The 112,480-nt window shown below is 43.7% G+C and carries 129 protein-coding genes, 1 tRNA gene, 3 pseudogenes, 3 riboswitches and 1 other annotated feature (1 of these 137 only partly in view); of the genes and pseudogenes, 54 read left to right on the top strand and 79 right to left on the bottom strand.

Annotation, left to right across the window (positions count from 1 at the left end):
- Nucleotides 1–38: 38 nt before the first annotated feature.
- From cyoE to KXZ66_RS06495, 3 genes are all read left to right on the top strand, one after another.
- Entirely contained in the window at nt 39–1,040 is a 1,002-nt protein-coding gene (cyoE, locus tag KXZ66_RS06505) for a heme o synthase (protein WP_192930468.1), read from the top strand.
- A gap of 606 nt (nt 1,041–1,646) precedes the next feature.
- Nucleotides 1,647–1,976 (top strand): YjdJ family protein, encoded by a 330-nt coding sequence (locus KXZ66_RS06500; RefSeq protein ID WP_088325626.1) that lies wholly within the window; start codon nt 1,647–1,649, stop codon nt 1,974–1,976.
- 131 nt (nt 1,977–2,107) lie between these two features.
- A complete protein-coding gene (locus tag KXZ66_RS06495; RefSeq protein WP_003232825.1) occupies nt 2,108–2,302 on the top strand; it encodes a DUF4177 domain-containing protein in 195 nt (64 codons plus the stop codon).
- A gap of 41 nt (nt 2,303–2,343) precedes the next feature.
- Here KXZ66_RS06495 and ybaK read toward each other — a convergent pair whose 3' ends face one another.
- Nucleotides 2,344–2,823, bottom strand: a complete 480-nt coding sequence (gene ybaK / locus KXZ66_RS06490; RefSeq protein WP_072174191.1) for a Cys-tRNA(Pro) deacylase — start codon at nt 2,821–2,823, stop codon at nt 2,344–2,346.
- Nucleotides 2,824–3,051: 228 nt separating this feature from the next.
- Between ybaK and KXZ66_RS06485 the strand changes: the two genes are divergently transcribed.
- Entirely contained in the window at nt 3,052–3,447 is a 396-nt protein-coding gene (locus tag KXZ66_RS06485; RefSeq protein WP_128740261.1) for a hypothetical protein, read from the top strand.
- A gap of 218 nt (nt 3,448–3,665) precedes the next feature.
- Nucleotides 3,666–4,172 carry a GNAT family N-acetyltransferase gene (locus tag KXZ66_RS06480; RefSeq protein WP_151870283.1) on the top strand — a complete coding sequence of 169 codons (507 nt, stop codon included), beginning with the start codon at nt 3,666–3,668 and terminating at the stop codon, nt 4,170–4,172.
- Nucleotides 4,173–4,217: 45 nt separating this feature from the next.
- Here KXZ66_RS06480 and KXZ66_RS06475 read toward each other — a convergent pair whose 3' ends face one another.
- From KXZ66_RS06475 to manR, 4 genes are all read right to left on the bottom strand, one after another.
- Nucleotides 4,218–4,700 carry a YjdF family protein gene (locus KXZ66_RS06475; protein WP_129110624.1) on the bottom strand — a complete coding sequence of 161 codons (483 nt, stop codon included), beginning with the start codon at nt 4,698–4,700 and terminating at the stop codon, nt 4,218–4,220.
- A 168-nt stretch (nt 4,701–4,868) separates the two neighbouring features.
- Nucleotides 4,869–5,816: a mannose-6-phosphate isomerase, class I gene (manA, locus tag KXZ66_RS06470; protein WP_141949407.1), complete on the bottom strand. Its 948-nt coding sequence runs from the start codon at nt 5,814–5,816 to the stop codon at nt 4,869–4,871.
- 14 nt (nt 5,817–5,830) lie between these two features.
- The gene (gene manP, locus KXZ66_RS06465) at nt 5,831–7,783 is read right to left on the bottom strand and encodes a PTS mannose transporter subunit IIABC (RefSeq protein WP_141949406.1); all 1,953 of its coding nucleotides are present in this window, start codon (nt 7,781–7,783) and stop codon (nt 5,831–5,833) included.
- 146 nt (nt 7,784–7,929) lie between these two features.
- Nucleotides 7,930–9,876, bottom strand: a complete 1,947-nt coding sequence (gene manR, locus KXZ66_RS06460) for a mannose transport/utilization transcriptional regulator ManR (protein ID WP_141949405.1) — start codon at nt 9,874–9,876, stop codon at nt 7,930–7,932.
- A gap of 560 nt (nt 9,877–10,436) precedes the next feature.
- Here manR and KXZ66_RS06455 point away from each other — a divergent pair.
- Nucleotides 10,437–10,784: a BLB8/JUQZ-1 family protein gene (locus KXZ66_RS06455; RefSeq protein ID WP_003232839.1), complete on the top strand. Its 348-nt coding sequence runs from the start codon at nt 10,437–10,439 to the stop codon at nt 10,782–10,784.
- Nucleotides 10,785–10,943: 159 nt separating this feature from the next.
- On the opposite strand, the gene KXZ66_RS06450 is transcribed toward KXZ66_RS06455, so the two are convergent.
- Together KXZ66_RS06450 and KXZ66_RS06445 are read right to left on the bottom strand one after the other, a co-directional pair.
- Nucleotides 10,944–11,699 (bottom strand): SDR family oxidoreductase, encoded by a 756-nt coding sequence (locus KXZ66_RS06450; protein WP_015715693.1) that lies wholly within the window; start codon nt 11,697–11,699, stop codon nt 10,944–10,946.
- Between the two features lie 240 nt (nt 11,700–11,939).
- Nucleotides 11,940–12,257: a putative quinol monooxygenase gene (locus KXZ66_RS06445; RefSeq protein ID WP_151870284.1), complete on the bottom strand. Its 318-nt coding sequence runs from the start codon at nt 12,255–12,257 to the stop codon at nt 11,940–11,942.
- A gap of 247 nt (nt 12,258–12,504) precedes the next feature.
- Here KXZ66_RS06445 and KXZ66_RS22545 point away from each other — a divergent pair, with 247 nt between their 5' ends.
- Nucleotides 12,505–12,894 (top strand): aspartate phosphatase, encoded by a 390-nt coding sequence (locus tag KXZ66_RS22545; protein ID WP_250620092.1) that lies wholly within the window; start codon nt 12,505–12,507, stop codon nt 12,892–12,894.
- 167 nt (nt 12,895–13,061) lie between these two features.
- Complete coding sequence (locus KXZ66_RS22540; RefSeq protein WP_015483101.1) at nt 13,062–13,199, top strand: hypothetical protein; 138 nt, start codon at nt 13,062–13,064, stop codon at nt 13,197–13,199.
- A gap of 474 nt (nt 13,200–13,673) precedes the next feature.
- Here the strand turns inward: KXZ66_RS22540 and KXZ66_RS06435 are convergent, their stop codons facing one another.
- A complete protein-coding gene (locus KXZ66_RS06435) occupies nt 13,674–14,054 on the bottom strand; it encodes a hypothetical protein (protein ID WP_029317635.1) in 381 nt (126 codons plus the stop codon).
- Between the two features lie 197 nt (nt 14,055–14,251).
- Between KXZ66_RS06435 and KXZ66_RS06430 the strand changes: the two genes are divergently transcribed.
- A complete protein-coding gene (locus KXZ66_RS06430) occupies nt 14,252–14,449 on the top strand; it encodes a hypothetical protein (RefSeq protein WP_128740255.1) in 198 nt (65 codons plus the stop codon).
- 21 nt (nt 14,450–14,470) lie between these two features.
- Nucleotides 14,471–14,911, top strand: a complete 441-nt coding sequence (locus KXZ66_RS06425) for a hypothetical protein (protein ID WP_128740254.1) — start codon at nt 14,471–14,473, stop codon at nt 14,909–14,911.
- Nucleotides 14,912–14,944: 33 nt separating this feature from the next.
- Here the strand turns inward: KXZ66_RS06425 and KXZ66_RS22820 are convergent.
- Nucleotides 14,945–15,053, bottom strand: a pseudogene (locus KXZ66_RS22820) (peptidoglycan-binding protein); the annotation flags it as partial.
- Between the two features lie 136 nt (nt 15,054–15,189).
- On the opposite strand from KXZ66_RS22820, the gene KXZ66_RS06420 reads away from it, so the two are divergent.
- The 4 genes and pseudogenes from KXZ66_RS06420 (at nt 15,190) to KXZ66_RS06410 (ending at nt 17,999) form a co-directional block, all read left to right on the top strand.
- Nucleotides 15,190–17,052: a ribonuclease YeeF family protein gene (locus KXZ66_RS06420; protein ID WP_151870285.1), complete on the top strand. Its 1,863-nt coding sequence runs from the start codon at nt 15,190–15,192 to the stop codon at nt 17,050–17,052.
- A 16-nt stretch (nt 17,053–17,068) separates the two neighbouring features.
- The gene (locus tag KXZ66_RS06415; RefSeq protein WP_070548821.1) at nt 17,069–17,359 is read left to right on the top strand and encodes a contact-dependent growth inhibition system immunity protein; all 291 of its coding nucleotides are present in this window, start codon (nt 17,069–17,071) and stop codon (nt 17,357–17,359) included.
- 92 nt (nt 17,360–17,451) lie between these two features.
- Nucleotides 17,452–17,643 (top strand): annotated as a pseudogene (locus tag KXZ66_RS22535) (hypothetical protein); the annotation flags it as partial.
- A gap of 54 nt (nt 17,644–17,697) precedes the next feature.
- Nucleotides 17,698–17,999: pseudogene (locus KXZ66_RS06410) on the top strand (contact-dependent growth inhibition system immunity protein).
- A 133-nt stretch (nt 18,000–18,132) separates the two neighbouring features.
- Here the strand turns inward: KXZ66_RS06410 and KXZ66_RS06405 are convergent.
- A tRNA-Val gene (locus KXZ66_RS06405) sits at nt 18,133–18,205 on the bottom strand.
- A gap of 172 nt (nt 18,206–18,377) precedes the next feature.
- Here KXZ66_RS06405 and KXZ66_RS06400 point away from each other — a divergent pair.
- Both KXZ66_RS06400 and KXZ66_RS06395 read left to right on the top strand, forming a co-directional pair.
- Nucleotides 18,378–19,568, top strand: coding sequence for a DUF819 family protein (locus tag KXZ66_RS06400; RefSeq protein WP_009967022.1), 1,191 nt, complete (start codon nt 18,378–18,380; stop codon nt 19,566–19,568).
- Between the two features lie 69 nt (nt 19,569–19,637).
- Nucleotides 19,638–20,183, top strand: a complete 546-nt coding sequence (locus tag KXZ66_RS06395; protein ID WP_003232852.1) for a GNAT family N-acetyltransferase — start codon at nt 19,638–19,640, stop codon at nt 20,181–20,183.
- A 32-nt stretch (nt 20,184–20,215) separates the two neighbouring features.
- On the opposite strand, the gene metC is transcribed toward KXZ66_RS06395, so the two are convergent.
- Nucleotides 20,216–21,388 carry a cystathionine beta-lyase gene (metC, locus tag KXZ66_RS06390; RefSeq protein ID WP_014479474.1) on the bottom strand — a complete coding sequence of 391 codons (1,173 nt, stop codon included), beginning with the start codon at nt 21,386–21,388 and terminating at the stop codon, nt 20,216–20,218.
- On the bottom strand, nt 21,381–22,502 hold the full coding sequence (gene metI, locus KXZ66_RS06385) for a cystathionine gamma-synthase/O-acetylhomoserine thiolyase (RefSeq protein WP_003232857.1): 1,122 nt from the start codon (nt 22,500–22,502) through the stop codon (nt 21,381–21,383). Before metI ends, metC begins: the two co-directional genes overlap by 8 nt.
- 67 nt (nt 22,503–22,569) lie before the next feature.
- A riboswitch (SAM riboswitch) is annotated at nt 22,570–22,690 on the bottom strand.
- 167 nt (nt 22,691–22,857) lie between these two features.
- Here metI and KXZ66_RS06380 point away from each other — a divergent pair.
- Genes KXZ66_RS06380 through KXZ66_RS06370 form a run of 3 tightly spaced genes read left to right on the top strand, consistent with a single transcriptional unit; the run spans nt 22,858 to nt 24,558 of the window.
- Nucleotides 22,858–23,580 (top strand): esterase family protein, encoded by a 723-nt coding sequence (locus tag KXZ66_RS06380; protein WP_003245358.1) that lies wholly within the window; start codon nt 22,858–22,860, stop codon nt 23,578–23,580.
- A 36-nt stretch (nt 23,581–23,616) separates the two neighbouring features.
- Complete coding sequence (locus KXZ66_RS06375; RefSeq protein WP_003232861.1) at nt 23,617–24,132, top strand: YjcG family protein; 516 nt, start codon at nt 23,617–23,619, stop codon at nt 24,130–24,132.
- Between the two features lie 3 nt (nt 24,133–24,135).
- A complete protein-coding gene (locus KXZ66_RS06370) occupies nt 24,136–24,558 on the top strand; it encodes a GNAT family N-acetyltransferase (protein WP_003245407.1) in 423 nt (140 codons plus the stop codon).
- 72 nt (nt 24,559–24,630) lie between these two features.
- Here KXZ66_RS06370 and KXZ66_RS06365 read toward each other — a convergent pair whose 3' ends face one another.
- The gene (locus KXZ66_RS06365; RefSeq protein WP_038828785.1) at nt 24,631–24,885 is read right to left on the bottom strand and encodes a hypothetical protein; all 255 of its coding nucleotides are present in this window, start codon (nt 24,883–24,885) and stop codon (nt 24,631–24,633) included.
- Nucleotides 24,886–25,001: 116 nt separating this feature from the next.
- Between KXZ66_RS06365 and KXZ66_RS06360 the strand changes: the two genes are divergently transcribed.
- Nucleotides 25,002–27,281 (top strand): ATP-dependent helicase, encoded by a 2,280-nt coding sequence (locus KXZ66_RS06360; protein ID WP_161477069.1) that lies wholly within the window; start codon nt 25,002–25,004, stop codon nt 27,279–27,281.
- A 73-nt stretch (nt 27,282–27,354) separates the two neighbouring features.
- Here KXZ66_RS06360 and spoVIF read toward each other — a convergent pair whose 3' ends face one another.
- From spoVIF to yjcA, 4 genes are all read right to left on the bottom strand, one after another.
- Nucleotides 27,355–27,609 carry a sporulation-specific transcription regulator SpoVIF gene (spoVIF, locus tag KXZ66_RS06355; protein ID WP_003232870.1) on the bottom strand — a complete coding sequence of 85 codons (255 nt, stop codon included), beginning with the start codon at nt 27,607–27,609 and terminating at the stop codon, nt 27,355–27,357.
- Nucleotides 27,610–27,741: 132 nt separating this feature from the next.
- Nucleotides 27,742–27,891, bottom strand: a complete 150-nt coding sequence (gene yjcZ / locus KXZ66_RS06350) for a sporulation protein YjcZ (RefSeq protein ID WP_003232872.1) — start codon at nt 27,889–27,891, stop codon at nt 27,742–27,744.
- An 81-nt stretch (nt 27,892–27,972) separates the two neighbouring features.
- Entirely contained in the window at nt 27,973–28,179 is a 207-nt protein-coding gene (locus tag KXZ66_RS06345; RefSeq protein WP_014479470.1) for a hypothetical protein, read from the bottom strand.
- 281 nt (nt 28,180–28,460) lie between these two features.
- Nucleotides 28,461–28,817 carry a sporulation protein YjcA gene (yjcA, locus tag KXZ66_RS06340; RefSeq protein WP_064671243.1) on the bottom strand — a complete coding sequence of 119 codons (357 nt, stop codon included), beginning with the start codon at nt 28,815–28,817 and terminating at the stop codon, nt 28,461–28,463.
- 159 nt (nt 28,818–28,976) lie between these two features.
- On the opposite strand from yjcA, the gene cotV reads away from it, so the two are divergent.
- From cotV to cotZ, 5 genes are all read left to right on the top strand, one after another.
- Nucleotides 28,977–29,363 (top strand): spore coat protein CotV, encoded by a 387-nt coding sequence (gene cotV / locus KXZ66_RS06335; RefSeq protein ID WP_032677403.1) that lies wholly within the window; start codon nt 28,977–28,979, stop codon nt 29,361–29,363.
- Nucleotides 29,364–29,404: 41 nt separating this feature from the next.
- Entirely contained in the window at nt 29,405–29,728 is a 324-nt protein-coding gene (gene cotW, locus KXZ66_RS06330; protein ID WP_064671242.1) for a spore coat protein CotW, read from the top strand.
- A gap of 94 nt (nt 29,729–29,822) precedes the next feature.
- Nucleotides 29,823–30,332: a spore coat protein gene (locus tag KXZ66_RS06325; protein WP_003232886.1), complete on the top strand. Its 510-nt coding sequence runs from the start codon at nt 29,823–29,825 to the stop codon at nt 30,330–30,332.
- Between the two features lie 151 nt (nt 30,333–30,483).
- The gene (cotY, locus tag KXZ66_RS06320) at nt 30,484–30,972 is read left to right on the top strand and encodes a spore coat protein CotY (RefSeq protein ID WP_003239243.1); all 489 of its coding nucleotides are present in this window, start codon (nt 30,484–30,486) and stop codon (nt 30,970–30,972) included.
- A gap of 127 nt (nt 30,973–31,099) precedes the next feature.
- On the top strand, nt 31,100–31,546 hold the full coding sequence (cotZ, locus tag KXZ66_RS06315) for a spore coat protein CotZ (RefSeq protein ID WP_003244982.1): 447 nt from the start codon (nt 31,100–31,102) through the stop codon (nt 31,544–31,546).
- Between the two features lie 93 nt (nt 31,547–31,639).
- On the opposite strand, the gene cotO is transcribed toward cotZ, so the two are convergent.
- From cotO to KXZ66_RS06265, 10 genes are all read right to left on the bottom strand, one after another.
- On the bottom strand, nt 31,640–32,326 hold the full coding sequence (gene cotO / locus KXZ66_RS06310; protein WP_120027979.1) for a spore coat protein CotO: 687 nt from the start codon (nt 32,324–32,326) through the stop codon (nt 31,640–31,642).
- Between the two features lie 100 nt (nt 32,327–32,426).
- A complete protein-coding gene (gene fabI / locus KXZ66_RS06305) occupies nt 32,427–33,203 on the bottom strand; it encodes an enoyl-ACP reductase FabI (protein ID WP_003232896.1) in 777 nt (258 codons plus the stop codon).
- Nucleotides 33,204–33,338: 135 nt separating this feature from the next.
- Nucleotides 33,339–34,154, bottom strand: a complete 816-nt coding sequence (gene thiD, locus KXZ66_RS06300) for a bifunctional hydroxymethylpyrimidine kinase/phosphomethylpyrimidine kinase (protein WP_014479462.1) — start codon at nt 34,152–34,154, stop codon at nt 33,339–33,341.
- Between the two features lie 18 nt (nt 34,155–34,172).
- Entirely contained in the window at nt 34,173–35,183 is a 1,011-nt protein-coding gene (gene thiF, locus KXZ66_RS06295) for a thiazole biosynthesis adenylyltransferase ThiF (protein ID WP_144482571.1), read from the bottom strand.
- Nucleotides 35,180–35,950: a thiazole synthase gene (gene thiG / locus KXZ66_RS06290; RefSeq protein ID WP_010886483.1), complete on the bottom strand. Its 771-nt coding sequence runs from the start codon at nt 35,948–35,950 to the stop codon at nt 35,180–35,182. Before thiG ends, thiF begins: the two co-directional genes overlap by 4 nt.
- Entirely contained in the window at nt 35,947–36,147 is a 201-nt protein-coding gene (gene thiS / locus KXZ66_RS06285) for a sulfur carrier protein ThiS (RefSeq protein WP_072173897.1), read from the bottom strand. The genes thiG and thiS overlap by 4 nt, the downstream gene beginning before the upstream one ends.
- Entirely contained in the window at nt 36,147–37,256 is a 1,110-nt protein-coding gene (gene thiO, locus KXZ66_RS06280) for a glycine oxidase ThiO (RefSeq protein ID WP_219144856.1), read from the bottom strand. Before thiO ends, thiS begins: the two co-directional genes overlap by 1 nt.
- Nucleotides 37,240–37,857 carry a thiazole tautomerase TenI gene (gene tenI, locus KXZ66_RS06275; RefSeq protein WP_015715674.1) on the bottom strand — a complete coding sequence of 206 codons (618 nt, stop codon included), beginning with the start codon at nt 37,855–37,857 and terminating at the stop codon, nt 37,240–37,242. The genes thiO and tenI overlap by 17 nt, the downstream gene beginning before the upstream one ends.
- On the bottom strand, nt 37,832–38,542 hold the full coding sequence (tenA, locus tag KXZ66_RS06270) for a thiaminase II (protein ID WP_003232909.1): 711 nt from the start codon (nt 38,540–38,542) through the stop codon (nt 37,832–37,834). Before tenA ends, tenI begins: the two co-directional genes overlap by 26 nt.
- Nucleotides 38,543–38,620: 78 nt before the next feature.
- Nucleotides 38,621–38,729, bottom strand: a riboswitch (TPP riboswitch).
- A 61-nt stretch (nt 38,730–38,790) separates the two neighbouring features.
- Entirely contained in the window at nt 38,791–40,635 is a 1,845-nt protein-coding gene (locus tag KXZ66_RS06265) for a monovalent cation:proton antiporter family protein (protein ID WP_015715673.1), read from the bottom strand.
- Between the two features lie 234 nt (nt 40,636–40,869).
- On the opposite strand from KXZ66_RS06265, the gene prpE reads away from it, so the two are divergent.
- On the top strand, nt 40,870–41,604 hold the full coding sequence (gene prpE, locus KXZ66_RS06260) for a bis(5'-nucleosyl)-tetraphosphatase PrpE (protein WP_077670622.1): 735 nt from the start codon (nt 40,870–40,872) through the stop codon (nt 41,602–41,604).
- A gap of 12 nt (nt 41,605–41,616) precedes the next feature.
- On the opposite strand, the gene KXZ66_RS06255 is transcribed toward prpE, so the two are convergent.
- The 4 genes from KXZ66_RS06255 to KXZ66_RS06240 are packed head-to-tail and all read right to left on the bottom strand — an operon-like array spanning nt 41,617 to nt 44,382.
- Entirely contained in the window at nt 41,617–42,516 is a 900-nt protein-coding gene (locus KXZ66_RS06255) for an RluA family pseudouridine synthase (protein WP_219144855.1), read from the bottom strand.
- 14 nt (nt 42,517–42,530) lie between these two features.
- Nucleotides 42,531–43,331: an NAD kinase gene (locus KXZ66_RS06250; protein WP_003232918.1), complete on the bottom strand. Its 801-nt coding sequence runs from the start codon at nt 43,329–43,331 to the stop codon at nt 42,531–42,533.
- 18 nt (nt 43,332–43,349) lie between these two features.
- Complete coding sequence (yjbM, locus tag KXZ66_RS06245; protein WP_003245294.1) at nt 43,350–43,985, bottom strand: GTP diphosphokinase; 636 nt, start codon at nt 43,983–43,985, stop codon at nt 43,350–43,352.
- Nucleotides 43,986–44,013: 28 nt separating this feature from the next.
- Nucleotides 44,014–44,382 (bottom strand): UPF0738 family protein, encoded by a 369-nt coding sequence (locus tag KXZ66_RS06240; RefSeq protein WP_021479543.1) that lies wholly within the window; start codon nt 44,380–44,382, stop codon nt 44,014–44,016.
- Between the two features lie 124 nt (nt 44,383–44,506).
- Here KXZ66_RS06240 and KXZ66_RS06235 point away from each other — a divergent pair, with 124 nt between their 5' ends.
- The 5 genes from KXZ66_RS06235 (at nt 44,507) to KXZ66_RS06215 (ending at nt 47,859) form a co-directional block, all read left to right on the top strand.
- On the top strand, nt 44,507–45,079 hold the full coding sequence (locus tag KXZ66_RS06235; protein WP_219144854.1) for a CYTH domain-containing protein: 573 nt from the start codon (nt 44,507–44,509) through the stop codon (nt 45,077–45,079).
- 14 nt (nt 45,080–45,093) lie between these two features.
- Nucleotides 45,094–45,828: a bifunctional muramidase/murein lytic transglycosylase gene (cwlQ, locus tag KXZ66_RS06230; RefSeq protein WP_257475331.1), complete on the top strand. Its 735-nt coding sequence runs from the start codon at nt 45,094–45,096 to the stop codon at nt 45,826–45,828.
- Nucleotides 45,829–46,082: 254 nt separating this feature from the next.
- Nucleotides 46,083–46,481, top strand: coding sequence for a globin domain-containing protein (locus tag KXZ66_RS06225; RefSeq protein WP_003232928.1), 399 nt, complete (start codon nt 46,083–46,085; stop codon nt 46,479–46,481).
- Nucleotides 46,478–47,377, top strand: coding sequence for a protease adaptor protein SpxH (spxH, locus tag KXZ66_RS06220; protein ID WP_003245184.1), 900 nt, complete (start codon nt 46,478–46,480; stop codon nt 47,375–47,377). Before KXZ66_RS06225 ends, spxH begins: the two co-directional genes overlap by 4 nt.
- A gap of 314 nt (nt 47,378–47,691) precedes the next feature.
- Nucleotides 47,692–47,859: a hypothetical protein gene (locus tag KXZ66_RS06215; protein WP_003244944.1), complete on the top strand. Its 168-nt coding sequence runs from the start codon at nt 47,692–47,694 to the stop codon at nt 47,857–47,859.
- A gap of 37 nt (nt 47,860–47,896) precedes the next feature.
- Here the strand turns inward: KXZ66_RS06215 and pepF are convergent, their stop codons facing one another.
- Nucleotides 47,897–49,726, bottom strand: a complete 1,830-nt coding sequence (gene pepF, locus KXZ66_RS06210; RefSeq protein WP_219144853.1) for an oligoendopeptidase F — start codon at nt 49,724–49,726, stop codon at nt 47,897–47,899.
- A 229-nt stretch (nt 49,727–49,955) separates the two neighbouring features.
- The gene (gene coiA, locus KXZ66_RS06205; RefSeq protein WP_219144852.1) at nt 49,956–51,107 is read right to left on the bottom strand and encodes a competence protein CoiA; all 1,152 of its coding nucleotides are present in this window, start codon (nt 51,105–51,107) and stop codon (nt 49,956–49,958) included.
- Between the two features lie 43 nt (nt 51,108–51,150).
- On the opposite strand from coiA, the gene KXZ66_RS06200 reads away from it, so the two are divergent.
- Nucleotides 51,151–51,273 (top strand): hypothetical protein, encoded by a 123-nt coding sequence (locus KXZ66_RS06200; protein ID WP_021479547.1) that lies wholly within the window; start codon nt 51,151–51,153, stop codon nt 51,271–51,273.
- Here KXZ66_RS06200 and mecA read toward each other — a convergent pair.
- Nucleotides 51,268–51,924, bottom strand: coding sequence for an adaptor protein MecA (mecA, locus tag KXZ66_RS06195; RefSeq protein WP_003232942.1), 657 nt, complete (start codon nt 51,922–51,924; stop codon nt 51,268–51,270). The genes KXZ66_RS06200 and mecA overlap by 6 nt on opposite strands.
- Nucleotides 51,891–52,031 (bottom strand): hypothetical protein, encoded by a 141-nt coding sequence (locus KXZ66_RS06190; protein WP_119122854.1) that lies wholly within the window; start codon nt 52,029–52,031, stop codon nt 51,891–51,893. The genes mecA and KXZ66_RS06190 overlap by 34 nt, the downstream gene beginning before the upstream one ends.
- 169 nt (nt 52,032–52,200) lie before the next feature.
- Here KXZ66_RS06190 and KXZ66_RS06185 point away from each other — a divergent pair, with 169 nt between their 5' ends.
- Complete coding sequence (locus KXZ66_RS06185; RefSeq protein ID WP_003232944.1) at nt 52,201–52,857, top strand: TerC family protein; 657 nt, start codon at nt 52,201–52,203, stop codon at nt 52,855–52,857.
- A gap of 45 nt (nt 52,858–52,902) precedes the next feature.
- Here KXZ66_RS06185 and spx read toward each other — a convergent pair whose 3' ends face one another.
- The 8 genes from spx to oppA form a co-directional block, all read right to left on the bottom strand.
- On the bottom strand, nt 52,903–53,298 hold the full coding sequence (gene spx, locus KXZ66_RS06180; RefSeq protein WP_014476435.1) for a transcriptional regulator Spx: 396 nt from the start codon (nt 53,296–53,298) through the stop codon (nt 52,903–52,905).
- 180 nt (nt 53,299–53,478) lie between these two features.
- Nucleotides 53,479–54,057, bottom strand: a complete 579-nt coding sequence (locus KXZ66_RS06175; RefSeq protein ID WP_003224597.1) for a GNAT family N-acetyltransferase — start codon at nt 54,055–54,057, stop codon at nt 53,479–53,481.
- Between the two features lie 163 nt (nt 54,058–54,220).
- Nucleotides 54,221–55,438, bottom strand: a complete 1,218-nt coding sequence (locus KXZ66_RS06170; protein ID WP_072175656.1) for an MFS transporter — start codon at nt 55,436–55,438, stop codon at nt 54,221–54,223.
- Nucleotides 55,439–55,544: 106 nt separating this feature from the next.
- Entirely contained in the window at nt 55,545–56,462 is a 918-nt protein-coding gene (gene oppF, locus KXZ66_RS06165; RefSeq protein ID WP_003239287.1) for an oligopeptide ABC transporter ATP-binding protein OppF, read from the bottom strand.
- A 1-nt stretch (nt 56,463) separates the two neighbouring features.
- Nucleotides 56,464–57,540 carry an oligopeptide ABC transporter ATP-binding protein OppD gene (gene oppD, locus KXZ66_RS06160; RefSeq protein WP_015252358.1) on the bottom strand — a complete coding sequence of 359 codons (1,077 nt, stop codon included), beginning with the start codon at nt 57,538–57,540 and terminating at the stop codon, nt 56,464–56,466.
- 4 nt (nt 57,541–57,544) lie between these two features.
- Nucleotides 57,545–58,462 (bottom strand): oligopeptide ABC transporter permease OppC, encoded by a 918-nt coding sequence (gene oppC / locus KXZ66_RS06155; protein WP_021479549.1) that lies wholly within the window; start codon nt 58,460–58,462, stop codon nt 57,545–57,547.
- Between the two features lie 3 nt (nt 58,463–58,465).
- The gene (gene oppB, locus KXZ66_RS06150; RefSeq protein WP_003245554.1) at nt 58,466–59,401 is read right to left on the bottom strand and encodes an oligopeptide ABC transporter permease OppB; all 936 of its coding nucleotides are present in this window, start codon (nt 59,399–59,401) and stop codon (nt 58,466–58,468) included.
- 107 nt (nt 59,402–59,508) lie between these two features.
- Entirely contained in the window at nt 59,509–61,146 is a 1,638-nt protein-coding gene (oppA, locus tag KXZ66_RS06145) for an oligopeptide ABC transporter substrate-binding protein OppA (RefSeq protein ID WP_063335040.1), read from the bottom strand.
- A 470-nt stretch (nt 61,147–61,616) separates the two neighbouring features.
- Nucleotides 61,617–61,832 (top strand) — a binding site (T-box leader).
- Nucleotides 61,833–61,890: 58 nt separating this feature from the next.
- Between oppA and trpS the strand changes: the two genes are divergently transcribed.
- Entirely contained in the window at nt 61,891–62,883 is a 993-nt protein-coding gene (trpS, locus tag KXZ66_RS06140; protein ID WP_003245134.1) for a tryptophan--tRNA ligase, read from the top strand.
- 33 nt (nt 62,884–62,916) lie between these two features.
- Here trpS and KXZ66_RS06135 read toward each other — a convergent pair whose 3' ends face one another.
- The 9 genes from KXZ66_RS06135 to fabH form a co-directional block, all read right to left on the bottom strand.
- Complete coding sequence (locus KXZ66_RS06135) at nt 62,917–63,669, bottom strand: YjbA family protein (protein WP_003239298.1); 753 nt, start codon at nt 63,667–63,669, stop codon at nt 62,917–62,919.
- 204 nt (nt 63,670–63,873) lie between these two features.
- Nucleotides 63,874–64,788 (bottom strand): oligopeptide ABC transporter permease, encoded by a 915-nt coding sequence (gene opp4C, locus KXZ66_RS06130; protein WP_219144851.1) that lies wholly within the window; start codon nt 64,786–64,788, stop codon nt 63,874–63,876.
- A 15-nt stretch (nt 64,789–64,803) separates the two neighbouring features.
- Complete coding sequence (locus KXZ66_RS06125; RefSeq protein WP_015252362.1) at nt 64,804–65,754, bottom strand: ABC transporter permease; 951 nt, start codon at nt 65,752–65,754, stop codon at nt 64,804–64,806.
- A 78-nt stretch (nt 65,755–65,832) separates the two neighbouring features.
- Nucleotides 65,833–67,461, bottom strand: a complete 1,629-nt coding sequence (locus KXZ66_RS06120) for a peptide-binding protein (RefSeq protein ID WP_076457861.1) — start codon at nt 67,459–67,461, stop codon at nt 65,833–65,835.
- 87 nt (nt 67,462–67,548) lie between these two features.
- Nucleotides 67,549–68,538: an oligopeptide ABC transporter ATP-binding protein AppF gene (gene appF, locus KXZ66_RS06115; protein ID WP_049140722.1), complete on the bottom strand. Its 990-nt coding sequence runs from the start codon at nt 68,536–68,538 to the stop codon at nt 67,549–67,551.
- Nucleotides 68,535–69,521 carry an oligopeptide ABC transporter ATP-binding protein AppD gene (appD, locus tag KXZ66_RS06110; RefSeq protein WP_046160279.1) on the bottom strand — a complete coding sequence of 329 codons (987 nt, stop codon included), beginning with the start codon at nt 69,519–69,521 and terminating at the stop codon, nt 68,535–68,537. Before appD ends, appF begins: the two co-directional genes overlap by 4 nt.
- Nucleotides 69,522–69,712: 191 nt before the next feature.
- Entirely contained in the window at nt 69,713–70,498 is a 786-nt protein-coding gene (locus KXZ66_RS06105) for a DUF2268 domain-containing putative Zn-dependent protease (RefSeq protein WP_219144850.1), read from the bottom strand.
- A 75-nt stretch (nt 70,499–70,573) separates the two neighbouring features.
- Nucleotides 70,574–71,815, bottom strand: coding sequence for a beta-ketoacyl-ACP synthase II (gene fabF, locus KXZ66_RS06100; RefSeq protein ID WP_003244890.1), 1,242 nt, complete (start codon nt 71,813–71,815; stop codon nt 70,574–70,576).
- A gap of 22 nt (nt 71,816–71,837) precedes the next feature.
- Nucleotides 71,838–72,776: a beta-ketoacyl-ACP synthase III gene (fabH, locus tag KXZ66_RS06095; RefSeq protein ID WP_003232971.1), complete on the bottom strand. Its 939-nt coding sequence runs from the start codon at nt 72,774–72,776 to the stop codon at nt 71,838–71,840.
- 164 nt (nt 72,777–72,940) lie between these two features.
- Between fabH and yjzB the strand changes: the two genes are divergently transcribed.
- A complete protein-coding gene (gene yjzB / locus KXZ66_RS06090; RefSeq protein ID WP_120027973.1) occupies nt 72,941–73,168 on the top strand; it encodes a spore coat protein YjzB in 228 nt (75 codons plus the stop codon).
- A gap of 29 nt (nt 73,169–73,197) precedes the next feature.
- On the opposite strand, the gene comZ is transcribed toward yjzB, so the two are convergent.
- From comZ to KXZ66_RS06070, 4 genes are all read right to left on the bottom strand, one after another.
- Complete coding sequence (gene comZ / locus KXZ66_RS06085; RefSeq protein ID WP_003224559.1) at nt 73,198–73,389, bottom strand: ComG operon transcriptional repressor ComZ; 192 nt, start codon at nt 73,387–73,389, stop codon at nt 73,198–73,200.
- A gap of 14 nt (nt 73,390–73,403) precedes the next feature.
- Nucleotides 73,404–74,357: a transcriptional regulator Med gene (med, locus tag KXZ66_RS06080; RefSeq protein ID WP_014476425.1), complete on the bottom strand. Its 954-nt coding sequence runs from the start codon at nt 74,355–74,357 to the stop codon at nt 73,404–73,406.
- Nucleotides 74,358–74,447: 90 nt separating this feature from the next.
- Nucleotides 74,448–75,005 (bottom strand): hypothetical protein, encoded by a 558-nt coding sequence (locus tag KXZ66_RS06075; protein ID WP_014476424.1) that lies wholly within the window; start codon nt 75,003–75,005, stop codon nt 74,448–74,450.
- An 81-nt stretch (nt 75,006–75,086) separates the two neighbouring features.
- A complete protein-coding gene (locus KXZ66_RS06070; RefSeq protein ID WP_049140719.1) occupies nt 75,087–75,821 on the bottom strand; it encodes a hypothetical protein in 735 nt (244 codons plus the stop codon).
- A gap of 249 nt (nt 75,822–76,070) precedes the next feature.
- On the opposite strand from KXZ66_RS06070, the gene KXZ66_RS06065 reads away from it, so the two are divergent.
- Entirely contained in the window at nt 76,071–76,256 is a 186-nt protein-coding gene (locus KXZ66_RS06065) for a YjzD family protein (protein ID WP_003245236.1), read from the top strand.
- A 45-nt stretch (nt 76,257–76,301) separates the two neighbouring features.
- Here the strand turns inward: KXZ66_RS06065 and KXZ66_RS06060 are convergent, their stop codons facing one another.
- From KXZ66_RS06060 to KXZ66_RS06000, 13 genes are all read right to left on the bottom strand, one after another.
- Nucleotides 76,302–76,481 (bottom strand): YjzC family protein, encoded by a 180-nt coding sequence (locus KXZ66_RS06060; protein ID WP_003245356.1) that lies wholly within the window; start codon nt 76,479–76,481, stop codon nt 76,302–76,304.
- 85 nt (nt 76,482–76,566) lie between these two features.
- Entirely contained in the window at nt 76,567–77,526 is a 960-nt protein-coding gene (gene argF, locus KXZ66_RS06055; RefSeq protein WP_038828321.1) for an ornithine carbamoyltransferase, read from the bottom strand.
- Complete coding sequence (locus KXZ66_RS06050) at nt 77,514–80,606, bottom strand: carbamoyl-phosphate synthase (glutamine-hydrolyzing) large subunit (RefSeq protein WP_219144849.1); 3,093 nt, start codon at nt 80,604–80,606, stop codon at nt 77,514–77,516. Before KXZ66_RS06050 ends, argF begins: the two co-directional genes overlap by 13 nt.
- A complete protein-coding gene (locus KXZ66_RS06045; protein WP_021479562.1) occupies nt 80,599–81,660 on the bottom strand; it encodes a carbamoyl phosphate synthase small subunit in 1,062 nt (353 codons plus the stop codon). Before KXZ66_RS06045 ends, KXZ66_RS06050 begins: the two co-directional genes overlap by 8 nt.
- 70 nt (nt 81,661–81,730) lie before the next feature.
- The gene (locus tag KXZ66_RS06040; RefSeq protein WP_219144848.1) at nt 81,731–82,888 is read right to left on the bottom strand and encodes an acetylornithine transaminase; all 1,158 of its coding nucleotides are present in this window, start codon (nt 82,886–82,888) and stop codon (nt 81,731–81,733) included.
- A complete protein-coding gene (gene argB, locus KXZ66_RS06035; RefSeq protein ID WP_014476417.1) occupies nt 82,885–83,661 on the bottom strand; it encodes an acetylglutamate kinase in 777 nt (258 codons plus the stop codon). The genes KXZ66_RS06040 and argB overlap by 4 nt, the downstream gene beginning before the upstream one ends.
- Nucleotides 83,662–83,675: 14 nt before the next feature.
- Complete coding sequence (argJ, locus tag KXZ66_RS06030; protein ID WP_049140717.1) at nt 83,676–84,896, bottom strand: bifunctional ornithine acetyltransferase/N-acetylglutamate synthase; 1,221 nt, start codon at nt 84,894–84,896, stop codon at nt 83,676–83,678.
- Nucleotides 84,897–84,915: 19 nt separating this feature from the next.
- Nucleotides 84,916–85,953 carry an N-acetyl-gamma-glutamyl-phosphate reductase gene (gene argC / locus KXZ66_RS06025; protein ID WP_049140716.1) on the bottom strand — a complete coding sequence of 346 codons (1,038 nt, stop codon included), beginning with the start codon at nt 85,951–85,953 and terminating at the stop codon, nt 84,916–84,918.
- A 205-nt stretch (nt 85,954–86,158) separates the two neighbouring features.
- Complete coding sequence (locus tag KXZ66_RS06020; protein ID WP_003232993.1) at nt 86,159–86,698, bottom strand: MFS transporter; 540 nt, start codon at nt 86,696–86,698, stop codon at nt 86,159–86,161.
- Complete coding sequence (locus KXZ66_RS06015; protein ID WP_049140715.1) at nt 86,698–88,128, bottom strand: FAD-binding oxidoreductase; 1,431 nt, start codon at nt 88,126–88,128, stop codon at nt 86,698–86,700. Before KXZ66_RS06015 ends, KXZ66_RS06020 begins: the two co-directional genes overlap by 1 nt.
- Nucleotides 88,129–88,189: 61 nt before the next feature.
- Entirely contained in the window at nt 88,190–88,360 is a 171-nt protein-coding gene (locus tag KXZ66_RS06010) for a YqaE/Pmp3 family membrane protein (protein ID WP_003232996.1), read from the bottom strand.
- A gap of 64 nt (nt 88,361–88,424) precedes the next feature.
- Nucleotides 88,425–88,733, bottom strand: coding sequence for a metal-sulfur cluster assembly factor (locus KXZ66_RS06005; protein WP_014479422.1), 309 nt, complete (start codon nt 88,731–88,733; stop codon nt 88,425–88,427).
- Between the two features lie 63 nt (nt 88,734–88,796).
- The gene (locus KXZ66_RS06000) at nt 88,797–89,564 is read right to left on the bottom strand and encodes a prolyl oligopeptidase family serine peptidase (protein ID WP_219144847.1); all 768 of its coding nucleotides are present in this window, start codon (nt 89,562–89,564) and stop codon (nt 88,797–88,799) included.
- A gap of 120 nt (nt 89,565–89,684) precedes the next feature.
- Here KXZ66_RS06000 and yitU point away from each other — a divergent pair, with 120 nt between their 5' ends.
- The 3 genes from yitU (at nt 89,685) to KXZ66_RS05985 (ending at nt 90,951) form a co-directional block, all read left to right on the top strand.
- Nucleotides 89,685–90,497: a 5-amino-6-(5-phospho-D-ribitylamino)uracil phosphatase YitU gene (yitU, locus tag KXZ66_RS05995; protein ID WP_021479570.1), complete on the top strand. Its 813-nt coding sequence runs from the start codon at nt 89,685–89,687 to the stop codon at nt 90,495–90,497.
- Between the two features lie 103 nt (nt 90,498–90,600).
- Nucleotides 90,601–90,753, top strand: coding sequence for a hypothetical protein (locus tag KXZ66_RS05990; RefSeq protein WP_003245103.1), 153 nt, complete (start codon nt 90,601–90,603; stop codon nt 90,751–90,753).
- Nucleotides 90,754–90,951, top strand: coding sequence for a DUF3813 domain-containing protein (locus KXZ66_RS05985; RefSeq protein ID WP_003245613.1), 198 nt, complete (start codon nt 90,754–90,756; stop codon nt 90,949–90,951).
- A gap of 30 nt (nt 90,952–90,981) precedes the next feature.
- On the opposite strand, the gene KXZ66_RS05980 is transcribed toward KXZ66_RS05985, so the two are convergent.
- A complete protein-coding gene (locus KXZ66_RS05980) occupies nt 90,982–91,437 on the bottom strand; it encodes a BsuPI-related putative proteinase inhibitor (protein WP_014479419.1) in 456 nt (151 codons plus the stop codon).
- 18 nt (nt 91,438–91,455) lie between these two features.
- The gene (locus tag KXZ66_RS05975; protein ID WP_003245017.1) at nt 91,456–92,298 is read right to left on the bottom strand and encodes a YitT family protein; all 843 of its coding nucleotides are present in this window, start codon (nt 92,296–92,298) and stop codon (nt 91,456–91,458) included.
- Between the two features lie 137 nt (nt 92,299–92,435).
- Between KXZ66_RS05975 and KXZ66_RS05970 the strand changes: the two genes are divergently transcribed.
- A complete protein-coding gene (locus KXZ66_RS05970) occupies nt 92,436–93,287 on the top strand; it encodes a DegV family protein (RefSeq protein WP_014476410.1) in 852 nt (283 codons plus the stop codon).
- 46 nt (nt 93,288–93,333) lie between these two features.
- Here the strand turns inward: KXZ66_RS05970 and nprB are convergent, their stop codons facing one another.
- From nprB to KXZ66_RS05950, 4 genes are all read right to left on the bottom strand, one after another.
- Nucleotides 93,334–94,950, bottom strand: coding sequence for a neutral protease NprB (gene nprB, locus KXZ66_RS05965; protein WP_038829207.1), 1,617 nt, complete (start codon nt 94,948–94,950; stop codon nt 93,334–93,336).
- Between the two features lie 135 nt (nt 94,951–95,085).
- A complete protein-coding gene (locus tag KXZ66_RS05960) occupies nt 95,086–95,379 on the bottom strand; it encodes a DUF3784 domain-containing protein (protein ID WP_003233021.1) in 294 nt (97 codons plus the stop codon).
- Nucleotides 95,380–95,398: 19 nt separating this feature from the next.
- Nucleotides 95,399–95,986 carry an HAAS signaling domain-containing protein gene (locus tag KXZ66_RS05955; protein WP_038829206.1) on the bottom strand — a complete coding sequence of 196 codons (588 nt, stop codon included), beginning with the start codon at nt 95,984–95,986 and terminating at the stop codon, nt 95,399–95,401.
- Complete coding sequence (locus tag KXZ66_RS05950) at nt 95,983–96,330, bottom strand: PadR family transcriptional regulator (protein WP_003245674.1); 348 nt, start codon at nt 96,328–96,330, stop codon at nt 95,983–95,985. Before KXZ66_RS05950 ends, KXZ66_RS05955 begins: the two co-directional genes overlap by 4 nt.
- 177 nt (nt 96,331–96,507) lie before the next feature.
- Between KXZ66_RS05950 and KXZ66_RS05945 the strand changes: the two genes are divergently transcribed.
- The 3 genes from KXZ66_RS05945 to KXZ66_RS05935 are packed head-to-tail and all read left to right on the top strand — an operon-like array spanning nt 96,508 to nt 98,539.
- Nucleotides 96,508–97,044 carry an SdpA family antimicrobial peptide system protein gene (locus tag KXZ66_RS05945; RefSeq protein WP_003245405.1) on the top strand — a complete coding sequence of 179 codons (537 nt, stop codon included), beginning with the start codon at nt 96,508–96,510 and terminating at the stop codon, nt 97,042–97,044.
- A complete protein-coding gene (locus KXZ66_RS05940) occupies nt 97,029–97,958 on the top strand; it encodes a sporulation-delaying protein SdpB family protein (protein ID WP_003233028.1) in 930 nt (309 codons plus the stop codon). The genes KXZ66_RS05945 and KXZ66_RS05940 overlap by 16 nt, the downstream gene beginning before the upstream one ends.
- Nucleotides 97,955–98,539 (top strand): sporulation delaying protein family toxin, encoded by a 585-nt coding sequence (locus KXZ66_RS05935; RefSeq protein WP_003244950.1) that lies wholly within the window; start codon nt 97,955–97,957, stop codon nt 98,537–98,539. Before KXZ66_RS05940 ends, KXZ66_RS05935 begins: the two co-directional genes overlap by 4 nt.
- Nucleotides 98,540–98,591: 52 nt before the next feature.
- On the opposite strand, the gene KXZ66_RS05930 is transcribed toward KXZ66_RS05935, so the two are convergent.
- Entirely contained in the window at nt 98,592–99,488 is an 897-nt protein-coding gene (locus KXZ66_RS05930) for a CvfB family protein (RefSeq protein WP_072173900.1), read from the bottom strand.
- 98 nt (nt 99,489–99,586) lie between these two features.
- On the opposite strand from KXZ66_RS05930, the gene KXZ66_RS05925 reads away from it, so the two are divergent.
- The 7 genes from KXZ66_RS05925 to KXZ66_RS05895 all read left to right on the top strand — a co-directional run bounded on the left by KXZ66_RS05925 (nt 99,587) and on the right by KXZ66_RS05895 (nt 106,853).
- On the top strand, nt 99,587–100,078 hold the full coding sequence (locus tag KXZ66_RS05925; RefSeq protein ID WP_015715659.1) for a YajQ family cyclic di-GMP-binding protein: 492 nt from the start codon (nt 99,587–99,589) through the stop codon (nt 100,076–100,078).
- 106 nt (nt 100,079–100,184) lie between these two features.
- Nucleotides 100,185–100,302, top strand: a riboswitch (SAM riboswitch).
- An 89-nt stretch (nt 100,303–100,391) separates the two neighbouring features.
- Complete coding sequence (locus KXZ66_RS05920; RefSeq protein WP_103803890.1) at nt 100,392–102,230, top strand: bifunctional homocysteine S-methyltransferase/methylenetetrahydrofolate reductase; 1,839 nt, start codon at nt 100,392–100,394, stop codon at nt 102,228–102,230.
- Between the two features lie 90 nt (nt 102,231–102,320).
- On the top strand, nt 102,321–102,770 hold the full coding sequence (locus tag KXZ66_RS05915) for a GNAT family N-acetyltransferase (protein WP_021479578.1): 450 nt from the start codon (nt 102,321–102,323) through the stop codon (nt 102,768–102,770).
- Nucleotides 102,771–102,775: 5 nt separating this feature from the next.
- Entirely contained in the window at nt 102,776–103,624 is an 849-nt protein-coding gene (locus KXZ66_RS05910; protein ID WP_219144846.1) for a GNAT family N-acetyltransferase, read from the top strand.
- Nucleotides 103,625–103,735: 111 nt separating this feature from the next.
- Entirely contained in the window at nt 103,736–105,004 is a 1,269-nt protein-coding gene (locus KXZ66_RS05905) for an MFS transporter (RefSeq protein WP_014476404.1), read from the top strand.
- An 8-nt stretch (nt 105,005–105,012) separates the two neighbouring features.
- A complete protein-coding gene (locus KXZ66_RS05900; RefSeq protein ID WP_101501986.1) occupies nt 105,013–106,128 on the top strand; it encodes a mandelate racemase/muconate lactonizing enzyme family protein in 1,116 nt (371 codons plus the stop codon).
- A 95-nt stretch (nt 106,129–106,223) separates the two neighbouring features.
- A complete protein-coding gene (locus KXZ66_RS05895) occupies nt 106,224–106,853 on the top strand; it encodes a YitT family protein (RefSeq protein ID WP_009966972.1) in 630 nt (209 codons plus the stop codon).
- A 44-nt stretch (nt 106,854–106,897) separates the two neighbouring features.
- Here KXZ66_RS05895 and KXZ66_RS05890 read toward each other — a convergent pair whose 3' ends face one another.
- Both KXZ66_RS05890 and KXZ66_RS05885 read right to left on the bottom strand, forming a co-directional pair.
- Nucleotides 106,898–107,656, bottom strand: a complete 759-nt coding sequence (locus KXZ66_RS05890) for a phosphosulfolactate synthase (protein ID WP_021479581.1) — start codon at nt 107,654–107,656, stop codon at nt 106,898–106,900.
- On the bottom strand, nt 107,653–108,339 hold the full coding sequence (locus tag KXZ66_RS05885) for a 2-phosphosulfolactate phosphatase (RefSeq protein ID WP_125121302.1): 687 nt from the start codon (nt 108,337–108,339) through the stop codon (nt 107,653–107,655). Before KXZ66_RS05885 ends, KXZ66_RS05890 begins: the two co-directional genes overlap by 4 nt.
- A gap of 186 nt (nt 108,340–108,525) precedes the next feature.
- On the opposite strand from KXZ66_RS05885, the gene KXZ66_RS05880 reads away from it, so the two are divergent.
- The 3 genes from KXZ66_RS05880 to cysC all read left to right on the top strand — a co-directional run bounded on the left by KXZ66_RS05880 (nt 108,526) and on the right by cysC (nt 111,114).
- On the top strand, nt 108,526–109,236 hold the full coding sequence (locus tag KXZ66_RS05880; protein WP_125121301.1) for a phosphoadenylyl-sulfate reductase: 711 nt from the start codon (nt 108,526–108,528) through the stop codon (nt 109,234–109,236).
- Nucleotides 109,237–109,348: 112 nt separating this feature from the next.
- A complete protein-coding gene (sat, locus tag KXZ66_RS05875) occupies nt 109,349–110,518 on the top strand; it encodes a sulfate adenylyltransferase (protein ID WP_038829192.1) in 1,170 nt (389 codons plus the stop codon).
- Nucleotides 110,515–111,114 (top strand): adenylyl-sulfate kinase, encoded by a 600-nt coding sequence (gene cysC, locus KXZ66_RS05870; RefSeq protein WP_003245829.1) that lies wholly within the window; start codon nt 110,515–110,517, stop codon nt 111,112–111,114. Before sat ends, cysC begins: the two co-directional genes overlap by 4 nt.
- A 27-nt stretch (nt 111,115–111,141) precedes the next feature.
- Here the strand turns inward: cysC and KXZ66_RS05865 are convergent, their stop codons facing one another.
- Nucleotides 111,142–111,948 (bottom strand): alpha/beta fold hydrolase, encoded by an 807-nt coding sequence (locus tag KXZ66_RS05865; protein WP_032725375.1) that lies wholly within the window; start codon nt 111,946–111,948, stop codon nt 111,142–111,144.
- 205 nt (nt 111,949–112,153) lie between these two features.
- Here KXZ66_RS05865 and KXZ66_RS05860 point away from each other — a divergent pair, with 205 nt between their 5' ends.
- A protein-coding gene (locus KXZ66_RS05860; RefSeq protein ID WP_049140709.1) for a pentapeptide repeat-containing protein crosses the window boundary here: on the top strand, nt 112,154–112,480 show its 5' portion. The gene runs 312 nt beyond the window's last position; 327 of the gene's 639 nt are visible here — the first part of the coding sequence; the start codon lies at nt 112,154–112,156; its stop codon lies off the right edge, out of view.

Below are 112,480 nucleotides of genomic sequence, written 5' to 3'. Positions count from 1 at the left end.
ATAGGAAATAATTGTGATTCCGTATCCCTCTTGTTACGATAACAAAAGCATGCAGTTTTAGGGGGAGGCGTCTATTTTTGGAGAATACAAGAGATTCTGCAGCCATATCTGAAACAAAATACATAAAAGCTTCGAACCGGGTAACCATTTACGATTTTATCAAACTTGCAAAACCCGGCATTATCATATCAAACTCGATAGCAGCCTTCGGCGGGTTTTGGATCGCGTTTGCAAGCGCAGAAAAAACGTTAACCGGCATGGCTTTTTTGATGACAATGGTAACAGCAATGTTGGGAACCGCGTTTGTGATGGCTTCCGGCACTGTCTATAACAACTATTTTGATCGGCATATGGACGCAAAAATGGCACGCACTCGCAGCAGGGCCTCGGTCACAGGGAAAATGCCGCCAGCCTTGATCTTAACATATGGCTCTGTGTTAGGAATCGCAGGTCTTGCCATGCTTTATTCCCTTAATCCATTAACGGCCTTTCTCGGACTCGCCGCCTTTATTTTTTATGCGATCATCTATACGGTATGGGTGAAACGAACGTCTGTGTGGAGCACATTTGCCGGGAGCTTTCCAGGAGCTGCGCCGCCATTGATGGGGTATTGTGCCGTAACCGGTGACTTCAGTATGACAGCAGTGCTGTTGTACACGATTATGTTTCTGTGGCAGCCGCCGCATTTTTGGGCGATTGGGATAAGACGCAAAGAGGAATATCGTGCCGCTGGCATTCCGCTCTTGCCAGTAGTCAAAGGAAATCATGTAACAAAAATAAAAATGATGCAATATATTGCCGTCCTGGTGCCGGTTACGCTATTATTTCCTTTCTCTCTCGGCACCGGCCATATGAGCCCATTTTATTTTTTAGCAGCCTTGGTTCTCGGAGGCATATGGATCAAAAAAAGCATCAAGGGATTCAAAATAGACGATGACGTGAAGTGGGCAAAGGATATGTTTGTCTACTCGCTTATTTATTTTTGCTTGCTGTTCTTCATCATGATGATCGATTCATTTATGATGTTTCTGATCAGATGATGCAAAAAGAGCCACACATTAATGTGACTCTTTTTTGTTTGGAAAAACAGCATCTAATAGAAATGTCATGGCAAAAAACACAACCATGCAAATCAAAAATCGTATAATCTCACTCAAAATCCAGCTATCAGCTATGCGCATACCATCGGTTTCTCGGAGGGTTGCGCATATTGAAAAAATCATGAGTATGTTTTTTAGGGTTTCTTTGTTCATAAAATACCATCGCTTTCTCGATAGGATGACTTAAAGGCAATGAGATAAGTCATCAAGATATAAAATGTGTCGCATCGTTGCATGTTTTGATTGAAAGAAATCATTGTTTTTTTGCCAGCCAATTGTAAAGCTCAGGCAAACAGATGAAAACCGTTTCTGTGAAAAAGCAGATCTAATCGAATGCTTCTATACTCTATCCACAAATAAATACATTTGTTTCTCTAATCTATAAACCCGCACTCTTTTTCCATCATCAGGTATTATAAGCCAAAAACAAACAAAAAAATAGACTTGCGTTTGAGTTGTATGGAAGTGAAATTGCAAGAATAACCCATACGGTGGTAATACATTGTTTGATTTTCCCATATTCATAGATTTGGAGGTCATACAAAAGTGAAGGGAATATTTTTAGTTGTTCAGCTTGGATTTTCTATTATGATATTTCTGTTTTTAGCTGCTGTTAATTGGTATCAAGGAAGCGAGCTTGTTTCAGATCGATTTGATTGGAACTATACTGCTAAACTCTCAAAACTGCTAAATGGAATTGATGCCGTCAGCAGCCCCAAACAAATTTCACAGCTTGATTTTTTCATCTATTCCGCTAAACACTACCCTGTTATGAGTGCGTTAATGATCATCTCTTTCTTATATGTTCTGGCCGCTCTTTTTTTACTTATATACTCAGTCAAATGCAATAAGCAAGAGATTCATTTGGACTGCTGACCCGGTGAAATTCGTTTTTATAGCCCATTAACTCTTCAAGATGTTCCTGTGTTTAGTGAGGCAGACCTTAACCTATGTTTTCGGAACTTCTTGCTCAATTATGCGTATACCTTAATAGGAGGGATCAAACGATGAAAGAATATGAATTCGTAAGAGTTGAGCTGAGTACGATGAGAAGAAGGCCTAAAGAAGACTACCAGCAAATCATCCATGATTATGCGAAAAGAGGCTGGAGATTTGTTCAGATTTTCGCTCCCAGTATAGATGGGTATGGGGCAGCTGCTTATTTTGAAATCATATTTGAAAGGGATGCGGAAAAAGCTTAATCGATATGACTAAGCTTTTTTGTTTCCCCCTATATCTGCATCTATACAATTTCTGCAAATGCGGCATCACATGATCTTGCTAAATCCTGTGGCGCCAACTTTAGCTGCATACCGATTTTCCCTGCACTCACAATGATAAAATCAAGCGTTTCTGCAGATGAATCAATATAGGTCGGGAACAATTTTTTCATGCCAATTGGCGAGCAGCCGCCGCGAAGATAGCCAGTTACCGCTAATAGCTCCTTCATTGCAATCATTTCTATTTTCTTTTCCCCTGTCACCTTTGCTGCCTTTTTTACATCTAACTCTTCTGCAACGGGTACAACAAAGACATAATAATGATTTGTTCCTGCTGCTGCAACCAACGTTTTATATACATATTTCAAAGGATAACCGATTTTTTCCGCAACAGAGATGCCATCTACCGGCTGGCCGTCTGTTTTATACCCTAATACCTCATAAGAGATGTTCTGCTGTTCTATCAGACGAACCGCATTTGTTTTTGCCATTTTTTTCGCCATTGTTTTCACCCACTATCAAAATGATGTATGTCTAACTTCTTGCAGTAATATGTAAATTCTATCATCCTAACCTGCATTTTCAAGGTTACTAGCATTGAATCAACGAAAGGACAAATTGATTTCCTTGGACGCCTATAGCCCATTATTAGACTACATGGAACAAAACAGGAATGAACAAATAACTCTCACATACAATTTGTATGAATGGAAAATAAAGGAGTGGTTGCTTTGTATCATTACTTTTATGGCCCTGCGTTAATTCCTTACTTTTCACATACTCATAACCCTCAAAGAAGTCCAGACTTTTCAGAAAGACAGCGAAGAAGAGAAATCACATTGACTGTAGATGGCTTTGTCCCCCCATCTTCCACCGAAGATCTTGGAGACGGTTTTTATTCTTACGCATGGACGAACCAACAGGTCATCAATCCAGGTGAATACTTAGTTTGTCATCTTGAAGGAAGAGATATCAACGTGATAAATGGTGGGTTCACTCCGCGCGATACTGCTCCATTGTATGCGGTAGCAAGCTTTCCAAGACGAAAAAACCAATGGGTCATTATCATTCATAATCCTGTGCAAACCCAAAGAGCCATATCGCTTTATTTGATTGCGAAAAGGTAGCACAACATGTTATCAGAAACCCTGCATTCAGGAACAGAAAAACGGGTAGGGACACATTAACATCAGCATTTTCCTACCCGTTTTTGGGCTGGGCAAACTCTCACCTGTCACTCTTTCAATTCCCCTCAATTTCTTCATCTTTCTCTACTGCCAAGGTATCAGAGAAAATTGTTATATGTTATCATTATTCCCAGTAAAAAGAAAAGAGGATTAGATATATGGTTCTCCTTGAGACGAATCGATTACGATTAAAAACGATTGATATTCCCCTTCTTGACGCCGCGTCTAAACAAGATCATCAGGCTATCAAAGACTTAGGTTATGAAACAAATGGTGAATGGCCAAATTCTGATTTTTTTGAAGCGATACCTTATTTCCGCGAGATTTTAGTCAAAAACAATGGAACAAAAGGATTTGATTCATGGATTATTGTAAAGAAGGACAGCCATGAAATTGTTGGGGGAACTGGATTTTTAGGTGACCCAGACGAAAATGGCATGATTGAAATCGGTTTTGCAACAAATAAAAGTCATCGCCGCAAAGGTTATTGTGTGGAAGCCGCCCAAAAACTAATAAACTGGGCATTAAGCCAAGAAACAGTAAACCGGATCACCGCAAGATGCGAACATGATAATCTAGGCTCACAAAAAACCTTGGAGAAGTTAGGGCTTATATTGAATCATAAATCAGCGGATTATAAACATTGGATATATGTTACAAAGTAGAGTCCTTAATTACAAAAGCAGGCACTGCGCCTGCTTTTGTTTGGATTATTTACCTCTGTGCTTCTTTTTCGCTTTTTGCTTTTTGAGCATATACCTTTGCTCTTTTACATGTTCTCGTTGTTCTTTCATTATTTGTTTTTTCTTTTGCTTTCTTGCTTCAAGCTCTAGCTTTATCGCCTCTTGAGCTTTAGAAGCTACTCCGGCGTTTTTCAACTCTTTTGAAACCTGGCGCTGCAATCTTTTTGGATTGATCTTTTTTTGACGTCTGCCTTGTAAACTCACTCCTTCCTGCTCAGCTTGGGCCAACATATTCAGGAGTTGGTTATGAACAAACTCTAATACTTCAGAATCCCTCGGCTCTTTGCCAAAAAGATGACGAAAGGCTCTTAGCTTTCCATTGTCCACAACTTCAACAACGCCTACCCAAAACTGACCATCGTAGTAAATCGTTAATTTCATAACGATTCCCTCCTCATAAAAGATATTAAAGAATGATGGACATCCCGAGGAGGGGAAGGTTACTGACATTCTCAATCATGCATCCGGACTACCAACCGAATCGTGTTTTTTCATTCTTTACCATATACAGAAAAGAGTGTAACATTTCTTCTCCAACTATTAAACTCTTATTTTATTTAGATCATTGCTGGAGAATAGGCGTCTTCACTCGCAAATTTATTTCTCAAGCCCTGCATGTTACAGATGGGAGACGATACATTCTGCATATCCTTCGAGTTTAAATTCTCCAAGACCGTAAGGCAGCAACATATGATCTCCTTTTTTGAAAGGATAGACATACTCACCAGAGATCATACGGCCCTCCCCTTCAATCACACTGATAAGAAGGAATGGTTTTTGCTGCTTTAAGCTTGCTGATCCTGATAAGTTCCATTTCCCCACCGAAAAGTAAGCGCATTCAACCAATGTCGTTGTAAGCAAATCCTCAATTTGTTTATGGTGAACTGTATGCCGTTCTGGAATAGACGGGACCTCTATCACTTCGATGCTCTTTTTCAGATGAAGCTCGCGCAGCTTGCCTTCTGCATCTTTTCGGTCATAATCATATAATCTGTAGGTTGTGTCAGAGTTCTGCTGCGTCTCCAAAGCAAGAATTCCTTTTCCAATCGCATGAACAGTACCGCTTGGCACATAGAAAAAATCCCCCGGCTTTACCTTTACACGGCGCAAGAGCTCATCCCATTCTCCACGCTCGATCATGGTAGTTAGTTCTTCCTTTGTTGTTGCATTGTGGCCATAAATAATCTCGGCATCTTTTTGGCAATCAATAATGTACCAGCATTCTGTTTTTCCAAGCTCACCGTTTTCATGTATGTTGGCATATTCATCATTCGGATGCACCTGAACAGATAAGTCCTGGTCAGCATCTAATATTTTTGTAAGCAGAGGGAAACGGTCCCCTTCAAGCTGTCCGAATAAATGTCTGTGATGTTCCCATAATTCGCTGAGCGTGAACCCCTTATACATTCCGTTTTGAACAACGCTTTGACCATTTTGATGCGCGGCAAAAGCCCAGCACTCTCCTGTTCGTTGTGACGGAATGGTATAGCCAAAATCAGCTAAAGCGGTCCCGCCCCAAATTCTTTCTTTGAAAATAGGCTTGAAAAATAACGGTTCAATCGTCATGAAAATCCCCCGCTTTATTCGATTTCTTCTAGCAGCTTGTATGCTTCTTCTGTTGTTTGCACGGAGAGCAGCCGCTCCCTATAATTGTCATCCATTAGCTTTCGAGATAGCATCTGCAGTATTTTGAGATGCTGGTTTCCCCCGCTCTCTTTCGGTACAGCAATCATAAAGATTAATTTAGCTTCTGATCCATCCAGGCTATTCCAATTAACACCTGATCGTTTGATCCCAAAGGCAACACTCGGCTCCCTGACCGCCTCAGACTTTCCGTGCGGAATCGCGATATTCATGCCAATCGCCGTTGTTCCCTGTTGTTCACGATTCAAAATGGCTTGTTTAAACCCGCTCTCTGAAAGCAGCGCACCTCTTCGGGACAATTTCTGAATCAATTCATCTATGATGTCATCCCTCGTTTCCCCCGATAAATTTGGTTCAATTAATTCCGGGCTGATAATGTCTGTCAGTTTTTTAAATTCCGACATCTTAGCTTTTTGGCTTTGAATTGGCTGCTTTATTTCATTTGCTGCCGCAGCTTCACTTGGCGCGGAGGGCGGTGCAGTTTCACTGAGCACAGGAGACGCCGTAATATCCTTTTTTAGTACATTGACGAACAGAGCAGTGACAAGAGATCCTGCAATCACAGCAATAAAAAACATCAAGACATGATCAACTGCGCCAAGCACTGCAACGATAGGTCCGCCGTGCGCCACTCTGTCTCCCACATTGCCAATCATGGCTATCACAGAACCTGTCATTGAGCCTGCCATAATACTTGGAATAACGCGCAGAGGGTCCTGCGCCGCAAATGGAATCGCTCCTTCAGTAATGCCGAAGAGCCCCATCGTAAATGCCGCTTTCCCCATTTCTCTTTGAGATGCCTCGAATTTTCTTTTTCCTAAAAACGTCGCAATGCCAAGGCCAATCGGCGGGATACAAATAGCGACAGCAATTGGTCCCATAATTTCATAATTTCCTTCTCCAATCATTGCCGATCCAAACAGAAATGCCACCTTATTTACGGGACCCCCCATATCAAATGAGATCATCGCCCCTAAAATCAATGCCAGAAGGATCGAGCTCGACCCTTTCATCCCCGCCAGCCAAACTGTTAAAGAGGCGAAAATTTGAGCTACAGGCGCGCCTATCAAAAATACAAACGCTAAACCTACAATCAGTGATGCAAACACCGGAATAATAATAATCGGCATAATCGGCTGGATGGCTTTTGGAACTTTTAATTTTTTGATCCAAAGTGCAGCGTATCCGGCCAAAAACCCGGCAATAATCCCCCCGAGGAATCCGGCGCCGCTTGCGCTGTCATAAAAACTTCCAGTCGCCGCAATATATCCGCCGATCATCCCTGGCACAAGCCCCGGTTTATCAGCGATGCTATAGGCGATATAGCCGGCTAAAATCGGAATCATAAATGAAAATGAAGCACTGCCGATCTGTTCAATCGTTTTCCAGAAGGAATCATCCGGAATAACTAAGCCTTTAGGTGTTTTCTCCCCTCCAAGCGTTAATGCAACCGCTATCAATAATCCGCCGACAACAATGAAAGGAACCATAAATGAAACGCCGTTCATTAAATGACGGTAAATTGGATTTTGTTTCTTCTCCTGATGATTACCGGATTCCGATTTTAAAGCGGAACGATAGACCGGTATATCCCCGTTAAGAGCTTTTTGAATCAATTCTTCCGGTTTGCGGATGCCGTCCTGTACCCCCACAGACAGCAGTTTTTTGCCTATAAACCGGTCTTTGTTTACCGAACGGTCTGCAGCAATAATGATTGCGTCCGCTTCGCGAATTTCGTCTTCGGTTAGCTTATTTTCAACACCAATCCCTCCCTGGGTCTCAACTTTGATGCTAACGCCCAGTCTGTCAGCAGCTTTTTGCAGATTTTCCGCTGCCATATACGTATGGGCGATTCCATTCGGACAAGATGTAATCGCTAAAAGTTTCATAGGAAACCTCCTTTAAAGTGTGAATAATAAGATCTTGTCTCAACTGTATACCGAAATCAGCTCATTAAAATCGCTTTTTTTACCATAGGTTCCGGTAATAAAGGCATTTTTCCCTATAACAAAAAAAGCAAGGAATAATCCCTGCTTTAATAATCCAAATGAGATAAAAATGTCATGACATTGGCTTCTTTCGTCAGCTTCTGGACGAAGGCCGGCTGCTCGCTAAGATATGAAAGCTCGCTAAACAGCTGCTTTGTCATGGTTTGATCCTCGTGTTTGACAGCCAGCATAAAAACGAGCGAAACTTTTTCATTTCCCCATTCAAGCGGCTCCTTTAATGTGGCAATCGCGATTGCTGATTGTTTAATAAATTTAGCGTTTGCATGAGGAATGGCAATGCCTGACCCAATATTTGTCGCCGACATTTTTTCCCTCATCACCGCATGAACCGCATAGTCCTTATCAACATAGCCTTTCTCAAACAAAGCTGTCGCCAGCTGTTCGATTAACTTGTAGCGATGCTCCGCCTCCTGCTGCAAAAAAACCAAAAAAGGAGTCGTATTGTTCAGCATCTGAAACGTTTTTTGTTTTTGGCGGTGTGATTCGCCCAGCTGACGTATAAACGCACTTAATTTCTTCTCTTCGCCAGGCTCTAAAAGCGGAGATACAACAATATGGGGAACCGTAATATTCTCCAGCGCAATGGTGGATATGACAAGATCAATATCCTCATGCTTTTTGATATAATCCTTTAAATCGGCCTTTGCAATACAAGCCATTACAGCGATTTGGTGATATTTCCGTTCAATTTTTGTCCGCAGCAATTGTGACATCCCAATCCCCATGTGGCAGACGATAATCGCCTTTTTATGTGTTTCGCTGCTGCACTGCATCCGTTCGATCGCTGCCTGAAAATGCAATGTCAAATACGCTGCCTCTTCCTCAGGAATATGAAGATCAAACGTTTGATTGATCTCTTCCAAAACATCAATGATGAGGTGGAACAAATAAGGGTACATCTTTTTGATGTCATTGAGCATAGGATTTGCTACAGAAAGATCGTAGCTCAGCCGTTGCAGCACAGTATTGAGATGAATGTTCAAACCATTGATCAAATCCTGATCCTTATGAAAATCCATCATTTTCAGCTCTGAAACACGATTGATTAAATGCCCTACAATCTTAGGAAGCACAGCATTTTCAAGGTTCTCTTCTGTCTGCAATGGATAACGAACTTTACCGCCCAATATATGTAATGTTAAGTACACGGCTTCTTCTTCTGGGAAGCGGATTGCAAAAACCGGTTCAAGCCGCTGTAAACAAGCAAATGTCCATTGATATTCTTTCTTCTTTTTTACTGCCGCCATTTCTTTTGGGGACAATGAAATCGGCTGCTTCATTTTGATGCGGCGGACCATTAACAATGTATGCAGCAGCAAACTTTCAAACGTTTCGTCTGTGAAATAGAGGGAATGCTTTTTTTGTAGTGATTTGATTTCTTTCGTCACAAAGTCTACTTCATAATGTAAAAACTTACTTTTAATAAATTGGCTGGTAAACGCTGTATTGTGGATCAAATCAGATATTCTTGCCAATGCCTTTCTTTTATTTCTTTCGTTCCCTTCAACCTTTAATCCAAGCCGCTGCCTAGAAACCAGCGTGAGATCAAAACGCTTCAGCCACTCTTCTACTGCGTATAAATCCTTTTTTATGGAAGATCGATTGACAAAATGCCGAGCAGCAATGTCTTTTGCGGAAACAGGCTTCGGATTCATTAATAAGTCATAAGCAATGTGCAGCATTCTTTCTTCATCGCTCCGCTGCCTAGAAGAAAAATGTTCAGTATGTAATTGTTGGCTTAGCCAGGTCCTTTCTTGTTCTTCTATATGTAAATAAACGCCCAACCCTGGTTTTCGAATAAGCTGTGCATGAGAATGCTCATTTAGATAATCCTCGATCACTTTCAAATCATTCCGGATTGTTTTTTCAGAACACTGTACCCTATCTGCGAAATCTTGCACAACTAAATAGTCATCAGGTTCAGATAACAACAGATACAAAATCTCTTTTTGTCTTGTATTTATGTATTCCATCTGTTTTTCTATCCTTCCTGTCAGTATCTACTTGAGCAAATTGATAGTATAAGTATACTATATAAGAAACCGTTTACATTATAAAATAAAATCATAGAGACAAAAGTTTCGTTTTTTACCGAAGCTTCCGGAAAAATACGATTTTTATATTCTTTGAGTTTGCTATGTAATGTATTTTTTATCGTATACAGCAGAAATTCATAAAAATACTCCAATTCTTCACCTATTTAGAACGAAGATTTTCTAATGTATGAGTACGAAAGTAAGAACATGATGAAGAAAAGTGATTTGGTATCTTCGGGGATAAAGTGCAGGTAACAAAATTCCCACACGCTCAACAAACTAATAACCATCAAATGTGTGCTATTAACATTTTAAGGATGGCCATTCTCTCTCAGCAGTTTTCCATCATAAATACAAACTCTGTGCAGGGCACACAATAGTCTTAGCTCAAATCAGTTGATCGTTCACATATTATTAACATTTATTTACAAGGAAAATAATTACTTTTGCTGAATTGTTATAGTGCAAGACAAAAAACTTTAAAGGAGTGTTTCAAAATGAATTTCAAAAAAACTGTTGTTTCTGCTTTATCGATTTCTGCGTTAGCTCTGTCGGTCAGCGGGGTAGCTTCAGCTCATGAAATAAACTCCACACCTACTGAAGTAAAGAACATTTCTATTTCACCTACACATGTTATCAAGATTCAAGACTATAATTTACCTCTAAAAGTTGGAGAAACCTATTCTGTTAAAAATAATTCAGCTACTCGTTATTGGACTGATAACCAAAAAGTTGCGGAAGTCGATCAAAATGGTTTAGTGACGGCTAAATCAAAAGGGAAAGCCACGATTACTTTGTTTAAAGGTACTGCAGTATTCGGAAAAGTATATGTAACGGTTTATTAATCTCTTATCCGCCAGATTTTCTGGATGCAAAACATGCATGAATAAAATAAGGTCCCCCTCTAAAAAGAGAAGGGACCTTATTTTATTTCAATTGCGCTTCAAGTTTAGATTTAGTTTTGGGAATACATCATACATTGGTGTATATTGTGTTTCAGTAGCTTAGCCCCGAATAAATCCACCTTCTGAATGAATAATTTGTCCAGTTATCCATTCAGCCTCATCACTTGCAAGAAAAGCAATCATTCGTGCTGCATCATCTGGTGTGCCAATACGCCCCATTGGAAATTTAGGTGAAAGAAAATTTCTTATTTCATCTGTCATCCATGTAGAATCTGTTGGACCTGGGTTTACAGCGTTAACAGTGATGCCCAATGGTGCAAGTTCTTGTGATAACGACCTAGTAAAGGCAGAAATAGCTCCTTTAGTAGCTGCATACGCTAACTCCCCAGGCAAAGGACCTAAATCCTGCCCTGATGTCATATTGATGATTCTTCCTGATATTAAATTAGACTTTTTAAACCGACGGGCGAATTCAACACAAAGAAGAAAATTTGATCTCATATTAACCGCATAATGATCATCAAGTGATTTAGCATCTAACGATACATAATTATCACTTGCGGAATGAGCTGCATTATTAATAAGGATGGACGGATATCCTAATTTATCTGAAATTTTTTCATGTATTGTGAATGCAGCATGTGCATCTGATAAATCAATTTTCATTGCCTCACAGCGCACACCCATACGTAAAATTTCTTGTTGAAATTCTTCTATCCAGGCCGCATCAGAATTCCAGTGAGTAAAGAAGATATGTATACCCTGTGAGGCTAACTTACGACAAATAGCCGTACCAATATCCCCTTGACTGCTTGCTCCTGTAATTAGTGCGATTTTTTCTTGAGAATGACTCATTATTTTAACCTCCAATTTATACGGAGTATCTCCATTATGATGGTAACAAGTTATCCAAAGAATATAATCCATGAAATCAAACAGAGCTGACTTTGAATACATTTCAAAATCAGCTCAAAAAAAACATTTTCGTCTCAAAAAATATTAAATAGAAAAAAATAAGAGTTGGACAACAATTTACTACTTAATCACAAGTGGCTGATTCTAAGTCATTGAATGTCTTTTTTTTTAAAGAGCCTTTCAATCATTCACATTGCTTTTCATTAACCATTCTACTTCCGTTAATTCTTGTTTTTGAACGTCTATTGTGTGTTTTTTCGTGAAATGGGTTTTCACAGCTTCTTCGTTTTCCCAAATCTCCCAAAGCATTATTTTACGTTCTGATGGCTCAAGCGGATAAGCATGGAATGTAATACAACCCTCTTCTTTGTTCGTTTCTTCCTCAAGTTTTTTGAATTCCTTCATTATCTCATTAAGGTCTTTATTACTGATGATTTTTAAACATGCCGTTATGTAATGCATCGAAATTTCCCCTCCCATCATTTTATGGCTTTTCATTATAACATTTTCTTGAAAAAGATAGATGCCATTTATAAATCATTAGACGACTTCGAGTGCATCCCTCACCAATACAATTGAGTTCTATTATCATTTTTTACCAGGCATGTATCTTTTTAGAACGAGAGATTTAGTTATTGCTTTAACATATTATCGCGAAGCCGAAAAATATCTTGATTTATTAGATAAGAACGCAAATACAGATAAGGCAGAGTTCTATTTCAAAATGTCAGAAGTCTATTACTATATGAAAGAGACTCATTTTTCAATGAACTATGCCCAGCGAGCATACTCTATATTTAAAGAGCAAAAAGATGCTCAGGGGAACCTTACATATGGCAAGGAAATGGTCCAATGTCAGTTTGTTATCTTTGGGAACTGGCTAGATAAAATGTGTTATGAGGACGCTATAGAAACAGCTGAAAAAGCCTTAAATGATGCTATAAAAATAGGGGAACAACATTTAATTGGTTCAGCTCATTTTAATGTGGGATTATGTTATAATAATCTTGAAAAACTTGACAATTATGAGAAAAATTTAAAATCGCCTATGAAATTCATAAGAATCGAAAGCACATTTATGAGTGGAAAGCGATTTTTAATCTGGCGTATGTCAAAGCAAAGAAGAATGATTTAAAGGCTGCGTTAGAATTATACCAGGAAGGTCAGAAGATTGCTGCCCGACACAACAACCAAGAAGTAACCGAGAAATTAAAACTGATTAAAGGTCTTTATTTATCATTTGACTTACAAACACTTAGAGAAGTGTTCAAGTTCTTCAAAGAGAAAAACCTTTATGGTGATATGGAAGAATACGCTGTTGCTGTTGCTGATTTTTTGACCAACAAAGAAGACAGACATGATGCGGTCGATTTTTATCAAATGGCAATTGAAGCACGTAAACAAATTCAAAGGGGGAAACATTTAAATGAAAAAATGTAAAATTGCAATTTGTTTAGCGCTCTTGCTTGGCATTGTTGGAGTATCCAGCGCTTCATACGCTCTTTCTGAGCAGTCCACTTATAAGGTCGCAGATAGAGCAGCAACTTAATATGATATTAAGAAATAACCCCATTTTGGACTTTAGAAATGGGGTTTTTATTTTATCTTCTCAACTCAATATTATTCCTGAGTTTTCATTTAAATCATATACTGCATTAATAAACCGACAGCCCATAAAAAGTAAAAAACCCTTGCTACGCAAGGTTTTAAGCTATGATTCCGACTGGGCTCGAACCAGGGATCTCCTCCCTGTCACAAGGTAGCGATTATGTTCTGACACGAACAGACGTTTTATTCCCAAACCCTATTTTATAGGGTTTCTTACATAAGTTTCTGATTAAAAATATTCCTTTTTGATTAAATTTGTATAAAGCCCGTCTAAAAAACGACGGGCTTTTAATTAATTCTTGTTGGTTATACTGTTTTACAGTTGTTGGTTTTGGGCTGTAATAAGATGGTCAGGGCTATACCTGATGCCAGAGTTAAAAAATAGCCACATAGCATAAAATAGGGGGCGATTTCGTTTTTGAGAAAATAAAGCCCAAAGAGAATAACGGCTGTACCGATAGTGAAATAAATCGGCTTTTTACTTTTCAAAGTCAAACGGCTTGATTGAGTAAACTTTTTGTAGATTAAAGGCAAGCCGGTATAAACCCCTATGAAAAATGTAAATAAGATAGACCAAAGGAAACCGATTGGCGAGAAATAGCTCTCGGAAAATATTCCGTCGAAAGCCCAATTGCTCAACACAACGAAGCCAAATAGATAAACAAATGCCAATATGATCTTGACCATGATATCCCTCCCCTACAATCCAATATACACGTGATATAAGGTTGTTTAAATGGGTAAAACCATTCATTTACTTTTCAATCTTCCCGCTCCTTCAAAGCCTAATACTTTAATCAATAGCATCATTTGTTACTTTCGTCTCTTTTACCAATATTATACATTAAGATAAGATGGGGACGATAACATTAAGGAGGGATAAAATGAAAAAGTTACTTGTGGGTGTGGTTTTTGCCCTAGCTTTGAGTTTTTCATCTCTGTTTAGTCTTCAAAGTGCAAATGCTGCCGAAAAAGTGGACAAGAATTCTGATCTGATTATTGATAAGGCGACCTTTCACGAGGTAACAAAACAAAAAAACTTGAGAACCCTTTCATCTGAGAAAATCCCCACTGTTAAATAAGTGAATAAGGCTTTAAACAGTATGCATGTCAGCAAAGATCATCCATATCAAGAAATTGATCTCGGTAATGGTTTCACTGTGGAAACGGGCGTAAGTACAGATATGGGAATGGAAAAGATAAAAACACAGGCCACCCAAAATAAAACTGCAAGTGGCTATTACGCTGTAAAGTTTACAGGGATAAAATTATATGATATTCGAGTAAGTGACAACTATTCATACGAATATGGAAAGAAAATAACAAAGTGGGAAAGCCCGCCAAGTGCATCCGCTTCAGGTTTTGCTGGCTGGAATGGTAAAATCACCTCCAAGAAAATTGCAAACATTGATAAAACGCCTAAGGATGCAATCGCCAATTCTGATTACACGTTTGTAAAGTATGGAGGTAACCGCCACGGCCATATGGAATTACGATTCACTGCAACCGGAAACTGGTACACACATCACGTTTCTATTAAATAAGAGAAAAAGCCCTCCCAATCGGGAAGGGCTTTTTTATTTAAGAAGGGATTCGAGCTTCGCTTTAGTTTTCGGGCCATAAATGCCATTAGGATTTATTTAAACCATTCATCAGCTGGAATCGTCTTACTGCGTCATCAGTTTCCAAACAAATAATCCGAATAGGTAAATTGACACAGATCAAATTATTCATTTCACACTTTTGAATCACATCGCTGTCTATTTCTTCATTTTCCCATGGTAAAATCTTGTTGGAGCTATTCAAACGAAAGGATATGATCATGAAAGTATTTGAAGCCAAATCACTGCTTTCAGAAGCAGATAAACGCGTAAAAGAATACAAAGAATTAAGAAGTCAGATGGTCAATCTAAAAAAGGCTTTTAAAGCTGTAGCTGATTTAGATGACAGTGAGTTTTCCGGCAAAGGTGCTGACAACATTAAAGCATTTTATCAAGACCATGCAGGTGTAGCTGACAATTGGATTGACTTACTTGATATGAAAATTGCTTTCTTGACAAGCATTTCAGGCACTCTAGAGGACGCCAGCTTATCTGATGCTTATATAGAAGAATCCTTCTTAGAACACGAGCTGGCTAACGCCTACACAAAATCAAAATCTATTATGTCTGAACAAAAGAAAGCCATGAAAGATATCTTACATGATATCGACGATATCCTTCCGCTTGATCTGTTTTCAACTGAGGACTTTAAAGACGAACTCGCCGATGCGGAGGACAAACGCAAAAAAACAGTCGATAAACTAGGCAGCGTGGACGAAGCACTTGTTACTGAATATGCCCAATCAGAGCCAAACGAGCAATTCATCAAGAAGGACTTCCAAAAGCTTGAGGAATCCACAGGCAAAGGCAAGAATGCTACACCAATCCATTATAATGCCAAGGCTTATCGAGAAAGTGATATACATAAGAGAAAAGGCGATATCGAGAAACAGACTGAAGCTTATTTGAAGATCAAGAAAGATAAAGCGAAAGAACGAGAAATCAAAGAGCTGAAAAAGAAGCTAGCTGACGGAGTGACGGATCCAGATGAATACTTAGACATTGCCAAGAAGGTCGGCTATGAGAATCTTACCCCTGAACAGCTTGAATTTGTTTCATTTCTTGAACAGCGTAAAGCTTTCATGGATAACGGAAAAGAAGTGTTGCAAATCATAGGTGATGGCGCCAAGGGTGCGATTGTTGGTATATACGATCTTGCCAAGGATACCGGTGAAGGAGCCATTCAATTCGGATGGAATATCGGTTGGACAATTGACAATCTTAACAAAGATCCTCAAAAAGTGCTGGATACCGTTTTGGAATACGACTATCAAGCTGCCTTTCAAAGTATGGTTGACACATTGAAGGATAATTGGGATAAAAAAATGATTCACGGGGATGCATACACACGGCTGCACTATGTTACTTATTTGGGCGGAAGTCTTCTGTTATTGAAAGGTGGAAAGTCCTCTGTCTCAACAGGCTCGAAGGATCTTGCTAAAGTTGGGAAAACAGCTAGTGATACAATTAAGAAAGGTGGAAAGTCTGTAAAACAGTTTGTCAAATCTCCTGTTAACCGGTATACTCCTGCATTAGAAGGAATCCTTCAAGATGCTGAGAATACCATTAATGTGAAAAATACTCCGCTGCTAAAAAGTATTGCGGAAGATAAAAAAGAGAGTGTTCTCAGAAGATCTGAAAGTTCTAACAACATGGGTACAGGTAGTGTCAAACAAGGTGATAGTACCCCTCTCGCACCTGGCGGCGGATTAGCTGCTCATGAAGCAAAAGGCGGGCATCTTATAGAAAGACATATCGGAAAGACTGATGAAGAATTAATAGAAAGACTGAGAACTGATCCTAACCCACATATTACAGCTTCATCTACTTTTAAAGATAGGGCTACCGCTGAGAGAATTGCTAATGCAGTCTTAAACGATCCAAAAAATATAAAGAAAATCGAAAATTGGATTGATGATCCTAAAAAACCTAAATTAATGTTAAAATACAAGGGCGATGGAGAAATAATCGGCAGAAGTGTAACAAGAAATTCAGAACTAGTAGAGAACGTTACAAACGCAAAAATTATACTCAAAAAAGATAACAACGGTAACTTTATTCTTACAGGATATCCAACCAAATAGAAAGAGAGGAAGTATCATGGATGAAAGTTATGATTTCTTGGACGAATTAGAAAATTTTTTAGGTGCAACATTTCATCAAGATATCAGATCCCCTGAACACGCATTAGACGAATTTATTGAGGAAATTAGTAAAGAAGGTTTGCTATTTACAGTTAAGTTTTGCGAAGAGTTTCTAAATAGCGATCTAACTAAAGAAAAAAAGGAAGACATTATAAAGTGTAATGCAGAAATATATTTCCCGACAATTGGATTACCACCTATAGAATGGTTGAAAAGTGTAATAGAAAAACTAAAAGAAGCTATTTAAAAGAAACACTGAAAGGCCCCCATTTTAAGAGGGCCTTTTTATATTACTTCAATTTCGCTTTTGTAGCTGGTTCATAATAGCCATCGATACCTGAAGAAAATACAATTAGCTATCTAGAAAATTGTAATAAAGAAGATTTATATTGGATCAGTGAAGTATTTGAAGATTTAGCTGAAAGTTTGCAAAGTAAAGAACTTATTAATTGTTTAAGAAAATTAGATGAAAAGTACCCTGATTTAGAAATGACAAATGATATTGATATAGCAGAAAGTTATATAGAATAAGATACGTACCATCTCTCAGATTTAAAGTTACCAGTTTCTTGGTGGTGATAAGTAATGATAGAAATCGAAGTTTCTGATTCTGTATTTGGATTCCTTGGCGGTTATTTTCATCAGGATATTGATTCTCCAGAATCAGCACTGGACGAATACTAGAAGAGATTCCAAAAGAAGAGCAAGAAACTGATATAGTTGCATTGAAAGATTTTATTAACAGCGATTATTCGGATGAAGAAAAGAATGATTTTATCGATGAAGCTGCTGACGGAGTGGACGTTCTTAGTTACGGCGTATCTCCAATCATATGGCTCGAACAAGTTATTCAAAAAATCGAAAAGAATATTGAAACTTTAACCTAGCATAGAAACAGAGCTGATTTTGAATTCACTTCAAAATCAGCTTAAAAAAACTTCCGTCCCCAACTCGATGAATGATGACAAAATCAATAAATAGGCAAAATAAAAAACCCTTGCTACGCAAGGGTTTAAGCTATGATTCCGACTGGGCTCGAACCAGCGACCTCTACCCTGTCAAGGTAGCGCTCTCCCAGCTGAGCTACGGAATCATGATATGTATGTGTTGCTGGGTATGTTGTTGTCTTTCTGACAAGTTCTATTATATAACCTTACCTTCTATTCGTCAACTGCTTTTTTAGAAAAACTTTTTTTGGACTTGCTGTTCCGTTCCCCGGCTATTATAATATGTCTTAATTTTCTAACAATAGAGGTGATGAGGTTTTGCATTCTTTGATTTCTTCTGATGATGTATGGGTATTATGGGGGTTTATTGCGGTGTGGGCGGCAGTGAGCATCGGGCTGGAGCAGCGCTTTAAGTGGGCGTCTGCTGTGTCGGGCGCTATTATCGCCCTTGCAGGTGCTATGGTGTTTACAAATGTAGGAGTGCTTCCTGTTGAGTCGCCCGTGTATGACACTGTGTGGTCTTATGTGGTACCGCTGGCGATACCACTTTTATTGTTTCAGATCAATGTTAGGCAAATTTTTAAGGAAAGCAGGCGTTTGCTGTTTATTTTTCTGATTAGCTCCGTTGGAACAGTGCTTGGCAGTATCCTGGCTTTTTTTCTACTCAAACAGCATATTCCTTATTTAGATAAAATCGGTGGGATGATCAGCGCCTCTTATATCGGCGGCGGGGTCAACTTTGCGGCGATGGCGGCAAAATTTGAGACGCCTGGTGAATATGTGTCGGCTACCGTTGTGGCTGATAATTTTATGATGGCGCTTTTGTTTTTTATTTTAATCAGCATTCCTGCACTCAAATGGTTTCAGCGGCATTATGCCATGCCGTTTGAAGAGAAGGTAAAAGCCGATGGAAACAGCGGAAACAGTGCTGAAAGCTATTGGAAACGGAAGGATATTTCCTTAAAGGATATCGCATTTAATGCCGGTGCCGCTTTCGCACTTGTTGCGGTTAGTATGAAGGTTTCCGGTTATTTTAAAAGCATTTTTTCTCATCCCCTGCTGACCGGTACGCTTGGCGATCAGTACCTGGTGCTTACGTCTTTAACTGTTCTTATCATTTTTCTTTTCCCGCGTTTTTTTGAAAGGCTCAATGGATCTCAGGAACTTGGAACCTTTTTGATTTATTTGTTTTTTGTGGTGATCGGCATTCCTGCAGATCTCCGCTTAATCGTCACGAATGCGCCTCTTATTCTATTATTCGTGTTTATCATTGCGATCAGCAATTTAGCGGTTTCCTTAGCTGCCGGAAAATTGTTCCGCGTGCGGCTTGAAGAAATTCTGCTCGCCGTCAACGCTACTGTCGGGGGACCGACGACTGCGGCTGCGATGGCAATTGCCAAGGGATGGCGGGAGCTTGTCGCCCCGATCATGCTTGTCGGTACGCTCGGCTACTTAATCGGCAACTATGTTGGCACTTTTATGGGAAATTGGTTTTCTTCCTTCTTATAAAAAGGATATTTGCATTTCCCTGAGAATAATGTAAGAGGAATGCTGACACGAGAACGGAGAGATCACTGTATGTTAAAAGGAAAAACCATTTATGTTAGACCTTTAGAAGTAACGGATGCCGAAGAAAATCTGCGGCTGCAAAGCGAAAATCGGGATTTTTTCGAACAGTTTTCTATGATACGCGCAGACGATTACTATACGGTTGAGGGGCAAAGAAAACGGATAACCGAGTATCAGGAAAGACTTGAGAAAGATGAAGAATATCATTTTGGCATCTTTACAGCGTCAGACGATAGATTAATCGGGACGGTTTCGCTCTTTCAAATCATCCGTGGCGCGCTGCAAACTGCGTTCATCGGGTATTTTTTAGACAAAGCCCATAATGGAAAGGGCATTATGACAGAGGCAGTCAGATTGGTTGTTGATTATGCGTTCCACGAATTGAAACTGCATCGGATTGAAGCCGGTGTGATGCCCCGTAATCTCGGGTCCATGCGTGTTTTAGAAAAAGCGGGATTTCATAAAGAAGGCATCGCCCGAAAAAATGTAAAAATTAATGGCGTTTGGGAGGATCATCAAGTCCTCGCGATTCTGAATCCTGATGACGAACAATAATAAAAGAAGCCGGGCCATCCCCGGCTTCTTTTTTAACGAACCGCAACTGGAGCAATTTCTTTCAGCGCTTGTTCGAAATCGTGTTCTAAATCGTCTGCATGTTCGACGCCCACACTCAGACGGAGCAGGCCATCAGTGATACCGCGTTTTTCACGCTCTTCCTTAGGCATTGCCGCGTGAGACATCGTTGCCGGATAGGACAAAATCGATTCCACGGCGCCAAGGCTGACAGCGAAGACTGGAAGTGACACATTCTCGACTAACTTCTTAACGGCCTCTTTGCTTTCAAGCTCAAAAGATAGTACGGCGCCCGCTCCCGTTGACTGGCTTTTATGGGTTTCAGCGCCGGGATGATCAGCCAGTCCCGGATAATACACGCGCTTCACCGCCGGATGCTTTTGGAAAAATTCCGCAAGCCGCTGGGCTGTTTGACTCGCCTTCTCTAAACGGACCTGCAATGTTTTTAATCCGCGCAGGACAAGCCAGCAATCCTGTACGCCAAGGACGGCGCCGAACGCGTTTTGCAGCTTATACAGCTGCTTCCCAAGCTCTTCATCTTTGACAGCAGCCAAACCTGAGAGCACATCGCTGTGTCCGCTTAAGAATTTTGTCGCGCTGTGAAGTACAATATCCACGCCGAGGTCAAGCGGACGCTGCAGTGCCGGTGTCATGAATGTATTGTCCAGAAAGGTCAGACAGCCGTTTTCTTTTGCAAGCTGAACAATCGCTTTAATATCCGTAATCCCAAGTGTCGGATTTGATGGCGTCTCCATATAAATGACCTTTGTGTTCGGCTTGATGCTCCGCGCCACTTCATTACGATCCGTCATGTCGACAAACGTATGCTCAATGCCAAACCGGGTCAGCACCTCTGTCACCATACGGAAGGTTCCGCCGTATACATCTTCTGTCACAAGAACGTGATCACCCTGTGACAGCAGTAAAAATGCTGTTGAGATGGCAGCCATGCCTGAACTGAAAGCAAATCCTCTTGTTCCGCCTTCCAGTGCGGCAATTGTTTCTTCGAGAGCTGTTCTTGTCGGCGTGCCAGAGCGGCTGTAATCATATGCCCCGAACTCTTCAAATGAAGATTGGTGAAAAGTCGAGGCGTGCTGAATCGGTACACTGACCGCCCCGGTTCCGCCGTCTGTTTTAAATGGATTGTGCACGAGCTGGGTTTCCAGCGTCCAATTGTGTTTACTCAAAAGAAACAGCTCCCTCTTTGACCTGACATAATGCCTGTTTTAGATCCTCTTTTAAATCTTCCGCATGTTCAATACCGACAGAAAAGCGCAGCAACCGATTGCACACCCCGTTTGCGATGCGGATCTCTTCAGGAATATCCATGTGCGTCTGGGTCGCAGGGTATGTAATAAAGCTTTCCACCCCGCCGAGGCTTTCTGCAAAACAAATGGTCTTCAGCGCTTTTAAAAACGGATTGACCCATTCTTCTTTTTGCAGACGGAAGGACAGCATGCCGCCTTTTCCGGGATACAGCACATCCGAAATTTCTTCCTGCTCTTCTAAAAACGCCGCAAGCTCCTGCGCGTTTGCCTGATGCTGACGCATTCTGAGGCTCAGCGTCTTCATTCCTCTCATCAGAAGCCACGAATCAAATGGCGGCAGGACGGCGCCGATCGCATTTTGATGCTGAAACATTTCCTCTCCGAGCCGCTCATCCTTCACCACGACAAGTCCAGCAAGCAGATCGTTATGCCCGCCTAAATACTTGGTTGCGCTGTGAATGACAATGTCAGCTCCCAGCTCAAGCGGCCGCTGCAAGACCGGTGTATAAAATGTATTATCTACAATCAGCAGAAGACCGTGCTCCTTTGTAATCCGGGCAATATGTTCAATGTCCGCCTCCTGCATAAGGGGGTTTGTCGGCGTTTCCACAAACACCGCTTTTGTATTCGGCGTAATCTTAGAGCGTAAACAGTCCTCATCGCTGAAATCATCATAATGAAAAGTCAATCCGTATTTTTTCCATTCATTTTCAAATAAACGGTACGTGCCGCCATATAGGTCCGATGAAACGATCAGTTCATCTCCGCTTTTAAACAGCGCCATAATCGTTTGGATAGCAGCCATTCCCGAACTAAAGGCAAGCCCTCTCGCGCCGTTTTCTAAGTTAGCGATCGCGTCCTCAACAAGCTGGCGTGTCGGATTTTTTGTGCGGACATAATCAAATCCGGTAGATTCTCCGATCCCTCTGTGGCGGTATGCTGTTGATAAATAGATAGGAGCACTTACTGTTCCCGTGACTTCATCGCTACGGTTCCCAATTTGAGCTAATTTCGTTTCAACGTGCTGTGACATATAGCTGACACCTTCCCTTTTCAAAATAAAAACCCCTTCTTCATAAGAAGAAGGGGTTTAACGCTTCTTCTTATCTTCCAAGCATAAAAAACGCTTGCTGGATTTAGCACCTTGGCGCTTTGCACATGCAAAACAAGCCGGTTGCTGAGGTTTCTAAGGGCCAGTCCCTCCACCTCTCACGATAAGAAATATCGATTTCAATTTTCTGATTGTTTTATATTAGCGCAATTCACAGTTTATTTCAACACTTTTTTCTTCGTGTGCCGAACCGTTTAAAGAGAGAAATTTCTAATAATTCATGGTACAATAATTGAAAATGCAAGAAAGTATAGTGATGTCCTGGAGGAATGTTTTTATGGCACCGAAAAACGGCACAGTGCAAGAAAAGAAATTCTTTTCAAAAGAGCTTAACGAGGAAATGACCTTGCTTGTTTATCTGCCGTCCAACTACTCCCCGCTTTATAAATACCATGTCATTATCGCGCAGGACGGCCACGATTATTTCAGGCTGGGGAGGATCGGCAGACAGGTTGAGGAATTGCTGTCGAAACGCGAAATAGACCGGAGCATTATTATCGGTGTTCCCTATAAGGATGTAAAAGAGCGCAGAAACACCTATCATCCGGAGGGTTCAAAATTTTCGGCGTATAAACGGTTCATCGCCCATGAGCTCGTTCCTTTTGCAGATGATGAGTATCCAACCTATCAGATCGGTTACGGCCGAACGCTGATCGGTGATTCGCTCGGAGCAACCGTGTCACTTATGACAGCGCTTGATTATCCGAATATGTTTGGCAACATCATCATGCAGTCTCCCTATGTTGACAAACACGTACTAGAAGCCGTAAAACAGTCAGACGATATCAAACACCTCTCTATTTATCACCAAATCGGAACAAAAGAAACTGACGTCCACACGACAGACGGGAACATTCTGGACTTTACAGAACCGAACCGGGAGCTGAAACAGCTGCTGGAGAAAAAGCTTTCCGATTATGATTTCGAGCCATTTGACGGAGACCACAAATGGACATACTGGCAGCCGCTCATCACCCCGGCGCTGAAAAAAATGCTTTAACACTCTATCATACTTTATTTCCAGGAGGGACATAATATGAAATACGGAATCGTTTTATTTCCATCAAAAAAGCTCCAAGACCTTGCAAACTCTTACAGAAAGCGCTATGACCCAAGCTACTCTCTAATCCCGCCTCATTTGACGCTGAGAGCATCCTTTGAATGCGCGGAGGAGAAAGCGGATCAGCTCGTATCACATTTAAGAAACATCGCAAAAGAGTCCCACCCACTCGTTCTCAAAATGACAAAATACAGCTCATTTGCGCCTGTCAATAATGTCATTTACATCAAAGCAGAACCGACGGAAGAGTTAAAAACACTCAATGAAAAGCTATACACCGGTGTGTTGGCAGGAGAACAGGAATATAATTTCGTTCCGCATGTGACGGTCGGCCAAAATCTTTCCGACGATGAGCATTCAGATGTGCTGGGACAATTAAAAATGCAGGAAGTGTCGCATGAAGAAATCGTTGACCGTTTCCACTTGCTCTACCAGTTGGAAAACGGATCGTGGACAGTATATGAAACCTTCTTGCTAGGCAGAGGAGAATAATGTTTGAAAGCAGTTATCGCAAAAAATGAAGAACAACTGAAAGATGCATTCTATGTAAGAGAAGAAGTCTTTGTCAAAGAACAAAACGTGCCTGCTGAAGAAGAAATTGACGAACTTGAAAATGAGTCAGAGCATATCGTCGTGTATGACGGTGAAAAGCCTGTCGGTGCCGGAAGATGGCGCATGAAGGACGGCTACGGCAAGTTAGAGCGGATTTGCGTACTGAAAAGCCACCGCTCAGCCGGTGTCGGCGGCATCATTATGAAAGCGCTCGAAAAAGCCGCGGCAGACGGAGGCGCTTCCGGTTTCATTTTAAACGCGCAAACACAGGCTGTGCCGTTTTACAAGAAACACGGGTATCGCGTGCTTTCTGAAAAAGAATTCCTCGATGCCGGCATTCCGCACTTACAAATGATGAAGGACTGAACGCATCCGGATCTTTTGAGATCCGGATTTTTACTGCATATAAAAAAACCGTTCTCTGGTATGAACGGTTTTTTATACATATCGATTAATATATGTGCCCATTCCTTTTTCTCGCAATCTCTTATAAAGAGAGCGCTTACGTTTCATCTCGTTTACTTTTCTTTCAGCGGCCGTTTGATTCTCCTGCTGCTTTTCCAGTTCTTTGTATACCCGCTGAAACGGGACATAGCTGATTTTTTCGGTTCCGGCATAATCCTGCTTATGTCCAATCGTTCTATTAGCATATTGAGCGTATTGCTGGTTTTGAATGTGACCTGCATATATCATACAATACCCACCCCTCTGCTGTCTCTTTTCCCTTAAACTTACTTTTTGAAACACATTTCTTTTGATATGATAGTCATTGTCTGTAATGAACACCTTTTGATTGGGAGGACCCCTTTTTGAAATGCGCCCGACTGAATGATCGAATTATACATTTACATACATATTCGAGAGAACATTATCAATTCCTCTTTGAAGAAGGAATAAAAGGACATTTATTTTGTTCTCATTGCGGAAATCCCGTTTTGTTACGGCTTAACATCGCCGATCCGCCAGAGTTTATCCATCGCCAGCCAGGCGATTTCCCGGCATGTGAGGAGGCGTGTGCTCCGAAGCCCGCCAAAGAGGAAAAAAAAGAAGATGATCAGGAATCTGGTGTCATTCGTTTGCCCAAGGGAAAAGCGATCGCCGCTGACCCGTCTCCAGCTGTCACGGAATGGCACCGTCCAAGAAGCATTAAACCAGGAACACCATTTGTGCCAAAAACAATAGAACCCGATACGAGCCTTTTTCCGTCTGTCGGCTTAAACACGGATCAGCTGAAAGCGGTCACGGAAACAGAAGGTCCGCTGCTTGTGCTTGCAGGTGCGGGGAGCGGAAAAACACGGGTGCTGACAGCCCGTGCCGCCCACATGATCGAACACTTAGGCATACCGCCTGAAAATATGCTGCTTGTCACCTTTACAACAAAAGCTGTCGCTGAAATGAAAGAGCGTATGGCGAACCAGTACGGATTACAGCCGGCAAAAGTCAGAAGACTTGTGACAGGAACATTCCACAGTCTGTTTTATAAGATCTTGTATCACTCTAATTCTGCTAAATGGAACGGTGAGCATCTGCTGAAAATGGAGTGGCAGCGGGAACAATATATCAAAAAAGCACTCTATGAAGAAGGCATCGATGAGAAAGAATTCCCAGTTGACCAAGCCCTGCAGCAGATCGGTTTTTGGAAAAACACTTATGTCCCAAATGAACGCATCCCTCTAAAAGATGAGTGGGAAAAACAAGTTTATCGTTTATATGAACATTATGAACGCCAGAAAAAAGAACACAGCCAATTTGATTTTGATGACATGGCTTCAGCCTGCTATGAATTGTTTATCGAGCGGCCTGACCTTCTGGAACAGTATCAATCTCGGTTTACGTATATCTTAATTGATGAGTTTCAGGACATTAATCCGGTTCAATACAAAATCATGCAAATGCTCGCCAGCCCGGAGCAAAACCTGTGCTGTGTCGGAGACGATGACCAGTCCATCTACGCGTTTCGCGGAAGCAATCCGTCTTTCATTCTTGATTTTCAAAAGGATTATCCGGGAGCGAAGACGATCTATTTAACTGCGAACTACAGGTCTACGCACCCGATCGTCTCTAGTGCTGATATCGTTGTGAAAAAGAACAAAAACAGATATGCCAAAACGCTTGAAGCGGCCCGCGATGACATTCAGGTCCCTGTGCTGTTTTATCCTTATGATGAAGAGGAAGAAGCCACAATGGTCGTTTCCGATATCAAAGAAAAAATTCAAAATGGAGCCAGTCCAGAAGACTTTGCGGTTCTTTACCGCACAAACAGCGGAGGCCGTGCTATATATGAAAGGCTTCATCAATCGTCAATTCCGTATACAGCTGACCGCGGCGTCCAATCGTTTTACAGCAGACGGATCGTCCGCCAGATTCTCGCCTACTTGTACGCCAGCCAAAATGAGGATGACACCGAGGCGATTAAACACTTGCTTCCCGCCTTGTTTTTAAAACAGTCCGCTTTGAATACGCTGAAGGCGCTCTCGATCACAGAGGACTGTACCATGATCAAAGCGCTGGCCAAATTGCCTGATCTGAAGCCATTCCAGCTGGACAAAATCAAGAAAATCGTACCGTTTTTTGCAAGCCTCCGCACGATGAAGCCCGTAGAAGCCATCACCTTTGCAGAAGGAAAAATGGGCTTCTCCGAGTATTTAAAAAAGCGGGGCAATGAGGGCAACAAGCTGGAAAAAGGTTCCGATGACCTGCGCGACATCAAGGTTGTCGCCAAGAAGTTCAAAACGATTCCTGACTTTCTTGCCCACGTAGACCATATGAGGGCCGCTGAGAAAAACAGAACGGATGAACATGGCGTTCAGCTGATGACCATTCACCGGTCAAAAGGCCTTGAATTCAAAACAGTCTACGTGTTAGGCACTGTAGACGGCTCGATTCCGCACGATTTCTCATTAGAAACGGCAAGAAAAGGAGACGAGGCCGCTCTTGAGGAGGAAAGACGCCTTTTATATGTAGCCATGACCCGGGCGAAACAGCATTTATATTTGTCTTGCCCCGCTAACAGGCGCGGCAAAACAGCCAACCGCTCAAGATTTTTGTATCCCCTGCTACAAAAAGCAAGACAGCCCTTGCATCATTAACAGCCCGGCAGATTACTGCCGGGTTTTTACTGTAAAAAAAGGCCCGCTGCAGTGAGTCAGCCAGGCCATCCACTTATTTATTATCCATCATTTTAGAAATCGTGCCAAAATCAAGCTTTTCTTTTCCGCTTGTAATAGATTCCACAATTTTATCTTCTAATTCTTTTGGCACGCGTCTGTTTGCCATCTGCGCTACGCGGTTAATCACACTGCGCACTGTATTTTCATCTTTAAAATTAGCGTTTTGGAGTGATCCGGCAAGATTCATTACATCCTGCATCTTCACACCTGTTTTCTTTTCGATGTTCTTAAAAAATTGATTATCCATAATGCGCCTCCTTTTGGCGGAGTAATACGGTATTGTATGAATGCACATAATACAATGTGCTTTTCCAACATTTTTAAAAATAAACACAAGGCAAGGAAGCACGGGTTATAACCCGTACTTCCTCAATACATCTTAAAAGAAAGATGCACCTACGATGATGAGGAGAATGAATAATACGACCAACAAAACAAATGTTGAACCATAGCCGCCGCCGTAACCGCCAGCATAACCGCCATAACAGCCGCCGCCGTAGCCGCCGCCGAATCCGTATCCAAAGCCCATAGATAAGCACCTCCTTTACTCTCTATACACTATGTGAGCTGCTTGGATCGGCTTGGATATTCGCATAGGGCGTTTGCGGATTTACGATTGATCATATTGAGCTTGATGTTTTTTAAGTAAGGCCTCTGTTTTTTCAGCCAGCTCTTCAATCTCATCTTCAAATTCCAGACCGGCTTTATCAAATGCATCCAAGTCTTTTCTGATACTGCCCATCGTGTCTTCATGCTTTTTTTGCTTTTGTTCGTGAGGTTCATATCTTCCTTCTATCCATTTTTCAAACTCATTCACTTTTATCCCCCCGCTTATGATATATGCTGAGCAAGGCCGCCCCGTTAAAAAAACAAAAAACCGGAGTTCTCCGGTTTCTTTGCCAGGCTATTGAGGCTTTTTCTTTTTATTTCCGCACCCGCAGCCTTTCTTTTTTATCTTTTTTGATTGATACGATGAATCTGTATATGGAGATTTTTGGGAAGGTTTATGATGCTGATTCATTTTTGTCCCCTTCCTTTCCTTATGTCATATATGCTACTTTATGCGTATTCTGACAGAAAGTTGCTGGTAGTAACGCCTTATTCTTGCAGCCATTTTGATACGAGCGTTTCTATGATGCCGGCAAGGCCGGCGATCGCTAAAAGTAAAATCAGCCACTGCGCCGCTTGCGGGATCACCGCCTGGCATAAAATCAAAAAGCCGGCACACCACACGCCTGTGCACCAATAGCAGCTCAGCAATTCACCAATAAACGCCCTGACACCGGTTCCCTTAATCACGATAAAGGTTTCAATGTTCCCGTCCGCATCCTTTTCTTCCTTCTCTTCATGAAACAGACTGCGAAGCGGCGCCATAATCGTGTCAAACACCAGCAGGCGGGCGAGCCGAAAGACCGCAAGCGATAGAAGAACAATTGTCAGCCCATTTATAACCACTCGTTCACTCCTTTGCCAATCATGATCCCTTCACATATATGCGAAAACCCTATTCTTCATGAATTGTATCTTGTCCGGCAGAAAATTGGTTATTTTTATTATTCCGCTCTGCACCCCATTTGCATTATATAGAGTATGGATAAGAAAGGAGTGAAGGTTATGTCATTTGAAGAAAAAGTCGAATCCCTGCACCCTGCAATATTTGAGCAATTATCAAGCGAATTCGAACAGCAGATCGAAGTGATTGACTGCGAAAATATCACAATAGATACGTCACATGTAACAGCTGCCCTTTCTATACAAGCCTTTGTGACAACTATGATTATCCTGGCGACTCAGCTGGTCATCGCTGACGAGGATTTGGCTGACGCAGTGGCAAGTGAAATTCTTATTCTCGATAGCTCCCAAATCAAAAAAAGAACCATCATTAAAATAATCAACAGCCGAAACATCAAAATTACTTTGTCTGCCGACGAGATAATAACCTTTGTACAAATCTTGCTTCAGGTGTTAAACAGCATTCTCAATGAACTTGACGTCCTTTAACCCTTTCTTTTTCACAAACTTAAAAGACGAGGTGAAAACAAATGTCAGATAACGATAAGATCAAAGAAGAGCTTGAAAAGCTTCCAGAAGCTGATCCGATGACGAAAATGCTGGTCCAAAATATATTTTCTAAACATGGTGTCACAAAAGACAAAATGAAAAAAGTATCAGACGAAGAAAAAGAAATGCTTTTAAATCTTGTAAAAGACTTACAAGCTAAATCACAAGCATTAATAGATAGCCAAAAGAAGAAAAAAGAAGAAGCATCCGTGCAAGAGCAAAGGAACGAAAAGCCTCTCAGCCGCAGAGAGCAATTAATTGAACAGCTCAGACAAAGACGGCAAAACAATAACAACTCAAATTAATTATAAAAAATAGGGCAATTCATCATGATATATGACTCAGTCAAAGTAAGAGGCTCGCTCATTTAATAACAGTAAAAGAAAAGGAGGAATAGATATGGAAAGCAGACCATATTCTTGGGTTGCACTTGATCCTGACTGTGACCATCCGTTAGACGAAAAAGATAAAAAAGAAGAAAGAAAATGCAATTGCGATATTTGCTGCAATGGTAACGGGTTTTTTGGCAATGACAATGCCTTAATTGACCAAAATCTGGCTCAGGCAAATCTCAACAAACAGATCTCCGATGAGACAATTATTATCAGAGACTCATGTGACATTAACGTTTCATCTACAGACGTTCAAGCAATAACTTCAGTTTTAACAGCGCTAAATTCAGCAACCGTAATATTAACTCTCACATCCATTGCAGATGGCGTAATTGCAGAATTAGTTGCACAAGATTTATTACAGATTGCATCAAACAAACAAGTAAATCGCCAAAAACTTCTTATCGAATGTTCTCGCGGTGTAAATGTCACAACAGTAGATGCCGATATTGCAACAGTTGTTTCTACAGCAGTAAACCTCTTAGTCGCCCTCTTAACAATCACTCTTGTCCTTTAGAACCTAAAAGCAGAGCTAAAAACGCTCTGCTTTTTCTTATTTTCCAAGCATATGATGAATATATAGACGTTCACCCACACCAAGTGGGGCACGGGTACATATGTTGTTAAGGACTAAAGTCAAATACCCTATAAAGAAGGAGCTGAAATCAATGAGCTGCGGAAAAACCCATGGCCGGCATGAGAACTGTGTATGCGATGCAGTGGAAAAGATTTTAGCAGAGCAGGAGGCAGTTGAAGAACAGTGTCCGACTGGCTGCTATACCAACCTTTTAAACCCTACGATTGCTGGAAAAGACACAATTCCGTTTCTCGTTTTTGATAAAAAAGGCGGATTGTTCTCCACATTCGGAAACGTAGGGGGATTTGTGGATGATATGCAATGCTTTGAATCCATTTTCTTCCGCGTCGAAAAATTATGCGATTGCTGTGCAACACTGTCTATTTTACGCCCGGTCGATGTCAAAGGCGATACCTTAAGTGTTTGCCACCCTTGCGACCCGGATTTCTTCGGGCTAGAAAAAACAGATTTCTGCATTGAAGTGGATCTCGGATGCTTCTGCGCGATTCAGTGCCTGTCACCAGAGCTAGTTGACAGAACATCGCCTCACAAAGATAAAAAGCATCATCACAATGGATAAACACTTGTAAAGAGGAATCCCCTTCCAAACTCTATTACAGGTGCAAATCATTCAGCTGCTTCCAGCGTGAGGCAGCTGACTCTCCATCATTTCGCCAGTCTCAAATTTATAAGGCAGGAGGGATAATATGAGCCAGAAAACATCAAGCTGCGTGCGTGAAGCTGTAGAAAATATTGAAGATCTGCAAAACGCTGTTGAAGAAGACTGCCCGACCGGCTGCCACTCTAAGCTTTTATCTGTAAGCCATTCGTTAGGCGACACAGTGCCTTTTGCAATATTTACATCAAAATCAACGCCATTAGTCGCCTTCGGAAATGTTGGCGAACTCGATAACGGCCCTTGCTTTAATACAGTATTTTTCAGGGTCGAAAGAGTGCATGGAAGCTGCGCAACACTGTCATTATTAATCGCATTTGACGAACACAAACACATTTTGGACTTCACCGATAAAGATACGGTGTGTGAAGTGTTCCGACTCGAAAAAACGAACTACTGTATTGAAGTTGACTTAGACTGCTTCTGCGCAATCAACTGCTTAAATCCTCGATTAATCAATCGTACACATCATCATTAATCATAAGCTGGAAAAGCTTGCAGGCCTGCAGGCTTTTCTCTATATAAAAAAAGCTGTCCGGCAACATCAGCCGGGCAGCTTTTTTCTTTTTCGTTAAAAACCGAGCGGGTGCAAAGAGGTGATTTCATCGATTGCCAGCTCGGTCGGTGCTCCGTTTCCGGTTGTTCGAAGCAGGACGGAATCATTTCTTCTTCCGACAATCACGCCTCTATACGTTCTTCCATTGGCTTCAATCAAACAAAGCGCTCTCGGCATGTTATGAGGCAGCTTTGTTAAAAAATCAATTTTTTCGTGGATCGTCATCTTGCTCATCGGTTTTTTCACTTTTCGTGCCGGCGGTGCTTTTTCCTCCGCTTTATCAGCACTATGGACAGCTTCCGGTTCTTTCTCAGGCTTCCGGGTCTCAAGTGCAGGCTCTTCCTTTTTTTCTGCTTTCGGGGGCTCGTGTTCAACGGTTTCTTCTACGGCCTGCGGCTCTGCTTTCTGTTCTTCCTCTTGGCTTTTTATGTTCTCTGGCTCTCTCGCCTCTTGTGTTTGCTGACTCACTGGTTCGGCTGCAGGCTTTTGGTCTTCTTGCAGGACATCCTGTGCCACAGCTTCCTCCTGCTGCTTCTCATGGTAAGCCGGCTTTTCCTCAGCTTTTGGCGGAGCGGGTTTGTCGGCCTTTCTTTTGATGACAATCTCCTGCATGGATGACCTTGTAGTTTCTGCATAATCCGGCTGAACAATATACATGAGCGGTTTTTTATCCGCGTTTCTTTTCTTATTAGACATCTTCATCCCTCCGATTGTGTCATATTCTATCTATATGACAGAAAGCTGAAAATCAGAAGAAATAAAAAAGCAATCCCTATTCGGGATTGCTTGATATAGATCCTGCTTAGCGGGCAGTGATATGGAAACCTGAATCAACGTGAAGATTTTCACCTGTAATCCCGCGGGACATATCGCTGAACAAGAACGCAGCTGTATCGCCCACTTCTTCAGGTGTTGTCGTGCGGCGAAGCGGTGCACGCTCTTCGATGTCTTTTAAGATAGAGTTGAAATCGCTGATGCCTTTAGCAGATAATGTTCTGATCGGGCCGGCAGAAATGCTGTTAACGCGGATATTTTCTTTTCCTAGGTCAGCAGCTAAATATTTCACACTTGCATCAAGAGAAGCTTTCGCTACACCCATGACGTTGTAGTTTGGCATCACAAGCTCTCCGCCAAGGTACGTCAAAGTGACAATGCTTCCGCCTTCAGTCATCATCGGACGTGCCGCTTTGACAACAGCAGTCAGAGAATATGAGCTGATGTTATGAGCCAAAAGGAAGCCGTCACGATTTGTGTTTAAGTATTCGCCGACAAGCTCTTCTTTGTTGGCAAACGCGATACAATGCGCGATACCGTGGATTACACCGACCTGCTCCTTAATGCTTGCGAAGCAAGTTTCGATTTCTGCGTCGTTTGTAACATCGCAAGGGAGGATGATGGAATCGTTGCGGTCTAATGTTCCGGCAAGCTCGTGAACGGATTTCTCCAGGCGTTCACCAGCGTATGTGAAAATCAAACGTGCACCCGCTTCATGTAAAGAACGCGCAATGCCCCAGGCGATGCTGCGTTTGTTGGCTACCCCCATCACAACAATGTTGCGGCCTTCAAGTGAAAAATTCATATGTATAAAGCCTCCTATATTTAATAAAGACATAGTATTAGTACCTGATCTTAATTCCTATCATATCATAACCTTGTCCAGATGAAAAGCGCATACCGTAGCAAACGCAAAAGAGATCACCATCAGCTGGTGATCTCATCGGCTTGTATTTAAGCTGTTTCGTTTAAAAGCGAAATGGTTTGTCGGCCCGTGTCCCGATCCGATGCCGAGCGTATTTTCCACCGCTTCACGGACAAAGTTGGCCGCAACCTCAAATGCCTGATGGATGCTGTCTCCTTTAGCCGTTTGGGCCGTTAAAGCCGCAGCAAAGGTGCAGCCTGTGCCATGCGTATGCTTCGTATTGATATAAGGATGGGTGATTTGCATAAACATGCTGCCATCAAAAAGAAGGTCAGTAATGTGATTGTCCTCAGGCTGGTGCCCGCCTTTGATAATGACATGCTGCGCACCCATCTTGACGAGCTGCTCCGCTGCTTTTTTCCGGTCATCCAGCGAGCTGATTGTCATTCCTGTCAGCGTTTCTGCTTCCGGGACATTCGGCGTAATCGCGTAGCTTCTTGGAATGAGCAACTCCTTTAAGGTGGCAACTGACTCATCACGCAGCAAGGATGCCCCGCCCTTTGCGATCATAACCGGATCAACAATTACACGATTGAATCCGTACTCGTCAATTTTTCTTGCCACTTCTTCAATCATGTCGGCATTCCAGAGCATTCCCGTTTTGACTGCATCCGGTCTCAAATCCTCAGCAACAGCGTCAATTTGCTGTCTCAATGCCTCTACAGTCAGCGGATGCACCCCATGAACGCCAAGCGTATTTTGAGCGGTTACCGCTGTAATCGCAGACATTCCGAATACATCAAGCTCTTGAAAGGTTTTAATATCAGCCTGTATCCCTGCGCCGCCGCCTGAATCTGATCCGGCGATTGTCAATGCTTTATATATACTCATTACACTACACTCCTTTTATTACCCGATCCATTTATGATAAATGGATTTTGCCCGGGCAATATCATTTGTTCCATGGATCAAAGCTCTGCCGTCCCGGAACAGCACCATTTTCATATCATCCGAGCGGCAGGAAATTAAATACGGGTTCGCAGCTACTTCAAGCCCGGCCTGCCTCAGCTGACCGGCAAGCGCTTCAAGATCCGCTTCTTTCGTAATAGATGATCTGATCTGCACCGTGTTCCTGCCGCACAATACAGCCGCTTTTGTTTGATTTTCATATGACAAAAACGGAAAATCCTTTGTGCCGCAGCTTGGGCATGCGTCATGTTTGAGACTGGCCGCTCTCACTTCTGACCGCTCGTTTTTCCACAAATCAAAGGAGCGCAGCACAGGCTCGCACTCCTCTCCCGTCAGCAGCTTCAGTGCATCTGTTACCTGAAAGACTGCTACCTGCAAAACAGCCGGACTGATGATGCCGGCTGTGTCACATGTTGCTCCGCCAACCGGAAGTGTATCGAGCAAGCAATGCAGGCAAGGAGTAGAACCCGGCACCACGGTAAAGGTGAGGCCGTAGCTCCCTACACAGGCACCGTAAAGAAAAGGAATCCCTTCCTTTACCGCAGCATCATTTACGATCAGGCGGGTTTCAAAATTATCAGCCGCATCCACAATAATCGATGCATCCCTAATCAGCTCGAAGATATTTTCTGCTGTCACATCCATGACAAGGCCGGTCACATCAACATCGCTGTTAATCGAACGGAGACGGCGCTCCGCAGCGGCTGCTTTCGGCATTTCTTTTTTGACATCATCTTCTGTATAAAGTTGCTGGCGCTGGAGGTTGCTCCATTCAACATAATCTCTGTCGGCAATTTTCACAGAGCCGACTCCCGCTCTCACCAGCATTTCTGCACTGGCTGTTCCGAGCGCGCCGGCGCCGATAATCACGGCGCGCGCTTCTTTCAATTTTTTCTGGCCGGATGGGCCGATCGGAGCAAACAGCTCCTGCCTTGAATACCTGCCCGTCATACAGGAAGACCTTCTCCCGGACTGCTTGCCGTTCCGTATTGCTTAAGCGGGATTCGGCCCGCCTCATAAGAAAGGCGTCCTGCTTCCACCGCGAGCTTCATGGCACGAGCCATTTTCACAGGATCGTCAGCTCCCGATACAGCCGTATTGAGCAGTACGCCATCCGCTCCAAGCTCCATTGCGTATGCCGCATCTTTAGGCGAGCCGATTCCAGCATCCACGATGACCGGCACTTTCGCCTGTTCAATAATAAACGACAGATTCAAAGGATTTAAGATTCCTTGTCCTGATCCAATCGGAGATGCACCCGGCATGATGGCATGAACGCCGAGCTCTTCCAGCTTTCTCGCCAGCACAACGTCATCCGACGTGTACGGGAGCACAATAAAGCCTTCTTCAAGAAGCTGTTCAGACGCTTTTAATGTCTCAACAGGGTCAGGCAGCAAGGAACGGCTGCATCCGATGACTTCAACTTTAATCATGTCACAAAGGCCTGACGCTTTCGCCAGCCTTGCAATCCGAACCGCTTCTTCAGCAGTGCTGGCGCCCGCTGTATTCGGCAAAAGCGTATATTTGGATAAATCAAGCTGTTCCAAAAAATTCGGCTGAGATGCTTCAAAGATGTTCATTCTCCTTACAGCAAATGTTAAAATATCAGACTCAGAAACAGCTACTGCTTCCTTTTGAATGTCAAACGATGGGTATTTCCCCGTGCCCAGCAGCAATCTTGATTGAAATGATTTTCCGCCAATTGTTAACATGCTCATCCGCCTCCTACAAAATGGACAATTTCAATGACATCACGATCACAAAGCTCAACCTCGTGATAACGTTCTTTCCCGATTATTTCTTTATTTCTTTCCACGATAACAATTTTATTTTCAAGCTGATACGACGCCAGCAGGTCTTGAATTGTACCTGTGTCTTTTTCCCACTTCACGTCTTTACCGTTCAGCTGTAGCATCATATCTGAACCGCCTCCTTGCGATCAATTCGGAATGCGTGCAGCCAGTCTTGGTTGACCTCTTTATTCATGATGAGATCACTGATCAAAGCGCCCGTTGCGGGAGCAAGCAGGACCCCGTTTCTGAAATGGCCAGCCGCAAATAAAATACGGCTGTCCTCAGGATGTCTGCCGATGTACGGTTTTCCATCCTTTGTTCCCGGACGGAGTCCCGCCCAAAAACGATCCACCTTCATATTCTGTATAGCCGGCAGCATCGTTTTTGCTTTTTTCATAACAGATTCCAATCCGCCAAGATCCGGTGTTTCACTCCAGTCCCCCGGCTTCATTGTCGCGCCGACAACCAGTCTTCCGCTTTTTCTCGGTACGATATAGCAGTGATCATGGTAAAGCGTTTTTGTCAGCGGGATATCATCATTCCAAACGGACAGGCACTCCCCTTTTACAGGGAGAAAAGCATTGTTCAGTCCAAGCTGTTTAAAAAACATTCCGCTCCACACCCCGCTGGCAACGACAACATGATTAGCCCATACGTCTCCGCTAGGGGTCTTGATGAACAGGGCTTCACCGTCACGTTCGACATGCAGGACGGGCGTATGCTCAAAAATCTCCGCCCCAAGCATTTTTGCTGCTTTCACATATGCCTTGCAAACAAAATAAGGCTCCACATGCACATCATCCTGAATAAAAGATGCACCAAAGATGTCACCAGACGCATACGGCTCTTTTTCTAACACCTCTTCTTTTGAATACCAGCTGACAGAGTCCAAATCGTCCATCTGTCTCAGCTGCAGCACATCTTCTTCAGAAAATGCAAGCTTAAACATACCGCCGTTATGCTGCCTGATATCCACACCGGATAATGCATAAAGCTCTTCTCCAAGACCTTTGTACAGACGCTGACTGTGCATGGCGAAATCAAAAAACGCGTCACGTTCCTCGCATTCGGCATGGGCGCCCAGCATTCCGGCAGCGGCACTTGTCGTTCTGCCGCCCATTGTTCCGCTTTCAAACAATGCGGTGCTTTTGTTTTCCTTTGCCAAATGATAAGCAATCGCGGAACCGATAATTCCGCCTCCAATCACCACTGCTTCATAATGCCTTTTCATAGCGCATCTCCTTTAGCTTGCGGGAATATCGTCTGGCTGCTTCCAAGGGCTCAGCGGAAGAGAAAATTCCTGACATAACAGCAATGCCGTCTGCCCCTGCTTGTTTTACGTCTCTTAACCTGTCCGGCGTCATCCCCCCGATGGCTATAACCGGGATGGAAATCCGCTGTTTGATATCTGACAGCAAAGATACTCCTCTGCCTTCAAGACCCTTTTTGCAATCCGTTTCAAACACATGGCCGAACAGCACGTAGTCCGCGTCTTCCTTTTCTGCTTGAACCGCTTCCTCAAGTGAATGCACCGACCTCCCGATATGAAGGTGTGGAAATCTGGCTCTGACCTGCTTCGGTGAAAAGCTGCCGCTTGGCAGCTGCACGCGGTGAATAGTAGAGAAAAGCGCAATATCCACGCGCCCGTTCATCACCAGTTTTCGTTTATCTATACCGCCTTCAAAAATAAGCTCGAGCAGTTTCAAAATATCTGCCGCCGATTTTGAACGTTCCCGAATATGAATAAAATCAACTTCATTCTGAATCGTAATGATGATTCTCGCTAGCTCTTCTACCGGCTTGCTGTCATCCGTTATGGCGTGAAGCTCCACATTCCTCCACCTCTTTTATGGCGCTGTCAGACCAGCCTTCTTTTCGATAGGCCATTCCCCAAAATTGATATTCATAGTAGCTGGAGATGACAAAATTCTCTTTCATCTTGGCACGCACTTCCTCCGTGCTGTTTTCCGCCAGCTCATCAAAGCGGTTGATTTGCTCCTCGACCTGTTGTCTAAACCAATCACCGCCATATGTGCCAATCCACTTCTGATAAATTGGATGCCCCGGATCACAATGCAGCAATTTCTCACCAACCTCGTAATAGAGCCAATAGCATGGCAGCAAGGCCGCTAAGATTTCTGCGAAATTCCCACTCAAAACCGAACGGTACATATGGGATGTATAAGAATACGCAGTAGGAGACGGCTTAAACGCCTTACGCTCTTCCTCGCTGATTTCCAACAGCTCGGCAAACTCCCGATGAAGCGCCATTTCCGCCTCATATGTACCTTGGGCATGGCTTGCCATCCGCCCCGTTGTATAAAGATCCTTCGCATAAGCGGCGCCAAATGACTGCACCTTTGCAAAATGCGTTAAATAATAGGAATCCTGAAGTACGTAGTATTTAAAACGGTCAATCGGAAGCGTTCCGTCACCGATTCCTTGAACGAACGGATGGACAAAGCTCCCCTCCCACCATTCTGCGGCTGCACTGCGGCATTCTTCTGAAAACTTCACAAATCATTCCCCCTCTGAAAATAAAAAAACCACTTTCCCGCAAGGAAAAGTGGTTTGGAATTGGCATAGTAAAATAACACAAATACCGCTCCACTTCCCTACGCAGGTCTGAACCTGTTCAAGTTATGAGGGTCTAAAAGTCACACTTTTATCTCAGCCCTTATGAAGGACACCCCTAGTGGTTAAACGAATACATATTGAATTGTTCTGCACCTCTATATTAACACGAATCCTTATTTGGTCAAGATTTATCCTTCCAATGTTTTCTTAAGATCCGTTACGTACCCCCGAGATCCGGTGACAATTAAACGGTCTCCAAGTTTCAGCCTTGTATCCCCATGAGGAACGATGCTGTCCACACCTCTGAAGATCCTGACAAAGATGACGTCACCTGTTAAAGGGAATTCCCGTAAAATGACACCATCATATTTACTGTTCTCCATATTAATTTGATACAGCGAAGACTCTTGGTTCGTGAGCAGCTTCATGACGCCAGGCGCTTCAATCAGTGCGCGAAGCAGCGTTTTTGTCGACAGCAGAATAGAAAAGATGCTGATTCCCTGCTCCTTCAGAGCTGCTTCATGCTCCGGTGATCCTACGCTTGCAATGACTCTTTCTGTGCCTTTTTCTTTTGCAAGTAATGCAATGTCTGCATTCATATCTTCATTTCCTGTCGCCACAACGAGGATATCCGTTTCAAAAATGCCGAGTGATTCAAGCGTCTCGTGTTCATAGTCAGAAATTGTTTCAACAGCAAACACTGATTCTGACAGCTTTTCCTCCGCATTCTCTTGGTAGACGTGTACAACACGCACGTCATACTCTTCCTCTGGCAATTCAAGTGTAACAGGCAAAGTCATTTGATTGGCGCCAATGAACGTAATCGTCTTTTTCTCCTCCGGCTGCTCTTCCCGTTTATATAACTTTTTAAAACAGATCGGCGTAAAAATACTTGCAATGACGGCTACTAAAATTAGCGCTCCTGACATATTTGCGCTGATCACGTGAAGCTGCTGGCCGATTGTTGCAGCGGCAATCACGAGCGAAAGCGTTGATGTCAGCAGGAAACCAGACGCGAAAATGGTTCGGTTATCATACCACTTCTTTAAGTACATGACAGGAATGATTTTGCTGACTAACAGCGCCAGCAGCAGGAGCGGAATCATGATTAAAATTGTTTTATCCTGGAAAAGAGTCCAAATATCAAGCTTCACACCGACCATCACGAAGAAAATCGGTATTAAGAACCCATAACCGAATGAGTCCAGCTGCTGAACAAGTTCTTTGTTTGGCGAAAGCAGGGAAACAAGAACCCCCGCTAAGAAAGCGCCGAGAATATTTTCCGCCCCAAGTGATTCAGACAGGGCAACGAGTACAATAATTAACGTAAAAATGGCACGCGTCCCGATCTGGATCGTCCCTTTTGACATGGATTGAACAAAAGAGCGATGTTTGAAGACCCGGCCGAAAAAGTAAAGCACCACTCCGGCCGCAAACAGAATCATCAGGAGCCACATGTTTCCGCTGTCCTCTCCGTATAAAGAAGAAAAAACAGCAAGAAGAATCATCGTGGCCAAATCAGCAATAACAGCAACAAGCAAAATAATCTGCCCGATATTCGAATTCATGATCCGTTCTTCTTTTAATGTTGGAACGACAACGCCTAATGAAATCGTTGAAATAATCAGGGTCATCAAAAATGCATTTTGGATAAATCCGGCCAAGACGAACCCATAGGACAAGAGCAATGATAAAATAAAAATACCGACGAAAATAACAGATGCCGCAGCAAACGTATTCGGCGCTTCCTTGCCATTCGGCAGGAACTGCTTTTTCTTTCCTTTCTCAAACGACGAAAAATCAATTTCAAGCCCGCTTAAAAACATTAAAAAGATAAATCCGAGCATAGAGAGTGTCTGGAGCCAGGTGTCACCCTCCACAACTAAATTAAGGCCGCTTTTCCCAATTATCAGCCCCATAATGATTTCAGCAACAACAACCGGGATGCTGAGTTTAAACCGATGCAAAAGGATGGGTGTCAAAAATGCAACGATAAGTACAACAACTAAAGATGCGACAGATGTATGCGCCATAATCAGAACCTCCTTTTTAAGTCAGGGTTATGCTAGTTCTCACTCAGAGAACAAAACCTCATTTTTAAAAAACATAACGCGATTTTAACAAGGGTGATGATGAAAAATAAAGTGATAAGGTCTTAATGCTGTTTAGAAAATGATTCTTCTTCTATAATTTGCACATAAAAGCTTGTGATGACTCACAACACTTTGCTTCATAATAAATAAAACAATCGGTAAGGAGGATACCGCATGGCTTACGATATCATCAGCGATATTCATGGCTGCTATGACGAAATGACTGCATTAATCCAAAAGCTTGGCTATACAATCAAAAATGGAGTACCTATCCATGAAGAAGGCAGGGTGCTTGTTTTTGCCGGAGATTTAACTGACAGAGGGCCCAAATCGATAGAGGTCATCCGATTTGTAGCCGGCGCTTACGAAAAAGGCGCTGTTCGTTATGTCCCGGGAAACCATTGCAATAAATTATATCGTTACTTAAAAGGAAATCCGGTAAAAGTGATGCATGGTCTCGAAACAACAGCGGCAGAGCTTGAGGAACTTTCTAAAGATGAGAGAAAATCAGTCAGCGAACAGTTTATGAAGCTGTACGAAACAGCGCCGCTTTACGACATCTTACATAATGGAGAATTAGTTGTCGCCCATGCTGGCATAAGAGCTGACGATATCGGCAAATATACCCGCAGAGTGAAGGACTTTGTGCTTTACGGTGACGTGACGGGTGAAACATATCCGGACGGCAGACCCGTCAGACGTGATTGGGCGGCAGCCTATAACGGAAAGGCTTGGGTGGTATACGGTCATACACCTGTGAAAGAGCCTCGGAAGGTCAATCGCACCATCAACATTGATACAGGCTGCGTGTTCGGAAATCAACTGACAGGCTTTCGCTTTCCAGAAATAGAAACCGTCTCTGTTCCAAGCTCCCTGCCTTACGACGAATCAAGATTTCGCCCCATATAAAAAAGGAGAGAATCAATGATTCTCTCCTTTTATCAGTTTTCTCATATCCTGAGGCAGTGGAGCATGAAACGTCATGTTCTCCTGTGTCAGCGGATGGATAAACGAAAGATGCTTGCTGTGCAGAGCCTGCCGGCCAATTTCCTGTCTCGTTCCGCCGTACAGTGTATCGCCGCACAACGGGTGCCCGAGATAACTCATATGAACACGAATTTGATGGGTTCGTCCAGTCTCAAGCTGCAACGTCACCGAGGTCATATCGTCATTTGCACATGTGACGTAAAAATGCGTAACAGCCTTCTGGCCGTCTGGCGTTACCGTCCGTTCAATTATACTGTCAGGATGTCTGCCAATCGGAGCATCGACTGTTCCCTCCATCTGTGCCATCCGCCCGTGAACCACTGCCGCATACCGGCGTTTCACAAGGCCGTTTTTTTGCGCAGACGATAAAATGGAGTGGGCAAATCGATGCTTGGCAACAAGCATGACACCTGATGTATCCCGGTCTAACCGGGTGACAAGATGAACTGTCGCCCTCACTCCGGTTGTTTGATAATGATCAATAATTCCATTGGCAATGCTGCCGGAGGGGTGCTCTCTCGAAGGGATTGATGACACATACGGCTGCTTGTTTATCACAAGCACATGTTCATCCTCATAAAGGATATCGAGCGGAACAGGCTCTGCCAACAGCGTCTCGCTCACCTGCTCCTCAGGAAACTTCACGATAAGAAGATCTCCCTCTTTCAAAACGTATTTGACCGTCACATGCTCACCGTTAATCTGCAGGTCGCCCCCGCCAAACTTAATATCGGTCAGCAGACGTTTTGAAATTCCCAGTTCACTGGCATATTCCTTTACAGTCATCCCGTCCTCAGCGGAAGTAATGTTCTTTCTGATAAAAAAATGCTCCACGATATGTCCTCTTTCTATTCACCTTTTCCAATAAACGAATCCTGGACTCTTTTCCAAAATGGAAACGGACGGAATCTCGCAAACCGCACTTTTTCGGATGCAACTTGGCAGCGGATCGACTTTACATCCTTATGGAGAAGGGTTAAGTGGTCAATCGTCACTTGAAAGTCAACTTCGTTTCTCGGCTTAATCATGCAATCATGATGGGATGGGAGAAGCAGAGGTGACCCCACCGTACGGAACACGCGGTTATTAATTGAAGCCATTTCCGCAAGCTGGATCGCCCTGATAGACGGATGGATAATCGCTCCGCCCAGCGCCTTATTGTAGGCTGTGCTGCCTGATGGAGTTGACAGGCAGAGGCCGTCGCCCCGGAAGGTTTCAAAGAGCTGCCCTTTGATTTCCACATCAGCAACAAGGCTTCCTTCGATGCTTTTAATCGTACATTCATTCAAAGCTAAGTATCTTTCTTCCCGCTCGTTTTCGTGATAGGTCACAATGACTTCGAGAAGCGGATATTCGACTGTATGATACGGCGTTTTCGCGATGGCAAGAACAAGTTTTTCAATTTCATGAGGAACCCAGTCGGCATAAAAACCCAGATGACCTGTGTGAACGCCGACAAATGCTGTTTTGTCCAAGCGGTCGCTGTATCTGTGAAAAGCATACAAAAGCGTTCCGTCGCCTCCGACTGAAATAACGATTTCCGGTTCATTTTCATCCAGTTCCATATCAAAATCCAATAAATACGCCTGTATTTTGCTTTTCAGCGTATCAGAAACTTGATCTCCTTTTGATGATACGGCAAATTTCATGCTCTTCTTCCCCTTTACCTATTGTTGCTCGCTTCCTTTTTTCTTTCTTGAAAAGGCAGCTTGAGCTTCCTGTACTTCACCCCTGATCTCCGACATCTCTTCATCAAGCCGGGAAGCCGCTTCAGAAGCGCGCTGAAGCCTTAGTTTTACTTTTTCAGGAATGTTTCCGCTGTATTTATAATTCAATGAATGTTCAATGGTCGCCCAAAAATTCATCGCCAGTGTACGGATCTGTATTTCTACGAGAACATGCTTTTCTCCGGATACCGTCTGCAAAGGGTACAGCACAACAAGATGGTATGATCGGTATCCGCTCTCTTTATGTTCCGCAATATAATCCCTCTGATCCACAACGGTGAAATCTTTTCTGGCAAAAAGCATCTCTTTTACGATTTGGATGTCATCGACAAATTGGCACATGATTCTAAGGCCAGCAATGTCCTGCATGGTTTCAATTTCATGCAGCGGTATGCTTTTCCGTCTCGCTTTTTCAAGTATGCTGGCCACAGGCTTGACGCGTCCGGTCACAAATTCGATCGGTGAATGGTCGTCCTCGTATTCATATAGTGTGCGGATCCCCTTGAGCTTCACTTTCAACTCTTCGACAGCCTGGCGGTACGGCACTAAAAAACGCTCCCATTGTTTGTCATCCATCATACATCCCCCAATTCCGAACCAGTTTCTATAAAAACACGCGTTTCACTTTTTCTTCCATTTCTTCTCCATAGTTTGCATTATCTTTTATATTTTCTAAAAGATATTCCAGCTCCTCATGCAGGCCTGCCAGTTCAATTGTTTGGTCTCCTGCCTCTAAAACAACCGGTGTTTTTTGTGCATGGGCCTGCTTCAGTTCCGGCCATACATGTTCCTTTATAATGACATATTCAAAAGAATCAGCTAATTCAAGTATGTATACAAAAGCAAAGTGGTCAGAATCAACAAGCATTTGACCTGACGGCTTGCGTTCCGCTTCGTTTCCTTCTGTCTGACAGGCAAGGCGAAGCTGATCATCCGATAATGTTGCATTCAAAATTTCGATTCTGTTTTGCATAATGCTCTCCTTTTTTAAACAAAGTACAGATTCATTTTATCATATCGAGCTCGATATTGATAAACCTAACATCTAAAGAGATAATAGTAAAAATAAGATTTACAGGGCGGAAAGGAAGAGCATCATGAGCCAAGAAATTGAAATCGAATTTAAAAACATGCTGACCAAACAAGAATTCAAAAACATAGCAGCGGCACTCCAGCTGACAGAAAAAGATTTTACAGATCAAAAGAATCATTATTTTGATACAGACAGCTTCGGGCTGAAACAAAAACATGCTGCGCTTCGTATCCGCAGAAAAAACGGAAAGTATGTCCTTACATTAAAGGAGCCGGCTGATGTGGGGCTTCTGGAAACGCACCAGCAGCTTTCAGAGGTATCAGATCTCGCTGGATTTTCAGTTCCCGAGGGCCCCGTGAAGGACCAGCTGCACAAGCTTCAGATCGATACGGATGCCATTCAATACTTTGGATCTTTAGCAACAAACCGTGCGGAAAAAGAAACAGAAAAAGGCTTAATAGTTTTAGACCACAGCCGATATTTAAATAAAGAGGACTATGAAATTGAATTTGAGGCGGCGGATTGGCATGAGGGCAGACAAGCCTTCGAAAAGCTGCTTCAGCAATTCAGCATTCCTCAGCGCGAAACCAAAAATAAAATTCTGCGTTTTTATGAAGAAAAACGAAAGTCTATATAAGGTGGAATGACATCGTGAATGTAACGAATTGGGCAGCTTTACTTCAGCTTCAGGCACTACAGTCCATATCTAATGCACGCAGCAGCTCGGACAATCAGAATACGGAAAGCCCGCTTTCAAGTTTCAGTTCTTTGCTCAGCCAATATACAAACGGTCTGGCATCTCAGCAATCAGCACCTTCTTCATCGCCAAGCCCGCTCAGCATGCTGAACAGCGCGAATACAACAGCGCCGTCACTGCTTTCAGCGTATGGGCTTAACTCATATACGAGCAGCAATTCAGGTTCAATCACAAAAGCGGCCGAAAGCACTGAAACATCTGCTGCAGATTCAGCTTCAAACAAACATGAAGCAAATCAGATCAGTTCGGGAGACTTTTCTATTGACAGTACGATTAAAAAAGCCGCTGATAAATATGGCGTTGATGAAAAACTGATCCGTTCCGTCATCAAACAGGAATCAGGCTTTAATGCAAAAGCGGTCAGCGGAGCAGGTGCGATGGGCCTCATGCAGCTGATGCCGTCAACAGCAAGCTCACTTGGCGTTTCCAATCCGCTTGATCCGCAGCAAAATGTGGAGGGCGGAACGAAATATTTAAAACAAATGCTGGATAAATACGACGGCAATGTGTCTATGGCATTAGCGGCTTACAACGCCGGACCGGGGAATGTTGACCGATACGGAGGCATTCCTCCTTTCCAAGAAACGCAAAACTATGTAAAAAAAATAACTTCAGCTTATTACGCGTAACCAGAGGTGCTCTTTCCCTCTGGTTTTTTTGCGAAGTGAAATCTTACGCATTCCTGATTTTTATGTGATATGATATGAAATACAAACCCCGGCTGTCAGCCGAAATGAGTCATCAAACGCATAAAAGGCAGTTTGTTTGTAGAAATGATGCCTTGTTGCTAAAATAAATCTAGATGAAACAATGAAATACAGAAAATTACTTTTTGCAATAGGATTTATGATTCCTATTAGCCATATTTAAAGGAGTAGTCAACATGGGACAATCGTTTAACGCACCTTATGAAGCGATTGGAGAGGAACTTCTATCGCAACTTGTTGATACTTTTTATGAGCGTGTCGCGTCTCATCCTTTGCTGAAGCCGATTTTTCCAAGCGATTTGACAGAAACCGCTAGGAAACAGAAGCAATTCTTAACTCAGTATTTAGGCGGGCCTCCGCTTTATACCGAGGAGCACGGCCATCCTATGCTCAGAGCAAGGCATCTTCCCTTTCCAATTACAAACGAGAGAGCTGATGCGTGGCTCAGCTGTATGAAGGACGCAATGGACCATGTAGGGCTGGAGGGCGAAATTCGTGAGTTTTTGTTTGGCCGGCTGGAGTTGACAGCAAGGCATATGGTGAATCAAACGGAAGCGGAGGATCGATCATCTTGACAAACTATCAGCATGAGCTATACTTCGCCCATTGCCACGGTCATCCAAAAAAACCGCTTGAAATTTATATGTTTGTAGACCCTTTATGTCCTGAATGCTGGTCCTTAGAGCCCGTCATCAAAAAGCTAAAAATCAGATACGGACGTTTTTTCACCTTACGCATTATCGCTTCCGCAAGCCTTACCGCTTTAAATAAAAAGCGAAAAAAGCATCTTCTCGCAGAAGCATGGGAAAAGATCGCGAGCCGCTCTGGCATGTCATGTGACGGCAATGTCTGGTTCGAACAGGATCAGCCGCTTTCATCGCCTTATATGGCTGCTCTCGCTTTTAAAGCAGCCGAATTGCAAGGACGAAAAGCCGGCATGCAATTTCTTAGAAATATGCAGGAGAGCCTATTTGTTTCAAAGAAAAATATTACGGATGAAAACGTGCTTTTGGAGATTGCTGAAAATACAAGTCTCGATCTTGAAGAATTCAAAAAAGATCTGCATTCTCAAAGCGCGGTCAAGGCGCTTCAATGTGACATGAAAATTGCTGCTGAGATGGATGTTTCTGTTAATCCGACACTGACGTTTTTTAATACGCAGCATGAGGATGAAGGGCTTAAAGTTCCTGGCAGCTACTCATATGATGTATATGAAGAAATTTTATTTGAGATGCTTGGCGACGAGCCGAAGCCGTCGGAAACACCGCCTTTAGAATGTTTTATTGAATATTTCCGCTTCGTTGCCTCTAAGGAAATTGCTCTTGTATATGACCTGAGCTTGGAAGAGGTAGAAAAAGAAATGAAAAAACTGGCGTTTGCTAAAAAGGTTGCCAAAGTGGAAGCCAAACACGGAATGTTTTGGAAGTCTCTCAGCACTTATTCTGATGAATATCAATCATGTGAAAAATAGCCGCAGGCGTGTATATGCTTGAGGCTGTTTTTTTACGCCCTGAACCAAACGTACGTTCTATTTTTAACACTAAAGAAACCGCGCCGGGATAAGCGCGGTTTCATATGTCTTAACGACAACAAAGGGGATGGGAGAAATTTTTCACGGTCAAACAAAGGGGTAATGTTTGTTTGTGATCAATTTCACATCCTTATGATAACAAAAGATGTCGACTTTTGACAACCTCTATGCTTAATGTTCATATTTTTGTCACAAAACATAACGAAGTGCATTCACTCATATCCTTATAAGGAAAAAGGACGAGGAGGATCGCCATGATGTCTACTTTGATCTCAATTGTGTGCATTGCCGTTTTTTTCTGTCTGAATATCTTAGGCATGATGCATATGCTGCCGCTTTATATTACCTCTCCTCTGCTGTTTCTGTCTATTTTGTTTACCCTCTACCGCTTGAATCACCGGAAAACCTTTAAAGGGTTTTAAAAAAGCCTGTGCGTCATTTCCGCACAGGCTTACTTTTTTAAGACTGCTTGACTTTCATCAGCAGCTCTTCCATTTCATCAAGTTTTTCTTCAAACATTTTGCACGCGGCTTCGATTGGCTCAGGAGACGTCATATCAACACCCGCTTTTTTCAGGACATCAATCGGGTATTGTGAGCTTCCCGCTTTCAGGAAGTCAATATAACGGTCAACCGCCGGCTTTCCTTCCTTCAAAATCTGGCTGCTTAATGCTTGGGCAGCGCTGTACCCTGTCGCATACTGATACACATAGTAATTGTAATAGAAGTGCGGAATACGCGACCATTCAAGGCCGATTTCCTTATCAATCACCATGCCGTCTCCAAAATACTTTTTATTCAGGTCGTAATAGACATTTGTCAGAAGCTCAGGTGTAAGCGGCTCGCCTTCTTGCGCCTTTGTATGGATCAGATGTTCAAATTCAGCGAACATCGTTTGTCTGAAGACCGTTCCCCTGAAGCCCTCAAGCATATGGTTGAGAATATATAAGCGCTGTTTTTCATCCTCTAAATTGTTCAGCAAATATTCGCCAAGGAGCGCTTCATTTGTCGTAGAGGCAACTTCCGCGACAAAGATACTGTAATTGCCATATGGATAAGGCTGGTGCTTTCTCGTATAGTAGCTGTGTACGGAATGTCCAAACTCGTGCACGAGCGTAAAGAGATTATTGACGTTATTATGCCAGTTCATCAAAATATACGGATTCGTGCCGTAAGCTCCTGATGAATAAGCCCCATTGCGTTTGCCTTTATTTTCGTAAACGTCCACCCAGCGGTTTTCCAGTCCTTCTTTTAGGATAGAGGCATATTCTTCCCCTAAAGGTGCGAGGCCTTTCAGCATGTAATCTTTGGCTTCCTCGTATGTCACCTTCATCCCCGCATCTTTCACAAGCGGTGTATACAGGTCATAGATATGCACTTCATCAAGCTCAAGCACTTTCTTTCTTAGCGCAATATAGCGGTGCAGGAGCGGCAAATGCTTATTAATCGTCTTAACAAGGTTATCGTATACTTCCTCAGGAATACTGTTGTTAGAAAGCGCAGCCTCACGCGCTGACTTGTACTTTTTCACTCTCGCGTAAAAGTTGTCCTTTTTCACAGTGCCGCTTAGCGTCGTGGCCATTGTGTTTTTATATTGTCCGTACGTTTTATACACTACGTCAAACGCATTTTTGCGGACTTCACGGTTTTCACTTTCCAAGAAATTAATAAAGTTGCCGTGAGTGATCTGTTTTTCATTCCCATCTTCGTCTTTAATGGACGGAAACGTTATATCTGCGTTATTTAACACGCTGAATGTATTTGAAGATGACCCCAGTACCTCGGAGGCTTCAGCAAGCAGTGCCTCTTCCTTTTCGCTCAGCACATGCGGACGTTCCTTTGTAATCTCCTCAATCGCATGAGAATACAGCTTTAATTCTTCTTTTTCAAGAATGAACTGCTGCAGTTTGTCTTCTTCTATGGATAAAATCTCCGGAACCAAATAAGCTGTCGCGCTTGCGGCCTGTGTATACAGGTTTCCCGCCTTGTCATTCAGCCCCTGGTAAAAGGAGTTCCCAGTATCCTGGTCAGAGCGCATATGCGCATATGTGTACAACCTACCCAGCCGCTCCATCACTTTATCTTGATACGTAAGAGCCTCGTATAAATGATCAGCTGAATCTGCCAGCTTTCCTTTATACTTAGATAAATTCGGAATTAATTCTTTTACAGCTTGAAATTCTTTATTCCAGGCCTCATCACTAGGAAAAATATCCTCAAGTCTCCATGTGTCTTCTGCCTTTACCTCACTTCTGTCAGGCAGTTGGTTTGCTTTTTTTTCCTCAGCCATGGTGATCCCCCTCGTCTTCTTTGATTCAAGCCAATTGAAAAAACATCTGTTTCTCAATAAACTTGTGTTGTGAATATCTTCCGGTTTTTCACTGCCTTTTGTCAAATCATATGCAGTAATGAAGAGAACGAATGCCAAAAAAGCAGTAAAAACACGAAAAACCTTTCCTTTTGTGCCTTTCACAGCCTGCCCACCACCTTTGTCTTAGGGTGAGCCAAATAAGACAAACTCATTCTATAAAACAGCTGCGGTCTCTTTCTATGAGATCCTGCATGGAGTGTATGCCGCCTGCAGGCTGATTCAGCACATATACTTCTTTCTGAGTCTCCCTTAAAAATCCCTTCTTGCACAAAAAATCAATATACTGTTTAACCGCTTCTGAAAGACACTCTTCGCTGCATTCAAACCTGAGTGCAATGTTCTTATTATAAATGTGCAGTTTGCACTGCTGCAAAACGGCTGAAAAACGAATTGGCGCACGTTTATCTCCAAGATCCGTCATAAACAAATAAAGAAACCCCTGCCACACAAAAACCGGACTCTTAAAAACTGCCCCTTTTCTAACAGGAACAAACACTTCAGTTGGCAGAAAAGAAAAAGGCGTCTGCCGCTTCTCATAAAACAGCAGCCTAAGGCGATTTATTTCCTTTGAGTTAAACCGATGGGGTTTATGGCGAAAACGGTGAATCGCTTTCGTCCAGCCTGAATATTGAAATGAGGGTTTCGGTTCAGTGAAAAAAAGATCGCCTGCACCTGCCCGATGGATAGGGATCGTTTGGACTGAGGAATAAGAATGGTTTGTGTAGAATGGAATGATGTGGCTGAGCCGGAGAAAAGAACGCCTTTCAGGACAATAACATATCAGCTCTCTGTATGGACTTGCATTGATAAACTGCCAATGAAAGGCTGAAAGCTGATAAAAGGACGAAGCAGTCCGTTTTAAGCGGCTGTATCCCATAATCCACTGCGGGATGATTCCTTCTTGTTTGAAGCCCTCTGTCCGCTTTTGAAAGACATCTGGAGCGATATTGGCGCATTGATATTCAACAGCAAGCATATGCTCCTTGATCCTTGCCATGACGTCCGGTCTTTGGTTGATTGTCCTTATATACGGCTCCAATATTGGTGAAGCCCGTTGTGTTTTCAGCCATACATACAGCTGTCTTTTTCCTTCTAAGTGGTAGGCGCTTTCCGGTTCGATGTCTATGGAGCAGGACTTGTTCTGTTTATGGGCAAAATGCGGCGCTTTTTGAAGTCCGAGCTTCACAGCTAGCTCTCCCCCGCATACCGGACAGAAGAACCGTCTCCGCTTTAATTTCTGGTTTTGCTGAGCGCCTAGAAGGTGGAACATTTGGCCGTCTTCAGTCACAGCACTAAACAATTGTCATCTCTCCTTTCCAGATGAAATATACTTTCTGGAAAAGATGATCAACTCCTGTTCGCTGTATTTTCCGCTTGTCTATATGTTTTTGATTTTTCACATCTCTAAAATGGCATTTTCGTGCATAAAAAAAACCGATTTCCGGAAGGAAATCGGTTTGCTATGATGCAAAGTGTTTTTTTATCGTTTCTAGAGCATGCTCTGAAATAATCAGCTTGCCGTACTCTTCAAGACGGTGTATGCTGATTGAGGATTCATTTGCGTACTCCAGCAGGATGCTTAGCTGATTTTCAACCTCTTCATCAGTCATATTGCAAAAATCTACATATAAATAATATCGGTTCTCAAACGAATATAAAGTCGTTTTGCTTCCGTTAACGTTCAAATTAGATAGAGAAATAACATCCTCAAAATCGCCAAATCGCAAGACAAATTGAAGCTTTTGCTCCTTCTCTTCCTGATTGACGGCTTGCTCTTCTTTCTGGAAATCATCCAGCAAGGCGTCAAGATCCTCAGATGCTGGTTCTTGCTTTTTATCCTCAGGAATCGGCAGTTCGAGCTTTTGTCCGTCTTTGGAAAGCTGGGCTTTTGTGACGATGATTTCTAATCCTTTGTCCAGTGCCTGAACTTGAATCCAAAGTGGGCCTTCCACAGCGAATTCCTCTTCTTCATGAACTTCATCCATGACTTCCCAGAAAAGTTCTTCACTGCGCTCACGGTTATACCAAATTTCTTCTCTGTCAAAACCGCGATCTTCAATATCTCCGTAAGACATATAAAATTTTACTGTATGCTCGTTAATTCTTTCAATTTCCATTTGCCAACCTTCCCTTCTATATAAGATGTTGAAGGGACATCTAAGCTCCCGATTAATTGTACTTTACTACACTTTACCCATTCCGTCCACATCTTAACCTTAACCAAGGCCAGTGTGAATTCCTTTGTATTTCTATTTTATGATAAAACAGTCACAAAAGAAATAAAAATGCACCTTTGCCTAAAAAACGGCAGTTCAGGCGGCTGATATCATAAAATACAACCTGTCTCATATAGTAGTAGTACAAGCGAAGGACTGAAAGCGAGGTGCCGCTTCATGGAGCATGACTATCTGATTTCTCTGCTTGTCATTGTTGGGATTGACCTGATCCTCGGCGGAGATAACGCGGTTGTTATTGCCATGGCCAGCAGACATTTGCCGGACAAGCAAAGACAGCAAGCCATTATTCTCGGAACATTTATTGCCGTTGCCATGAGAATCGGATTAACAAGTGCAGCAGTATATCTTTTGAACATTCCGTTCTTGCAGTGCGCCGGCGGAATTTTCCTGCTGTATTTAGGATATCAGCTGCTGATTGAAAAAAAAGACACGAAACACATTAAAAGCAGCACCTCCCTGTGGAGAGCGATACGAACGATTGTGCTTGCAGATCTCTTTATGTCGCTGGACAACGTCATCGCAGTTGCGGGAGCATCACACGGTGAGTTTTCTCTCGTTGTTATAGGTTTGTGTGTATCGGTTCCGGTTATTATTTGGGGCAGCAAACTCATCCATATTGCACTAGAGAAAATACCGCTTCTGATTTACGCGGGAAGCGGGCTGCTTGCTTATACTGGCGGAGAAATGATTGTCAGAGACAAAAAGCTGTCGCTTTTTATGGCGCAGCACGGCACAGTTGAAACGCTCCTCCCCATTTTGACGGTTGCGTTTGTCATTCTTGCGAGCATTTATTACCAGCAGGTTGAAAAATAATAAAAGAAGGCTGATGACTCAGCCTTCTTTTGATGATACGATCTATTAGTTTGCCAAACGCTGTGCTTCTCTTAATTGGAAAGAGCGAACTTTTCTTGGCAGGAAACGTCTGATTTCGTCTTCGTTATATCCGACCTGCAAACGTTTTTCGTCAATGATGATCGGACGGCGAAGCAAACCTGGATGCTCGTTGATCAAGCGGTACAAATCTTGCAGCGGCATAGATTCAACGTTCACATTCAGTTTTTGGAATACTTTTGAACGGGTTGAGATGATTTCATCTGTTCCATCCTCAGTCATTCGAAGAATTTGTTTTATTTCATCAATTGATAAAGGTTCAGAGAAAATGTTTCTTTCTACAAATGGAATATCGTGCTCCTCGAGCCACGCTCTCGCCTTTCTGCATGAAGTACAGCTTGGTGATGTGTATAGTGTAACCATTCATCTTCACTCCTCTAATTAGTAGGATGAACATCTATTTTATTCTTAAATTGAAATTACTCTAAAAAAGGAATCTTTACAGGTATTATACTATAAAAAAGTAAGTGTGAACAGTATCCTAAGAAAAAAATGTGTCAATCCAGCAAATTTTTAATGTTCATGATATGTTCTAATTCTCAATTAGCTTAACTGATCGAAAATATTTTTTTGTTTTTCTTCATCAATGAGTTTCAGGACTTCATCCGTTTTTTCGTACGATTCCCCGTACCATTTCTCGTCTTTATAAGTATGAATGTTTTCATATGTTTGTTTCATGGCTTCAAGAATTTCTTCTTCTGATTCTGTTTTTGGTGACCAGTACAGAATCTCCATCTTGTTTACTTCATTCGTAGCCAATGACCGGCGCCGGTACCCAATTGACTGAGCATGCTTGAAATGCTCTCTTTGATAAAACCTCAGGCGTTTTTCTGTATCAGTATCATCTTCATCCACAGGTTCCACCTCGAGCAATATGGGCTTATTTTTCTTTTTCAGCTTCGCGATCAATTTGCCGCCAAGCCCCTGCCCTCTTGCATCCTTAGACACATACAGATAATCAACGAAGATAAAAGAATCGAATTCCGCAAACATTAAAATATGATGTTTGCCTTCATCTTTATGATAAATATCGCTTCGCTCTTTCAGAAGAGCTTCCATATGCGCTTTTGATTTCATTTCTTCAATTGGAAAGTACTCGCTAAGCTTTTCATACCAGTTCATTGATTTGCTCCTTATGAGTTCGTTGTCTTCATACTTTTAGATATACCCCATTTCTTCTTGTTTAAACAGCCTTACATCTATAAAGACGTGCGAACTTCCGCCATGGTTTCATTTTTTTTCAGCAAAAACGGAGCCAGCTGCTCCGTTCATTTTGAAGTGTATCTCATTGAACTCGGTTTTCCCGCCTGTAATGAATCAGGCGGGGCTGCGCCAGTGCAATCAGAAATGTCATGATATATAATGCAGCAGCCGCGATAAAAGCTATTTTCGCACCAGCAGCATCAGCCACTAGTCCCATAATGGAGTAGGTGACGCCTGACCAAGGAGTCAAAATCGCATTTTTTGCAGCCATGATTCCGATTCGTTTCTGCTCGGGAATAACCTCCTGCAGCATGGTTTCCTGGCAAATATCACGCACCTGATAAAAAGGCCCCATTGCAGCACAAGCCAGAGCGCATAAAAATGGGACTGGAGAAAATGAAAACAAAAGGGTCAGCGCCGACATTACAAGCGAGCTGAACATAATGGCATAGCCCATATTCCGCTCAAAAAAAGAAGAAAAACGAATGGCAATCACACTGCCGACAATTGCGCCTATAAAATAGGAAGCGTTAAACATCCCCCACCACACCTCTGTTTCATGCAAAACAGCCGCAGTAAATGCGAGGAGAATAGCAGATGACCATACGGAACCCGCCAAAGCTTCTATCATGTCCATTACAGTAATGTCTCTTACAATAGGGATGATCATTAAATCCTTCCATATACTTCTGACAGATGCTGTTTCAGCAGTTCCTGCATCCTCTTCTTCATTAACATGCAGCACACTGATGGAAGCTCCCGATAGAACAAACAGGCAAATGGCAGCGCCGACAACGAGTTCAAAAGGGATGGCGTACGTCAGAAGGCCTCCAAGGCCCCAGCCTGCTGTTAAGAACAATTGATTCGAGAGGGAGATCACACCATTCGCTTTTACATATTGCTTCTTTGGAACAATAATCGGCAGCAGCGCAAATCTTGCCGGCTGAAAAAAAGCGCCCGCGAAGGAAAAACAAAACACAAACAGCAGCGTAATCCAAAAGAATGCCTGTCCGTGATGAGTGACGCTGTATGCCATCAGGGTTGTAAAGACCGCTCTCAGCAGATTCGCTCCCGCAAGCACCTTTTTAAAACCGAGAATGCGAAGCACCGGAGAGACGCAAAAGCTTGCTGCTATACTCGCAAACGACATGAACGATAAAATAAGGCCCGCCAAAAAAACGGAGTCAGTCATTTGATAGACCCGGACCATTAAAACGATTGTGGCGAGGACTCCTGCTAGAGATTGAAAAGATTGAGACAGCAATAGCGCAAAAACATTTTTGTTATGCAGAAATTGAATCGTATTTCGCCTCCGCTTTTTCCTCTAATTGTAAATGTTATCATTCTCACTTTCTATGAGGACGCAAAAAAATCCTTCAAGAGAAATCTCTTGAAGGATTGATGAATCATGAAAAAGCTTTAAATTCGGCTTCCGTGCACATCACAAAATGTCCCGGTTTGACTTCACGGAATTCCATCGTTTCCCCATCCTTTAATTGATGGACAGATGGATCATATTTCTGGCGAACGCGATTTCTCTCATAGTCCGGATCAGGAAGCGGAATCGCAGAAAGCAATGATTTTGTATATGGGTGAAGCGGATTTTCATAAAGCTCATCTGCCGGCGCAAGCTCAACCAGTTTCCCGAAATACATGACGCCAATGCGGTCACTGATGTATTTGACCATCGATAAATCGTGGGCAATAAACAAGTATGTGAGCCCTTTTTCTTTTTGCAGTTCTTTCATTAAATTCACGACCTGCGCTTGAATGGATACATCCAAAGCGGAAATCGGCTCATCCGCGATAATGAATTCCGGATCAACAGCAAGCGCTCTGGCAATCCCGATTCTTTGGCGCTGGCCGCCGGAAAATTCATGAGGATAGCGGTTCGCGTGTTCCTTGTTCAATCCCACTGTTTCCAATAGTTCATGAACTCGCTGCATCCGCTCTTTTTTCGTTTTTGCCAGCTTATGAATATCAAGGCCTTCAGCAATAATATCAGCAACTGTCATTCTCGGATTCAGGGATGCATAGGGGTCTTGGAAAATCATCTGCATTTTGCGGTTGAATTCCAGCAGCTTTTTCCGCGATTTTTTCCCGTGCACATTTTCACCGTTAAACAGCACCTCACCATCGGTTGCTTCGTACAGCCTGATAATGCTTCGGCCTGTTGTCGATTTACCGCAGCCAGATTCACCAACCAGCCCTAATGTTTCACCTTTATAGATATCAAATGATAAATCATCTACAGCCTTAACGGTTCCTCTCGGCGTGACAAAGTGCTGTTTTAAATGTTTGATTTCTAATAGTTTTTCAGTCAATTCATTCACCTTCTCTCACTAAGACAGGTTTTTCATACGTATTTGCCAGTTTACGCATTTTCGCTTTTACCGCTTCTGGCGGCTCTACCTTTGGCGCGTCGGGATGAAGCAGCCACGATTTGACATAATGAGTATCAGATACCTTAAACATTGGCGGCTCCTGTTCAAAATCGATTTTCATCGCATAAGGGCTCCGCAGGGCAAAAGCATCTCCTTTTGGCGGGTTTGTCAAATCAGGCGGCGTGCCCGGAATTGCAGTCAGCTCTTCCTCTCCTGAACTTTCCAGTGTCGGCATGGATGCAAGAAGCCCCCAAGTGTACGGATGTCTCGGATCGTAGAAGATTTCGTCTACCGTACCGGTTTCTACAATCTGTCCCGCGTACATGACAGCGACCCGGTCAGCAACGTTAGCCACAACACCAAGATCGTGTGTGATAAAGATGATGGACGTGTCAATTTTCTTTTGCAAATCCTTCATTAATTCCAAAATTTGCGCTTGAATCGTTACATCAAGAGCAGTTGTCGGCTCATCGGCGATCAGAAGTTTCGGATTCGCTGCAAGCGCCATGGCAATGACAACCCTCTGTCTCATCCCGCCTGAAAATTCATGCGGAAATTGGTTCACCCGCTTTTCCGGCATTGGGATACCGACTAATTCCAGCAGTTCAACCGCGCGTTTTTTAGCCGCTTCCTTCGAGATCTTTTCGTGTTTAAAAAGCACTTCCGTAATTTGTTTACCGACCTTCATCGTTGGATTTAAAGAGGTCATCGGATCTTGGAATATCATGCCGATCTCTTTTCCCCGGACATTTTGCATTTCTTTTTCAGACAGCGGCACCAGATCCTTTCCTTCAAACAGGATCTCACCGCGTTTGAAATAACCCGGAGGCATTGGAATCAGCTTCATAATCGCTTGAGAGGTTACACTTTTTCCGGAACCTGATTCGCCGACGATAGCCAGCGTCTCCCCTTTATCCAGATGGAAATTCACTCCGCGGATCGCCTGGACCTCTCCGCCATATGTTTTAAATGAAATTGCTAAATCTTTTACTTCTAATAGGCGTGTCACCCGTATCACTCCCTTATTTACGTAACTTAGGATCCAATGCGTCTCTTAATCCGTCGCCGACAACGTTGAAACCAAACATTGTAATGCAGATAAATCCGGCAGGGAAGAATAAACGCCACGGATAATAGGTCAATGCAGGCAATCCGTCAGAAGCCATCGTTCCCCAGCTTGCCAGCGGAGCCGGAACACCAAGTCCCAAATAGCTTAAAAAGGCTTCTGTGAAAATCGCAGTAGGAACTGTCAGTGTCATCGTGACCAAAATAGAACCCATTGCGTTTGGCACGATATGTTTAAACAGAAGACGGGATGTTTTTGCACCCAGTGTCTGTGAAGCAAGCACATACTCCTGATTCTTCAGCTGCAGCACTTGTCCGCGCACGATTCTGGCCATATTAATCCAGCCTGTAATCGTCATGGCAATAATAATCGTAAATAGACCTTTCGGAAGAACAACCATCAGTAAGATAACCATTAATAATGAAGGAACTGCCCAAAGGATATCAGCGATTCGCATCATGATTTCGTCCGTTCTGCCTCCGCGGAAGCCTGAAATGCTCCCCCAAATGACGCCGATCAGCAAATCGAGAACAGCGGCTGCGACACCGATAAAGATTGAGATTCGCGCTCCTACCCATGTACGGACGAAAATGTCCCGTCCAAGATCATCTGTGCCGAACCAGTGATCTTTTGAAGGCGGCTTATCCGCATTTAAAAGATTAGTAGTTGAATAATCATACCTTGAGAACACCGGCGCAAAAATTGCCATAAGGATAATGAGCATGATAATGATAAGCCCGACCATTGCAAGCTTATTGCTGCGGAAGCGAAGCATCGCATCTTTCCAGAGGGAAAGGCTCTTTTTACTTATTTTTTCTGCATCGCCGGCATTCGCTGCGGCTGGTTCAAACATGTTTTTTGGAATGTTCTGCATGGCCTAGGCTCCTTTCTTTGCTTTGGAAAGCTTGATTCTTGGATCAATAATGCCGTATAACACATCTACGATTAATACACACAATAGCAGGATGACACTGAAGAACACCGTTACACCCATAATGACCGTATAATCACGGTTTGTAATACTGTTGACGAAGTGTGCACCAAGCCCCGGAATCCCAAAAATGGTTTCAATAATGAAGCTCCCCGTTAAGACCTGTGCGGCCATCGGGCCCATATATGTAACAACCGGCAAAAGCGCGTTTCGAATGGCGTGCCGCACTGTAACCGCTGGGCGGGACAGCCCTTTCGCTTTCGCCGTGCGGATATAATCACTGTTTAACACTTCGATCATGCTTGAACGGGAAAGTCTGGCAATAAACGCCATCGGCATGGAAGCAAGTGCGATTGAAGGCAAAAAGGTGTATGCCCAGGAATCCCACCCCGCGACCGGAAACAGCCCAAGCTTCATGGAGAACACATATTGCAGAACAGCCGCCATGATAAAGCTCGGAACCGAAATACCAAATATCGTTAAAATCGCGACGGTATAATCCTGCCACTTATTATGGTAAAGGGCTGCAATGACCCCAAACAATACACCTAACGCTAAAGCGAGGAGAATAGCTTCTGCTCCAAGAGTAAATGAAACGGGGAAACCTGAACTGATCAGGTCGTTAACACTCTGACCTTTATATTTAAATGACGGTCCGAAATCCCACATTGCAACTGATTTCAAATAACTGACATATTGTACAAACAGCGGCTTGTCCAAGCCATAATGCGCATTTAAATTTGCTTCAATTTCAGGCGGAAGCTTTTTCTCACCTGAAAATGGCCCGCCCGGTGCTGCTTGCATTAAGAAGAATGTCACAGTTACAATCACAAATAGTGTGATAATCATATAGACTAAGCGTCTTCCGATATATTTTAGCAAGGGGGAACACCTCCATGGTTTTTACATTTTTATACTCCATCAGTAAGAAAGGTATATGGGGCTTTTCTCCCCATATACCTTGAGGTCTTTTATTTTCAGACGTAGCCTTATTTAAAATATGCGTTTCTGAAATAAACCTCACCAGTACCTGGCATGATAACACCTTTTAGGTTTTCATCCTGTACCCAAGTATCAGTATAGAAATAGATTGGGGCAACCGGCATTTCATCAATGAAAATACCTTCTGCTTTTTTCAGCAGCTCTGCACGTTTTGTTTTATCTGTTTCAGTTTGTGACTGATTCAGAAGCTTTTTGAATTCTGGATTTTCCCAGCCTGTATCGTTATTTCCTCCGTTTTTGTCACGGAACAATTCAAGGAAGTTGATAGGATCATTGAAGTCGCCGAGCCAGCCCATACGGCCGATTTGATAATCTTGGCTGTGGAGCTTATCAATATAGACATTCCACTCTGAGTTATCAAGCTCAACATCAACGCCTAAATTTTTCTTCCACATTTCTTGTACTGCTTGAGCGATTTTCGCGTGTGCGTCATCAGTGTTGTAAGACAATTTGATTTTTGGCAAATCAGATGCCTTGCTTAAGCCCATTTCTTTTAGGCCTTTATCAAGGTATTTTTTTGCTGTTTTGACATCATTGTCTTTGAAGTATCCTTCTTTGTTATCCTCAAATCCCTTCATTGTAGGCGGCACTGCAGCCATTGCCGGGATTTGCTCTCCTTGCGTAACGTTTTTAACAATCGACTGACGGTCAAGCGAATATGTTAAAGCTTTACGGATATTGACGTTGTCTAATGGCTTAGCTTCAGTGTTGAATTTGTACCAATACACTCCTGCAATCGGCTCAACATGTAAAGAACCGTCTTTTTTCAGGGTCGGCAGGGATTCTGTCGGAAGCTGTCCGAGCGGCATACCGGCCCAATCAAGTTCGCCAGCTTGGAATTTTTTTAGTTCCGTATTGTTATTGTTGATCATAACCATATCGATTTTCTTCAGTTTGACTTTGTCTTTATCCCAATACTGGTCATTTTTTTCGAGAGTAATAGAACCGCTGTGTTTCCATGCCGTCATTTTGAACGGCCCGTTTGATACATAATCATCTCCGGCATTTGTATTCCACTTTTTATTTTTCTCTGCAATTTTCTTATTGATCGGCATATACGTATAGAACGCAGTTAATTCAGTGAAATATGGCGTCGGGTTATTTAATTCAACCTTCAGCGTTTTGTCATTCACAGCTTTTACTGCCACATCGTCTAGGCTGCCTTTTCCGGTATTCGCCGCTTCAGCACCTTTTATGTAGTAGAGCTGGTAAGCGTATTGTGATTCATTATTAGGGTCAAGCGCCCATTTCCAAGCATATTCAAAATCTTGTGCTGTTACAGGGTCTCCATTAGACCATTTCACACCATCACGAATAGTGAATGTATATGTTTTACCGTCCTTGCTTGTTTCGATTTTGGATGCCATGCCTTCTTCAGGCTCCCCATCTGCATTGATGCGTGTCAATCCTTCAAAAGTCTGACGGATGACACCGCCTGAAACTGAATCATTTGCCAATCCCGGATGTAAGGAGAACGGCTCAGTTTTAATATTAATGTTAAGTGTCGTCTTTCCTTTACTGTCCTTTTTCCCTTCACCGTTTGATCCGCTGCCGCCAAAGCCGCACGCGCTCAGCACGAGAGTGAAAATGAGCATCAACGTGACAATCGACCAACGTTTTTTCATATTCGCAAACCCCCTAATAATAATTTTCAGCTCCTTACGGCTAAATCCTCAGAAATATCAGACAAATGAACCTGAGTTTCCACAACTTTTATTCTGTTCCGTCTTTTCTGATTATTTTTGTAAAAAAGCTGTAACAATAGAGTGAACAAGTTCATTATAATGAAACAAATAATTTATTGCAATATTATTTTATCAATTTAAAATATTTAAACTTCGTTAGTTTTTCTTCCATGAACATAATATCCTTCTACCATTTAAAGCATAAATTGATTAAAAACTTTTTCATGTGTTTTCTGCCCATATTGCTTTTTACATATAATATCTGCCTGTTTTTACGCTGATAGCAGTTATCATTTAAGGATTTTACAACAAGCATGTTATTTATATTATTACAATTTTACTGGAAAAAAGAATGTTTTTTCATGATGACAATTGGTTATAATTGATTTATAATGAAGCAATCAAAAGAAAAGCTTGCTATGAAAAAGAGTAGTACACATTTCACCTGTTTGAAGAGAGTCTGCGGTGCTGGGAGCAGATAACGGGCAATGTGGAATGGACTTTGGAGCAGCTGACCGAACTGGAAAAAAAGTAGGCTCAGCCGGAGCAGTCTCCGTTACAAACGTCAGAGTGATTTCATTTTAATGGAATAATCAGGGTGGTACCACGGTTCATTCGTCCCTTTTTTACAGGGGAAGAATGAGCCTTTTTTATTATGTTTTAAGAAATGAGGTTGATGTTTTCATGAAACAAACGATTTTTTCAGGCATTCAGCCAAGCGGCTCAGTGACGCTCGGCAACTATATCGGTGCAATGAAGCAGTTTGTCGAACTGCAGCATGATTATAATAGCTATTTTTGCATCGTGGACCAGCATGCGATAACTGTTCCTCAAGACCGGCTTGAGCTTAGAAAGAATATCCGCAATCTCGCAGCGCTTTACTTAGCTGTCGGACTTGATCCAGAAAAAGCAACATTGTTTATTCAATCAGAGGTCCCCGCGCATGCGCAGGCCGGATGGATGATGCAGTGTGTCGCATATATCGGCGAGCTTGAGCGGATGACTCAATTTAAGGACAAATCCAAAGGCAATGAAGCTGTCGTCTCCGGCCTGTTAACATATCCGCCGCTGATGGCCGCTGATATTCTGCTGTACGGAACGGATCTTGTGCCTGTCGGTGAGGATCAAAAGCAGCACCTTGAGCTGACGCGGAATCTCGCAGAACGCTTCAACAAAAAATACAACGACATCTTCACGATTCCGGAAGTGAAAATTCCAAAAGTCGGTGCACGTATCATGTCTCTGAATGATCCGCTGAAGAAGATGAGCAAATCTGATCCGAACCAGAAAGCTTATATTACCCTGCTGGATGAGCCGAAGCAGCTTGAAAAGAAAATCAAAAGCGCTGTAACGGATTCTGAAGGCATTGTCAAATTTGATAAGGAAAACAAACCGGGCGTTTCCAACCTTCTTACAATTTATTCAATCCTCGGCAATACGACAATTGAAGAGCTTGAAGCAAAGTACGAAGGAAAAGGCTACGGCGAGTTTAAAGGTGATTTGGCAGAAGTCGTGGTGAACGCATTAAAACCGATCCAGGACCGCTATTACGAGCTGATAGAATCTGAAGAATTAGACCGGATTCTTGATGAAGGCGCGGAACGAGCGAACCGGACAGCAAACAAAATGCTGAAAAAAATGGAGAATGCCATGGGTCTTGGAAGAAAAAGACGCTAATCAAAAAACCGCTCTTTGCAAAGAGCGGTTTTTTTAGTTGACCTTTGATTCGTTTTCCATTTCCCAAAGCTTTTCGAAAAAAGGCTGTCCTTTTATTAGGTTTTCGCAAAAAGCTAGGTGCTTGTCCGACCAGCCTTCAATTGTTTCGTTATACAGCATGTCCCAAATCTCTTCAAAGCTCATCCTTTTGATTTGTTCATACATATGCGGATTCCACTCTGTGTACCAGTAGCCAATTTCCGCTCGGTTTTTCAGCCCTTTTAATTGGTCAAGCGCCATAAACATCAGCTGCTTAATTTGCCGTTCTTTTCTTGTAAGTCCTCTGACATGTTCTGGTGCTAATGATAAGATGTGATATTCCTTGGAGGATTCCAGCTTCTTTGGCTCAAATTCATATGTTTCAGGCTCTACATCTTTTACCATTTCATAAACGAGCTGCTCCTGTCTTGGGATCAGACGGCTTTTTCTGACAGGGATCGTGTAGCCGATCGTGTCTACAGCTAAAATGCCGATTCCGTCTGTTACGACAAAACAATACTCAAGCTTTGTCCGCTCATGATTTTTCCGAATGTACGATTTCTGATGTACGTCTTCAAGCAAACCTTTCGGAAGCTCTGACAAATCGTTTTCTATGTAATGAAACAGTACTGACGGCACCCTTAACAGCGGCACCTGATCCAAAAGCTCAACCGTATCTTCCTTGCGCCACTCGTGAAAGTGGCATACATTGTAGCCATTTTCTTCCCCTTCAAACCAATTGACCCACACATCATGAAGAAATAACATCTCTAACCCCTCACTTTTATAAAAACTGTTGTCCACAGTATAGGCAAGGGATAGAGAAATTATTCCAAAGAGATTGAGGAAATCTGGAATCACTGGGTTTATGCAAGAATCATAAAAAGCAGATCTCTTTGTATATTTTCTGACAAAAGGAGACCTGCTTTTTTCTGATTTGGTGATATTTTATAACAGATATGATATTCATTTTTATTTAATATTCTTCGGGTCAAGCGCATCCCGCAGGCCATCACCGACAAAGTTGAAGCATAAAACGGTCATTAAAATAAATAGCCCGGGAAATAACGGGTACCACCATGCTTGAATCATTACTGTGAAATTCTGTGCGTCTTGAAGCATGTTCCCCCAGCTAGCGATTGGCGGCTGGATACCGAAACCCAAATAGCTTAACGTTGATTCAGCTAGAATGACACTGCCTACTTTTAGAGTAGCGGAGACAATAATTGGTCCGATACAATTCGGTAATATATGCGAAAAAATAATTTTGTGATTTTTTGTGCCTATTGTTTTAGCAGCCAATACAAATTCCCTTGACCTTAGAGATAAAAACTCACCTCTGACTAGTCTCGCTGTTGTAGTCCAACCCGTCAAAGAAAAAATCAAAATTAACTTATCCATTCCGGGTTGAAAAATTGTAACTAAGGTAATAAGCAGAAAAATATCAGGAATAGATAAGACTACATCGACAGCCCTCATTAATACAGCATCTACTATTCCTTTAAAGTACCCTGCTACAGCTCCAACAACCGTACCTATAGTAATCGCACCAATTACCGAAGCAAAACCGACTAATAAAGACACACGAGCTCCATATAACACCCTTGTAAATATATCTCGCCCAAACTTATCCGTTCCCATTAGATTTTTAGGGCTTGGCGGCTTCAGTTTGTTTAAAAGTGATTGACTCTCAGGTGAGTAAGGCGCAATAAAAGGGGCAAAGACTGCCATTAAAATAATAACTGTTAATATGATACCCCCAACAACAGCAAGCTTATTTTTGAAAAATTTCTCAAAAAAGATCCTAGTCATTGTTTCTGGTTTTTTTCTAATATTTTCTTTTAGCTTTACCTCATTAGAGGGAGCCGCAGTGTTTGGATGTGCCATATGTGTCTCCCCCTTTTAATATTCAATTCTCGGATCAACTAATGCATACAAAATATCTGCAATCAAGTTCCCCAGTACAACCAAAACAGCAGAAATTACAGTCATGGCCATAATAACCGGATAATCTCGAGAGAATGCCGAATCAATAAATAACTTCCCTAATCCCGGCCAAGTAAAAATCTGTTCAACTACTACAGCACCGCCAATAAATGATGGAATCATCAATCCGAAAATTGTAATAACAGGAAGCAGGCCATTTCTCAAACCATGTTTGAAAATCACTTTATTTTCTTTGAATCCTTTGGCTCGAGCTGTTCTTATATAATCTTGCTTTAATACATCAAGCATACTTGATCTTGTATAACGAGTAATACCTGCCATATCCGCAGTTGCTAAAACAAACGCAGGTAAAATTAAATGATGGAGCCTATCAAAAATGTTAAAGTCAGCGTTTAAAGTGCCGACACCTCCCGTAGGAAACCAACCGAGATTTACGGAAAGAACCATAATAAGAATTAATCCGAACCAGAAATTTGGTATTGCCAGCCCCAAAAATGACGTGACGGTTATACCATAGTCAAGCTTAGAATAAGGGCGTTTTGCAGAAAGAACACCGAAAGGAATTGAAATCAGAAGAGCAACAAGAGTTGAAAAAACCATAAGCACCAGAGTATTCGGTAAACGTGAAAGGATTAGATCGGAAACTGGTGTCCCTTTTTTTACAATAGATGTCCCAAAGTCGCCTTGGAGCATATTTCCTAGCCATTTTAAGTATTGAACAGGTTCTGGATCATTGAGCCCGTACTTTTCAATAAATTTCGCTCTGTCAGCTTGGCTGATTGTCGGATCCATCATAAGTGACATCGGATCACCTGGCGCCGCTTTCATTATCGCAAATGATAAAATTGTAATGCCCAAAAGAATTGGCAGAGACATTAATGTTCGACGAACAATATATGTAACCATATTCTTGTCCCCTTTTCTAAAATAGGATAAAGAGGAAAGGATGCTTGCTTGATCCTCCCCTCTCTAGGGATTTAATTATTATTGTTCAAGCCACCATTTTTCAATATGATATAAGTCATTTTTCGGATGGAATACATATCCATGCATGTTTGTCGGGATTGCCCTATGATAATTGTAATAAAACAGGAATGAATAAGGCTGGTCCTCAGCAATCAATTTATAGATTTCTTCGTATTTTTTCTGATATTCTTCTCTGTTTGTAATTGACTTTGCCTCAACTAAAAGTTTATCAACCTCAGGATTTTTGTACCAAATATTGTTCAATCCATTTTTAGACTGACTTGAATGGAAGATCGTGTATTGGTCAGGGAACGTAGCTAGACTCCATCCAAGCAACAATGCATCATAATCCCAATTTGGTGGATTTGTCTGTTCGATTAGAGCACTAAATTCCACAATTTGCGGTTTTGCTTCAATTCCTACTTCTTTAAGTTGCTGCTGAACAACAACTGCTAAATCCTCCCGAATCTTATTACCCTGGTTAGTTTTAATGGTAAATGAGAATTTTTTTCCGTCCTTATCAAGGTAACCGTCTCCATCTGTATCTTTCCATCCTGCTTCTCCCAAGAGCTTTTTAGCTTTTTTAGGATTGTAATCAAATGTAGGTACATCACCTTTTGGATAGTTCCAAGAAAGCGGACTTTCAGGAACGTTTGCAACTTTACCATCACCATTTAACACCTGATCTACCATTGCTTTTCGATCAAGCGCATACGTAAGAGCTTGGCGGACTTTTTTGTCTTTAAATAATTCGTTTTTTTCATTCCATCCAATATAGCTGTAGTTCAAACCAAGATCTGATTTAACTTGAACATTATCAAATGTTTTAACTGTCTCAATGTCTGTGCCTGGTACAACAAAGAAGTCAATATCCCCAGCTTTTAATTGAGCAACAGCGGCATTAGAATCAGGAATCGTCTTAACTGTCACTGTATCTAAATACGGTCTTCCGCCATAGTAGTCATCATTTGCTTCAAGTTTTACATAATCACCCTTTTTCCATTCAACAAACTTGAATGGACCCGAACCAATTGGATTCTTTCTGTTAAATTCATTTTCGCCTAAATCTGCAACAGGCACTTTCCCTAAAATGTGTTTAGGCAGAATACCGTAACTGCCTAAAACAACATTGTAAAAATACGCATCCTTTTTCTTTAATTTAAATTCAATTTCATAATCACCTTTTTTTGTAACAGATTTTAGTGATTCAAAACCAGAACCGCGTTCACCATTATAGTCCTTGTTTAAAGGGATGCTATAAGTGAAAACAACGTCATCGGCTGTAAGTTCTTTTCCATCATGGAATTTTACACCTTTTCTAATTTTGACATCATAAGTCAGGCCATCTTTGGATTCCGTTACTTTCTCAGCTAAAGCAGGTTTCACATTTAGTTTTTCATCCGTTTCTAATAATGTACTATAGATCATCCCTTCAATATCTGAACTGGAAACGTCTGTAGAATAGAGTGGATTAAACAATGTTGGCTCCCCAGTTGACCCTACAACCAAATCCCCGCCTTGCTGCGGTTTGCCTGCTGATTTTTTCGCGCTGCTGTTGCTTGATTTTGATCCCGAGCAGGCTGATAAAAAGATGGCCAGAACCATCAATACACTTAGCATCATCAGTGCGGTTTTCCGTCTTTTCATTAGATATTCCCCCTCTTGAAATGTTCGTTCTTCTCAGCTGTTGTTTATGTAGTGTGCATACCCCCTCTCAAAGCTGTGCGGGCAACATTAGCTATAAAGGTGACAAGCCACAAAGTGGCTGGGAGCAGCTTCTTTAAATTCTGGTATTTGTTCCTTGCATATCGATTTTGCAACAGGACATCTTGTGTGGAATACGCAGCCTTTTGGCGGGTTGGCCGGACTAGGCAGTTCTCCCTTCAGGACAATGCGTTCACGTTTGACAGATCCTCTTTTTCTTGTAACCGGAACGGAGGATAAAAGCGCTTGGGTATATGGGTGAAGCGGGTTGTCATAAAGCTCATGCTTGCCGGTCAGTTCCATCATTTTGCCAAGATACATTACTCCGACTCTGTCGCTGATATGGCGTACGACACTCAGATCATGAGAGATAAATAGATACGTAAGATTAAATTCTTCCTGTAATTCCTCCATCAAGTTAATCACTTGGGCCTGAATGGATACATCAAGTGCGGAAACCGGCTCATCTGCAATGATCAGCTCTGGATTCAAAGTGAGTGCTCTGGCAATGCCGATCCGCTGGCGCTGGCCGCCTGAAAACTCATGGGGATAACGGCCGGCAAACGACGGGTGAAGCCCTACTCTTGCAAGCAGCTCTTCAACTTTTTCGTTTCGTTCACGCATGGTATACATGTTGTGCGTATTAAACGGCTCCTTTATGATGGAACGCAGGGTCTTTCTCGGGTTTAACGAAGCAAATGGATCTTGGAAAACCATTTGAATATTTTTGCGGACATTCTTCCGCAGCTTCTCCTCTGACAGATTGGAAATATCCTGCCCTTTAAAAAGAATTTGGCCCTCTGTCGGTTTGTACAGTCTGATCATCGTTCTGCCGGCAGTCGATTTTCCGCAGCCCGACTCTCCAACGATTCCGAGTGTTTCTCCTTTTTTTAACGAAAATGAAACACCATCCACCGCTTTTACATCACCGACTTTTCTTTGAAAAAGGCCTGACCGGATCGGAAAGTATTTTTTTACGTCACGAAGCTCTAAGATTGTTTCTTGATTAGCTGCTGTCATGATTGTTCGGCACCCTCTTCCTCATATAAAAAGCATCTCACCGTTCTTCCGCTTTTGTGTGTCAAAAGCGAAGGCTGATTTGTCCAGCACTTATCCATAGCTTTCGGGCACCTTGGGGCAAAACGGCATCCCGGCGGCAGATTATCCGGTGTAGGCACACTGCCTTTAATCGCATTTAATTTATCAATCTCTCCATCTATAACAGGAATTGACGTAAGCAGGCCTTCTGTATACGGATGAAGCGGTTTTAAAAATAAGTCATCAACGGTAGCGTTTTCTACGACTTGTCCGCAGTACATGACAATTACTCTATCGGCAGCCTCAGACACGACACCTAAGTCGTGTGTGATCAGAAGAATCGATGTATTGAACTTCTGACAGAGATCTTTCATGAGCTCCAGCACCTGGGCTTGTATTGTCACGTCCAGCGCTGTCGTTGGTTCATCAGCAATGAGCAGTTTAGGATTACAGCTCAGTGCGATGGCAATCATCACCCTCTGTCTCATACCGCCGGACAGCCGATGCGGGTACTCTTTCATAATTTGCTCCGCCCGGGAGAAACCGACCATCTGCAAGAGTTCAACAGCCCGTTGACGGGCTTCTTTTTTCTTCATGTTTTTATGGTAAATCAGCACTTCGGTAATTTGTTCTCCGATTGTTAACACCGGATTAAGGGAGGTCATTGGTTCCTGAAAGATCATGGATACTTCGTTACCGCGGATTTTGCAATAATCGTTTTCAGTGAATGAGGTGAGGTCTTTGTCTTCGAGTTTAATAGAGCCGTCCATGATTTTTCCGCCTGAGCTTTGGACGAGGCCCATAATTGATAAAGAAGTAATGCTTTTTCCGGAGCCCGATTCACCTACAAGCGCGACGGTTTCGCCTTTGCTGATGTGAAAATCGACTCCGTCAACCGCAGGGATCGGCTCCTTTTTCCTGAAAAAATAAGTCTTTAAATTATTCACTTCTAAAAGTGTGCTCATGCTAGCTCCCCTTTCCCCCCTCTTGTTGTCAAACGTTTTCAAGAGAAAGCAATCCCTTTATTCAGAAATAATAAATAATATCGAATTATCGAAAAATTTTATAGTTGTATATTATTACAATCATTTTGCAAAATCAAGAATTTTTTAGGATAAATGTAATATTATTAATGAAATTCCATTATTTCATCCTTTTAAAGCATTGCATCCAAAAAGGTCTCAGCAGGAATGGACAGCCCGTCTGCGGCGCTTGCCTTGCTGGCGGTTAAATATTTTTTTACAATATTGAATCCAACTGCGTATCCAAGCATTTTTGGCTGATATCCTTTGCCGAATAACAGCTGGGGAAATAATCGATTATCCCGTTTGATATCCCGATAGGGCGCAATCTTTTTTTCATATAAAGCCTGAAGCTGCTCCGGTGTATACCAAGTCGTCCATTCAGCCGTTTGACTTCGGCCGAACCTCTCATAAACAGCATATTCCGCCAGCCCTTCCATGATGATTGTATCAAGTAATGTGACATCCTTTTCCTCTTTTGTCAGATGACCTAACCGGCAAACGTGATGATACTCATGCGTCATAAGGGCAGATACTGACCCAAAATCTAAATCTGACGAAAGAAAAAGGAACATTTTGTCTTGAAAGGCGAGTCCTGATTTTGATCCGAACTCTAAACGGATTCTCCTGTTTCGTTCATCAACCGGCAGCGTGACAATTGGTACATCAGGACCTTGCCATTTGTTTTTGAGGTACTGTTCTTCCTTTTGGATATGTCCGTAAAAACCTTTTTCCTTCAGCTTGGAAACAGTCTGAATACCCTCTTTTATGTTTTTAAACATCCCATGATGCTGAAGGTGTCCCAGAATGCCCTTCCAGTTCTTTTTCTCCGCACCTGAAAAAAGCGGGATAATGTAATGCGCCAAATCATCTATTGAATCAGCCTTCCTGAGCCAGCTATATGTTTGTTCTACACTCATGTGATCGCCTCCTCTTTTAATCCTATGCACACAAAAAAAACCGGCTACCCTTTAAGGGCAGCCGGTTTGGCTTGATTATGATTGATATTTCTTAAAGATTAATGTTGCGTTGTGTCCGCCGAATCCTAATGAGTTGCTGAGAACATAATTAAGTTCCTGTCTGCGGGCTTCATCAGGCACATAATCCAAATCACATTCTTCGTCAGGTGTTTGAATATTGATTGTCGGCGGAATCACGCCTTCTTTAATGGCCAGGATAGAGAAAATGGCTTCAATACCGCCGGCTGCTCCTAAGAGGTGGCCTGTCATCGATTTTGTAGAGCTTACCGCAAGTTTATGCGCATGCTCGCCAAAAACAGTCTTAATCGCCATTGTTTCGTATTTGTCGTTGTAATACGTGCTTGTCCCGTGAGCATTGATGTAATCAATTTCCTCAGGTGCAATGCCTGCATCTTTAATGGCTTCTTGCATCGCTCTCGCTCCGCCTTCACCGTCTTGGGCCGGCGCTGTGATATGATAAGCGTCTCCGGTTGAGCCGTAGCCGACAATTTCTCCGTAAATTTTAGCGCCGCGGGCCAGGGCATGCTCAAGTTCTTCAAGAACGATAATCCCTGCACCTTCCCCCATGACAAAGCCATCACGGTTTTTATCAAACGGGCGGCTCGCTGTTTTCGGATCTGGATTAGTAGACAGCGCTTTGTTGGCACTAAAGCCGGCGAATGACATTCTTGTCAGCGGCGCTTCTGTTCCGCCTGTGACCATCACGTCTGCATCGCCGCGCTGAATAACCTTAAACGCGTCACCGATGGAGTTCGTTCCTGTAGCACATGCTGTAACCGTACAAGAGTTCACCCCTTTTGCTCCTAATGCAATAGAAATCTGGCCTGTCGCCATGTCAGGAATCATCATTGGCACGAAAAACGGGCTTACCCGTCTTGGGCCTTTTGTTAAGAAGATTTCAAATTGAGACTCTAGTGTTTCAAGTCCTCCGATACCGGAGCCTACCCAAACACCGACTCTCGGTGCGATCTCATCGGTAATGTTAAGATCTGCGTCTTCAACCGCCATTTTCGCAGCCACAACCGCATATTGTGTAAAGCGGTCCATTTTTCTGGCTTCTTTTTTATCCATATAATCTTCAACATTAAAATCTTTTAATTCAGCGGCAACTTTTGCCGGATATTCTTCAGCGTCAACACGAGTGATCGGACCGATTCCGGACACACCGTTGATTGCGTTATTCCAACTTGTATCGACGTCGTTGCCAAGTGGAGATAATGCTCCAAGTCCTGTAACAACTACTCTTTTTTTAGTCATCTTGTGTGCACCTCACCTTTTTTTATCGGCCCCAGCGGATTGCAATGGCGCCCCATGTTAGTCCTCCGCCGAACCCTACCATAACGACCACATCGCCGTCTTTGATTTTACCGGCTTCCAATTCTTCTACAAGAGAGATCGGAATGGATGCGGCAGAAGTATTTCCATATTTATGAACAGTTTTAGACATCTTTTCGACAGGAAGCTCTAAACGCTCGCGAGCAGCTTCCATGATACGGATGTTCGCCTGATGCGGAATCAAAAAGTCGACATCCTCTTTTGAAAGTCCGGCTTTTTCAATGACATTTACGCATGATTCTCCCATTTGGCGGACTGCAAATTTGAAAACCTCTCGTCCATTCATGATTGTATGTCGTTTTTCATTCAGATACAAGTGCTGACCGCCTGTGCCGTCGGCTCCTAGTTCAAATGAAAGGATTCCTCTGTCATCACTGACTGGCCCGACTACCGCAGCGCCTGCTCCGTCTCCAAACAGAACGGCTGTATTGCGGTCTTCCCAGTCGGTAATGCTTGAGAGCTTCTCTACACCGACAACTAGAACATGCTTGTAGGTTCCGGATTCAATAAATTGTTTACCGGTTACAACCCCGTACATGAAGCCCGCACAAGCCGCGCTGATATCCATAGCACACGCTTTCTTCGCGCCGAGCTGTTCTTGAATCATACAAGAGACCGTAGGAAATGACTGATCAGGTGTAACAGTTGCAACTAAGATCATATCCAGATCCTCAGCAGCCACTTCAGCTTGTTCCAGCGCATTTTTCGCTGCTGCAACAGCCATATGTGATGAAAACACATCATCTGCTGCGATTCTTCTTTCTTCTATTCCTGTTCTTGTACGAATCCACTCGTCAGAAGTTTCAACCATTTTTTCAAGATCATGATTTGTTAAAACCTTCTCAGGAATGTAACGTCCAACACCAAGTATTCCAGCTTTCATAAGGGAAGACTCCTTTATATCTTAAATTTAGAAGATCAATCAGGTTGTGATCAATTATTAGTATCAGGTACTAATTCTATCCTATTTTTTTTCACATGGCAATATATTCGTCTAAACTATCAGTTCATCTTACTCATAGAGTATGGTATATGGAAAGGAGGCGTATGCAGTTGGATGTGTTTTCAAGAATGATGTTCGGCGATGCAGCAAAACCAACAGAAGAGAAGGAGGAACAGCAAGAGGAGGTTTCTCAGACAAACGACGAAGAGACGATTCATTACATGCATATTATGGACCAAATCGGTTCAATTATGAACTCTCTTGATCAAATCAAGCCCGCTTTAAAGGAGCTTGCGCCCATGCTCTCCGCTATTAAAAAGAAAATCATGTGAAAAGCCACTTTCAAAAAAGTGGCTTCTTCTTATTCTGTTTCAGATTTAGCGTCAGACTTGCCAAGCTCATAAGCTTCCGCCATTACCGTTGTAAATAGATTCATAAACGGCTGGATGGCCTCCATTGAGAGCTCAATGCCTGATTTCTCAAGCTGTTCTTTCGCTTCAGGGAGATATTTCATGGCAATTTGCAAGAATTCAAGTGATTTTTCGTGCTGCATGTGACGTCACTCCATTACTCGTTTTTTGGCAGCTCGCCTGTTTTGTTGTATGTTTTGATCAGCTTGGCGATTCTTTGCTGAAAGTCTTTGTCGACGAGCGGGCTGAATGTTCCCATCTCAACGACTCCCGTATTCAGGTCGTAGTAATGATCGCCGCCCTCAAGGGTGCCTTTATTAAATTGTTCAGCAATGATTTCATAGGCCTTGTCCACATTTTGCACCGTGCTGGTTAATACGGTATTCTCGCCCAGATCCGATTGATCTGTGACGTAGCCAATGGCATAAAGACCGTCTTTTTTGATTTGCTGAATAACAGGAACATTATACCCGTCTCCGGCGGGATACACAACATCCGCGCCTTCGTTCTTCATTTTCTGATAAAGCTTTACTGCTGTTGTATCATCATCCCAATGATCCGTATATTTCGTATTTACCTCTATATCCGGATTTTCATACTTGGCCCCTTTGATAAAACCATCAACCTCAGGCTGCCACGTAAAGGAGGCAATTACACCGACCTGATTCGTTTTCGACATATGGGCAGCAGTCATTCCTCCAAAAAAGCCCATTGCTTCCCCGCTGAAATGGACACTCGTTACATTATCAGCTTTCGCTTTCGCATTGGAAATGACGAATTCCATATCTGGATAATCTTCGCCGACCAAGTTAAACACCTCAGCATATTCACTCCCATGGCCGTAGAGCAGATTGACGCCCCTCTTATGAAAATCCTCAATCGCATTTATGATATCTTCTTCTGTTTTAACGCCTTCTTTATAATAGACGTCCACATTGTATTTGGATTGTATATTCAGTAATCCTTTATACCCTTTTGTGCCCCATACGAGGTCATTAATCGTATCAGGAAAGAGCATGCCGACCTTCTCAATTTTTCCTTTGAACGGAGTTTGTCCACATCCACTCAATAAAAGGAGGACAGAAAAGATCATGACAAGCCTTGTGATCAAGTCATGTTCAACTCCTTTTGACAAGCTATAACATGTATTATTTTTATACGTTTATTGTATCTAGAAAACTCGAAACATGGAAGGTTTTTCTTAATATTTGTCGAAAATTGATGAAAATTGTCTTTTCCACTCGATAATTTTTGTTTTTGCTTCTTCTTTTGAGGTTTTCTCTGTGACTTGCAATTCAAAAAGCTGATCTTTGCTATGACGGCTGGGTTCTAACAGGAATCTCAGCAACTCGTCAGCCACGTCGTTTGTGTAATAGCCTTTTTCCTCTGTTTCTTCTTTCCATGGCCCATACATTTTCGGCAGGATCACGGTTTTTTCCGAGCCTGTTTTTTCACGTTTTTCCCATTCTTTTCGGTCTTCTTCATATACTAAAATATAAGGAGAATCACATTGGTCTAAAGGCAAAAAACTTCCGAACTGGATACAAATTGTATCATACTTTTGATCTCCAATGTGCTCAAGCTGGCGAAAGAGTTCATTTCTCCCAAGCCACATGAGTCTTTCTTCTAAGTACATTTGTCTCATTTTATCTTCTGTTTCCGCCAGAACAACGTCAACATGTATGCCTTCATCCATCATTCGCTCACATAATGAAAGGCCGAAAAATTCGTCCGCACCTACAATCAGCGTTGATTCCATTGCATCTGCCGCCCTTCCGGTTTTTCATTTCCCAAAACAAAACAGCCTCCGCAAAAGAGAAGGCTGCTGTCATTATATTCTCTATAATTCTTTTTCATGACTATGAAAGAATTTGCAAATTGATGCATAAATTCTGCTTGGATGCTCAAATAAATGAAATGTCATGTCGACCGGTGAGCCTTGCTTTTGCTGTTTTTCCTTGAAAACTTCCGCATGTACACTGTAGGGATATGGAGCTCCGGTCATACGCTGCCATATATGAACCGGTACGCCGCTCGGGTAGCTTTGAATTGTTTTATAACGAAGCGCTTCCGCTTCTTTTTCAGAAATTCCGTAGCTTTTCGATACTTCTTTCAAAAATTGCTTATAGAAAAATTTATTTTCTTTTTCCGATTCATAATGTGCCTGAAGATCGAGACAAGGATTCAACATTGCGGCTGAGCGGATATGATCCGGGGAAAAACGAAGCAGTTCATCGGCCACGAGAGCACCCATGCCTTCTGCTAAAATATGAATCTTCGGATTGAGGATTTCCTGCTTCAGCACAGAATGTATCAGCTGTTTGGCATAGGTGACTGCTTTTTCCGCCCCCCAATGCCTTCCGAACAGATTGCTGTTAAAAAGAGTGTATCCTTCATTGATCAACATGCTCAGAAGCTGATTTCTGCCATAATGCTGCTGCCAAAAGCTTGAATCATGTCCGACAAAGTGGGTTCTGTCTCCCAAGATAAAGATGCCGAAGCCGTTCGGGCGATAGGGCAGATGAATGACATTATGCTCCGTTCCCAGTTGAAAGTATCTTTCCGTTATTCCCATCGCTTGCCCGCCTCCTTTCACACTTCATCTCACGCTATCTTATGTAAATAGAAAAGAAACGAATAAGGTAAAGTCCTAGCCTTTTACATTTTTGGCTATTATAATGATTGACGTTTTTATATTTTACCATTAAAGTGTGACGAATCAGACTCTTTTGTCACCTCACTTTCTGCTAAAATTGGATTCCCCCTTCGCTTTTTGTATGGTATGATAACTTTTAGAATAGAATGAGAAGGACGAGGTGGAAACGTGCGATATATTATTGCCTTTATTTGGACGTTCCTTTTATCACATATGGCATGCTACTTGGTTGCAAGCATGAACAGCGTTACGTATAATTTCAAAACATCATCTGTCATTGCTGTTGTACTGTATGTCTTAATCATGGTTTTAGCAGAAATCATGCCTATGAACAAAAATGCAAGCCAGCATTAAAAAGCCAAAAACCCAAAACATTTATTGTTTTGGGTTTTTTAGTGGTCACGGCTTTCTTTTGTAGGTCCACAGCCGGTTGTGGTTTGATGTTTCGGGAAACATTTCCCCTGCTGACAGATGGACCTTTTGAGGGTTTTTAACCATGCTCCCTGTCTCGCCAATTTCTACGTAGACACCGTTATTAGGCGCTTTCTGTCCGGGCCGGAATTGGTGCTGCTGTCCCACTGTTTTTCCTCCTTTTCCTTTTTGCTGTAGTATGCGCCTAAGCGGCTGTGAATATGTTGCCATCAAAAAAACTGCTGAGTTTGGCTCAGCAGTTTTTTGATGATTCCCCTTTATATAAAATGGCCTTCAGCAGTGCTTTTTGCACATGAAGACGGTTTTCCGCCTGCTGGAACACTGCAGAGTTCGGCCCGTCAATAATCTCCGCAGTCACTTCTTCCTCACGATGCGCAGGGAGACAATGTAAAAATGTATAGTCAGGCTTGGCATGGCTGACAAGCGCCGCATTCACCTGATAAGGCGCAAAGACAGCAAGACGTTCTTGCTCTTCCGCTTCCTGCCCCATGCTTGTAAACACATCAGAATAAATCACGTCCGCGTCTTTTACAGCTTCAATCGGATCATCTGTCAGCGTGATAGAAGAGCCGGATTGAAGTGCATATGTTTTTGCCGCTTCAGCTGCTTCATCTAACACTTCATATCCCTTTGGCGAAGCGATCGAGATATCACAGCCCATTTTCGCGCAGCCGATCATCAAGGAGTGCGCCACGTTATTTCCGTCACCGATGTATGCGACTTTTATGCCTTTAAGCTTCCCTTTTATCTCCTTAATCGTCAAGAGATCCGCCAGCGCCTGGCATGGGTGGTATTTATCGGTAAGTCCATTGATCACCGGAATGTCAGCTTCTTTGGCAAGTTCCTCCACCTTTTCATGTTCAAAGGTCCGGATCATGATGGCATCCACATAGCCTGACAGCACTTTTGCCGTATCAGCGACAGTCTCACCGCGCCCCAGCTGCAGATCTTTCTGGCTTAGAAAGAGGGCGTTCCCGCCGAGCTGCGCCATGCCCGCTTCAAATGAAACACGTGTCCGCGTTGATGATTTTTCAAAAATCATCGCCAAGGTTTTGCCATGGAATATAGGCTGAATTTTGTTTTGTTTCAGCTCACCGGCCTCTGCGAGCAAGGCGTTTATATCCTCTTCACTAAGGTCCTTTAACGTTAATAAATCTTTTCCGTATAAACTGGTTTGCGTCACTGTGTGCATGATGCCACTTCCTTTTTATAGAGGTCTTTGAGAGATACAGGCTGCGGATGGCCTGAACCGCTTTGTAAAAACGCCCGCACAGTTTCTTCTTCTGTAAAGACGGGGATGCCGTGCGTCATGGCTTCCAAACGTTCTTTGCATGCTTCTTCAGAACCGCTCAGATTAATGTGGAGCGATTTCCCTTCCTGTTCCATCCATGAGGCAAATGTTCCTTCATGTATTGTAAAACCTGCGTTTTCTGCTAACTCCTTCACATCTTCCGGAACGTTTTGCAAATAAATGCTGCCTTTTTGACTCCAGACTCTTGTATAGATTTTTTTCAAGGCACTGTTAGCATCATACGCGACACACATGCCTTCTCCCGTTGATTTCATTTCCGGCCCAAGCTTGACATCCACATCTTGGATCGCATGAGAAGAAAAAACAGGGAACTTCACGGCAACTCCATGATGATTTTGAACTGCCGGATTTAGATCTTTTAAGGACGCTCCCGCCAGCAGTCGTGTGGCGAGCGGAATCATCGGAACGCCCATTACTTTGCTGACGACAGGAACCGTGCGGCTCGCTCTCGGATTCACTTCAAGAACTAGTATGTTTCCATTGTCGATCACAAATTGAATGTTCATGATGCCTTTAAATGAAAGTTTTCGGGCAATTTTTTGTGCCGCATCTTTCATGCCCTGCTGCAGCCCGCTCGTGATGGACGGTCCCGGAAGAATGGCAAAGCTGTCCCCCGAATGGACACCCGCCCGTTCAATATGCTCGGTATATGTCGGGATAAAGACATCCTCGCCGTCGGAAATCAAATCAATTTCGACTTCCTTTCCAGACACATACTGATCAATTAAAATCGGGTATGGCATGCTGTCCTCATCATTCAGCAGCTGAGAAAGCTGGGCTTGCGAGTCAACAATGATCATGCCCATTCCGCCGATAACGTAAGATGGGCGGATTAACACCGGATAGCCGATCTCACTCGCTTTTGAAGCGGCTTCTTCTTTTGTATAAGCAATTTCTCCTTTTGCGTGCTTCAATCCCAACTCATCAAGAAGCTGATAGAATTGATCCCGATCCTCTAACACATCGAGCGTTTCAAACGAAGTGCCGAGAAGGGTAATGCCGGCTTTTTCGAGTGCTTCAGCAGCATTGATTGCAGTTTGGCCGCCGAATTGCACGATTGCAAAATCAATATTCTCCTGCTCCGCCACGTTTACAATATGCTCCGTTGTCATCGGTTCAAAATACAGGCGATCCGCAATTTCATAATCGGTGCTGACCGTTTCCGGGTTATTGTTAATCATGATGGTTTCGAACCCAAGCTCTTGCAGTGTCAGCACGCCGTGAACCGCACTGTAATCAAATTCAACGCCTTGGCCGATCCGAATCGGGCCTGATCCGATAATGAGCGCGCGTTTTTTCTCTTTGCGGCTGATGTCTCCATCGGTTTCTCCGAAATATGTGGAGTAAAAATAGTTTGTTTTCGCATCAAACTCAGCCGCGCATGTATCGACAATTTTGAAGGAAGGTGTAATGCCCATCTCCTTGCGAAGCGCGCGCACCTCTACCTCTGTTTTGCCGATCAGTGAGGCAATCGTTGCGTCTGAGAATCCCTTTTCCTTTGCTTTTTTCAATAATTCAAAAGAGAGATCACTCCCTGCTTCCATCAGGCGGTTTTCCAATTTGATGATGTTGTTAAAGGTATGCAGGAAAAACGGATCAATTTTTGTTTTCGCATGAATGTCATCAATCGTCACGCTGCGGCTCAACAGCTCCATGACAACGAAAAATCTGCGGTCATCCGGAGTGATTGCCAAATCCCATAGCGTATCAATTGACAACCCGCTGAGCTCTGGAAGGTGTGTTCCGATATTTTTTAACTCAAGGGACGCGGCTGCCTTCTGTATCGCCGCTTCTAAATTCCGCTCAATCGCCATCACTTCACCGGTGGCTTTCATTTTTGTGCCAAGCTTGCGGTCTGCGTTTTTGAATTTATCAAACGGCCAGCGCGGAAATTTGACGATCACATAGTCCAGTGCCGGTTCAAAGCTTGCGTAAGTCGAGCCTGTGAGCGGATTTTTCAGCTCGTCAAGGGTGTATCCGACTGCCAGTTTCGCGGCCATCTTCGCAATCGGATAACCGGTCGCTTTAGATGCGAGAGCCGATGACCGGCTTACACGCGGATTCACTTCAATGACGTAATATTGCTTGCTGAATGGATCAAGCGCGAATTGAATGTTGCAGCCGCCTACAACATCAAGTGCTGAGATGATCGTCAGACTTGCTGTCCGCAGCATTTGATAGTCTTCGTCTGTCAATGTTTGTGACGGCGCCACAACGATAGAGTCACCTGTATGCACGCCGACCGGATCGATATTTTCCATATTGCAGACGGTAATGCATGTGTTATTGCTGTCACGCATGACTTCATATTCAATTTCTTTAAAGCCGGCAATGCTTTTTTCGACAAGGCATTGATTGATCGGGCTTGCTAATAGCGCCTGTTTAATCATAGCTGTAAAGGCTTCTTTATCAGGGGCGATTCCTCCGCCCTTTCCGCCTAATGTGTAAGCCGGTCTGATAATAACAGGAAAACCGATGGATTCCGCAAAATGGAGGGCATCGGCCTCGTTATCAACAATTTCACTCTCCGGCACGGGCTGTTTTAATTCATTCATTAACGAACGGAATTTTTCCCGGTCCTCTCCTTTTTGTATCGTTTCAACGGATGTGCCGAGGAGTTTGACGCCGTGCTCTTTTAAAACACCCGTTTCGTCAAGCTCCACCGCTAAATTCAACGCGGTCTGACCGCCTAAATTGGCAAGAAGCCCATCAGGCCGTTCTTTCTTAATGATGGCTGTCAGGCTTTCTGCTGTCAGAGGCTCAAAATAAATTTCATCAGCGAAGGCTTCATCAGTCATAATTGTCGCCGGATTGCTGTTGACGAGAATGACCCGGTAGCCCTCCTCCTTCAGCGCGATGCACCCTTGAGTGCCTGAATAATCAAATTCTGCCGCCTGCCCGATGATGATCGGGCCTGAGCCGATTACTAATATGCTTGAAATACTGGTGTCTTTAGGCATGCGCGATTTCTCTCCTTGCTGGTATCACATTCTTTAGATAATCATCAAAAATCCATTCGCTTTCCGCAGGTCCGGGATGGGCTTCCGGGTGGAATTGAACACTCATGACAGGCAGTTTTTTATGGGCAAGCCCTTCAACTGACGTATCATTGACATGATGAAACCTGATGGTGAGCTCTTCTTCATTAATCGACTGTTCATCAACCACATAGCTGTGGTTTTGGCTTGTCATAAAGACCCGTTTCGTCTCACGGTCGATGACCGGATGATTAGCTCCCCTGTGCCCGAATGGCAGCTTAAAAGTATTCCCTCCAAACGCGAGCGCGATCAGCTGATGTCCGAGACAAATGCCTAGAGTCGGAAAGCGGCTGATGATGCTTTTGATCTTTCCTAAATATGGATGGATTGCTTTCGGATCTCCAGGTCCGTTCGATAGCACAATGCCATCGGGTTTGATGTTGTATACGGCCTCCATTTGCTGGTATGGCACCACGGTAACCTTGCAGCCTCGTTTGACAAGTGATGATGCGATTGACTTTTTATAGCCAAAATCAATGAGAGCGATATGTTTATTCCCGTCGCCAAATGTGCTGATTTCCTGGGCGGAAGCCTGCTCTGCCACATTCTCTGGTTGAAGGGCAATCTCAGCTCCTTCTTTAGAGGCTGTGACTGTCGCACCCATCGTCCCGTTTGCCCGGATTTTCTTCACGACAGCCCTCGTATCAACATGGGTTAACAGCGGAATGTTCCATTTCTGTAGATACTCCTTGAGGCTGTATACCGCTTCATAATGAGAAAAGTGATCACACGCCTCATAGACAACCGCGGCTTTTACTTGCGGTTTCTTGCTTTCAAAATCCTTTTCATTTATGCCGTAGTTGCCAATCAGCGGGTAGGTAAATACAATAATCTGTCCCTTATATGATGGATCTGTCAGCACTTCCTGGTAGCCTGTCATTCCTGTGAAAAAAACAGCTTCTCCCGTACAGTTTTCATGACCGTCCAGCTCGCCGCTGAACGATGTCCCATCTTCTAACACTAAATAACCTTCCATCTAACAGCCCACCTCTTGATGAATAATTAATTATAAAAATGAATTTTTATGCCTTTATATCGAAAAAAAATCACTGGTTTACAGCGGAATGATGAGCGATTGCCTGTTTCAGCTTGCTGACGGCTTCTGCTATTTCATCCTTAGTCACGGTGAGCGGCGGCAGCAGCCGAATCACGTTCGGGCCGGCCGGCAATACAAGCAAGCCTAATGTCTGCAATTCAGAAATAATGTCAGCAACCGGGCCATCACACTCAATTCCAAGCATTAATCCTTTACCGCGGATTTGTTTAACAAAAGGGCTCTTTAGCTCTGCCTCAAGCTGTTCTTTTAAAAACGCCCCTTTGTCAGCAGCCTCTTGCAGAAAGTCAGGCTGGAATACAATTTGCAATGTGGCATTCACAGCAGCCATCGCCAGCATGTTTCCTCCGAAAGTCGTTCCGTGAGAACCAGGGGTAAACGCTTCTCCAAGCTGTTTCTTTCCGATGACAGCGCCGACCGGAAAGCCGTTTCCCAATCCTTTGGCGACTGTAATGATATCCGGTGAGAGTCCGAAGTGCTCATATGCAAAGCCTTTTCCCGTCCGTCCGATGCCGGTCTGAATTTCATCAATAATGAGAAGAGCTTGCTTTTCCTTGCAAAACGACTGTACGGCTGATAAAAATTCAGCGATCGCCGGATTGACTCCTCCTTCTCCCTGCACTGTTTCAAGCATCACCGCGGCAATATCGCCTTCCTCCCCAAGAGCTTTAAAAGCAGAAGGATCATTGTATGGCAGGTAGTGAAAGCCTTCAAGCATCGGGCCGAAGCCTGTTTTGATTTTATCCTGTCCGGTCGCAGCCATCCCTGCATACGTGCGGCCATGGAACGACTGAAGAAAAGTGATGATTTTTGTTTTTCCAGTTGCTTTTCTGGCAAGCTTTATCGCACCTTCATTCGCCTCCGCGCCGCTGTTGCAGAAAAAGACAAGATCTCCCGCACTATGCGCTGCCAGCTTCTGCGCCGCTTGCTCTTGGATACTGTTTTGAAACAGGTTGGATACGTGCCATACGCTGTCAAGCTGTTTTTTGACTGCCTCTGTCACCGCTTCATGGCAGTGTCCTAGATTTGATACCGCAATCCCCTGAATGAAATCAAGGTACGTTTTGCCGTTTTGATCCTCAACGTACGTTCCCTTTGCTTTTTTGATGTCAATATCCCAACGGCCGTAGGTTTGAAACAAGCTGCTCATGAAACAGCCTCCTTTGCTTTGACGATTTTTGTCCCTTGAAAGGTTTGTTCTGCGAAGAATGATCCTTTTCCGTTTACGATCATGACTTCAGACACCTGATCTGATAAAGCTGACAAGGCTGAATTGACCTTCGGGATCATCCCTCCTGTGATCACTTCCTGCTTGATCAGCATCTGAATCTCCTTAGGGGTCAGGACGTCCAGACGCTGCTTTTCCTTCATGATTCCATCGACATCCGTGACGAACATCAGCTTATCGGCTTCAAGCGCTCCGGCGACTGCTGAAGCAGCCAGATCAGCATTTACATTCAGCGTTTTGCAGTCGCTTGTCATAGACAGCGGCGCAATAACGGGGATGATGCCATTTTCCATCAGCGCGTTCACCATGGACGCATCGACTTTTTTGATTTCTCCCACTTCTCCGTATGTTTCCGGATCTAGATAATCAGCCTCCAAAAGACCTCCATCCTTACCAGAAATGCCTGCGGCTCGCAGTCCGTGTTTGGCAAGCTCAGCAACGAAAAATTTATTGACAGAACCGGATAAAACCATTTCCGCCACTTCCAGCACCGGCTTCGTTGTTTTCCTCTGTCCGCCCGAAAACTCTGTCTTGATATTTAACCGTTTCAGCATATTCGTGATTTCCGGTCCCCCGCCATGTACGATCGCCAGCTTCCAGCCTGACGCCATCAGCTCTTTCAGATTTTGAAAAAATTCCTCCGACAGCTCACGGATGACGCTTCCCCCGCATTTAAAAACGATTGTTTTCTTCATTTCGCTCCCCTTTATTACGTGCGATAGCTCGCGTTAATTTTGATATAGTCATAGGTCAGGTCACAGCCCCACGCTCTCCCGTTTCCGTCCCCTTCATCCATCTTGATGACAATGGTGATTTCATCTCCTTCAAGGTATTCCTTGGCGAGAGATTCAGAGAATGGCTGAGGCTCGTTATTCTTAAACAGGCATTGGCCGCCAAGATAAACCTCTACTTCTTCTGCCGTCACTTGAGCTGCGGAGTGTCCAATGGCTCCGATGATCCGCCCCCAGTTGGCATCTGTTCCGTATACTGCCGTTTTCACGAGACTTGAGCCGACAATCTTTTTGGCAATGACGTTTGCATCAAGATTGTTTTTCGCTCCCTGTACTTGTGCTTCAATTAGTTTTGTCGCGCCTTCTCCGTCTCTGGCAATCTCTTTAGCCAGATCCTCACAAGTGAGCAAGAGCGCTTTTTTAAAGACCGGCCAGTCTGGGTGGTCTTCTGTCAGGCACTCGTTTTCGGCGCAGCCATTCGCCATAACTAATACCATATCGTTCGTGGATGTTTCTCCGTCAACTGTGATTTGGTTAAATGAAACGTCAGTGATTTCCCGAAGCGCCTTTTGCAGCGCTTTTTCTTCGATTGCCGCGTCAGTTGTCACAAATCCCAGCATCGTGGCCATGTTCGGGTGTATCATCCCTGAGCCTTTGGCCGCTCCGCCGATCGTGACTGTTTTGCCGCCGATTGCCAGTTCATAGCACGTCTGCTTGATCACCGTATCAGTTGTTAAAATGGCTTCCTCAAAATCGCCTGATCCCGCAGGTGTTTCTTTCAGCAGTTCGATCCCCGCGTGGATTTTTTCCATGTCTAAATGCTCGCCGATGACACCCGTTGATGAAACAGCGACAAGCTCCGGCTCAATGCCAAGCTGTGAAGCAAAGCTCTCCCGCATTGTGTATGCGTCCTTTAGGCCTTGTTCTCCCGTGCAGGCATTGGCAATGGCACTGTTGACGATAATGGCTTTCAGTGTCGGTCCGTGCTTTAAGCTGTCTTGTGTCACTTTGATCGGAGCAGCCTGAAAGTGGCTTTGGGTATAAACTGCTGCGCTCACAGCCGGTGTCTCGCTGATAATGACGCCGAGGTCTTTTTTCGAGTAGCGCAGCCCGCAATGCACACCCTTTGCCTGAAACCCTTTTGGCGAGGATACATCACCTGTTACTTTTACAATTTGATCTTCACTTAACTGAATCATGGTTCGATTCTCTCCCGTTCTATGGATAAATTGGCGTGATGGTGAGTCCAGTTTCTTCATTCCAGCCATTCATCAAATTAAAGTTTTGCACTGCCTGACCGGCGGCACCCTTCATTAAATTATCGATTACCGAGACGATCGTGACTCTGTTCGTTCTCTCATCGAGGGTCACGGCGATATCACAGAAATTGCTGCCGTACACTTCTTTCGTTTGCGGGTACTGACCTTTTGGCCTCACTCTCACAAAATATGAATCTTGGTAAAATTCCGAATATAAATCATGCAGGTCATCTGCTGATAGATCACAGGTTAATCTGGTATACATCGTCGCCATAATGCCCCTTGTCATCGGAACCAAGTGAGCCGAAAATGTAATGGGCCCGAGGCCTGGCTGCCATTCATTCAGCGCCTGCTCAATTTCCGGCGTGTGCTGATGTTCATTGACTTTGTAAATTTTAAAATTGTCGTTCAGCTCAGAAAAATGGGTTCCCATGGATGCTTTTCTTCCCGCTCCGGAAACACCCGTCTTCGCGTCAACGATAACGAAAGATTCATCGAGCAGTTTCTTTTGAGCCAATGGCGCGAGGCCAAGCAAAACAGCTGTTGGAAAACAGCCTGGATTGGCAATGAGTTTCGCCTGTTGAATTTGCTGTTGATTCAGTTCTGCCAGACCGTATACCGCCTCTTGAATCACCGCCTTCGGTGCCGCTGTCCGTTTATACCATTTTTCATATTCAGCCGGATCTTGTATCCTCAGATCACCTGACAGATCAATAACCGGAATTCCCGCTTCTGCCAGCTTTGGAGTCAATTCACTTGATACTCCGGGCGGCGCAGCGAGAAACATGATATCTATTTCGTGTTTGATCGTATTCATATCAATCGGCTTCAGCTGCTGATCCGCTAAGCCGGTAAGATGAGGATAACCCTCGCTATAGACATTCCCTTCTCCGCTGGATGAATAAAGCATGCATTCCTCTGCATGAGGATGATGCGAAAGAATCCTGACAAGTTCGGTGCCTCCATATCCTGTAGCACCTACAATTCCTATTTTCAAAACAAGTTCACCCTCTTGGTCTTTGTGAAATTATTTAACATTATAACATGAATAAAAATTAATTCAATCGTATATTTAATATTTTTATTCATTTATAAATTTTCTGTTCAATGGAAATTCCGCTCAAAAAAATCAGCATGACTTCAGCACAAAAACGTTGATGCGGCGCCGCATTTCAGCCGCATAAAAAAACAGGCTGACCGCGTCACCCTGTTTTCATCATCATCAATCCACTCAAAAAATATAGAATAGAGCTTGCATAAAAAATCATTTGCACTGTAAAAAAGTCAGCGAGAAAGCCCCCGAGCATAATGGCTGCTGCTGAAAAGACAGCTGTCCAAAAATGGTAATTTCCAATCTTCTTTCCACGCTCTCCGCTGTCTGTAAAATTAGCGATCAGCACTTTTTCTCCATGCTTTTGCATCGCTCCAAAGAGCCCTAACAGCACTTGGACGATGTACACTTGAACGACGCTTCCGATATGCGGGACATATAAAAGCAGAACAGCCATCCCCCACGAGTTCAGAAGCAGAAAATAACGGCTGTCAAACCTTTCAGACAGCCGTCCGAGGAGCGGGTAAATGAGCGCTCCGCTCAACCCGAACAATCCGTAGGAAAAACCGAACTGTGTGTAGCTTGAGCCGATATTTTTCACAAACAGAATATAAAACGGAAAGATTAAGCTGCTTGCGAAAAACACGCTGCTTTGTGATAATGTCAGCCATTTTAATTTGTTTTTCCCCATTATTTATACCTCTGATAAAAGTAATTCATAAAGCGTTCATCCGGGTCATAGGTTCGTTTTTTCTGAAAAAACGCTTCACTTTTCGGATATGCCTGTCTCATTTGCGCTTTTGTCTGGTAGGTCATATAAGGCAGATAATAGCTGCCGCCGTGCTTGATGGCAACGTCTGTCATGTGCCTGATGATTCGGGCAGTATCTGCCTGGTCTTCTTTTGAAAAGCCCTCGTTTATTAATAGTACGAGCGAAAACATATCGTCCTTCGCATAGGAAAGGTCGGCCTTTTCATTTTTCTGCACGTAGCGGATCGTAATGTTCAGCAGGTTCAGATCTTCGTCCGACAGCGTTTGTCTCAGGTCATCAATATAGGACCCATACTCCTTCACGGGCACAAAGTATTCTTGCAAAACATCTGTGTTGTCATTGTTTTCATACTCAAGAAACTTTGATTCGGACCGCATGACGTTATTGCGTGAAATCTCTGTGCCGTTTTGGCTCAGGAAATAGGATTGCTGTGTGTCCCACAGCCAATTCCTCCCCCATTCATACCGTCTTGACAAGCCGAGTGCAAACTTTGTGGCTCCCGTATACTCGTCTTCTTTAAGTTCGCTGTATGAGGACAGCTGATCCTGATGATTAGCCAATACGTAATTCGTGACATACATGTCTTTCAGAAATCCTTTTTTCGCTGTTGAAATTCGCGCCAGATGCATTCGGACATCTGGATTTCCTTTTACATGCTTTGAAAAATAGTCTGAGTATGTGCTGTAATTCATTTTTTCTGTCTTCATGACATACAGCTCATCATCTGTCAGCTCAAGCGTTACATCAAGAATCACGCCAAAAAGACCGTACCCTCCGATGACCGCCGTAAACAAATCATCTTTTGGAGTGACAGTGATAATCGTCCCGTCAGCTTTTAAAAGCCGAAATGATTTGACTGTATCAATCAGCGAGCCGTAGCGAATATCACGTCCGTGTGCATTTGCGCTGAGAGATCCGCCGATTGTAAAAATGTTTTGTGACTGCATGACTTTTACCGCGAGTCCGTATGGATTCACGTATTTCTGGATATCATTCCACGTTGCACCGCTTTGCACCCTGATGGTTTTCTTCTCTTGATCGAGTGACAGGATTTTGTTGTAGCCCGTCATGTCGAGAACGATGCCGTCCTCATAATATGTATGGCCGCCCATGGAGTGCTGGGCTCCGGCGATTGAAATTTTTATGTTTTTTCGATTTGCCTCTTTGACTGTGTCAATGAGCGTTTCCTCTTCCTGCCCTTTCACTGTCTGCTTTATTTTTACAGGCATCAGGCGGCTGACATCCGTCATCTCGCTTGTGTCTGTTTTTTGCTCTGGGTTCACAGAGTACGCAAACAGTGCCGCATACGCGCCAGTACAAAGCGCGAATGCAAGCAATTTCTTTTTCATAGTGCTCTCCCTGCTGTTTTTTATGACTATTATACCATGACTGCGTCCTCATTTTTCCAAATTATCTTCTTGCCCGTTTTTCGGCACGGCGGTCGGCGACGATAAAGCAGGCGTGAATCGCGCCCGGCAGCCAAAAGATACAGGTCAATATGAGATTCAGCAAGGCCTGAAACGGTTTTCCCGAAAACAAAACAGCAAGCGGCGGGCATAAAACTGCCAGCAGGTACATCATTTCCTTTCACTCCTTTCAGCTGTAAAAAAGGACAGCCTCACATATCAGGCTGTCCTCTTTTGTTTTATTGAATGCCAAGCGCAATTTTTGCGTATCTGGACATTTTATCCCTAGTCCAAGGCGGATTCCATACAATGTGAACCTCTGTGTCTTTCACCTCAGGAAGGTCCGCTAATGCTTTTTTCACCTCATCCACGATAATCGGCGCTAAAGGGCATCCCATTGATGTCAGTGTCATCGTCACGTGCGTTAAGCCGTCTTCATCCATGTCAACGTCGTATACCAAACCAAGGTTCACGATATCAACGCCAAGCTCAGGATCGACAACCTGTTCCAGGGCGCCCATGATGTTTTCTTTTAATGCTTCTTCCACGTTCCCTCACTCCTTTTTTCTACAGTATAACGTAAATTCAGCTCTTGTTAATAACTTCGTGCTTTATAAGTACGTTTCAAACCATTCAATCGTTTTTAACACAGCTGCCCGCGGGACTTTATGGTCAGCGTTTTCATCTCCGATAAATTGCAGGCGTTCCGGCTGCTCGCTGTATTGGGATTTGATCGTGTCATAAAATTTCCGGGTCGGCGCGTAAGGCACGACCTTATCTTTTGCACCATGCCAAAATAAAAGCGGGCGCTGTTGCAGTTTCTCCGGCTGAAGGCTGAGATCCCGCAATTCGAGACGTTTCATCAGCTGCTGTACCTTCTCTTCCGGCACATCGATTTCAATGCCCTGAGATTGAATATGGTCAATCTGCTGCTGAAACAGCTCCACGTAATTGGGGCTTCCCATCAGGCTGACGCCGGCTTTTATCCAATCATACGCAGTCAAAGCGCCAAGCGTTGTGATGCCGCCCATTGACGTGCCTGCGAGACCGATGCGGCCGCCGTCTATCAGGCCCTCTTTTTCAAAATGGTTTTTAAGTACGCCGATCTCTTCAATCTCGTTTAGGACGATATCCCAAAAATGCCCCGCCAGCTCTTCGACAGCCATTTCTTCTCCCCGTTCCCCATGGTGCAAAGCCTCCGGCAGAACGGCTCTAAAACCCTTCTCCGCAAGCAGATAAGCAATATGAAGGTTGTGTTCCTTCGCGCTTGTAAAACCATGGATAAAGATCACAAGAGGAACAGCGCGGTGCCTGTTCTCTTCCTTTACAATATGTAAAAACGGAATACCGGAAACGGTTTGATTCTCAATTTGTATCACAATGTGCCCCTCCTTAGGATAACCATAATCATAAGTGTAACATGTAGACAATAAAGATGGTAAAAAGCTACACTGTAAGTAAGGCAAAACAAGCAAAATCTAAGGTTAAAGGAGCTTTTCATGGAGACAAAACCCTATTTAATCGCATTAGATTTAGATGGAACATTATTAAAGGATGATAAAACCATATCTGAAAACACCCTTCAGACGATACAGCGCCTAAAAGATGACGGGCATCATGTCTGCATCTCAACAGGCCGTCCGTATCGTTCAAGTTCCATGTACTACCAGCAGATGGAGCTGACAACGCCAATTGTCAATTTTAACGGAGCATTTGTCCATCATCCGCAAGACGACAGCTGGGGACGGTATCATACGTCGCTGCCGCTTGATGTTGTCAAACAGCTCGTGGATATCAGCGAGAGCTACAACGTACATAACGTGCTTGCTGAAGTCATTGATGACGTATACTTTCATTACCATGATGAGCACCTGATTGATGCCTTTAACATGAACACAACAAATGTAACGGTCGGAGACTTGCGGGAAAATCTCGGTGAAGATGTGACGTCCGTACTCATACATGCAAAGGAAGAGGATGTGCCGGCAATACGCTCATATTTATCGGATGTGCATGCCGAGGTGATCGACCATAGAAGATGGGCCGCTCCGTGGCATGTCATTGAAATTATCAAAAGCGGCATGAATAAAGCGGTCGGCCTGCAGAAAATCAGCGATTATTACGGCGTGCCTAGGGAGCGGATCATTGCTTTTGGAGATGAGGATAACGATTTGGAAATGCTTGAATTTGCAGGCTGCGGCGTTGCAATGGGAAATGGAATTGACGCGGTCAAGCAGATTGCCAACCGAACTACGGCCACAAATGAAGAGGACGGCGTGGCAAGGTTTTTGAAAGAATATTTCTCACTTTAAAGAAGGTCCGTATTAATTTTTCCCACTCATAAACCTTACTTTCCCCCACCATACTATTGAAGACGACTCATCTCGTCAAAGTATGGAAGGGGGCAGTCTCAAAATGGGTAAACGAAGCAAATCCAGAAGGTTTATTCAGCAGGGTAAAGACTCCATCGGGCTACACGCCGCAAGATTTCCATATCGGTCTACTTTAGAAGAAGCTCACCAGCATGCCGCGGCACGAGACTCGGCTGAAAGGCAGTATGAATATTAAATGAGAAATGAACTATTTCAGCAGGCAAAATCATTTGTTCAACAGGCGGTCATGGTGACAAACGGCTTTGAGGAAGGCGATCAGGAGCAAGCGATTCTGAGAGCCAAAAATGCTGTATCTTCTGCGTATGCCAATTCGACAGATGCGGAACGTCAACAGTTGCATCAATTTCAAAATCAGCTGGACAAACTGCAATAAAAAAAGGCTATGGCGACTCGCCATAGCCTCTTATTTGACTTCAAACTGCTGAACAGCCTGAACCTGCTTGAGATTTTCCGCCCTGCCCTTAAATGTCACCTTGACCTCATAGGTTCCGGGCTCAGGGACTTCCTTCCACACATCAGAGAAATCATATGTTTCTCCAGATTCAAGCGTCAGGTTTTGAAAAGCCTGCGTAAACATTTTGTCTTTCGAATAACGGTATCTTTCTTTGTGCTCAGAATCATACACGACAAGTTCAAATTTTTGCCCTGTGCTGAATTGAAACTCAATAGCACGTTCGCTTTGGTTCTTCAGCGACATGTTAAACTTGATTTGTTCAGGCTCCTGAATTGCGTCAATAGATAAAACAACCTCTTGATTCTCCATTCCGCCTGATACCTCCTTATCGGGTTCTGTCTGCTCATCTTTCCCGCAGCCTATCAAAAGCAGCACGGGGAGGAGCATCACAAGCAGCCGTTTCACGACTTCCACCTGCTTTCGTCAGTCTTTTCTAAAGAAACCAAAAATCCCTGTCGTTTGAACGATGTTCGTAAATGCTTTTGGATCAACTTCTTTGACGATCTTTTCTAAATCGTACAGTTCATACCTCGTGATGACGATAATCATCATTTCTTTCTGTTCGTTCGTAAAAGCTCCTTTTGCCGGAACAGTTGTGATGCCGCGCACCATTTTTCCGTAAATGGCTTCCTTGATTTCGTCCGCTTTTTTCGTCACAATCATTGCCGTAAGCTTCATGTGGCGAGTGTGAATGGCGTCGATCACCCTCGTTGTCACATATAGTGTAACCAGGGTATATAATGCTTTCTCCCAACCTTGCAATAATCCTGCCGTCAAGATGATAATCCCGTTCAGAATGAAGAAATACGTGCCGACGGGTTTATCCTTCCACTTTGCAAGTACCATGGCGACGATATCAAGCCCGCCTGTCGAAGCTCCGTATTTTAATGTTAAGCCGATACCGACTGCGGAAATGACGCCGCCGAACACCGCGTTCAGCAAAATGTCATGTGACAGGCTTGTTTCCGGCAGGATCCCCATAAACAGAGTAGTGAGTGCGACACTTAAAATGCTGTACACTGTAAACGATTTGCCGACCTTCAGCCATCCTAAAATACCGACCGGAATGTTTAAGAGGAACAAGAGCGTTCCCGTCGATATGTAAAAGGGGGCATATTGATCAACGACGCTTGATAAAAGCTGGGCAACACCTGTAAATCCGCTGGCATATACATCTGCAGGTATCAAAAATAAGTTCAGCCCGGCAGCATTGAGTAAAGCGCCGATGATGACGATGAGTAATTTTTTTGTTTGATCTAGTACCATGGCATGTTCCTCCGCTCTTTCTTCTTTATTATGTTTTCCCTTAAAACAAATATTTGAACACGATTTTGGCAAATTAATATGATATAGTTGGCTTAACTCTCATGATAACGAGCGATAACGGAAAGAAGGGAAGCAATATGACAGTTCATCTCATCGCTGACAGCGCCACTGATTTGCCTCGTTCTTATTTTGAAGAAAAAGGCATTGGCTTTATTCCGCTCAGGGTTTCTCTCGGCGATAAAGAATTCGAAGATGCAGTCACAATTCATGCGGATCAAATATTTGAAGCGATGCAAAATGGAGAAACGCCTAAGACGTCCCAAGCCTCACCGCAAACGATTAAAAATGTGTTTTTGCAATATGCCGAAACAGGTGATCCCGCTCTTTACATTGCCTTTTCCTCAGGTCTCTCCGGCACGTATCAGACAGCTGTAATGATCGCCAATGAAGTGAAGGAGGAATTCCCCGATTTCGATTTGCGGGTCATTGATTCCAAATGCGCTTCATTAGGATACGGTCTGGCTGTCCGGCATGCTGCCGATCTCTGTATCAACGGGAATACAATACAAGAAATTGAAACGTCTGTAAAGAACTTTTGCAGCCAGCTTGAACACATTTTTACCGTTGATGATTTAACATATCTCGCGAGGGGCGGCCGGATATCCAAAACGTCCGCTTTTGTCGGCGGCCTGTTGAATATTAAACCGCTGCTTCAGATGGAGGACGGCAAGCTTGTGCCTCTGGAAAAAATCCGCGGACAGAAGAAACTTTTCAAACGGATCATCGAGCTTATGAAAGAGCGCGGGGATGATTGGAGCGATCAAACCGTCGGGATCAGCTACGCCGCGAACAAAGAAAAAGCCACGGACATGAAACACCTGATTGAGGAAGCGTTCAAGCCGAAAGAAATTATTATGCATCCAATCAGTTCAGCAATCGGCTCGCATGCCGGTCCAGGTACATTGGCGATATTCTTTTTAAGAAAATGAGCAAACAAAAACAGTCAGACTCTGTGTCCTGACTGTTTTTGTTTGCTTATAGAATGCCGACAGCCTCATACGCCTTTTCGACTGAAGCTGATTGCTTCGAGCCTTCACCGTATAAATCATTGGCAGCTTCAATCGCCGCTTGCTTCATCATGCTGAAATCTGTAGATGCCGTTACATAATATGTTAAAGCCCGATAGTAAATTTGTTCACTTGCTTCACGCCCAATCCCTTCAACCTGTACACCGTGGTGCACGCCTCCTTCTGCAAGAAGATAAGCTGCTTTATTGTGAATGGACGAATTGATATGGACTCCGCCATAATCCTCTGTTCCTGTGTAGCGGTTCGAGTAATGATCTGGATTTCCCTGCTTAGATGGGTCCTCCAATGACCGCAATGAATCTCCTGCAATACCAGGAGTATAGACATCTTCGCCGATCTCCCAATCATCACGGTCAGCCATCGCGCCCATAATGTCAGAAATGGACTCATTTAATGCACCGGGTTCTCCTTGATATAAAAGACCGGCGGAATACTGTGTGACTGCGTGTGTGATTTCATGCGCGACAATGTCGAGCGATCCAGACAGCGGCTTAAATTTCGAACCGTCTCCATCCCCGTATACCATCTGGACACCGTTCCACGCAGCATTGTTCCATTGTTTGCCGACATGCACGGTAGACGTAATCCTTGCTCCGTTTTGATCAAAAGAATCACGGCCAAATGTCTTGCTGTAATAATCGTAAACGGCTTGCGCATTTGCGTGTGCGTCTACAGCCGCAGGTTCATAAAATACGGACGTGCCGCTGACTATTTCTTTGCCAGTATACCCGATTAGTTGAGACAAAAGCGTAAACAAGGTTTCGTTCAGGTTCTTCGCGTCAAATGTATTGATCCCTTTTCCCCTTGTTTCGTCAGCCAAATAAAAGCGCCCATTTTGTTCTGTGACGTCAAAGCTTTTTTCATCACCTGATACGCCGATTCCTGTACCTGCCGCTTCATGAATGGCATTAAAGGACTCAATGACCTTTCCGTTTTTGGCATCGATGAAATAATGCCAATAGCCAGGATCAGGTTCAGATGTCGAGAGTCTCACAAGGTAGGCGAGATCATATTCACCGTCGTGTGGATAGATATATAATTCGCCTTTTGGTTCCCCATCAAGATATTCGATTTTTCCAATGGAAGCCTCGAGCTCACGCCTTGCTGTATGTATTGCTTTTTTCTCAGAAATAGACGGTGTGATGGAGACGTCCTTGATTTGCGGATGCACCTTTCCAAAGAAACTTTTCACTTGTTTGTTTTCCTTCATCGCGACCGCTTGTTCAAAGCCGTAAATCGGAATTCCTTTGTAAACCTCCGTTAATTTAAAAAACGTTTGTTTTGTTTTTGGATCCTTTATGGTTTTCGAAATGCGAAAATGACTGTTCGCATTCCCTTTGAGCTTAAACTGCGTTTGATGCTTGTCAAGATAGGAAAATAGCGATTCTTTCTGGGTTGTGTTTTGTACCGGCTTCTGCGATGACTTTTCGATGATGTATGAAGGGGTTTGATACGTATGGTCGTATTTGATGCTTTGATCAGCTGAGGCATGTGTTACAAAAACCATTTGGGCCGCCGTACATAAGCCGGCCAGTAATAGAGATGTCTTGGTCAGGTTGCGCAAAACACCACATCCTTCCTATTTTGGAATCTACCATTTTTCTTCATCCTATCAAAAATACAAAAACTTGTATGTGGTGCTTCGTTCTTATTTTCCCAAAAAAGAAGGGCGGAGATACTTCGCTCTGCCCTTCTTTTTCTACTCTACTAATTTTTTATTGACATAAATAATAACCCCTGCTCCATATGCCAGTATAAGCGGAGGTATGAGCTGCTCCTGACCTTGAAATGAGATAAAACTATTCAGCAAAATGAACAAACCGGAATTCAAGAAAAAGTAGCCTGCTATTCTGGCCAGCCGGTCTTTATCCCGTATACGCGCCTCGTTAAACCCAGCCAGCATCCAGGTTTGTTTTTTGATTCCGACAAAATAGGCAACCACAAAGAATAAAAGCGCGATGACAATTAATAGATAATTGATGCTGATTTCCATCTTACAGCCTCCTACAAGATTACTTGATGTTAAGAAAAAGAAAAAAAGCGGCGCAGCTTACTGCAATCAGCAGCAGGACGACAAGCGCATTGAGGAACGGGCTCAAAAGAAGCAGCACTGCTAAAAACAGCAGATAAACCGCACCGACTCGCGAAATCGTAACAATCTCCTTTTGAGAGCGCATTTTGTTTTTTCTGACACCTGCAAACATCATCAATTTTTTCCGCTTCCATACATATCCGGCGAGCACCATTAAATAAACAGCCAGCGGCAGATGTCTGAAGTCGGACGGCAGCAGCGGCAGGGCGATAATCGTGACAATGAGAAGGACCGAAAGCCAGCTTTTGCCCAATAAAGACCTCCTCCTTTTCGTCTCTCCCCCATCACCCATCATCAATTCGGCAAGCTCCTTCGGATGAGAAAATTCAGATTCAACAGCTTTCTGCAGTTCCTCTTCACTAAGGCCGGCTTTGATTCTGTCTTGAACGAAAGCGGTGATATGCCCCTTTAATTCGTCGATAGCGTTTTCTCTCTCTACATCAGGCATATTCGCCAGCTCTGCATTTAGTTCCTCCATGTATCGGTCAATGATAAGCTGTCCATTCATAGCAAATCCCCCGATAAAGACAGTAAGGCTTGATGGGTTTCCAGGTATTTCTCCAGCCGTTCTTTTAACATTTCTTCTCCTTTTTGTGTCATTTTGTAATACTTTCTTTTCGGGCCGTCCAGTGAATCTTCCCAAAAAAATTCGATCCATCCCTTCTCGGTCATACGTTTCAAAATCGGATAAATCGCTCCCTCTGAAATAGCCAGCGCCGAGGTGGTTTTTAAGGATGACGTCAGCTCATAACCGTACATCGGTTTAGAACGCAGAAGGGATAGGATGGCCAGCTCGAAAATCCCTTTTCGAAATTGAACAATCCAGCGGTCATTAACTTGATTCGTTTTCATGGTTTAAATATATCGAAAAAACCACTATATATCAATCACATATAGCAGTGTAAAATGTCCTGTTTTTCCTTTTAACAAAAATGGAATTTCTCATACTTTTTAACCTTTTTATTACATAAATGTTTTTATATTATGAAAAGTGTAAAAACGATTCTTCAGGTTAAAAGGAGCAGTCGAATGCAGAAATCGATATCATTTTTTGTCATTTTTTCAATCCTTTGGGGTTCGCTATTTCTGTTTTCTATTATTGGCAGCTTAGGGACAACCCCGATTCCGCTGACAAAGGACTCCAAATTTCTCATGTCCAGCATCCTCCCTCAGGGCTGGGGCTTTTTTAGCAAAAATCCGCGTGATACTGCAATCGGCTTATATGAGGCTGAAAATGCCAGCGCCAAGGTCAGATGGCCCAATATGAGGGCTGACAACCTATTCGGCCTGTATCGGTATGGGCGGTCACAAGGCGTTGAAATGGGCGTGATCTACAGCCAAGTCGGCAAGGAACAGTGGACAGCATGTAAAGAAAAGGACCTCGGTGCATGCAAAAGCAAAGCCAAAACCGTGCAATTAAAAACACCCGCTCCCCGCCCGCTGCTTTGTGGCAGCTACTATTTGACGAAAGAGGATATTGTTCCTTGGAGCTATTCTAAATACACCCCTTCGTCTTATCAGGTAAAAAGCATAGTCAAGGTTGTGATTTCATGCTCGAAAACATAAAACAGACCATCACCAGATGGGACGAAAGAAACCCGTGGACAAATGTATACGGCCTCGCGCGAAGCATCATTGCGCTATCCAGCCTGCTGACGCTGCTCATCAATCACCCGAGCCTCATTATGAAGCCAGCCAGCGGTATCAGCAGCTATCCAGCTTGTAAAATGAATCTCAGTCTCTTTTGCCTTGGTGAAAATAACTATATGATGTTAAATCTTTTCAGATGGGTCTGCATTGCCATTCTGGTGCTTGTTGTCATTGGCTGGCGCCCCAGAATCACCGGGGTTCTGCATTGGTATGTCAGTTACAGCCTGCAGTCATCGCTGATCGTCATCGACGGAGGCGAGCAGGCAGCCGCCGTCATGACCTTTTTATTGCTTCCCATCACGCTGACCGATCCGAGAAAATGGCATTGGAGCACGAGACCTATAGAGGGCAAAAGAACACTTGGAAAAATAACAGCTTTTATTTCTTATTTTGTGATCAGAATCCAAGTGGCGGTACTTTATTTTCACTCTACCGTCGCTAAGCTGTCTCAGCAGGAATGGGTGGACGGAACGGCCGTCTATTATTTTGCCCAGGAAAAAACCATTGGCTTCAACGGCTTTTTTCAGGCGTTAACGAAGCCAATTGTAACAAGTCCGTTCGTGGTGATTCCGACATGGGGGACGTTGCTGGTTCAAATTGTCATCTTCGCGGCGCTGTTTGCGCCGAAGAAGCATTGGAGATTGATTTTGATCATCGCTGTTTTTATGCATGAGATTTTTGCAGTCATGCTGGGCCTCATCAGTTTTTCGATTATCATGGCCGGCATTTTGATATTGTATCTCACTCCTATCGATTCCACGATTCAATTTACATATATTCGCAGACTGTTGTGGAATAAAAAACACAAGAAGGGAGAGGTTTCAGTTTGAAGAAGGCGTTTCTAGTTTTTTTGTCGGTTGTATTGGTGACGACTGTGTTTTTGGTGAAGCAGCAAGAAAGTGTGGCACAGGCAAAGCAGCTTGAGTATTCAGGTGAGGAAATTTTTAAAGGCTTTGTGTTTGCCCAAGGGGAAGTTGGCAAACAGCTTCCAGAGGTCTTTAATAAAGCGATGACAGACAAACTCAACACAAAACAGGCAAAGGCTTTTGCCAATCAGGTTGTCGCTGATATTAAAAAAGAGGATGCTGACTTTTTTGATAACCTGAAGAAAGCTGTTTACAGCAAAGATGCATTGAAAGTAGATGAACTGCTGAAAAAAGCAGGTCAAATCGTTGAAGAAAAAGTAGAAGCTGCAAAGGAAATCGCCGCTTCCAAGGATGATACATCCAGAGTTCAGGCCGAGCTTGTCAACACTGTTGATACCGCTAACTATTTCTATTATGTTTCTTATGTTGCTGCAGCAGGTGCCCTGATTCTGATCATTCTCGCCATTGATATTACGCCGATTGCGATTTCAGACAATGTGGATCGCGAAATGGCAATCAGAACACTGGTTGATGAATTAAACTAGACATAAAAAAACGGCTCGCTCCGCAGTCTGCTGCAGGCGAGCCGTTTTCATGCTATTTTTTCTCGTATGTCCATCCATTTTCCTGATACACTTTTCCGTTTTTCATCAAATGGCCCAGCGCGCGTTTAAAGGCGGCTTTGCTCATATTAAAACGTTCTCTGATATCGTCAGGCTGGCTTTTGTCACTGTACGGCATGGCACCGTTTCTCGTTCTCATATACGTTAGAATGCACTCAGCATCAACTGACATTGCATCCTGTTTTCTTGGAAGCAGCGACAAGTTGACTGAACCGTCTTCTTTCACTTGAATCACCCGGCCTGTGACTCTTGAACCGAGTCTTGGCTCCTCTTTTCTTTCTGACGGGTGAATAAAACAGCGGATACCGTCATCCGTGATCACGAATGAACCCGATGCGATCAGCCTGTACACCGTACCTGTCAGCTCTTTATTCATCAGATCTTCTGAAGCGTCGGTAAACAGTTCGCTGATGATATCTTCCGGCGCTGGTTTCGCAAACATGCGCCCCCGGTTCGTCACCTTCAGCATACAGTAAAGTTTGTCCCCTTTTTGCGGCCAGACATCTTCGTACGGCGGCAAATGCTCAGTTGCGACTAGTGCGTCCTTCGATAAACCGACATCAACGAAAACGCCCATATCTTCCACTTTATCCACCACTTCAACCCAGCCATATTCATCCGCGCTGATGACCGGAATTTTCATCGTGGCCGCAAGCCTTTCCTGCTGGTCTACGTATATAAAGACTTCTACTTCGTCTCTGTCCTCGATATCCTCAGTCATTTCACTGTTATGTAAGAGAATCGTATCTTCCCCATCGGTTAAAAAGTAACCGAAGTCGGTTTGGTGATCTATACTCAAGGTTAATTGCTGCCCTGGTCTCATGCTATCGTCCTTCCTGTTCCGCTTATTCTCTGCGGATTTTGTTAACATTTTTTCCAATCATCACAAATTGATTCTTTGTTCTGTTGGAAGTTTCTCTTTATTCTACTATAATCAACACATAAGTTAAATGTTATGGAGGTTTTCATATGGCAAAAGAAAGCTCATTTGATATTGTATCCAAGGTGGAATTGCCTGAAGTGCAAAACGCAATCCAAATCGCACTGAAGGAAATCAGTACCCGATACGACTTTAAAGGCAGCAAAAGTGACATTTCTTTAGATAAAGAGGAGCTGGTCCTCGTTTCTGATGACGACTTCAAATTAAGCCAGCTGAAAGATGTGCTGGTCAGCAAATTGATTAAACGAAACGTACCGACAAAAAACATTGAGTACGGCAAGGTTGAAAACGCGTCAGGCGGAACGGTGCGCCAGCGTGCAAAGCTTGTTCAAGGCATTGACAAGGACAACGCAAAAAAAATCAATACGATCATCAAAAACTCCGGACTGAAAGTAAAGTCTCAGGTGCAGGATGATCAAGTGCGTGTCACCGGAAAAAACAAAGATGACCTGCAGCAGATTATCTCAGCTGTGCGGGGAGCAGACCTGCCAATTGACGTTCAATTTATAAATTTCAGATAAATTTTCTGATTCCTATTGATTATTGTCTTTATTTTCGGTAAATTTGGAGAAAGGGAAAAACGCCAGGTATCTTTTGGCACTTCCTGACACGAAAATTTCATATCCGTTCTTATCAAGAGAAGCAGAGGGACTGGCCCGACGAAGCTTCAGCAACCGGTGTAATGGCGATCAGCCATGACCAAGGTGCTAAATCCAGCAAGCTCGAACAGCTTGGAAGATAAGAAGAGACAAAATCACTGACAAAGTCTTCTTCTTAAGAGGACTTTTTTTATTTCTCTTTTTTCCTTGCTGACGTGAATAAAGGAGGCAGACAATGGGACTTTTAGAAGATTTGCAAAGACAGGTGTTAATCGGTGACGGCGCCATGGGGACACTCCTCTACTCCTATGGCATTGACAGGTGTTTTGAGGAGCTCAATATTTCAAAGCCGGAGGAAATTCAGCGCATACATAAAGCGTATGTTGAAGCGGGAGCCAACATTATTCAAACGAATACGTACGGGGCCAACTATATTAAATTATCCAGACACGGTCTTGAGGATGACATCAAAAAAATGAATCAGGAGGCCGTAAAGATTGCGCGGGCTTCAGCAGGCGATGCATACGTGCTTGGAACGATGGGCGGCATACGGACATTTAATAAAAACGCGTACAGTCTTGACGAAATTAAGCGCAGCTTCCGCGAGCAGTTGTATCTGCTGCTGCATGAAGAGCCGGATGGCTTGCTGTTAGAAACATATTATGATTTGGAAGAAGCCCGTGAAGTGCTGAAAATCGCGCGCAAAGAGACTGATCTTCCGATTATGCTCAATGTCTCCATGCACGAGCAAGGCGTATTGCAGGACGGAACACCGCTTTCTGACGCATTGCGATCGATTGCGGATCTCGGGGCTGATATCGTCGGCATTAACTGCCGGCTCGGGCCTTATCACATGATTGAAGCGCTCAGCGAAGTGCCGATTTTTGATGACGTATTCTTATCCGTTTATCCGAACAGCAGTCTTCCTTCGCTTGAAGAGGGACGGCTCGTCTATGAAACAGACGACACGTATTTTCAAAACAGCGCGTCAGAATTCCGAAAGCAAGGCGCGCGGATTATCGGCGGCTGCTGCGGCACAACGCCGAATCACATCAGGGCGATGGCGGAAGCAGTTGGCGGGCTGGTTCCGATTACGGAAAAAGAAGTCAAAACCCGGGCCAAAGAATTCATTTCTGTTCATCACGAGCGAACCGAGCCCGGCCTGGATGAGATCGCAGCGAAAAAACGCTCTATTATCGTAGAGCTGGATCCGCCGAAAAAACTGAGCTTTGACAAATTTCTGTCCGCTGCTGCTGAATTAAAAGAAGCGGGAATCGATGCCCTGACACTCGCCGACAATTCTCTGGCGACCCCGCGGATCAGCAATGTTGCCTGCGGCGCTCTCATCAAGCAACAGCTCGATATGCGTTCCCTTGTCCATATTACGTGCCGTGACCGTAACATTATCGGCTTACAGTCACATTTAATGGGCCTTGATACGTTAGGGCTGAATGACGTGCTTGCTATTACAGGTGACCCTTCTAAAATCGGGGATTTTCCTGGTGCGACGTCTGTATATGATTTAACATCTTTTGATTTAATCAGGCTGATCAAACAATTCAATGAAGGTCTGTCTCTGTCTGGAAAACCGCTCGGCAAGAAAACGAATTTCTCAGTTGCCGCCGCATTTAATCCTAACGTCCGCCATCTGGATAAAGCGGTAAAACGGCTTGAGAAAAAAATAGATTGCGGCGCAGATTATTTTGTTTCTCAGCCTGTCTATTCCGAGCAGCAGCTTGTCGATATCCATAACGAAACAAAACATCTGAAGACGCCGATCTATATCGGCATCATGCCGCTGACAAGCAGCCGGAATGCCGAATTCATCCATAATGAAATTCCCGGCATTAAGCTGTCTGATACGATTCGAGAAAAAATGGCCCATGCCGGTGAAGATAAAGAAAAGCAAAAAGCGGAAGGCCTTGCAATTGCACGCTCCCTGCTGGATACGGCATGCGAGCTGTTTAACGGCATCTACTTGATAACGCCTTTCCTCAGATCTGACTTAACCGCTGAGCTCACTTCATATATTCAGCAAAAAGATGAGCAGCGCCAAAATATCTTTTTGCATTAATCCCTTAAAAGACTGTCTGATCCAATCGGGCGGTCTTTTTCAACGGGATTCGTGTTACGATATAGAAAAACAGTCATGAGGAGGAACATTATGCTCGAAGTCAAAACCATATCCGCGGAAGATACATATGAAATCCGGCACCGCATTCTGCGCCCCCATCAATCCATTGAACAATGCAAATATGAAGAGGATCATGCAAAAGGCTCCTTTCATCTCGGCGCGTTTTTTGAAGGGAAGCTGATCAGCATCGCTTCTTTTTCCCCGCAAAATCAGCCATTAATAACAGAATCCCCAGCATATCGGCTGAGAGGCATGGCAACGCTTGAAGGATATCGCGATCAAAAAGGCGGGAGCACGCTGATCAAACACGCGGAAGAGAAACTGGCAAAGAACGGCGTTCAGGCAGTCTGGTGCAATGCCAGAAGCCATGTGAAAGGCTACTATTCAAAGCTTGGGTGGGAAGTACTCGGCGAACCGTTTGAGATTCCCGGCATAGGCACTCATATCATCATGTATAAAAAACTCGAAACAAGCAGGTGATCTGTATGAGGATAATCGATAAGCTGATTAAGCTTCATGAAGAACATATCCCTAGTCTATTGCGGCTTTGCAGGCAAGCTGGGTGGCCGGATTACGGCGAACAAGAGCTGGCACTGCTTGTCCAGCAAGGACGCTTTTACGGCTATCAAAATGTCAGCGGTGATATTATTTCCTGCATCGGCTTGTTTTTGTTTGACCGGCTTGCTTCTATCGGCCTCGTGATCGTGGACAAAGAATATCAACGGCTCGGTCTCGGCCGGCGTATGGTAAACGCCTGTATCACCCAAGCGGGTGAAAACACCGCCATCAGGCTTTGCGCCACAAAAGAAGGTTTGCCGCTTTATGAAAAAGCAGGTTTTCATACGGCAGGTTCAGTGCGAAAGTACAGCTGTCACAGTTTTCAACCTTATACAAAAAAGCTTGATGCTGAACTGACATCCTTTAGAGAACAAGATTTTCACGACTTAATCGCGGCGGATCTGGAAGCCTTTGGCGGAGATCGATCAAATCTTTTGCAGCAGCTTATTTCTGCTTCATGCGAATGTATCATCGCCAGAAATCATGACGGACAGCTAATTGGCTACGGACTTTCTGTACAGACACCGGCCAATTTGAAATTCGGCCCTATCATCGCTGCATCATCAGATGTTGCAGCACAAATAATTAACAGGCTGGCGGCCGGCAAACAAGGGCCGATGCGAATCGATATACCGAGTGAACACACGTCTCTGCATGACAGCCTGATAGAAATGGGATTTCGTAAAGATGATGAACCTCCGCTTTTGTTTTATCAGAAAAAAGCGCCTATTCAAAATGGACACTTATATGCTTTGATTTCACAGGCTCTCGGTTAACCCTCTTTTTTCCCGAACAGGTATCTTCTGTTCGGTTTTTTGCTGTCTGATCGCTGAATAAACGAAGCCATCAGGGACATTCTAAGCAGAAGAAAAGGAGTGTGCTCTGAGATGGAATCATCAAAACAAAATAATGGAATGACGGTTGTAGCAATCGGTTCAATCCCTTTAATATTAACCCTAGGAAACTCGATGCTTATTCCGATTTTGCCAAAAATGAAATCTGAACTTCATTTATCACAATTTCAAGTCAGTCTCGTGATCACAGTATTTTCCTTGATTGCAGCATTTGCGATTCCGATTGTCGGTTATCTCGCAGACCGATTCTCAAGGAAAGTCATCATTATTCCCTGCTTAATTTTGTATGGTGCCGGCGGTTTGTTAGCCGGGTTTGCGGCAGGTTTTTTTGACAATGCCTATCCTTGGGTCATGGCAGGACGAGCGTTACAGGGAATCGGGGCAGCCGGAACCGGCCCAATTGCCATGGCACTGACGGGAGATCTGTTTAAAGGCGCCCAGGAGAGCAAGGTGCTCGGCCTTGTTGAAGCTTCAAACGGCATGGGGAAAGTGCTATCGCCGATCATTGGCTCGCTGATCGCCCTGCTTGTCTGGTATGGCGCGTTTTTTGCCTTTCCTGTGTTTTGTATCATTTCGATCGTACTGACTTGGATTTTTATTAAAGAAAAGAAAAAGGAAAAAGAACCGCCACCAATCGGAAAATATGCAAAAGGGCTGTTAAGTGTCTTTAAACACGAAGGCAGATGGCTGTTTACCGCTTATTTAGCCGGTGCGACCTGTTTGTTTACTTTATTCGGCATCCTGTTTTATCTCTCAGATGTTCTTGAAAAAACATACGACACCGACGGCGTGAAAAAAGGCTTGATTTTAGCGATCCCGCTTTTGGTTATGTGTGTGACGTCCTATACAACAGGAAGCAAAATCGGGCAAAAGCAATCGTTAATGAAAAAGCTGATCGTACTTGGATTGGCGTTCATGACCGTATCCTACGCGGCACTGTCATTCATTGAAAATCTTGTCCTTTTTATCAGTGTTCTTGTACTGAGCAGTATAGGCTCAGGTCTTGTCCTTCCTTGTGTGAACAGTTTTATTACCGGGGCTGTCGGCAAAGAAAGACGGGGATTTGTCACCTCGCTGTACGGCTCTGTACGTTTCTTAGGGGTAGCGATCGGTCCTCCGATTTTCGGCCGCCTGATGCAATGGTCCAGACCCGGCATGTTTTTAAGCATCGCGGGATTGACTCTCGTTGTCGGGATTCTTGTGATGATGCTCATCCATGTGAAGCAAAACAATGAAGAAACAAAAGAAAAAGAAGACCCTAAAATGGCTGGAAATCGGCTCCAGCCCGCTGAGGAAAGGTAGCACCCAGTGTGAAAATTGTACGGATTGAAACCTTTCCGCTATTTCACCGATTAGAAAAGCCATACGGAGATGCCAATGGGTTTAAACGATATCGGACTTGTTATCTCATCAGGATTATCACCGAAAGCGGGATAGACGGCTGGGGAGAATGCGTTGATTGGCTCCCTGCTCTCCATGTCGGTTTTACGAAGCGGATCATCCCGTTTCTATTAGGAAAACAGGCCGGCAGCCGCCTGTCATTAGTGCGCACGATTCAAAAATGGCACCAGCGGGCGGCCTCCGCTGTAAGCATGGCGCTGACAGAGATTGCAGCCAAAGCTGCGGATTGTTCGGTTTGCGAATTATGGGGCGGGCGATACAGAGAGGAGATTCCTGTGTACGCGTCTTTTCAATCGTACTCAGACTCCCCGCAATGGATCAGCCGCTCAGTCTCCAATGTTGAAGCCCAGTTGAAAAAAGGGTTTGAGCAAATCAAAGTCAAAATTGGCGGGGCTTCATTCAAGGAGGATGTCCGGCACATCAATGCGCTGCAGCATACAGCAGGCAGCTCCATTACGATGATTCTGGACGCAAACCAAAGCTACGATGCCGCTGCGGCTTTTAAATGGGAGCGCTATTTCTCCGAATGGACGAACATTGGCTGGCTTGAGGAGCCTTTGCCCTTTGATCACCCGCAGGATTACGCTATGCTTCGAAGCCGTTTGTCTGTTCCTGTTGCCGGTGGAGAAAACATGAAAGGCCCGGCGCAATATGTGCCTCTCCTTTCACAGCGCTGTTTGGATATCATTCAGCCCGATGTCATGCATGTCAACGGAATTGATGAGTTTCGGGACTGCCTCCAGCTCGCGCGTTATTTCGGCGTCAGAGCATCCGCCCATGCATATGACGGATCGCTCTCACGACTCTATGCTTTATTTGCACAAGCCTGTCTGCCCCCATGGTCTAAAATGAAGAACGATCACATTGAACCGATCGAGTGGGACGTCATGGAGAATCCTTTTACAGATCTCGTCAGCCTGCAGCCTTCAAAAGGAATGGTCCACATCCCGAAAGGAAAAGGCATTGGAACAGAGATCAATATGGAGATCGTCAATCGCTACAAGTGGGATGGCTCAGCATATTAAGCTGGGCCATTTCTTTATTTTGAGACATAAATAATGGACAGCCTCATAAAATGAAAACAGCGGACAAGTCTTTTCATAAAGGAGCAAATGACTTAATGGCTGAACTGCTGATGAAAGCAAAACTTACGTTTATGATTGTCGTAGGCGGCGTACTACAGGGACTCGGCATGTCCTTGTTTTTATTTCCGCATGATATTCCAACAGGCGGTGCAGCAGGTATTGCGGTGCTATTGCATTATCTGTTTCAAATCCCCCACGGATTTTCAGTGTGGGCTGTGAATGTATCAATGCTATTTACCGCTTTAAAATGGCTGGAGATGAGAACATTCACCGGCACCCTCGCTTCTATCACCGTCACCTCTGTCTCGGTATTGATCTTTGATGCGGTTTTTCCGGATATCACATCTAATCTGTGGCTTGATCTGGCAAGCGGCGCAGTGTTATTGGGACTCGGCATCGGACTTTTATACAAATATAAAATTTCAAACGGAGGGTTCGGAGCACTTGCTCTGATGATTTCTATCTACCGCGGCGGGAATCCCGGAACGATCCTGCTCATCATGAATTGCATCATTTTTATGGTCACCGCGTCTATTATTGACTGGGGCATCGTCATTCAAGCCCTCATATGCCAAGTGATATCGACAAGAGTCATCGACTTCATCTACAACATCCGTCTGACCTCACTTCCCTATCTCACGCCTATGTACCGCCATAAAAAATAATAGGCAGAGGCTCTCTTCACGACGAGAGCCCCGCAGCCGCTATTTTACAGAAAAAAGGTATCGGATCTTAGCCCTAAACGCAGCGTTTCCAACGCGATGGCATCATGAAATGGAATATTGGCCAGATTCACATTCGGCCCGATTTTTTGAATAAACCCTTGCTGAAGCGTTTTGTTAGGCGCTTCAAAAATCAGCCTGTTGATATCAATATCCGAGGAAATGATGTCGTCAACAATTTGAAATCTGACATCGCCGCTGCTGGAACAGATCCCTCCCGTTCCGCTTTCTCTGGCTTCTGTAATCACTTTTTCCGCGCCCGCTTCCATATCCTCAACGATATATTCAAGCCATTCCTCAGAGCTTTGCCGGCTTGCTAATTCCGCATCCTTGCTGCCCACCTCACTGAGCACAAGAAATTCATCAGAAAAATCGGCAATGAAAGCCGCTTTCTCTTTATTTGTCATCGGGAGCGTACCGTTTGAAATCTCAATATATTCACAGCCGAAATAGGTGCAGTACCGATGAAATTCATTCACTTTTTTCTGGCTTACGTACTTTTCGAACAGTGTGCCGCCAAAGAAAAATGTAATGTCATGTTCTTTCAGTGTGCTGATTTTTTCTTCAAGATCTTTCGTAAGTAATGATGTGCCCCAGCCGAATTTCACAAAATCAATATAGTCGGACGCTCCGGCTATGACATCTTTGAAAAATTGCAAGGGATAGCCGTTATCAATTAAAATGGACTGCCCGGTTTCTCTCGGCTTGTTTGTTCTCACTGGCAATTCTAGTGAAAAATCATTCATATTATGACCCTCTCTATCGTTGGAACTTCTCCATCTTGTTTCACTTTCATCACGAAATCGCCCGTCAGTTCTTTTGTACAGTAAACGATGTCTTCCGAATCAAACAATGGCTGGCGGCTGTCAAAAAACTTCTCCGCAACAGAAGAGCGTTTTATTCTTTGAATCGCCTCCGCAGCCGTTACCGCATTTGTCCCTTCAATGATGCCTTTGATATACTCCGCACACGCCATATCGTCATCACCGGATGGATGGGAAGCCACTATGTTTATGACACAATCGTTTGCGGCGTGCTTTTTCACATGCTCTGCCGTTGTTTTGGCATTGGAAAATCCAGTTACGAACAGATGCTTTGCGTTCAGCGCCCCCAATGCTGCTGTGACGCCGTTTGTTGTTTTCTGGATCAGGCACTTATCCGCCATATCCTGCCCTGCCATGCGTTTTGGAGAATTATCTAAATCAAATCCGCTGATACCGACCCCCTTTTCCTCTCCCGTCAATACATAATCCGGATAGGTGTCTTTCAGCGCAAAGGCTTCATCAGCTGTCCGGACCAACAAAATCTCTTTCGCCCCGCCGATAAACGCATAATGGGCGACCGTAAAAGCTCTGATGACATCAATGACGATGTTAATGTCCGCCGGGGCAAGCGAATGATGATGCCCCTGATAAATGGCAATCGGCATACTACCTCTCCTTGGGCATAAAACCATTTTGCTAAAAAGCATATTCAGCCGGGCTCTTAATGGTTCCGCACCTCATTTTAGGCGGGCGCGGCACGTAAAAACCCTGAACCTTTATGCAAAAAATGAATAGTCTGCCTATAACTCGATCAATAGATAAAAAAAGCAGATGCAAACGGGGGGAAAACGTTGAACGAAACCATCACATATGACACATGGAACGACATGCTGTCCAAACAGATAACGGATCAATTGATCGATGAGCTCGATGTGTTGAAGTGGGCTTACCGAACGTACGGAGAAAAGATTGTGTACGCATGCAGCTTTGGCGCAGAAGGAATGGTGCTTCTAGACTTAATATCAAAAATCAACAAAAACGCACACATCATCTTTTTGGATACCGGGCTTCATTTTCAGGAAACATATGAGCTGATCGAGACCGTCAAAGAGCGATATCCGGGATTTGCAATCCAGATGCTCGAACCCGAGCTGAGCTTAACAGACCAGGGGACGAAGTACGGCGGAGAGCTATGGAAGCATAACCCGAACCTCTGCTGCCAATTGCGGAAAATTGAACCGCTCAAAAAGCACCTGTCCGGCATGACAGCTTGGATTTCAGGACTGCGCCGGGAGCAGTCGCCAACGAGAAAGCATATTCAATACGTAAACCTGGACCAGAAGTTTAAGCTCATCAAAATTTGCCCGCTCATCCACTGGACATGGGATGACGTTTGGACGTACATCCGCCTGCACAATTTGCCTTATAACAAACTGCACGATCAACATTATCCGAGCATAGGCTGTGAAATGTGTACATTGCCTTCCCCGGACCCGAACGATGAGAGGGCTGGAAGATGGGCCGGACGGGAGAAAACAGAATGCGGCCTGCATCAGGAATAGCGGATGGCAGGTTCTTGATGTGAGAATCGAAATGATGTTGAGACGCTGATGTCAAACTTTCATTAACCGCAGAAAAGAAAACAAGGAAACGTATAATTGGAGGTTGAACACGTTGAATGGAAACGAACCCCATGGAGGGGTATTAATCAACCGCTGTGATCCCGCATGCCATTTTGAAGGGTGCGCGTGCCAAGCAGAGCTGGATCAGCTTGCACTGAGTGATCTGGAGCTTATCGCGATCGGCGGATACAGCCCGTTAACAGGTTTTTTGGGAGAAAAAGATTATCATCGTGTTGTGAAGGAAATGAGGCTGGCAAACGGCTTGCCGTGGAGCCTGCCGATTACGCTGCCTGTCGGAGAAAAAACAGCAAAACAGCTGTCTGCCGGAGATCACGTCAAGCTTGTGAAAGACGGTGTTACCTACGGCATGATCACAGTCACCGATATATACCAGCCTGATAAAACACAAGAAGCACTGTCTGTTTTTAAAACAAACGATCCTGCCCACCCAGGCGTAAAAAAATTGCTGGCGCGCCCAGATTACTATATCGGAGGGCCTATCACGGTCAGCCGCCTGCCTGACAAATCTTTCGAACAGTTTTATGCAACGCCCGCAGAAACAAGAGCAGCCTTTCAAAAACTCGGCTGGAAAACGATTGTCGGCTTTCAAACCAGGAACCCTGTTCACAGAGCGCATGAATACATTCAAAAAACAGCGTTAGAAACGGTCGACGGTCTGCTGCTTCACCCGCTTGTCGGAGAAACAAAGTCAGACGATATCCCCAGCGATATCAGAATGGAGAGCTACCAGGCTTTGCTTAATCACTATTATCCAAAGGATCGTGTCATGTTATCGGTTTTCCCTGCCGCCATGCGTTATGCAGGTCCGCGGGAAGCGATTTTCCATGCGCTCGTCCGAAAAAATTACGGCTGCACCCATTTTATTGTAGGCCGTGATCACGCGGGTGTCGGCAGCTACTATGGAACATACGACGCCCAAAATATTTTTCAATCATTCACAGAGGAAGAGCTGGGCATCAAGCCGATGTTTTTTGAGCACAGCTTTTATTGCCGAAAATGCGGAAACATGGGCACCTCCAAAACATGTCCGCACAGCTCAAGAGACCACATCCACTTATCAGGCACAAAAGTGAGAGAGCTTCTCCGCCAAGGCAAAAAGCCGCCTAAAGAATTCAGCCGGCCTGAGGTCGCAGCCGTCCTGATCAAGGGACTTCACCAACAGCCTGTTGCCATCAAACAAAACAGCGGGGAATTGCAATGACACACAATCCGAACATCATTTGGCATCCCGCTGCCATCTCAAAGTCTGACAGACAGTCCTTAAACGGACACAAAAGCTGCGTCCTTTGGTTTACAGGTTTGTCCGGCTCCGGAAAATCGGTGCTGGCCAATGCAGTCGATGAAAAGCTTTACCGCAAGGGCATTCAGAGCTACGTGCTTGACGGTGATAATATCCGCCACGGCTTAAACAAAGACCTTGGATTTCAGACTGGTGACAGGATTGAAAACATCCGCCGGATCGGGGAAGTGGCGAAGCTGTTTGTCGACAGCGGGCAAATGATTTTAACGGCTTTTATTTCTCCATTCAGAGAGGATCGGGACATGGTTAGAGCGCTCTTTCCTAAAGGTGAGTTCTTCGAAATTTATGTGAAGTGCCCGCTGCATGTTTGTGAACAGCGCGATCCAAAAGGGCTTTATAAAAAAGCGCGAAACGGAGAGATCAAACATTTCACCGGGATCGATTCTCCGTATGAAGCGCCGCTTTCACCCGATTTCATCATTGAGTCAGACCAGACCTCTATTTCCGATGGAGCTGATCTCATCATTAACGCACTTCAAAACAGAGGAATTATATAAAAAACCCGATCAATGTCGGGTTTTTTCTTATGAGTTGGAGAACTGCGCAATCAAACTGTTGATCTTCTCTTTTTCCTCATAAAATGCTCCGTGCCCGCTGTTTGCAAACGGAACCAATTCCGACTGTTTGATGCCGCGCTTCAACTCTTTCGCAAAATCAAACGGCGCAATTTTATCCTTTCTCCCGTGCAGGATCAGCGTCGGCACCTTGATTGCAGCAAGTTCCTTTCTGAGATCTTCGTCTCTTAATGCGATGCCCGAGTGGATCGTCCCGTAGGAGGAAGCCTCCAGCATCAGATTGAGAAACCACTGTCTAAGCTCTGGAGACACTTTTTTCTCAAAAAACTGTTTCCCTAAATCAGCCAGTGTTTTGGGCCGATCAGCTTTGAACAATTCAATCATATCGTCAATATCCTGCTTCCTCATCCCGTACGGATAACCCGGGCGTTTTGTAAACGCAGGGGCTGCTGCAGACAGTAAAATCAGCTTATCAACATCGGCTCCTTCATGCCTTGCCATATAACGGATTGCAATGGCGCCGCCCATTGAAAAACCGGCAAGAATCGCATTCTCAAGCTGCAGCGTATAAATGACTGCTTTCACATCATCGGCCATCGTGTCATAATCGTAGCCTTCCCAAGGGCGGTCAGATTGCCCATATCCCCGCAAATCAACGCCGATAAAACGAAATCCCCTTTTCGGAAGCTCATTCATTTGATATTCAAACATCTTATGATTCAACGGCCACCCGTGCAAAAAGATGATCGGCCTTCCATGTCCGATATCCTCTACAAACAGTGTCACATGCTCCTCGGTTTTGACGTAATGCCCCATTCCGCATTCCTCCTGTTCCCTTTGGCTTTTTCGGCCTGTAAACGCCTTGACGTATAGGAATCTTTCCATTTATGCTTACAAAACAAGCGGGCTGCTGTACCAAGAAAAGGCTCTTCACGATTTACTATATGTATCAATTTCCTTAACGATCTATTAAATTGAACCCGGAAGCCTCTGTTTTTCGGGCAGCAAAGGATGTCATCACATGAATAAAATCGCAATTCAAAAACCAAACATACCAGAAAACCTGCAAACCGCAGATTTTCATGATGCCATGACGCAGGATGATGTAATCAGCATGCATTTGTTTGAAGATTGTACCATCTGCGGCAAAGATATCGAAAGACTCTGTGTTGAAAAAACGGTATTCAGAAATGTCGTCTTTATCGATGTGTCTTTTCGGCATATTGAACTGACCGATGTGATCTTTGAAAAGTGCGATTTATCAAACGCCGATTTCAGCGGGGCTGTCATTCACAGAACTTCAGTTAAGCAGTCAAAAATGGTTGGAATGAATGTGGCGGAAGCAACG

The sequence above is a fragment of the Bacillus sp. LJBS17 genome (assembly GCF_019334685.1).
Taxonomy (GTDB): Bacteria; Bacillota; Bacilli; order Bacillales; family Bacillaceae; genus Bacillus; species Bacillus subtilis.
The sequence above is the reverse complement of the archived record's forward strand: the minus strand, read 5'-3'. Positions and strand labels throughout refer to the sequence as shown.

Bases quoted from the DNA above. Each gene is read 5' to 3' on its own strand.
- KXZ66_RS05920 (WP_103803890.1), top strand. From the start codon at position 100,392: ATGGGACTTTTAGAAGATTTGCAAAGACAGGTGTTAATCGGTGACGGC.
- opp4C (WP_219144851.1), bottom strand. From the start codon at position 64,788: ATGGCACATCCAAACACTGCGGCTCCCTCTAATGAGGTAAAGCTAAAA.
- cotO (WP_120027979.1), bottom strand. From the start codon at position 32,326: ATGAAGATGTCTAATAAGAAAAGAAACGCGGATAAAAAACCGCTCATG.
- pepF (WP_219144853.1), bottom strand. From the start codon at position 49,726: ATGGCTGAGGAAAAAAAAGCAAACCAACTGCCTGACAGAAGTGAGGTA.
- ybaK (WP_072174191.1), bottom strand. From the start codon at position 2,823: ATGGCGAAAAAAATGGCAAAAACAAATGCGGTTCGTCTGATAGAACAG.
- KXZ66_RS06450 (WP_015715693.1), bottom strand. From the start codon at position 11,699: ATGAGTCATTCTCAAGAAAAAATCGCACTAATTACAGGAGCAAGCAGT.
- appD (WP_046160279.1), bottom strand. From the start codon at position 69,521: ATGAGCACACTTTTAGAAGTGAATAATTTAAAGACTTATTTTTTCAGG.
- KXZ66_RS06105 (WP_219144850.1), bottom strand. From the start codon at position 70,498: ATGAGTGTAGAACAAACATATAGCTGGCTCAGGAAGGCTGATTCAATA.
- KXZ66_RS05960 (WP_003233021.1), bottom strand. From the start codon at position 95,379: ATGGAAATCAGCATCAATTATCTATTAATTGTCATCGCGCTTTTATTC.
- KXZ66_RS06070 (WP_049140719.1), bottom strand. From the start codon at position 75,821: ATGGGAATAACGGAAAGATACTTTCAACTGGGAACGGAGCATAATGTC.
- manP (WP_141949406.1), bottom strand. From the start codon at position 7,783: ATGAAACTTTTAGCGATTACATCTTGTCCGAATGGAATCGCCCATACG.
- KXZ66_RS06480 (WP_151870283.1), top strand. From the start codon at position 3,666: ATGGTTCTCCTTGAGACGAATCGATTACGATTAAAAACGATTGATATT.
- cotZ (WP_003244982.1), top strand. From the start codon at position 31,100: ATGAGCCAGAAAACATCAAGCTGCGTGCGTGAAGCTGTAGAAAATATT.
- KXZ66_RS06455 (WP_003232839.1), top strand. From the start codon at position 10,437: ATGAATTTCAAAAAAACTGTTGTTTCTGCTTTATCGATTTCTGCGTTA.
- KXZ66_RS05865 (WP_032725375.1), bottom strand. From the start codon at position 111,948: ATGGGGCATTACGTCAAAACCGAGGAGCATGTGACACTGTTTGTAGAG.
- KXZ66_RS06430 (WP_128740255.1), top strand. From the start codon at position 14,252: ATGAAAAAGTTACTTGTGGGTGTGGTTTTTGCCCTAGCTTTGAGTTTT.
- argJ (WP_049140717.1), bottom strand. From the start codon at position 84,896: ATGATTCAGTTAAGTGAAGATCAAATTGTAAAAGTAACAGGTGATGTA.
- KXZ66_RS05910 (WP_219144846.1), top strand. From the start codon at position 102,776: ATGAGGATAATCGATAAGCTGATTAAGCTTCATGAAGAACATATCCCT.
- KXZ66_RS06185 (WP_003232944.1), top strand. From the start codon at position 52,201: ATGGAGCATGACTATCTGATTTCTCTGCTTGTCATTGTTGGGATTGAC.
- KXZ66_RS06265 (WP_015715673.1), bottom strand. From the start codon at position 40,635: ATGGCGCATACATCTGTCGCATCTTTAGTTGTTGTACTTATCGTTGCA.
- KXZ66_RS05970 (WP_014476410.1), top strand. From the start codon at position 92,436: ATGACAGTTCATCTCATCGCTGACAGCGCCACTGATTTGCCTCGTTCT.
- spx (WP_014476435.1), bottom strand. From the start codon at position 53,298: ATGGTTACACTATACACATCACCAAGCTGTACTTCATGCAGAAAGGCG.
- cotW (WP_064671242.1), top strand. From the start codon at position 29,405: ATGTCAGATAACGATAAGATCAAAGAAGAGCTTGAAAAGCTTCCAGAA.
- thiG (WP_010886483.1), bottom strand. From the start codon at position 35,950: ATGAGCATGTTAACAATTGGCGGAAAATCATTTCAATCAAGATTGCTG.
- fabF (WP_003244890.1), bottom strand. From the start codon at position 71,815: ATGACTAAAAAAAGAGTAGTTGTTACAGGACTTGGAGCATTATCTCCA.
- cysC (WP_003245829.1), top strand. From the start codon at position 110,515: ATGACACACAATCCGAACATCATTTGGCATCCCGCTGCCATCTCAAAG.
- KXZ66_RS06325 (WP_003232886.1), top strand. From the start codon at position 29,823: ATGGAAAGCAGACCATATTCTTGGGTTGCACTTGATCCTGACTGTGAC.
- KXZ66_RS06175 (WP_003224597.1), bottom strand. From the start codon at position 54,057: ATGAACTGGTATGAAAAGCTTAGCGAGTACTTTCCAATTGAAGAAATG.
- thiO (WP_219144856.1), bottom strand. From the start codon at position 37,256: ATGAAAAGGCATTATGAAGCAGTGGTGATTGGAGGCGGAATTATCGGT.
- thiF (WP_144482571.1), bottom strand. From the start codon at position 35,183: ATGACGGGCAGGTATTCAAGGCAGGAGCTGTTTGCTCCGATCGGCCCA.
- KXZ66_RS06375 (WP_003232861.1), top strand. From the start codon at position 23,617: ATGAAATACGGAATCGTTTTATTTCCATCAAAAAAGCTCCAAGACCTT.
- manR (WP_141949405.1), bottom strand. From the start codon at position 9,876: ATGGAATACATAAATACAAGACAAAAAGAGATTTTGTATCTGTTGTTA.
- KXZ66_RS05885 (WP_125121302.1), bottom strand. From the start codon at position 108,339: ATGCCGATTGCCATTTATCAGGGGCATCATCATTCGCTTGCCCCGGCG.
- KXZ66_RS06380 (WP_003245358.1), top strand. From the start codon at position 22,858: ATGGCACCGAAAAACGGCACAGTGCAAGAAAAGAAATTCTTTTCAAAA.
- KXZ66_RS05940 (WP_003233028.1), top strand. From the start codon at position 97,029: ATGCTCGAAAACATAAAACAGACCATCACCAGATGGGACGAAAGAAAC.
- KXZ66_RS05990 (WP_003245103.1), top strand. From the start codon at position 90,601: ATGGGTAAACGAAGCAAATCCAGAAGGTTTATTCAGCAGGGTAAAGAC.
- fabH (WP_003232971.1), bottom strand. From the start codon at position 72,776: ATGAAAGCTGGAATACTTGGTGTTGGACGTTACATTCCTGAGAAGGTT.
- KXZ66_RS06040 (WP_219144848.1), bottom strand. From the start codon at position 82,888: ATGAGCAGCTTGTTTCAAACCTACGGCCGTTGGGATATTGACATCAAA.
- KXZ66_RS06420 (WP_151870285.1), top strand. From the start codon at position 15,190: ATGAAAGTATTTGAAGCCAAATCACTGCTTTCAGAAGCAGATAAACGC.
- cotV (WP_032677403.1), top strand. From the start codon at position 28,977: ATGTCATTTGAAGAAAAAGTCGAATCCCTGCACCCTGCAATATTTGAG.
- KXZ66_RS06235 (WP_219144854.1), top strand. From the start codon at position 44,507: ATGAGCCAAGAAATTGAAATCGAATTTAAAAACATGCTGACCAAACAA.
- KXZ66_RS06075 (WP_014476424.1), bottom strand. From the start codon at position 75,005: ATGGAATCAACGCTGATTGTAGGTGCGGACGAATTTTTCGGCCTTTCA.
- KXZ66_RS06015 (WP_049140715.1), bottom strand. From the start codon at position 88,128: ATGAAAAAGAAATTGCTTGCATTCGCGCTTTGTACTGGCGCGTATGCG.
- thiS (WP_072173897.1), bottom strand. From the start codon at position 36,147: ATGCTACAGCTGAACGGTAAAGACGTGAAGTGGGAAAAAGACACAGGT.
- yjbM (WP_003245294.1), bottom strand. From the start codon at position 43,985: ATGGATGACAAACAATGGGAGCGTTTTTTAGTGCCGTACCGCCAGGCT.
- KXZ66_RS05985 (WP_003245613.1), top strand. From the start codon at position 90,754: ATGAGAAATGAACTATTTCAGCAGGCAAAATCATTTGTTCAACAGGCG.
- KXZ66_RS05905 (WP_014476404.1), top strand. From the start codon at position 103,736: ATGGAATCATCAAAACAAAATAATGGAATGACGGTTGTAGCAATCGGT.
- KXZ66_RS06135 (WP_003239298.1), bottom strand. From the start codon at position 63,669: ATGTTATTTCTTCATGATGTGTGGGTCAATTGGTTTGAAGGGGAAGAA.
- KXZ66_RS06200 (WP_021479547.1), top strand. From the start codon at position 51,151: ATGATCAACTCCTGTTCGCTGTATTTTCCGCTTGTCTATATGTTTTTG.
- KXZ66_RS06425 (WP_128740254.1), top strand. From the start codon at position 14,471: ATGCATGTCAGCAAAGATCATCCATATCAAGAAATTGATCTCGGTAAT.
- thiD (WP_014479462.1), bottom strand. From the start codon at position 34,154: ATGAGTATATATAAAGCATTGACAATCGCCGGATCAGATTCAGGCGGC.
- KXZ66_RS06120 (WP_076457861.1), bottom strand. From the start codon at position 67,461: ATGAAAAGACGGAAAACCGCACTGATGATGCTAAGTGTATTGATGGTT.
- KXZ66_RS06475 (WP_129110624.1), bottom strand. From the start codon at position 4,700: ATGTCAGTAACCTTCCCCTCCTCGGGATGTCCATCATTCTTTAATATC.
- KXZ66_RS22545 (WP_250620092.1), top strand. From the start codon at position 12,505: ATGAAAGAGACTCATTTTTCAATGAACTATGCCCAGCGAGCATACTCT.
- KXZ66_RS06365 (WP_038828785.1), bottom strand. From the start codon at position 24,885: ATGATATATGCAGGTCACATTCAAAACCAGCAATACGCTCAATATGCT.
- prpE (WP_077670622.1), top strand. From the start codon at position 40,870: ATGGCTTACGATATCATCAGCGATATTCATGGCTGCTATGACGAAATG.
- KXZ66_RS05930 (WP_072173900.1), bottom strand. From the start codon at position 99,488: ATGTTAACAAAATCCGCAGAGAATAAGCGGAACAGGAAGGACGATAGC.
- KXZ66_RS06250 (WP_003232918.1), bottom strand. From the start codon at position 43,331: ATGAAATTTGCCGTATCATCAAAAGGAGATCAAGTTTCTGATACGCTG.
- mecA (WP_003232942.1), bottom strand. From the start codon at position 51,924: ATGGAAATTGAAAGAATTAACGAGCATACAGTAAAATTTTATATGTCT.
- KXZ66_RS05925 (WP_015715659.1), top strand. From the start codon at position 99,587: ATGGCAAAAGAAAGCTCATTTGATATTGTATCCAAGGTGGAATTGCCT.
- appF (WP_049140722.1), bottom strand. From the start codon at position 68,538: ATGACAGCAGCTAATCAAGAAACAATCTTAGAGCTTCGTGACGTAAAA.
- KXZ66_RS05950 (WP_003245674.1), bottom strand. From the start codon at position 96,330: ATGAAAACGAATCAAGTTAATGACCGCTGGATTGTTCAATTTCGAAAA.
- KXZ66_RS06240 (WP_021479543.1), bottom strand. From the start codon at position 44,382: ATGCAAAACAGAATCGAAATTTTGAATGCAACATTATCGGATGATCAG.
- KXZ66_RS06225 (WP_003232928.1), top strand. From the start codon at position 46,083: ATGGGACAATCGTTTAACGCACCTTATGAAGCGATTGGAGAGGAACTT.
- KXZ66_RS06125 (WP_015252362.1), bottom strand. From the start codon at position 65,754: ATGGTTACATATATTGTTCGTCGAACATTAATGTCTCTGCCAATTCTT.
- fabI (WP_003232896.1), bottom strand. From the start codon at position 33,203: ATGAATTTTTCACTTGAAGGCCGCAACATTGTTGTGATGGGGGTAGCC.
- KXZ66_RS05895 (WP_009966972.1), top strand. From the start codon at position 106,224: ATGGCTGAACTGCTGATGAAAGCAAAACTTACGTTTATGATTGTCGTA.
- manA (WP_141949407.1), bottom strand. From the start codon at position 5,816: ATGACGATTGAACCGTTATTTTTCAAGCCTATTTTCAAAGAAAGAATT.
- comZ (WP_003224559.1), bottom strand. From the start codon at position 73,389: ATGCAGCACGAAAAATCACTTGAATTCTTGCAAATTGCCATGAAATAT.
- yjcZ (WP_003232872.1), bottom strand. From the start codon at position 27,891: ATGGGCTTTGGATACGGATTCGGCGGCGGCTACGGCGGCGGCTGTTAT.
- KXZ66_RS06020 (WP_003232993.1), bottom strand. From the start codon at position 86,698: ATGGGGAAAAACAAATTAAAATGGCTGACATTATCACAAAGCAGCGTG.
- KXZ66_RS05945 (WP_003245405.1), top strand. From the start codon at position 96,508: ATGCAGAAATCGATATCATTTTTTGTCATTTTTTCAATCCTTTGGGGT.
- KXZ66_RS06415 (WP_070548821.1), top strand. From the start codon at position 17,069: ATGGATGAAAGTTATGATTTCTTGGACGAATTAGAAAATTTTTTAGGT.
- KXZ66_RS06395 (WP_003232852.1), top strand. From the start codon at position 19,638: ATGTTAAAAGGAAAAACCATTTATGTTAGACCTTTAGAAGTAACGGAT.
- KXZ66_RS05955 (WP_038829206.1), bottom strand. From the start codon at position 95,986: ATGAATGGACAGCTTATCATTGACCGATACATGGAGGAACTAAATGCA.
- argB (WP_014476417.1), bottom strand. From the start codon at position 83,661: ATGAAGAAAACAATCGTTTTTAAATGCGGGGGAAGCGTCATCCGTGAG.
- KXZ66_RS06045 (WP_021479562.1), bottom strand. From the start codon at position 81,660: ATGGAAGGTTATTTAGTGTTAGAAGATGGGACATCGTTCAGCGGCGAG.
- metI (WP_003232857.1), bottom strand. From the start codon at position 22,502: ATGTCACAGCACGTTGAAACGAAATTAGCTCAAATTGGGAACCGTAGC.
- oppC (WP_021479549.1), bottom strand. From the start codon at position 58,462: ATGCAGAACATTCCAAAAAACATGTTTGAACCAGCCGCAGCGAATGCC.
- trpS (WP_003245134.1), top strand. From the start codon at position 61,891: ATGAAACAAACGATTTTTTCAGGCATTCAGCCAAGCGGCTCAGTGACG.
- KXZ66_RS06050 (WP_219144849.1), bottom strand. From the start codon at position 80,606: ATGCCTAAAGACACCAGTATTTCAAGCATATTAGTAATCGGCTCAGGC.
- yjzB (WP_120027973.1), top strand. From the start codon at position 72,941: ATGCAGTTGGATGTGTTTTCAAGAATGATGTTCGGCGATGCAGCAAAA.
- argF (WP_038828321.1), bottom strand. From the start codon at position 77,526: ATGCACACAGTGACGCAAACCAGTTTATACGGAAAAGATTTATTAACG.
- KXZ66_RS05890 (WP_021479581.1), bottom strand. From the start codon at position 107,656: ATGAATGATTTTTCACTAGAATTGCCAGTGAGAACAAACAAGCCGAGA.
- KXZ66_RS06010 (WP_003232996.1), bottom strand. From the start codon at position 88,360: ATGATGTACCTGCTGGCAGTTTTATGCCCGCCGCTTGCTGTTTTGTTT.
- KXZ66_RS06435 (WP_029317635.1), bottom strand. From the start codon at position 14,054: ATGGTCAAGATCATATTGGCATTTGTTTATCTATTTGGCTTCGTTGTG.
- KXZ66_RS05915 (WP_021479578.1), top strand. From the start codon at position 102,321: ATGCTCGAAGTCAAAACCATATCCGCGGAAGATACATATGAAATCCGG.
- KXZ66_RS05975 (WP_003245017.1), bottom strand. From the start codon at position 92,298: ATGGTACTAGATCAAACAAAAAAATTACTCATCGTCATCATCGGCGCT.
- oppA (WP_063335040.1), bottom strand. From the start codon at position 61,146: ATGAAAAAACGTTGGTCGATTGTCACGTTGATGCTCATTTTCACTCTC.
- KXZ66_RS06495 (WP_003232825.1), top strand. From the start codon at position 2,108: ATGAAAGAATATGAATTCGTAAGAGTTGAGCTGAGTACGATGAGAAGA.
- KXZ66_RS06445 (WP_151870284.1), bottom strand. From the start codon at position 12,257: ATGAAAAGCCATAAAATGATGGGAGGGGAAATTTCGATGCATTACATA.
- KXZ66_RS06215 (WP_003244944.1), top strand. From the start codon at position 47,692: ATGATGTCTACTTTGATCTCAATTGTGTGCATTGCCGTTTTTTTCTGT.
- cotY (WP_003239243.1), top strand. From the start codon at position 30,484: ATGAGCTGCGGAAAAACCCATGGCCGGCATGAGAACTGTGTATGCGAT.
- yitU (WP_021479570.1), top strand. From the start codon at position 89,685: ATGGAGACAAAACCCTATTTAATCGCATTAGATTTAGATGGAACATTA.
- spoVIF (WP_003232870.1), bottom strand. From the start codon at position 27,609: ATGGATAATCAATTTTTTAAGAACATCGAAAAGAAAACAGGTGTGAAG.
- KXZ66_RS22540 (WP_015483101.1), top strand. From the start codon at position 13,062: ATGGAAGAATACGCTGTTGCTGTTGCTGATTTTTTGACCAACAAAGAA.